At 40.3% G+C, this 115343-nt stretch carries 107 protein-coding genes and 2 tRNA genes (2 of these 109 only partly in view); 68 read left to right on the top strand and 41 right to left on the bottom strand.

Features of this window, described 5'->3' with window-relative positions; translation table 11 throughout:
- From ACY2A0_RS11140 to ACY2A0_RS11125, 4 genes are all read right to left on the bottom strand, one after another.
- On the bottom strand, positions 1-662 hold the 5' portion of the coding sequence (locus tag ACY2A0_RS11140) for a hypothetical protein (protein ID WP_461789529.1). 511 nt of this gene lie to the left of the window's left edge; only the first 662 of its 1173 coding nucleotides appear in the window; it begins with the start codon at positions 660-662; its stop codon lies off the left edge, out of view.
- A gap of 84 nt (positions 663-746) precedes the next feature.
- The gene (locus tag ACY2A0_RS11135) at positions 747-3104 is read right to left on the bottom strand and encodes a phosphocholine-specific phospholipase C (protein ID WP_461789528.1); all 2358 of its coding nucleotides are present in this window, start codon (positions 3102-3104) and stop codon (positions 747-749) included.
- A gap of 60 nt (positions 3105-3164) precedes the next feature.
- The gene (locus tag ACY2A0_RS11130) at positions 3165-4034 is read right to left on the bottom strand and encodes an aldose 1-epimerase family protein (RefSeq protein WP_461789527.1); all 870 of its coding nucleotides are present in this window, start codon (positions 4032-4034) and stop codon (positions 3165-3167) included.
- A gap of 108 nt (positions 4035-4142) precedes the next feature.
- On the bottom strand, positions 4143-5126 hold the full coding sequence (locus ACY2A0_RS11125; RefSeq protein ID WP_461789526.1) for a 2-hydroxyacid dehydrogenase: 984 nt from the start codon (positions 5124-5126) through the stop codon (positions 4143-4145).
- Positions 5127-5228: 102 nt separating this feature from the next.
- On the opposite strand from ACY2A0_RS11125, the gene ACY2A0_RS11120 reads away from it, so the two are divergent.
- From ACY2A0_RS11120 to ACY2A0_RS11110, 3 genes are read left to right on the top strand one after another with little or no spacing between them, the layout of a single operon-like run.
- Positions 5229-6032: a CE1 family esterase gene (locus ACY2A0_RS11120; protein WP_461789525.1), complete on the top strand. Its 804-nt coding sequence runs from the start codon at positions 5229-5231 to the stop codon at positions 6030-6032.
- A gap of 39 nt (positions 6033-6071) precedes the next feature.
- Positions 6072-6992, top strand: coding sequence for a TIGR01777 family oxidoreductase (locus tag ACY2A0_RS11115; protein WP_461789524.1), 921 nt, complete (start codon positions 6072-6074; stop codon positions 6990-6992).
- Positions 6976-8292: a cryptochrome/photolyase family protein gene (locus tag ACY2A0_RS11110; RefSeq protein ID WP_461789523.1), complete on the top strand. Its 1317-nt coding sequence runs from the start codon at positions 6976-6978 to the stop codon at positions 8290-8292. Before ACY2A0_RS11115 ends, ACY2A0_RS11110 begins: the two co-directional genes overlap by 17 nt.
- 27 nt (positions 8293-8319) lie before the next feature.
- Here ACY2A0_RS11110 and ACY2A0_RS11105 read toward each other — a convergent pair whose 3' ends face one another.
- The 8 genes from ACY2A0_RS11105 to ACY2A0_RS11070 all read right to left on the bottom strand — a co-directional run bounded on the left by ACY2A0_RS11105 (position 8320) and on the right by ACY2A0_RS11070 (position 18792).
- Complete coding sequence (locus ACY2A0_RS11105) at positions 8320-9183, bottom strand: FKBP-type peptidyl-prolyl cis-trans isomerase (RefSeq protein ID WP_461789522.1); 864 nt, start codon at positions 9181-9183, stop codon at positions 8320-8322.
- 7 nt (positions 9184-9190) lie between these two features.
- A complete protein-coding gene (locus tag ACY2A0_RS11100) occupies positions 9191-9661 on the bottom strand; it encodes an FKBP-type peptidyl-prolyl cis-trans isomerase (protein ID WP_461789521.1) in 471 nt (156 codons plus the stop codon).
- Positions 9662-10004: 343 nt separating this feature from the next.
- On the bottom strand, positions 10005-11786 hold the full coding sequence (locus ACY2A0_RS11095; protein WP_461789520.1) for an acyl-CoA dehydrogenase family protein: 1782 nt from the start codon (positions 11784-11786) through the stop codon (positions 10005-10007).
- Positions 11787-11855: 69 nt separating this feature from the next.
- Entirely contained in the window at positions 11856-12209 is a 354-nt protein-coding gene (locus tag ACY2A0_RS11090; protein ID WP_461789519.1) for a four helix bundle protein, read from the bottom strand.
- A gap of 132 nt (positions 12210-12341) precedes the next feature.
- Positions 12342-13520: an acetyl-CoA C-acyltransferase gene (locus ACY2A0_RS11085; protein ID WP_461789518.1), complete on the bottom strand. Its 1179-nt coding sequence runs from the start codon at positions 13518-13520 to the stop codon at positions 12342-12344.
- A 182-nt stretch (positions 13521-13702) separates the two neighbouring features.
- Positions 13703-16090 carry a 3-hydroxyacyl-CoA dehydrogenase NAD-binding domain-containing protein gene (locus tag ACY2A0_RS11080; RefSeq protein WP_461789517.1) on the bottom strand — a complete coding sequence of 796 codons (2388 nt, stop codon included), beginning with the start codon at positions 16088-16090 and terminating at the stop codon, positions 13703-13705.
- 1 nt (position 16091) lies between these two features.
- Positions 16092-16529, bottom strand: coding sequence for a MarR family winged helix-turn-helix transcriptional regulator (locus tag ACY2A0_RS11075; protein WP_113637272.1), 438 nt, complete (start codon positions 16527-16529; stop codon positions 16092-16094).
- A gap of 541 nt (positions 16530-17070) precedes the next feature.
- The gene (locus ACY2A0_RS11070) at positions 17071-18792 is read right to left on the bottom strand and encodes a DUF885 family protein (RefSeq protein ID WP_461789516.1); all 1722 of its coding nucleotides are present in this window, start codon (positions 18790-18792) and stop codon (positions 17071-17073) included.
- A 157-nt stretch (positions 18793-18949) separates the two neighbouring features.
- On the opposite strand from ACY2A0_RS11070, the gene ACY2A0_RS11065 reads away from it, so the two are divergent.
- The 4 genes from ACY2A0_RS11065 (at position 18950) to ACY2A0_RS11050 (ending at position 23826) form a co-directional block, all read left to right on the top strand.
- Positions 18950-20083, top strand: coding sequence for a BamA/TamA family outer membrane protein (locus ACY2A0_RS11065; RefSeq protein ID WP_461789515.1), 1134 nt, complete (start codon positions 18950-18952; stop codon positions 20081-20083).
- A gap of 90 nt (positions 20084-20173) precedes the next feature.
- A complete protein-coding gene (locus tag ACY2A0_RS11060; RefSeq protein ID WP_461789514.1) occupies positions 20174-20941 on the top strand; it encodes a phosphatase PAP2 family protein in 768 nt (255 codons plus the stop codon).
- A gap of 3 nt (positions 20942-20944) precedes the next feature.
- Positions 20945-21640: a VIT1/CCC1 transporter family protein gene (locus ACY2A0_RS11055; RefSeq protein ID WP_461789513.1), complete on the top strand. Its 696-nt coding sequence runs from the start codon at positions 20945-20947 to the stop codon at positions 21638-21640.
- An 8-nt stretch (positions 21641-21648) separates the two neighbouring features.
- Positions 21649-23826 (top strand): penicillin acylase family protein, encoded by a 2178-nt coding sequence (locus ACY2A0_RS11050; protein ID WP_461789512.1) that lies wholly within the window; start codon positions 21649-21651, stop codon positions 23824-23826.
- On the opposite strand, the gene ACY2A0_RS11045 is transcribed toward ACY2A0_RS11050, so the two are convergent.
- The 4 genes from ACY2A0_RS11045 to ACY2A0_RS11030 form a co-directional block, all read right to left on the bottom strand.
- On the bottom strand, positions 23827-25995 hold the full coding sequence (locus tag ACY2A0_RS11045) for a M56 family metallopeptidase (RefSeq protein ID WP_461789511.1): 2169 nt from the start codon (positions 25993-25995) through the stop codon (positions 23827-23829).
- Position 25996: 1 nt separating this feature from the next.
- The gene (locus ACY2A0_RS11040; protein ID WP_461789510.1) at positions 25997-26359 is read right to left on the bottom strand and encodes a BlaI/MecI/CopY family transcriptional regulator; all 363 of its coding nucleotides are present in this window, start codon (positions 26357-26359) and stop codon (positions 25997-25999) included.
- Positions 26360-26466: 107 nt separating this feature from the next.
- Complete coding sequence (locus ACY2A0_RS11035; RefSeq protein ID WP_461789509.1) at positions 26467-27138, bottom strand: DUF1345 domain-containing protein; 672 nt, start codon at positions 27136-27138, stop codon at positions 26467-26469.
- Positions 27138-27920, bottom strand: a complete 783-nt coding sequence (locus ACY2A0_RS11030) for an O-methyltransferase (RefSeq protein ID WP_461789508.1) — start codon at positions 27918-27920, stop codon at positions 27138-27140. Before ACY2A0_RS11030 ends, ACY2A0_RS11035 begins: the two co-directional genes overlap by 1 nt.
- 337 nt (positions 27921-28257) lie before the next feature.
- On the opposite strand from ACY2A0_RS11030, the gene ACY2A0_RS11025 reads away from it, so the two are divergent.
- The 5 genes from ACY2A0_RS11025 to ACY2A0_RS11005 all read left to right on the top strand — a co-directional run bounded on the left by ACY2A0_RS11025 (position 28258) and on the right by ACY2A0_RS11005 (position 31786).
- Positions 28258-29115, top strand: coding sequence for a transglutaminase-like domain-containing protein (locus ACY2A0_RS11025; protein WP_113637261.1), 858 nt, complete (start codon positions 28258-28260; stop codon positions 29113-29115).
- Positions 29116-29120: 5 nt separating this feature from the next.
- Positions 29121-30008, top strand: a complete 888-nt coding sequence (locus ACY2A0_RS11020; RefSeq protein WP_461789507.1) for a carbohydrate kinase family protein — start codon at positions 29121-29123, stop codon at positions 30006-30008.
- A gap of 27 nt (positions 30009-30035) precedes the next feature.
- Positions 30036-30488 (top strand): D-aminoacyl-tRNA deacylase, encoded by a 453-nt coding sequence (dtd, locus tag ACY2A0_RS11015; RefSeq protein ID WP_113637258.1) that lies wholly within the window; start codon positions 30036-30038, stop codon positions 30486-30488.
- A 553-nt stretch (positions 30489-31041) separates the two neighbouring features.
- Positions 31042-31368: a nucleotide pyrophosphohydrolase gene (locus tag ACY2A0_RS11010; protein ID WP_461789506.1), complete on the top strand. Its 327-nt coding sequence runs from the start codon at positions 31042-31044 to the stop codon at positions 31366-31368.
- Between the two features lie 49 nt (positions 31369-31417).
- Positions 31418-31786 (top strand): helix-turn-helix domain-containing protein, encoded by a 369-nt coding sequence (locus ACY2A0_RS11005; protein ID WP_461789505.1) that lies wholly within the window; start codon positions 31418-31420, stop codon positions 31784-31786.
- Position 31787: 1 nt separating this feature from the next.
- On the opposite strand, the gene ACY2A0_RS11000 is transcribed toward ACY2A0_RS11005, so the two are convergent.
- Both ACY2A0_RS11000 and greA read right to left on the bottom strand, forming a co-directional pair.
- Positions 31788-32180, bottom strand: a complete 393-nt coding sequence (locus ACY2A0_RS11000) for an HIT family protein (protein ID WP_461789504.1) — start codon at positions 32178-32180, stop codon at positions 31788-31790.
- A gap of 81 nt (positions 32181-32261) precedes the next feature.
- Positions 32262-32735: a transcription elongation factor GreA gene (gene greA / locus ACY2A0_RS10995; protein WP_113637249.1), complete on the bottom strand. Its 474-nt coding sequence runs from the start codon at positions 32733-32735 to the stop codon at positions 32262-32264.
- Between the two features lie 710 nt (positions 32736-33445).
- On the opposite strand from greA, the gene ACY2A0_RS10990 reads away from it, so the two are divergent.
- The gene (locus ACY2A0_RS10990) at positions 33446-33949 is read left to right on the top strand and encodes a hypothetical protein (protein ID WP_461789503.1); all 504 of its coding nucleotides are present in this window, start codon (positions 33446-33448) and stop codon (positions 33947-33949) included.
- 194 nt (positions 33950-34143) lie between these two features.
- On the opposite strand, the gene ACY2A0_RS10985 is transcribed toward ACY2A0_RS10990, so the two are convergent.
- The 4 genes from ACY2A0_RS10985 to rsmA form a co-directional block, all read right to left on the bottom strand.
- Complete coding sequence (locus ACY2A0_RS10985; RefSeq protein WP_461789502.1) at positions 34144-34620, bottom strand: OsmC family protein; 477 nt, start codon at positions 34618-34620, stop codon at positions 34144-34146.
- A gap of 93 nt (positions 34621-34713) precedes the next feature.
- On the bottom strand, positions 34714-35643 hold the full coding sequence (locus ACY2A0_RS10980; protein WP_461789501.1) for an NAD(P)-dependent oxidoreductase: 930 nt from the start codon (positions 35641-35643) through the stop codon (positions 34714-34716).
- Positions 35643-36794, bottom strand: coding sequence for a S41 family peptidase (locus ACY2A0_RS10975; RefSeq protein ID WP_461789500.1), 1152 nt, complete (start codon positions 36792-36794; stop codon positions 35643-35645). Before ACY2A0_RS10975 ends, ACY2A0_RS10980 begins: the two co-directional genes overlap by 1 nt.
- A 35-nt stretch (positions 36795-36829) precedes the next feature.
- The gene (gene rsmA / locus ACY2A0_RS10970) at positions 36830-37606 is read right to left on the bottom strand and encodes a 16S rRNA (adenine(1518)-N(6)/adenine(1519)-N(6))-dimethyltransferase RsmA (RefSeq protein ID WP_461789499.1); all 777 of its coding nucleotides are present in this window, start codon (positions 37604-37606) and stop codon (positions 36830-36832) included.
- Between the two features lie 158 nt (positions 37607-37764).
- Here rsmA and pdxA point away from each other — a divergent pair, with 158 nt between their 5' ends.
- From pdxA to rsgA, 10 genes are all read left to right on the top strand, one after another.
- Entirely contained in the window at positions 37765-38844 is a 1080-nt protein-coding gene (gene pdxA / locus ACY2A0_RS10965) for a 4-hydroxythreonine-4-phosphate dehydrogenase PdxA (RefSeq protein ID WP_461789498.1), read from the top strand.
- Between the two features lie 11 nt (positions 38845-38855).
- Entirely contained in the window at positions 38856-39467 is a 612-nt protein-coding gene (locus ACY2A0_RS10960; RefSeq protein ID WP_461789497.1) for a hypothetical protein, read from the top strand.
- Between the two features lie 123 nt (positions 39468-39590).
- Positions 39591-40439 carry a sulfurtransferase gene (locus tag ACY2A0_RS10955; RefSeq protein ID WP_461789496.1) on the top strand — a complete coding sequence of 283 codons (849 nt, stop codon included), beginning with the start codon at positions 39591-39593 and terminating at the stop codon, positions 40437-40439.
- A gap of 624 nt (positions 40440-41063) precedes the next feature.
- Complete coding sequence (locus ACY2A0_RS10950) at positions 41064-41597, top strand: YceD family protein (protein WP_461789495.1); 534 nt, start codon at positions 41064-41066, stop codon at positions 41595-41597.
- A gap of 18 nt (positions 41598-41615) precedes the next feature.
- On the top strand, positions 41616-41807 hold the full coding sequence (gene rpmF / locus ACY2A0_RS10945; RefSeq protein ID WP_113637233.1) for a 50S ribosomal protein L32: 192 nt from the start codon (positions 41616-41618) through the stop codon (positions 41805-41807).
- Between the two features lie 98 nt (positions 41808-41905).
- Positions 41906-42844 carry a phosphate acyltransferase PlsX gene (gene plsX / locus ACY2A0_RS10940; protein WP_113637232.1) on the top strand — a complete coding sequence of 313 codons (939 nt, stop codon included), beginning with the start codon at positions 41906-41908 and terminating at the stop codon, positions 42842-42844.
- A 15-nt stretch (positions 42845-42859) separates the two neighbouring features.
- Complete coding sequence (locus ACY2A0_RS10935; RefSeq protein WP_461789494.1) at positions 42860-43855, top strand: beta-ketoacyl-ACP synthase III; 996 nt, start codon at positions 42860-42862, stop codon at positions 43853-43855.
- Between the two features lie 155 nt (positions 43856-44010).
- Entirely contained in the window at positions 44011-44496 is a 486-nt protein-coding gene (gene accB, locus ACY2A0_RS10930; protein ID WP_461789493.1) for an acetyl-CoA carboxylase biotin carboxyl carrier protein, read from the top strand.
- A gap of 45 nt (positions 44497-44541) precedes the next feature.
- Positions 44542-45882 (top strand): acetyl-CoA carboxylase biotin carboxylase subunit, encoded by a 1341-nt coding sequence (accC, locus tag ACY2A0_RS10925; RefSeq protein WP_113637227.1) that lies wholly within the window; start codon positions 44542-44544, stop codon positions 45880-45882.
- Positions 45883-46651: 769 nt separating this feature from the next.
- Positions 46652-47572, top strand: a complete 921-nt coding sequence (rsgA, locus tag ACY2A0_RS10920) for a ribosome small subunit-dependent GTPase A (protein ID WP_461789492.1) — start codon at positions 46652-46654, stop codon at positions 47570-47572.
- Between the two features lie 129 nt (positions 47573-47701).
- On the opposite strand, the gene ACY2A0_RS10915 is transcribed toward rsgA, so the two are convergent.
- The 3 genes from ACY2A0_RS10915 to era all read right to left on the bottom strand — a co-directional run bounded on the left by ACY2A0_RS10915 (position 47702) and on the right by era (position 51437).
- The gene (locus ACY2A0_RS10915) at positions 47702-48226 is read right to left on the bottom strand and encodes a GNAT family N-acetyltransferase (RefSeq protein ID WP_461789491.1); all 525 of its coding nucleotides are present in this window, start codon (positions 48224-48226) and stop codon (positions 47702-47704) included.
- An 854-nt stretch (positions 48227-49080) separates the two neighbouring features.
- Entirely contained in the window at positions 49081-50382 is a 1302-nt protein-coding gene (gene der / locus ACY2A0_RS10910; RefSeq protein ID WP_461789490.1) for a ribosome biogenesis GTPase Der, read from the bottom strand.
- A gap of 176 nt (positions 50383-50558) precedes the next feature.
- Positions 50559-51437 (bottom strand): GTPase Era, encoded by an 879-nt coding sequence (gene era, locus ACY2A0_RS10905; RefSeq protein WP_461789489.1) that lies wholly within the window; start codon positions 51435-51437, stop codon positions 50559-50561.
- Positions 51438-51827: 390 nt separating this feature from the next.
- Between era and ACY2A0_RS10900 the strand changes: the two genes are divergently transcribed.
- Positions 51828-51903, top strand: a tRNA-Met gene (locus ACY2A0_RS10900).
- Positions 51904-51984: 81 nt separating this feature from the next.
- A tRNA-Glu gene (locus ACY2A0_RS10895) sits at positions 51985-52056 on the top strand.
- On the opposite strand, the gene ACY2A0_RS10890 is transcribed toward ACY2A0_RS10895, so the two are convergent.
- Both ACY2A0_RS10890 and ACY2A0_RS10885 read right to left on the bottom strand, forming a co-directional pair.
- Entirely contained in the window at positions 52019-53578 is a 1560-nt protein-coding gene (locus tag ACY2A0_RS10890; RefSeq protein WP_461791753.1) for a recombinase family protein, read from the bottom strand. The two genes, ACY2A0_RS10895 and ACY2A0_RS10890, sit on opposite strands and share 38 nt — an antisense overlap.
- Positions 53575-53751 (bottom strand): hypothetical protein, encoded by a 177-nt coding sequence (locus tag ACY2A0_RS10885; RefSeq protein ID WP_461791508.1) that lies wholly within the window; start codon positions 53749-53751, stop codon positions 53575-53577. Before ACY2A0_RS10885 ends, ACY2A0_RS10890 begins: the two co-directional genes overlap by 4 nt.
- A 127-nt stretch (positions 53752-53878) precedes the next feature.
- Here ACY2A0_RS10885 and ACY2A0_RS10880 point away from each other — a divergent pair, with 127 nt between their 5' ends.
- Positions 53879-54682 (top strand): phospholipase D-like domain-containing protein, encoded by an 804-nt coding sequence (locus ACY2A0_RS10880; RefSeq protein ID WP_461791507.1) that lies wholly within the window; start codon positions 53879-53881, stop codon positions 54680-54682.
- Positions 54683-54684: 2 nt separating this feature from the next.
- The gene (locus tag ACY2A0_RS10875) at positions 54685-55584 is read left to right on the top strand and encodes a phospholipase D-like domain-containing protein (protein ID WP_461791506.1); all 900 of its coding nucleotides are present in this window, start codon (positions 54685-54687) and stop codon (positions 55582-55584) included.
- Here ACY2A0_RS10875 and ACY2A0_RS10870 read toward each other — a convergent pair.
- Positions 55581-56495, bottom strand: coding sequence for an RteC domain-containing protein (locus tag ACY2A0_RS10870; RefSeq protein ID WP_461791505.1), 915 nt, complete (start codon positions 56493-56495; stop codon positions 55581-55583). The genes ACY2A0_RS10875 and ACY2A0_RS10870 overlap by 4 nt on opposite strands.
- A gap of 388 nt (positions 56496-56883) precedes the next feature.
- Here ACY2A0_RS10870 and ACY2A0_RS10865 point away from each other — a divergent pair, with 388 nt between their 5' ends.
- The 12 genes from ACY2A0_RS10865 (at position 56884) to ACY2A0_RS10810 (ending at position 73245) form a co-directional block, all read left to right on the top strand.
- Complete coding sequence (locus tag ACY2A0_RS10865) at positions 56884-57162, top strand: hypothetical protein (protein WP_461791504.1); 279 nt, start codon at positions 56884-56886, stop codon at positions 57160-57162.
- Between the two features lie 19 nt (positions 57163-57181).
- Positions 57182-57343, top strand: a complete 162-nt coding sequence (locus tag ACY2A0_RS10860; RefSeq protein ID WP_461791503.1) for a hypothetical protein — start codon at positions 57182-57184, stop codon at positions 57341-57343.
- Between the two features lie 11 nt (positions 57344-57354).
- Positions 57355-57765 (top strand): plasmid mobilization protein, encoded by a 411-nt coding sequence (locus ACY2A0_RS10855; protein WP_461791502.1) that lies wholly within the window; start codon positions 57355-57357, stop codon positions 57763-57765.
- Positions 57747-58958: a relaxase/mobilization nuclease domain-containing protein gene (locus ACY2A0_RS10850; RefSeq protein ID WP_461791501.1), complete on the top strand. Its 1212-nt coding sequence runs from the start codon at positions 57747-57749 to the stop codon at positions 58956-58958. The genes ACY2A0_RS10855 and ACY2A0_RS10850 overlap by 19 nt, the downstream gene beginning before the upstream one ends.
- 12 nt (positions 58959-58970) lie before the next feature.
- Positions 58971-61043 carry a conjugal transfer protein MobC gene (gene mobC, locus ACY2A0_RS10845; RefSeq protein WP_461791500.1) on the top strand — a complete coding sequence of 691 codons (2073 nt, stop codon included), beginning with the start codon at positions 58971-58973 and terminating at the stop codon, positions 61041-61043.
- A gap of 204 nt (positions 61044-61247) precedes the next feature.
- The gene (locus ACY2A0_RS10840; RefSeq protein WP_461791499.1) at positions 61248-61862 is read left to right on the top strand and encodes an RNA polymerase sigma factor; all 615 of its coding nucleotides are present in this window, start codon (positions 61248-61250) and stop codon (positions 61860-61862) included.
- 127 nt (positions 61863-61989) lie between these two features.
- Positions 61990-63123 carry a FecR family protein gene (locus tag ACY2A0_RS10835; protein WP_461791498.1) on the top strand — a complete coding sequence of 378 codons (1134 nt, stop codon included), beginning with the start codon at positions 61990-61992 and terminating at the stop codon, positions 63121-63123.
- Between the two features lie 120 nt (positions 63124-63243).
- Complete coding sequence (locus ACY2A0_RS10830) at positions 63244-66858, top strand: SusC/RagA family TonB-linked outer membrane protein (protein ID WP_461791497.1); 3615 nt, start codon at positions 63244-63246, stop codon at positions 66856-66858.
- 9 nt (positions 66859-66867) lie between these two features.
- Positions 66868-68259 carry a RagB/SusD family nutrient uptake outer membrane protein gene (locus ACY2A0_RS10825; RefSeq protein WP_461791496.1) on the top strand — a complete coding sequence of 464 codons (1392 nt, stop codon included), beginning with the start codon at positions 66868-66870 and terminating at the stop codon, positions 68257-68259.
- 1 nt (position 68260) lies between these two features.
- Positions 68261-69730 (top strand): TlpA family protein disulfide reductase, encoded by a 1470-nt coding sequence (locus tag ACY2A0_RS10820; protein ID WP_461791495.1) that lies wholly within the window; start codon positions 68261-68263, stop codon positions 69728-69730.
- Between the two features lie 509 nt (positions 69731-70239).
- Positions 70240-71493 carry an aminotransferase class I/II-fold pyridoxal phosphate-dependent enzyme gene (locus ACY2A0_RS10815; RefSeq protein WP_461791494.1) on the top strand — a complete coding sequence of 418 codons (1254 nt, stop codon included), beginning with the start codon at positions 70240-70242 and terminating at the stop codon, positions 71491-71493.
- A gap of 12 nt (positions 71494-71505) precedes the next feature.
- Positions 71506-73245 carry a TetR/AcrR family transcriptional regulator gene (locus tag ACY2A0_RS10810; RefSeq protein WP_461791493.1) on the top strand — a complete coding sequence of 580 codons (1740 nt, stop codon included), beginning with the start codon at positions 71506-71508 and terminating at the stop codon, positions 73243-73245.
- Between the two features lie 56 nt (positions 73246-73301).
- Here the strand turns inward: ACY2A0_RS10810 and ACY2A0_RS10805 are convergent, their stop codons facing one another.
- Positions 73302-73529, bottom strand: a complete 228-nt coding sequence (locus ACY2A0_RS10805; RefSeq protein ID WP_461791492.1) for a hypothetical protein — start codon at positions 73527-73529, stop codon at positions 73302-73304.
- 382 nt (positions 73530-73911) lie between these two features.
- Here ACY2A0_RS10805 and ACY2A0_RS10800 point away from each other — a divergent pair, with 382 nt between their 5' ends.
- The 14 genes from ACY2A0_RS10800 (at position 73912) to ACY2A0_RS10735 (ending at position 86288) form a co-directional block, all read left to right on the top strand.
- Positions 73912-74772, top strand: a complete 861-nt coding sequence (locus ACY2A0_RS10800; protein WP_461791491.1) for an RteC domain-containing protein — start codon at positions 73912-73914, stop codon at positions 74770-74772.
- 653 nt (positions 74773-75425) lie between these two features.
- On the top strand, positions 75426-75716 hold the full coding sequence (locus tag ACY2A0_RS10795) for a DUF4134 domain-containing protein (protein ID WP_461791752.1): 291 nt from the start codon (positions 75426-75428) through the stop codon (positions 75714-75716).
- The gene (locus ACY2A0_RS10790; protein WP_461791490.1) at positions 75713-76048 is read left to right on the top strand and encodes a DUF4133 domain-containing protein; all 336 of its coding nucleotides are present in this window, start codon (positions 75713-75715) and stop codon (positions 76046-76048) included. The genes ACY2A0_RS10795 and ACY2A0_RS10790 overlap by 4 nt, the downstream gene beginning before the upstream one ends.
- On the top strand, positions 76033-78501 hold the full coding sequence (locus tag ACY2A0_RS10785) for a TraG family conjugative transposon ATPase (RefSeq protein WP_461791489.1): 2469 nt from the start codon (positions 76033-76035) through the stop codon (positions 78499-78501). Before ACY2A0_RS10790 ends, ACY2A0_RS10785 begins: the two co-directional genes overlap by 16 nt.
- A gap of 17 nt (positions 78502-78518) precedes the next feature.
- Complete coding sequence (locus ACY2A0_RS10780) at positions 78519-78902, top strand: hypothetical protein (protein WP_461791488.1); 384 nt, start codon at positions 78519-78521, stop codon at positions 78900-78902.
- Positions 78899-79621, top strand: coding sequence for a conjugal transfer protein TraI (locus ACY2A0_RS10775; RefSeq protein WP_461791487.1), 723 nt, complete (start codon positions 78899-78901; stop codon positions 79619-79621). Before ACY2A0_RS10780 ends, ACY2A0_RS10775 begins: the two co-directional genes overlap by 4 nt.
- Positions 79608-80252, top strand: coding sequence for a hypothetical protein (locus tag ACY2A0_RS10770; RefSeq protein WP_461791486.1), 645 nt, complete (start codon positions 79608-79610; stop codon positions 80250-80252). The genes ACY2A0_RS10775 and ACY2A0_RS10770 overlap by 14 nt, the downstream gene beginning before the upstream one ends.
- Positions 80253-80262: 10 nt before the next feature.
- A complete protein-coding gene (locus ACY2A0_RS10765; protein ID WP_461791485.1) occupies positions 80263-80883 on the top strand; it encodes a TerB family tellurite resistance protein in 621 nt (206 codons plus the stop codon).
- 9 nt (positions 80884-80892) lie between these two features.
- The gene (traJ, locus tag ACY2A0_RS10760) at positions 80893-82074 is read left to right on the top strand and encodes a conjugative transposon protein TraJ (RefSeq protein ID WP_461791751.1); all 1182 of its coding nucleotides are present in this window, start codon (positions 80893-80895) and stop codon (positions 82072-82074) included.
- A gap of 11 nt (positions 82075-82085) precedes the next feature.
- A complete protein-coding gene (gene traK, locus ACY2A0_RS10755; protein ID WP_461791484.1) occupies positions 82086-82724 on the top strand; it encodes a conjugative transposon protein TraK in 639 nt (212 codons plus the stop codon).
- Between the two features lie 84 nt (positions 82725-82808).
- Positions 82809-84026, top strand: coding sequence for a conjugative transposon protein TraM (gene traM, locus ACY2A0_RS10750; protein WP_461791483.1), 1218 nt, complete (start codon positions 82809-82811; stop codon positions 84024-84026).
- A complete protein-coding gene (locus ACY2A0_RS10745) occupies positions 84023-85078 on the top strand; it encodes a hypothetical protein (RefSeq protein ID WP_461791482.1) in 1056 nt (351 codons plus the stop codon). The genes traM and ACY2A0_RS10745 overlap by 4 nt, the downstream gene beginning before the upstream one ends.
- 72 nt (positions 85079-85150) lie before the next feature.
- Positions 85151-85330 carry a histone H1 gene (locus tag ACY2A0_RS10740; protein ID WP_461791481.1) on the top strand — a complete coding sequence of 60 codons (180 nt, stop codon included), beginning with the start codon at positions 85151-85153 and terminating at the stop codon, positions 85328-85330.
- Positions 85331-85406: 76 nt separating this feature from the next.
- The gene (locus tag ACY2A0_RS10735) at positions 85407-86288 is read left to right on the top strand and encodes a hypothetical protein (protein WP_461791480.1); all 882 of its coding nucleotides are present in this window, start codon (positions 85407-85409) and stop codon (positions 86286-86288) included.
- A 25-nt stretch (positions 86289-86313) separates the two neighbouring features.
- Here ACY2A0_RS10735 and ACY2A0_RS10730 read toward each other — a convergent pair whose 3' ends face one another.
- The 3 genes from ACY2A0_RS10730 to ACY2A0_RS10720 form a co-directional block, all read right to left on the bottom strand.
- Complete coding sequence (locus tag ACY2A0_RS10730; RefSeq protein WP_461791479.1) at positions 86314-90381, bottom strand: hypothetical protein; 4068 nt, start codon at positions 90379-90381, stop codon at positions 86314-86316.
- Positions 90378-91442 (bottom strand): ComEC/Rec2 family competence protein, encoded by a 1065-nt coding sequence (locus tag ACY2A0_RS10725; RefSeq protein WP_461791478.1) that lies wholly within the window; start codon positions 91440-91442, stop codon positions 90378-90380. Before ACY2A0_RS10725 ends, ACY2A0_RS10730 begins: the two co-directional genes overlap by 4 nt.
- A 157-nt stretch (positions 91443-91599) precedes the next feature.
- Positions 91600-92268 (bottom strand): hypothetical protein, encoded by a 669-nt coding sequence (locus ACY2A0_RS10720; protein WP_461791477.1) that lies wholly within the window; start codon positions 92266-92268, stop codon positions 91600-91602.
- A 493-nt stretch (positions 92269-92761) separates the two neighbouring features.
- On the opposite strand from ACY2A0_RS10720, the gene ACY2A0_RS10715 reads away from it, so the two are divergent.
- The 4 genes from ACY2A0_RS10715 to ACY2A0_RS10700 are packed head-to-tail and all read left to right on the top strand — an operon-like array spanning position 92762 to position 97520.
- A complete protein-coding gene (locus ACY2A0_RS10715; protein WP_461791476.1) occupies positions 92762-93829 on the top strand; it encodes an MBL fold metallo-hydrolase in 1068 nt (355 codons plus the stop codon).
- A complete protein-coding gene (locus ACY2A0_RS10710) occupies positions 93819-94955 on the top strand; it encodes a hypothetical protein (protein ID WP_461791475.1) in 1137 nt (378 codons plus the stop codon). The genes ACY2A0_RS10715 and ACY2A0_RS10710 overlap by 11 nt, the downstream gene beginning before the upstream one ends.
- Entirely contained in the window at positions 94948-95394 is a 447-nt protein-coding gene (locus tag ACY2A0_RS10705; RefSeq protein WP_461791474.1) for a hypothetical protein, read from the top strand. The genes ACY2A0_RS10710 and ACY2A0_RS10705 overlap by 8 nt, the downstream gene beginning before the upstream one ends.
- Positions 95395-95396: 2 nt before the next feature.
- Entirely contained in the window at positions 95397-97520 is a 2124-nt protein-coding gene (locus ACY2A0_RS10700) for an AAA family ATPase (RefSeq protein ID WP_461791473.1), read from the top strand.
- A gap of 409 nt (positions 97521-97929) precedes the next feature.
- Here the strand turns inward: ACY2A0_RS10700 and ACY2A0_RS10695 are convergent, their stop codons facing one another.
- The 3 genes from ACY2A0_RS10695 to ACY2A0_RS10685 form a co-directional block, all read right to left on the bottom strand.
- On the bottom strand, positions 97930-98370 hold the full coding sequence (locus ACY2A0_RS10695; RefSeq protein ID WP_461791472.1) for a hypothetical protein: 441 nt from the start codon (positions 98368-98370) through the stop codon (positions 97930-97932).
- A 35-nt stretch (positions 98371-98405) separates the two neighbouring features.
- Complete coding sequence (locus ACY2A0_RS10690; protein ID WP_461791471.1) at positions 98406-98816, bottom strand: restriction endonuclease; 411 nt, start codon at positions 98814-98816, stop codon at positions 98406-98408.
- Between the two features lie 82 nt (positions 98817-98898).
- A complete protein-coding gene (locus ACY2A0_RS10685) occupies positions 98899-99948 on the bottom strand; it encodes a hypothetical protein (RefSeq protein ID WP_461791470.1) in 1050 nt (349 codons plus the stop codon).
- A 365-nt stretch (positions 99949-100313) separates the two neighbouring features.
- On the opposite strand from ACY2A0_RS10685, the gene ACY2A0_RS10680 reads away from it, so the two are divergent.
- Positions 100314-100685 carry a transposase gene (locus tag ACY2A0_RS10680; protein ID WP_461791469.1) on the top strand — a complete coding sequence of 124 codons (372 nt, stop codon included), beginning with the start codon at positions 100314-100316 and terminating at the stop codon, positions 100683-100685.
- Positions 100686-100694: 9 nt separating this feature from the next.
- Positions 100695-101171, top strand: a complete 477-nt coding sequence (locus ACY2A0_RS10675; RefSeq protein ID WP_461791468.1) for a hypothetical protein — start codon at positions 100695-100697, stop codon at positions 101169-101171.
- Between the two features lie 370 nt (positions 101172-101541).
- Here ACY2A0_RS10675 and ACY2A0_RS10670 read toward each other — a convergent pair whose 3' ends face one another.
- A complete protein-coding gene (locus ACY2A0_RS10670; RefSeq protein ID WP_461791467.1) occupies positions 101542-102753 on the bottom strand; it encodes a hypothetical protein in 1212 nt (403 codons plus the stop codon).
- A 63-nt stretch (positions 102754-102816) separates the two neighbouring features.
- Positions 102817-102987 carry a hypothetical protein gene (locus tag ACY2A0_RS10665; protein ID WP_461791466.1) on the bottom strand — a complete coding sequence of 57 codons (171 nt, stop codon included), beginning with the start codon at positions 102985-102987 and terminating at the stop codon, positions 102817-102819.
- A gap of 451 nt (positions 102988-103438) precedes the next feature.
- On the opposite strand from ACY2A0_RS10665, the gene ACY2A0_RS10660 reads away from it, so the two are divergent.
- From ACY2A0_RS10660 to ACY2A0_RS10640, 5 genes are all read left to right on the top strand, one after another.
- Entirely contained in the window at positions 103439-104077 is a 639-nt protein-coding gene (locus tag ACY2A0_RS10660; protein WP_461791465.1) for a UPF0758 domain-containing protein, read from the top strand.
- Positions 104078-104474: 397 nt separating this feature from the next.
- On the top strand, positions 104475-105263 hold the full coding sequence (locus ACY2A0_RS10655; protein ID WP_461791464.1) for a DUF3560 domain-containing protein: 789 nt from the start codon (positions 104475-104477) through the stop codon (positions 105261-105263).
- A gap of 52 nt (positions 105264-105315) precedes the next feature.
- On the top strand, positions 105316-106182 hold the full coding sequence (locus tag ACY2A0_RS10650; protein WP_461791463.1) for a hypothetical protein: 867 nt from the start codon (positions 105316-105318) through the stop codon (positions 106180-106182).
- Between the two features lie 51 nt (positions 106183-106233).
- The gene (locus ACY2A0_RS10645) at positions 106234-106707 is read left to right on the top strand and encodes a hypothetical protein (protein WP_461791462.1); all 474 of its coding nucleotides are present in this window, start codon (positions 106234-106236) and stop codon (positions 106705-106707) included.
- A gap of 486 nt (positions 106708-107193) precedes the next feature.
- Positions 107194-107664, top strand: coding sequence for a JAB domain-containing protein (locus ACY2A0_RS10640; RefSeq protein ID WP_461791461.1), 471 nt, complete (start codon positions 107194-107196; stop codon positions 107662-107664).
- Between the two features lie 89 nt (positions 107665-107753).
- On the opposite strand, the gene ACY2A0_RS10635 is transcribed toward ACY2A0_RS10640, so the two are convergent.
- Genes ACY2A0_RS10635 through ACY2A0_RS10620 form a run of 4 tightly spaced genes read right to left on the bottom strand, consistent with a single transcriptional unit; the run spans position 107754 to position 111449 of the window.
- Positions 107754-108368, bottom strand: coding sequence for a TetR/AcrR family transcriptional regulator (locus ACY2A0_RS10635; RefSeq protein WP_461791460.1), 615 nt, complete (start codon positions 108366-108368; stop codon positions 107754-107756).
- Positions 108361-109485 (bottom strand): catalase family protein, encoded by a 1125-nt coding sequence (locus ACY2A0_RS10630; protein WP_461791459.1) that lies wholly within the window; start codon positions 109483-109485, stop codon positions 108361-108363. The genes ACY2A0_RS10635 and ACY2A0_RS10630 overlap by 8 nt, the downstream gene beginning before the upstream one ends.
- Before the next feature lie 11 nt (positions 109486-109496).
- On the bottom strand, positions 109497-110846 hold the full coding sequence (locus ACY2A0_RS10625; protein ID WP_461791458.1) for a Dyp-type peroxidase: 1350 nt from the start codon (positions 110844-110846) through the stop codon (positions 109497-109499).
- A gap of 33 nt (positions 110847-110879) precedes the next feature.
- A complete protein-coding gene (locus ACY2A0_RS10620) occupies positions 110880-111449 on the bottom strand; it encodes a hypothetical protein (RefSeq protein ID WP_461791457.1) in 570 nt (189 codons plus the stop codon).
- A 177-nt stretch (positions 111450-111626) separates the two neighbouring features.
- On the opposite strand from ACY2A0_RS10620, the gene ACY2A0_RS10615 reads away from it, so the two are divergent.
- The 4 genes in view from ACY2A0_RS10615 to ACY2A0_RS10600 are tightly spaced (at most 12 nt apart) and all read left to right on the top strand, a layout consistent with a single transcriptional unit that may run on beyond the window.
- The gene (locus tag ACY2A0_RS10615) at positions 111627-112070 is read left to right on the top strand and encodes a MarR family winged helix-turn-helix transcriptional regulator (protein WP_461791456.1); all 444 of its coding nucleotides are present in this window, start codon (positions 111627-111629) and stop codon (positions 112068-112070) included.
- A gap of 1 nt (position 112071) precedes the next feature.
- The gene (locus tag ACY2A0_RS10610) at positions 112072-113457 is read left to right on the top strand and encodes a TolC family protein (RefSeq protein WP_461791455.1); all 1386 of its coding nucleotides are present in this window, start codon (positions 112072-112074) and stop codon (positions 113455-113457) included.
- 12 nt (positions 113458-113469) lie between these two features.
- Entirely contained in the window at positions 113470-114429 is a 960-nt protein-coding gene (locus ACY2A0_RS10605) for an HlyD family secretion protein (protein WP_461791454.1), read from the top strand.
- Positions 114430-114433: 4 nt separating this feature from the next.
- Positions 114434-115343: the 5' portion of an ABC transporter permease gene (locus tag ACY2A0_RS10600; RefSeq protein WP_461791453.1), read on the top strand. 281 nt of this gene lie beyond the right edge of the window; only the first 910 of its 1191 coding nucleotides appear in the window; its start codon is at positions 114434-114436; its stop codon lies beyond the right edge, outside the window.

The raw sequence follows: 115343 nt of genomic DNA, 5'->3' as shown, positions 1-115343 counted from the left end.
ATAAAACCTGCAATTTGAGCTCCTTTTACTTTTTTAGCGACATTAATGAACCCTGCGAATTGACTACCTTTTACGTCTTTGGCTATATTGATAAACCCTGCAAATTGCGAAGCCGAAATATTTTGTGCGATATTAGAAAAACCTGCGAGCTGTGTTCCGTTGATATTACGAACGATATTAGCAAATCCAGCGACTTGTAAGCCCTCCATATCAAACGAAGTAGTATTTAAAAATCCAGCCAACTGCGCTCCTGTCACATTACCCTTGGATAAATTAGCGAAGCCTGAAAACTGTAATCCATTCGCCGATTGAGACGTATTCAAAAAACCAGCAAATAAACCGCCACTAACCTGTTTACCCACATGATTAGCAAAGCCAGCAAATAGAGCACCTCTTGTTTCGTTTCGCACTATATTCGAAAACCCAGCAAAGGCGCTGCCGCGTTCAACAGAAGAAACACCAGCGATCAAGTGGATAGATAAATCGTTAGTATCTAAAGCGGCGCTAGTGCCGTTAGTGCTCAGCGGATAAATTAATCCGACATGAGTTTTGAATGTTCTTGAATCCTGAGCAATTGCATTAAGGGAAACGAAAGTAAGCAGCGTAAATGCAGCTTGCTTAATGCCTGTCAATAATGTTTTGTTGTGTTGTAAATTTCTCATTTGCGTTGTCTTTAAAAATGAGACAACAAGAAATTACTCCACCCCTATGCTAAAACAAAATATTTAAATAAAAAGCATTTAAAGCTATAACTCGCCTCCCATGTACGGATCGGTCGTACTATCTTTTTCGGTTTCCACGTGGCCTGCATACATCCTTTGGTAGCCTTTCGAACCAGCTACGGTAAGCAAGAAGTTATACCAATGGTGATGCTTTTGCAAATTTAACAGTACAGCTTTTTCAGTAAAACGCTCAATTTTGATTGTTTTCGTGTTGGCTTTATATACTTCATCCTGAATTAGCACTTCTAAAGGCTTACTTCCAGTATTTTTCAACAACAACTTTATGTTACCAGAATTAACTTTCGAATTTCCGTGCTCTTCAAAAATGCATTTCACCGCTAATTTGGGATCGGCGGCACTACCACTAAACCTACGGTAAAATCCATTAGGTCCATGCACTTGCAATTCATAATGCGCCCGTTCGAAAGCACTGATATTCCAACTGTATTTAAGGCTGTCGTTAGTTTTTACAGCCATATTCCAGTTGGCACCCAGCTCGCCATGGTACGCATTTAATGCGGTTACTTTAAAAGGAGTACCAACACTTTTATCGGTAACAGCAAATTCCAACGTCACGTTTTTTTTGTCTTGTGCCACAACAGCATCAACCAATAAATGATAAGGTAACGCACACGCAGGTTTAGTTCCCAATTCTTGTTTGGGCATTAAGACCGATGACTGCAGTTGAAAAGCATGTTGCTGATTAACCTTAATGATCTCGTTCTCTTTCAACGGATGTGGCCGTTCCTGCTTTGGATTGTCGCGAACTTGCTGGATCTTTCTAATTACCTTATCTCTTTCTAGCAATGACGGACCGTCGATTTTCTCCCCGTTATAAGGCCTAAATGCCGATGTAAGATCACCGCAAACGGCTCTTCTCCAACTACTGATTTGTTCACTTTTTAACGCCTTTCCAGTTTTATGATGTATGAACTTTTCCAAAAACATCAATGTGCTGGTATGATCAAAAATTTGAGAATTGACATAACCACCTCGGCTCCAAGGTGAAGCCACAATCATGGGAACGCGATAGCCCAAGCCAATTGGACTTTCTTCATCACTTTCGTAATCTGAAGAGATGTTGATCCCAGCGGAAACCTTACCCTGCGCCGTAGTATTTGGTTTTGGAGGAACAAAAGGCGGAATATGGTCAAAATAGCCATCATTCTCATCATAGTTCACAATGAAAATGGTTTTCTTCCAAACTTCAGGATTTTGAGTTAGGATATTTAAGGCCTCTGAAACGTACCAAGTCCCATACAGTGGCGAACTTGTATGATCCGAAAAACGCTGTGGTGCCACCAACCATGAAACTGTCGGCAGCTTTCCTTCATTCACATCTTTACGGAACTGATAAAATATATCACCCTTCGGCACATCTACCAAATCAACTGTTCCATCATGTGGCGAAACAACGGGCAATTTGGTTAAATCTAAATAGTCAGGAGCATTAACATTGGTAGTAAAAGCCCTATCGATTAATTCCTTCTCTTTGTCACTCAGCTTATGATATCTTTCCAGAACCTCTTCCGCACTTAAACTTGGATTAGCAGTTTTATCACCGTTTTTTCTAAAATATGCTGATAGTTTCACTTGGTGCCTTTTGACGTATTCCAGTGCGTTATCACCGTAATTACCCAGCCAATCATCTATTTCTGTTGGAAGTTTAGCTGTCCAGATCTCATTCTGATAAACTCTCCAATCTACTCCGTTATCTTGCAAAAGTTCAGGAAATGTAGACCAATCAACAAATGTATTGGTATGCGACTCGGCTTGATTGTTATTCACCACCGGTCTGAGCGATTTATCTTTCGGATTGGGCCTAACATTACCCGTCCAAAAAAACAGTCTATTTGGGGTAGTTCCTGTTAAAGAAGAACAAAAATAATGGTCACAAACAGTAAATGAATCAGCTAGGGCATAATAAAAAGGCAAATCCTCTCTCTGGTAATAACCTAAAGACATGGCAGATTTGACTGGCACCCATTTGTCATATTTACCATTATTCCTGGCTGCAATTTGATCAGGCCAGGAATGAGCTAAACCACCTTGCCAAGTTATCTTTGTTTTATTTAAATCGAGATGAAATGGGGTGTAAGCATTTCCTTTAGCATCACGCTGCAACCAAACTTTATCTTTATTAGGTAACGAATGAGGATACGGATCATTAAAACCCCTCACGCCACGTAACGTTCCGAACATATGATCAAAAGATCGGTTTTCCTGCATTAAAAACACGATATGCTCAGCGTCGTAAAAGGTTGTCCCTAGGTTTGGGTTAATTGCCAATGCTCTTTGTATGGCCTCTGGAAGTAGATTTGATAACATCGCCGCTCCAGATAATAAACTCGCTTGCTTGAGGAAATTTCTTCTGCTGTTCACGGATTAAAATGGTTAATGATAAAAAACAGATAAGTTTTAGGGCTACTGCTTACATAGAATCTAAAAACAGCAAATCTCCCAACTACGTTCCCACATGTTTTCTGGCTCTAATTGTTCTATCCCTTCTTTCTCTTCTAAATTTCCGTTATGATTAACGCTATCGGCTACGCCACACCAAGGCTCTAAGCAAACAAAATCGGCATCAATCGCAGCCCATATCCCAAAATACGGAAAGCCTTCAAAATGGAAATTAAGGCCGTTATAATTTTTAGTATTTAGTAACCGAATTTGATTGCTCTTAAGATTTTTGAATACCAGCGCATCTCCATAAAAAAGCTCGTGTTGTAGCGGCAAAATCTTATCTTTCAACTCAACGGTAGTCGTTTCATCGGCAATTAAATTTGATACGATGTGATGATAAGTTAATTCATCATCGTTGTTAAACTGCAAATAATAGTCGGTGTAAATGCCTTGGTTATTTAATGGAGCAGCAAACGCTGGATGCCCACCAATGGAAAACAGCATTGTTTTGGCATCCAAATTCATCACCTGATAAGTGCATTTTAAACTGGCGCCGTGTAAGTGATAGCTGATGTTTAGCTCAAACTTGAAAGGATATTTTGCGAGTGTTTCTTCAGTATGACTCAGCTTGAAGGTGACTGTATTTGTACCTGTAATTTCATGTGAAAATTCCATATCTCTGGCAAAGCCATGTCTTAGCAAGTGATAGGTTTTATCTTGATAGTTGTAGCTATCATTTTTTAAAGCGCCAACAATAGGAAAAAGTACTGGGCTAAATTTGGCCCAAAAATTAGCATCGCCACTCCACATGTAGTTCACCTCACTGTCAATACCAACCACACGCTGCAACTCGGCACCTTTAGTAGAAAACTCAACTGCTAAATGTTCATTTTTTATAGCAACTATCATGAAATAAAAATAGAATTTTTAAAAATAGCATTTATTATTTTTAACAAACGCTAACATTTACATTCGAGTTACTGAAAATATGTTGCCGAATTTACTCAGCGGCCATTATTATTTATCGAGATAGAAGCCGGGATCGATAATTTGCGGCATCTGCTCGCCTTTTAATGCCGCAACTACATTTTCAGCGGCCATTATAGCCATTTTCTCTCTTGTCTCTTCTGTAGCAGAACCAATATGTGGCAACACACAAACATTTTCCATTTGCAACAAAGGATTGTCTTTTTTCATAGGCTCCGGATTAGTAACATCTAAACCAGCACCCCAAATCGTCTGATCTTGTAAGGCTTTGATTAAGTCATTCTCATTGTGGATAGCACCGCGAGCAGCATTAATAAAAATGGCATTAGGTCTCATTTTTTCAAAAGCACTTCTATTGAAAATCCCTTTGGTTTCATCACTCAAATTAGCATGCACACTTAACACATCACTTTGCTCCAATAATTCATCAAAGGACACATATTGGGCTTTTAGCTGTTTTTCAGCTTTAGCATTTTTATTCCTATTATGATAAATGATGTTCATTCCGTAAGCGTACTTTGCCTTTTTAGCCATTTCAAATCCAATTCTTCCCAAACCAAAAACACCTAACGTTTTGCCGTAAATTTCTTGCCCAAGGTTTTTCAACGGGTCGAAGAAAGTCCACTCGCCACGCTCAATAGTTTTGTGCATGTAAAATGTTTTTCTAGCAACCGATAACATTAATAAAAAAGCGATATCTGCCGTAGCTTCGTTTAGCACGTCAGGCGTGTTGCTTATTGGAACGTCAAATTTAGTAGCTGCTGCAATATCTACCTTATCATATCCTACACTCATTAAAGCAACGGCTTTAATTTGTGGGCAAGACTTAAAAAAGTTAGCATCGAGTTGATTTGGACCGACGCTCAACAAGCCACAATGACCCTCACACATTTCAATGAGCTGTTGCTGGGTAAGGTCCTTTGACTCTGCATAAACAGTAACCTCATAGCCTGCTTCTTTAATCAAATTAACTGCATTATCGCTAATACGACGAGTAATTAAAACTTTCTTCATAATTTTTAAGGCGCTTATAAAAGTAACGTTTTCTGCTTGGCATTGTTTATTTTTTGCCACATTGCAATTAAACTTTACTTGGCAAACACTATCTATCAATTTATGAAACAACACCTTGCCCTAAAATTTGCCACCTCATTGCTTTTGTGGTTCGCCGTTACAACCGCAGGATTTGCTCAAGAAACCTTAAAAACCCTAGAGTGGACAATTGATGGCCAAACCCGAAAAGCGCTTGTTTACATTCCAGTAAATGCGAACAGTAAAGCAATGCCATTGGTATTTGCGTTTCATGGCCATGGTGGCACCAGCCTAAATATGTATAAAACCCACCGTTTTGACCAGCTTTGGCCTGAAGCCATTCTCGTTTTTCCGCAAGGTTTAAATACGCCAGGCATGCTTACCGATCCAGAAGGCAAAAAAAGCGGCTGGGTGATGAATGATCAAACTAATAACAACAGAGATTTGCAGTTTTTTGATGCGATGTTGGCGACTTTAAAGAAAACTTATAAAATAGACGCTAACCGCATTTATGCCACCGGACATTCTAATGGAGGCGGTTTTACTTATTTACTTTGGGCTACCCGTGCCAATGAATTTGCTGCGTTTGCACCAACAGCAACTGCCGCGGGTAAACTAATAAGTGCACTTACGCCAAAGCCGGCCTTGCATTTAATGGGCGAAAATGATCCTTTGGTTAAACCGTTCATGCAAAAACTGACCTACAATGCTGTGCTTAAAATTAACGGTTGTGCTACGGAAGGCGTGAAATTAGACAGCAATATCACCAAATACGAAGGTAAAAATGGTAATGATGTATTACTTTTCATTCACTCAGGTGGACACGGCTACCCACAATCTGCAAATCCTGCTATTGTCAATTTTTTTCAAAACCATGTAAAAAAATAGCCATCACAAACCAAATACATATCTTAGGGTTTGTAAACTATGGCGAAAAAAATTCTACTTGCGGGCGCCACCGGTTTGGTTGGCGAACAGCTCATTGCCCAATTGCTCAACAAGGGTTACCAGATTAACCTGTTGGTTCGAAACACAGCAAAAAAACAGGTAAAGAATGTGCAACTTTACAACTGGGATGTTTACCAACAAACAATTGATGAAAAAGCTTTTGAAGGCATAGATACCATAATCAATCTAACCGGGGAAGGCATAGCAGATCAACCTTGGACAGCGCAACGAAAACAGCAAATTATTGACAGTAGGGTAAAATCTGCTGAATTGATATTCAACGCTATCAAGTCCACTAACGCTGCTGTAAAACATTACATATCGGCATCAGCAGTTGGTTACTATGGAGATCGTGCAGATGAGATTTTAGATGAAGATAGCTTGCCGGGAACTGGCTTTTTAGCAGACTGCTGTGTAGCTTGGGAAAAAGCGGCCGACCAAGGTATTGCCCTAGGCATTAGAGTGGTTAAAATCCGAATTGGCATAGTGTTAAGCTCAAAAGGCGGCGCCTTGCCTACCATGGCTAAACCAATTAACATGTTAGTTGGTGCCGCTTTAGGCTCAGGAAAGCAATGGCTTCCTTGGATTCATATTGATGATTTAGTGAATATGTTCGTTAAAGCGGTGGAAGATCATCAAATGTTTGATGCTTACAACGGTTCAGCGCCGTCTCCGGCCACTAACAAAACTTTCACTCAGGTATTAGGCAAAGTATTGCACAAACCAATTTGGCCAATTAATGTTCCAAAATTTGTACTTAAAGCCATACTTGGCGAAATGAGTATACTACCGCTACTTAGCAGCAACACTTCCGCTCAAAAAATATTAAATACTGGATTTCAATTTAGATATTTGGACTTGAAAGAAACCTTAGAAACAATATATGAGCACAAAAAATAGTGAAACTCCTATTAACATTTGTTGGCTGAGAAGAGATTTAAGACTAGCCGACAACGCTGCACTTTATCACGCTTTAAAAGCTGAAAAACCTGTGCTGTTGCTCTTCATTTTTGACAAGGAAATTCTTGATAAGCTGACCAATAAAAAAGATGCCAGGGTTGATTTTATTTACCAGCAGCTGAATGAAATCAATGAGCAGCTCACCAAGCTGGGTTCATCTATTTTAATTAAACATGATAACCCCGAAAATGCTTGGAAAGAAATATTAAAAGAATACCAAGTAAGTAAGGTGTTTACTAACCATGATTATGAGCCTTACGCAAAACAGCGTGATGAGGATATAGCCAAGCTGCTAAAAAAAGAAAATGCATCTTTTTACACTTTTAAGGACCAGGTGATTTTTGAAAAAGATGAAGTGCAGAAAGCGGATGGCACACCTTACACTGTTTTTACGCCATATTACAGGCAATGGTCACAAAAGCTGAACGATTTTTACCTCAAATCATATCCCACAGAAAAGTATTTTAAAAACTTATACCAAACCAAGTCTATTCAATTTCCTTCACTTGCTAGCATAGGTTTTCAAGCGAGCGATGTCAAATTTCCATCGTCAAATTTTAAATCACACCTTAAAGGTTACGAAAATGATAGAGACTTCCCTGCGAAAAATGCTACTACTCGTATTGGTATTCACTTGCGTTTTGGAACGGTAAGCATCAGACAAGTAGTGACTGAGGCTTTGGCGCAGAAAGCAGACAAGTGGGTTTCAGAACTGGCCTGGCGAGAGTTTTATATGATGATTCTTTGGCATTTTCCTCACACCGTAACTAAAGCTTTTAAACCCGACTATGACCGGATCCAATGGAAAAACAACGAAAAAGAATTTGAACGTTGGTGCAAGGGAGAAACCGGCTATCCTCTGGTGGATGCGGGCATGCGCCAACTGAATGAAACTGGATTTATGCACAATCGGGTGCGGATGGTAGTAGCAAGCTTTTTATGTAAGCACCTGCTTATTGACTGGCGTTTGGGCGAAGCTTATTTTGCAGAGAAACTCTTGGATTACGAGCAGGCCAGTAACATTGGTGGTTGGCAATGGGCCTGTGGTAGCGGAAATGACGCCGCTCCATATTTCCGTGTCTTCAATCCAGAACTACAGCTCAAAAAATTTGATCCGAAGATGGAATACGTTTTTAAATGGGCGCCAGAATATAAAAAGGCAATTGCTCCAATGCCCATTGTAGAACATGATTTTGCTAGAAAGCGAGCATTAGATACCTACAAAAAAGCACTTCAATAAAAAAGTCCCGATTTCTCGGGACTTCTATTAGTCTTTAGTAACGCTAGTTATTTCGATATCGAAGTCGAGAGGATTAGATCCATAAGCGAGGTGTGATGGCAATAATATCCTGATTTTACCTCCCGCAGACACCCTGCCAGATAAAATCCCCCACCCTTTAATTAATTCTTCAAGTCTGAATGTAATGGCGTCTCTTTGTTCGAATACAGTGCCGTCTAAAAATCTACCAGTGTAGTTACAAACAAATGTTGTCTTAGGCCCTACTAAATCGGTTCCTGTTCCCGGAGTGATAACATTATATCTTATACCTGTAGTAAGATCATTAGTAAATGTCAGGTTATTTTTACTTATAAATTCTGGAATTTCGTAAGCATCCACCTCGTGCCTCTTCGCATAGGTATAAAGCGCTAGCTCAACAACTATGGTTTCATTAGATCCGATGCCGAAGGTTGATAAACCATTCTTTCCAAACGCCATTCTCGAAGGCAATAACAAAACTGCCTTACCACCTCTTTTTAGTTTTGAGAACACTTCTCTGACAGGCTTGAACACAAAGGCCCTTCCACCTATATCAAATCGGTCAATATAACCTAAAAGTGTTCCTGGTATCATCAAATTACTTGTTTGACTATAAACTGTTCCATTAGTTGATTTGAATGCATACGAATAATAGACAGAATCAGAACTCTTCAAATCGGCACCAGTTCCTGGATTGGCAATACTATAACTATAGCCGTCTATATCAGTAAAAGACAGTGAGCTATTTGCTTTTTTATAGGCAGCAATATTCTGGTTATCTACCTGTTCTATAGTTTCATATTCTTTTTCACAAGAACTTAGAAAAACGATTGCACTAAATAGTGCGGCTAAGTATATGGTTATTTTACGCATTTATATTTTATTGTGCTTGAAGCAAATCGATAGTAAAATCTAAAACTGAATTTTTTGGAATAGATGGACTTGGTGAATTATTGCCATAGCCTAATCCGGAAGGAATAATAAGTCTAATACGCCCTCCAACTTTTATTAAAGGAACGCCGATGGTCCAACCTTGAATTACACCTGTTAATGGAAAAGTTACGGTGGAAGTAGACTTATCGAATTGTGTTCCGTCAAGCAGCTTCCCTGTATAACTAACGCCAACCGTAGAAGCGGCAGTAACACTAGCTCCTGTTCCGGCGGTGATAATCTGATAGTATAAACCCGAAGAGTGTCTAATAGCTGGAATATTATTCTTAGTTACAAACTCTACAATGGCTGCATCATCTAATTTTGCCTGTTCTGCCTCATCGAATTTATCCTTACTACACGAACCAAGCACAACAACAACCGCTGTAAGCACCAGTAAAAGCCTAGTTTTTAACTTCATTCAGCAAAAATAAACTTTTAAAGCCGTTGCTACAATTTTTAACCAAATTTAACAGTTAGCATTAGGGGTTAGGAGTTAGGAGTTAGGAGTTAGGAGTTAGGGGTTAGGGGTTAGGGGTTAGGGGTTAGGGGTTAGGGTGAGATTTATTGAAAACAAAAAGGTTTAAGGCAAAGAAATAATCTTTCAGACCTTAAACCTTAATACTAACTCCTAATACCTAGTCACTAATACCTAAAGCCTGAACACTCACAATTCAAACCTTAGTACTAACTCCTAATACCTAAAGTCTGAACATTCACAATTCAAACCTTAGTACTAACTCCTAATACCTAGCCACTAATACCTAGAATATATACTTGTTTGCTTCAATAATCTGCGCTGCTACATTCTGACGAGCTTGTTTTACATTAAACGGCTCCATTTTCGTAAACCTACGTAAACCTACCAACATCATGCGAAGTTCATCTCCCTCACCAAAAGCCCAAAGTGCTTCTTTACCTGCTTTTGCCACGCCATCTACTGCTTCTACAAAATAAATGCGTGTCAAATCCAACTGCCCTTGGCAAGCTTCCTCTCCTCTCATACTTACCAATTTTTCAGTACGCAGCAAAGCTGATTCAGCAACATAAACATAACTTGCCATATCGGCAATATTCATCAGAATCTCTTGCTCTTTGCTTAAGCTCATCATCAATTTTTGTACAGCAGCTCCAGCTACCATCAAAGTTGCTTTTTTCAAGTTCTGTAATATTTTCTTTTCTGCTGCAAAAAGGGTATCGTCTTCCTCTCCAAAATCAGGGATAGCCATTAATTCATTTGCGACTGCTGTTGCGGGCCCCATTAAATCCAACTCACCTTTCATGGCACGTTTCAACATCATATCTACCGTTAGCAAGCGGTTAATTTCATTTGTTCCTTCGAAAATACGGTTGATACGAGCATCGCGATAAGCTCTGTCCATTGGCGCATCTGCACTGAAGCCCATACCTCCATAAATTTGTACGCCTTCGTCAACTACATAGTCTAAGGCTTCTGAACCCCACACCTTTAAAATTGCACACTCCACGGCAAACTGCTCTACAGATTTCAACTTTGCTTTTGCTGGTTCCATTCCATCGGCAACCATTGCATCGTAGGTATCATCAATATTTTGTCCAGCACGATAGTTAGCCGCATCAACTGCATAAACTTTTGATGCCATTTCAGCTATTTTGTAGCGTATAGCACCATATTTTGAAATGGATCTGCCAAACTGTTGACGTTCATTTGCATAATTTACGGCTGTGTTAATGGTTGCTTTAGAAGCCCCAATTGCAGCCGCAGAAAGCTTGATACGACCAATATTCAGGATATTAACTGCAATTTTAAATCCATTCTGACGATCGCTAAGCATGTTTTCAACCGGAACCATGCAGTCGTTGAAGAATATTTGGCGTGTTGACGAGCCCTTGATTCCCATTTTATGTTCTTCTGGGTTCATGGTAATGCCACCAAAATCACGTTCTACAATAAATGCAGTTAGGTTTTCGTCATCGTCAATTTTTGCAAAAACGATAAAGATATCTGCAAATCCACCATTGGTGATCCACATTTTTTGCCCGTTAATAATATAGTGCTTACCATCCTCGCTCAACTTAGCTTTGGTTTTTCCAGAGTTGGCATCAGAGCCTGAATTTGGTTCAGTTAAACAATATGCTGCCTTCCATTCTCCTGTACCTAACTTTGGAATATATTTCGCTTTTTGTTCTTCGTTACCGTAGTATAAAATTGGCAAGGTTCCAATACCAGTATGTGCTGATAAAGCCACGGCAAATGAATGCCCCGCTCCTACTACATCGGCCACTAACATTGATGTGTTGAAGTTTTTGCCGAAGCCTCCGTACTCCTCAGGCACGGAAACACCCAAAATCCCTAATTCTCCAGCTTTAGTCAAAAGGTTAGGCATCAGCTCCGGGTCTTCGTGGCTATCCAGTTTTTCGAGATTCGGATAAACTTCAGCTGCTAAAAAATCGCGACAGGTTTGCGCAATCATTTGCTGCTCTTCATCAAATTCTTCCGGAATAAATACATCGTGATAGGAGGTTTCTTTAATTAAGAATTCTCCGCCTTTGATTGTTTTGCTCATAATTTAGTATCAAGTAGTGAGTATCAAGTATCAAGATGTAGCTTGCTTAACTTGATATCCTCAAATTAATTAATTCGTTAATTTTCGCCCTAAGGCATATATCATCTTTTGAATTTCTGTTGTTTGTTCCAGTAGACTTTTCGCAAGTTCATCACTTATCAAACCTAACCTATTTGAAATAATTAATTGGGTTTCAAGTTCGAAAGCAGAACCTTGACTAATATTTAAAAAATGTTTGAACTGTAAATCTGTATTTCTACCCGCTCCCTCGGCAATATTTGATGATATTGAAATTGTACATCTTTTTATCTGGGACACTAGACCAAATTTTTCATCATTCGGTAATAGAGACATCGCTCTATAAACCTCAACGGCTAAATCCATAGCTTTTTGCCAAACTTTTAAATCTTTGAAGTTGTGCATAAGTTTTAATTATCAAGTAATGAGTATCTGGTATCGAGACTTGACTTGCAATTACTCTAATCACATGTGTTTAATTTAAAATGCGTAACTGCGTTTTGCTATTTCTTGATACTTGATACTCATATCTCGGTACTAGTAAACTTCAAAAATCCCTGCGGCACCTTGACCAGTACCTACGCACATTGTTACCATGCCATATTTGCTATTCCTGCGCTTAGCTTCATTAAAAAGCTGCACTGATAGTTTAGCACCTGTACAACCTAGTGGATGGCCTAAAGCAATTGCACCACCGTTCACATTAATCTTGCTCTGATCCAAACCTAAAGTTCTGATGATAGCTAAAGATTGAGAAGCAAAAGCCTCATTCAACTCGATTAGGTCGATTTGATTTTGCTCCATTCCTGCCATCTTCAAAGCTTTTGGAATCGCCTCAATTGGGCCAATTCCCATAATACGTGGAGGAACGCCAGCAACGCCGTAGCTCACCAAACGAGCGATAGGCTCCACTCCTAACTCTTTCATTTTCTTCTCCGAAACCACTAAAACAAAAGCAGCGCCATCAGAAGTTTGGGAAGAGTTCCCTGCAGTAATGCAACCGGTTGCTGCAAAAACAGGTTTTAACTTTGCCAAACGCTCCAGAGTGGTATCAGCTCTTGGTCCCTCATCGGTATCTACTACATATGATTTTGTTTTCTTCTTCAACTGCTCATCCAAATAAGTCTCATTCACCGTGATTGGTGCTACACCAGCTTTCAAATGACCATTTTTAATAGCCTCAATAGCTTTCATGTGCGACTGAAAGGCAAATTCATCTTGGTCTTCTCTGCTTACTTGATATTCCTTTGCCACCGCTTCTGCTGTTAAGCCCATGCCCCAGTACCAATCTGGATTGTTCTTTGCCACGTCCGGATTGGGCACTAATTTCCATCCTCCAAAAGGCATTCCCGACATTACCTCCACTCCACCCGCAATAATACAATCGGCCATGCCGGCTTTAATTTTAGCTACCGCTGTGGCAATGGCTTCCAAACCTGATGCACAGTACCTATTTACCGTAACCCCAGGCACCTTATCGGTATCCAAGCCCATTAAGCTAATCATACGACCAACATTTAGGCCTTGTTCTGCTTCTGGAGTAGCATTTCCAACAATGACATCGTCTATCTGCTCCTTATCCAAATTAGGAATAGACGCCACCAATTGCTTAATTACATCGGCGGCTAAATCATCAGCTCTTGTAAAACGAAATACACCACGAGGCGCTTTTCCTACAGCGGTGCGCAATCCTGCTATTATGTATGCTTCATTCATTTTTTTAGTATTGAGTAGCGAGTATCAAGTATCAAGCACCTGTACAAGCTTATTAATATTCTTACCGGCGAGCATCAAGTATTAAACTACCTGCACCAGCCTTCTATCAGTTCTTTCAATTCATATTGGAGACAATCCGTATCAATTCTTGATACTCGATACTCATATCTCGATACTCCTATTTAATTCCTCAACGGCTTCCCTTTCGTCACTATACTTTGTATCCGCTCTAAAGTTTTTCTTTCTCCGCATAGCGATAAAAAGGCCTCACGTTCCAAATCCAACAGATACTGTTCCGTAACTTCCGTTGGCGCCGACAAATCGCCGCCGCACATTACCCAACCCAATTTCTCTGAGATTTTTTTATCATGTTCCGAAATATAGTTTCCGGCGTACATGCTATTTGCACCTGCGTAAACAATACCCAAACCTTGCTTGCCCAATACCCTGATATTTTTGCGCTGCACTGGTTTAGTGTAACCAGCTTCAGCCAATTCAATAGCTTTGGCTTTAGCATCAGCAATTAAACGACTACGGTTCATGCTAATCGAGTATTTATCTTTTTGCAGATAACCCAATTCAAACGCCTCCACTGCCGACGTAGAAACTTTTGCCATACCGATAGTTAAAAATCTATCTTTCAGCGTATTTTGAACAATCTGATCATCCTTGTATTCATCAGCAGCTCTTAATGCAAACTCCTTGGTACCACCACCGCCTGGAATAACACCAACACCAAACTCCACTAAGCCCATGTAAGTTTCAGCACTAAGCTGTACGTGATCGGCATGCAAACTAAACTCGCAACCGCCGCCCAGTGTTAAATTATGTGGAGCAACTACTACTGGTATAGATGAATAACGGATACGCATAGAAGTATTTTGGAACATCTTCACAGCCATATTCAACTCGTCCCACTCCTGCTCCACGGCCATCATAAAAATCATGCCCACGTTAGCTCCAGCAGAAAAATTAGCGCCATCATTACCAATCACCACGCCACGGTAATCTTTCTCCGCCATATCAATCGCTTTGTTAATTGCCGTTAGCGTATCACCACCAATGGTATTCATCTTCGAGTGGAATTCCACATTCAAAATACCATCACCTAAATCAATAATTGATGCACCAGCATTTTTGTACAGCACTTTTCCGCTAGCTTTTAAATTTTCTAGGACAATAAAATCGGCTGTGCCCGGAATTTCCTTATAGCTTTTTGATGGAATATCGTAATACTTCTTAATGCCGTCTTCAACTTTATAAAACGAAGTATGTCCTGCCGATAGCATTTCAGTTACCCAAGCTGCCGGTTCATTGCCATACTTTTTCATTCCCTCAATGGCATCGGCTACGCCAACAGCATCCCATACTTCAAAAGGACCAAGTTCCCAGCCAAAACCGGCACGCATGGCATCGTCTATCTTGTAAAGCTCATCGGCAATTTCAGGAATACGATCAGATACGTACTCAAACAAACCAAAGAAAGAAGTGCGGAACAATTCGCCAGCTTTATCTTTACCTGTAGCAAAAACTTTCATTCTGTCGGCTACCTTTTCAATGCTCTTCGTCATTTCAAGCGTTGCCGATTTTACTTTCTGCTGTGGTTGATATTCTAACGTTTTCAGGTCAAGCGCCAAAATTTCGCTCTTGCCTTCTGCATTTTTAATTTTTTTATAGAAACCTTGCTTAGTTTTATCGCCTAACCAGTTGTTCTCGGCCATTTTTTCAACGTAAGCAGGCAGTTTGAACAAATCATGCGCTTTATCATCAGGCACATTATCGTACAAGCCTTTCGCTACTTTAATCATGGTATCTAAACCCACCACATCCGATGTACGGAAAGTAGCCGATTTTGGCCTACCCAATGCTGGCCCAGTAAACTTATCCACCTCTTCAACGGTCAAATCCAGTTTCTCAACCGAATGCAGCAACGCCATGATGGAATAAACTCCAACCCTATTGGCAATAAAAGCCGGCGTATCTTTACACAACACGGTAGTTTTTCCCAAAAACTTATCACCATAGTGCATTAAAAAATCAACTACGTCTGGCTTAGTGTGTGGCGTAGGGATAATTTCCAACAACCTTAAATAGCGTGGCGGATTAAAAAAGTGCGTTCCGCAAAAATTCGCTTTAAAATCTTCGCTGCGTCCTTCTGCCATTAAATGGATGGGAATACCCGAAGTATTAGAGGTAATTAAAGTACCCGGTTTACGGAACTGTTCTACCTGCTCAAACACCTTTTTCTTGATATCCAAATTCTCTACTACTACTTCAATTACCCAATCACAGGTGGCAATTTTTGGCATATCATCCTCAAAATTACCGGTGCTAATTTTTTGCACTACCGTTTTTGAATATATAGGCGAAGGATTGCTTTTCACCGCAGCTTGCAGTGCATCATTTACAATTTTATTTTTGTCATAAGGCTTTTGCTCGGCTCCTTCAGGTGCTTTTGCTGCAATATCTAACAACAGTACTTCAACCCCAATATTGGCAAAATGGCAGGCAATACGTGAACCCATAATTCCCGAACCTAAAACCGCTACTTTCTTAATGCTTCTGTTCATACTATTTTTTTGATGGCGCATAAGCCAAGGTTAATTGGTTAATTTTTTCTAAAGTGGCAATCAGCTGTTCTTTTTCCCTCACACTTAATTTAGTGTTAAGGTATTCGTTAAACGAAATCACAACATCTCTGGCTTGCTTTCTTTTTTCTACCCCAAATGGCGTTAAAAACACCTTTACCGAACGCTTGTCGCCCTCCGAGGTTTCTCTATAAATCAACCCCGTTTCCTCCATATTGTTTAGCATCCGCGACAAACTGGTAGCCTTCACACCCAACAGTGCGGCCAAGGCAGAAACCGCCGTGCCATCAGCCTCGATATTGATCAACACATAGCCAATAGCTTGTGTAATACCAAAGCCCGACGCAATTTGATTGTAAGTGTTGGAAACATTTTGCCAAACCACTTTCAAAAAATAATCTACCGTTTCTTTTTGTTTCATTAATTACTATGCTTGCATAACAAATTTATACAATTGATTTTTAGTATGCAAGCAGAATATTAATTTTTATTCGAGATTTTTTATCGGCTACTATTTCTTTTGTTGTTTGCTAAATCAGCGCTCTAGTTTTTTTGAAAAGCAATGGTGGTGGTGCTATTAGCCGAAAGTCCGGCTGTACGTTACAAGTCCGCACTCGTTGCGCTCGCTTGCGGGCTTTTCACTACCATCCGGTTTAGTTGGCAGTTGAGGTAATTCTTTTGATTTTTTCCCCCTCTCTGCCCTAAAGGGCATCTCTCCCAAAGGGAGAGAACTTATAAAGTCGCTTAGGCATCATGCTACTCTCTCCCCCGGGAGAGATCCCGATTTATCGGGAGAGAGGGGAATCAACTAACTAAACGAAAATATCGGAAATCGTTAAAAAAGCTTATCATTCCAACCATCGATCTGGAAGAAGGCTACACTACTCGCTACTCTCTCCCTCAGGGAGAGATCCCGATTTATCGGGAGAGAGGGCAAAGCTTAACCCAAAACCAATAGCTCGTTATTTCACGTCTCCCGCAAACTTCCAATTAGCACTATAGTTTTCAGTAAGTGCATGGTTCAGCAACAATGCCCTAACCATTTCTACAGGCATGCAATTTTCTTTTAATATACGGTCGTGGAAATTAATGTTGGACATTTTGCCGCTCTGTACCAATTCTTTATGCAAGGCTCTAAATTGCAATCCACCTAACATATAAGCAATTTGATACAACGGTCCATAACTGCCGGTAAATGACCTACGCACTTCAGCTTCGGCGTTGGCACGTTCAAAACCTACCCGTTGCACCAAAAAGTCGATACACTGTTTAGGAGTCCACTCGCCCAAATGATACTTGGTAGAGAAAATAATCCTAGCACAGCGGTGCATGCGCCAAAATAACATGCCAATTTTATCTTCGGGGGTTTTAGCAAAATTATTATCCCACAGCAACATTTCCCAATATAGGGACCAGCCCTCCGACCAAAATGGCGTAGCAAAAGTCTTGCGATAAGGCTTGTATCTGTTTTGCATAAAAAATTGAAGGTTATGCCCTGGAATTAGCTCATGAAAAACCACCGCTCTGGAGAAGTGACGATTATTTCCTCTTAGCGTCATCATCTTTTCTTCATCACTCATATCTTCCGTTGGGTAAGCAATCAATACTGATTCGCCTCCCAAAAAGAAAGGTGCAAAACGCTGCTCTTGTGGTGTCAACATCCGCATGCGCCAACCTTCTTTAGCCAGCGCAGGAACTGTAATTAATTTCTGTCGCTCAACAAAGTCAATCGCTTCGTTAGCCAGCTCATAAACCAACTCAGGCTGTTTCCCTAGCGGCGGGTAGGCATTTTTCACTTTCTCCAAGGCCGCTTTCCAATCGTTACCAAAACCCATTTCTCGAGTAGCCTTCGCCATTTCTGCATCACACCAAGCAAATTCCTTTTGCGCAATTGCTGCAATCTGCTCAGGCGTATAAGCAATCATTTCATCTTTCAAACTATTTACAAAAGCTGCTTTTCCAATTGGCCTGCCCACAATACCACTTCCGTCATCGACTGGCGGTGCTTGTTTTAGTAACCTTTCCAAACTCGCTTTATAAACTTTAATAGCATCAAGCACCTTAGCGTAAACGGACTTGGTAGCCTTAGTAAACTGCGGATCGTAACCATCATAAAACTTAAAGGCATCGGTAAATGCCATCGCATACTGATCCACTGTTTCTTTAGCCCAATTTGCTTGAACGAAGGTCAGCGCTAACTTTCCGTTGTCTATCGTTTTAGATGCAGTATTAATTTCATTAATTAGTTTTTCAAAATTGTTTGCCGTAATTGCTCCATCTTGTTGATTACCGATTCTTCTTTTTTGTTCAAAATCAACGATTACAGCCGTGAAAGGAAGCAAGTATTTATTTGCATCAAATTCCTTCCTTGAAATTTCTAAGTTTCGTTGATCAGCACTGATATCTCTTTTCAAAAGCAGGTAATCTACACGCTCATTTGTACTAAGTCTTGAAAAAGTAACCGCTTTAAGTTGCGCCAGCCAATCGGTATAAAATCGCTGCATTCTCAAAAAATATTCCTCTCCAACCTTAATGATGTACTTCCGAGCAAACATACTTTTATCTGCCTGATACCTATTTATATATGGCTGTAGCGAGCTGGCTTCGCTGCTTACGGTAGCAACTTGCGCTTTTACAATTGAACCTAAGCAGCAAACAAACAACAGGAAAAAGATCTTTTTCATAACAAATATTTAGCGTCACAATATAGCAATTTACATCCTTGGAAATCAGTAAAAGTAGCTTTACAAAACAGCTTTACAAGCATCCAAAACATGCACCTATTCGCTCTTAGCTCAACGGTTTCAATCTTCTCATTTAATTTTATTTACTTTGCAGTTCATGAAAAAACTCGCTTTACTTATTTTGGGAATGTGTTTAGCAAACGCCGGTTTTGCGCAAATCAAATTCATCAAAAGAATTTTTTCTAACGAAAAAGATACCACACGCAGGGCGAGTTTTATGCCTATTCCTGTTTTTGGCTATGCGCAAGAAACTGGATTTGAATTTGGATTAGGAAGCATTTACTCCTTTTATGTAGACAAACACGATGTCGCCAACCGAAGTTCTAATTTCTTCGGAGCGGCTTCTTATTCTACCACGGGAACCTACAATGTTACGCTTCGCGGTGATGCTTGGACTAAAAAAAACGGCCTTCATTTTATTGGAGAAGTTAGGTTTAAGGACATGCCTTTTAACTTTTATGGGATTGGCAATGGTACTGTTGAAGCGGATAAAGACAGATTAGTACAGCAAATGACAAAGGTGCTTTTTGATGCAGAAAAAGCTGTTGCAAAGAATACCTATACCGGTTTATCCTTAGGTTTTGAGAACCATCATTTTGCTGACAAAGAAACTGGCGGCATCTACAGTACCAACTCATCAATTTACGATAAGGACGGCGGCAGCGTATTGTTTTTGGGCATATCGCAAAGCTATGACACCCGTAATTCTAACAATTATCCTACAAAAGGCTTTTTCGGTAGAATAAGTTACCAATATGCCCCTGATTTTTTTAGTGGCGACAACTTTACTGGCAGTCAAATTAAGCTTAACCTACGTAATTTTTGGAGCCTCAGCAAAAAGGTTGTACTAGGCGTTCAGGGCATTTATTACACTGTACAAAGTAATGGCAATACCTCATTTTACATGCTGCCGCAATTGGGCAACGACGAAATTATGAGGGGTTATTATGGTGGGCGCTACCGCGATGAGAATCTGTTTGCAGCCCAGGCCGAAATACGCTACCGATTTATGGAACGTTTGGGCTTAGTAGTGTTTGGCGGCGGCGGAAAGGTTTTCGCTAACAGCAGCGCTAATTTGAAAAACTTAAAGCCCAATTATGGCATTGGTGGCCGATATTTTTTCGACCCAGAAAAAGGGCTGAGCATACGTTTGGATTACGGAGTAGGAGAAAAACGACCGAATGAAGAGCGTCAAAGTGGTTTTTACATCAGTTTTGCAGAGGCTTTCTAGTTAGTATTGCTGATATCGCCTTACAACTTATAATGTTTTCAAATAGTCGATTGATGTTGTAGCTGGGCATAAAACAGCTATCTTTAATATGTGATTAGAAAATTCCTTTTCTTAGCTGTTTTACTAACTTGCCCGTACGCACTGTTGGCTCAAACAACTTCAGCGCTCCCCGCCGACAGTAACAAAGTTGAGCATAAAAGCGACGTATACCGCTTTAAACCAAAAAAGCTAATTGTACCTGCCGTTTTATTGGGCTATGGAACCTTAAGTTTAACCTACGAACCTTTAAAGGAACTCAACAGTTCAACACGATACGAAATTAACGAGCACCAGCCTGAAAATTTCACCTTAGATAATTTTACACAGTACGTACCGGCCGCCGCAGTTTATGGCTTAAATGCTTTTGGAATTAAAGGCAGGCACAACTTTGCCGATAGGACTATTATTTATGCCACTTCTACCCTGCTAGCTGCTGCTGTGGTTGTACCGTTAAAAAGGAGCATTCATGAGGTAAGACCAGACAATTCTAACAACCAATCTTTTCCCTCTGGACACACCACTACCGCGTTTGCTTCGGCTCAATTTATGTTTAGGGAATATCAGGAAGAGAATTTTTGGCTCAGCTTATCAGGTTACCCGTTTGCCATTTTTACCGGAGTTTATCGCACACTTAATGACAGGCATTGGGTTGGTGATGTGGTTGCCGGTGCAGGTTTTGGCATCTTGTCTACCGAAGCGGCATATTGGCTATTTCCGCACATCAAAAAATTGCTAACTCGCCAAAATATCAATAATTTGCAGCTATATCCCAGCTACCAAAGTAAAATTTATGGTTTAAACCTCATCAAAACTTTTTAAGCTATGGCACAACAATTCGAAAAGCATTTTGTTAACCGCGTAGGTTGGCTAAGGGCATCTGTTTTAGGAGCAAACGATGGCATTTTATCAACAACGAGTATTGCTATTGGGATAGCGGCGGCTACTACAGATAGAAATACGATTTTGCTAGCCGCGTTGGCTGGTTTGGTTTCCGGTGCATTGTCAATGGCTGCGGGCGAATACGTATCAGTGAGTTCGCAGGCAGATACCGAAAACCACGACTTAGAACGAGAAAAAAAAGAGCTTGCAACTATGCCCGAGGAAGAATTGATAGAGTTGGCGAAAATTTATGAGACAAGAGGACTTACACCCGCACTTGCTTTAGAGGTGGCGCAACAACTGACTGCACACAATGCACTGGAAGCACACGCTAGGGATGAATTAGGCATCAATGAGATTACCGCTGCTAAACCGTTCCAAGCTTCGATGGCGTCCTTTGCCTCTTTTGCTGCTGGCGCATTGCTACCTTTCTTGGTGGCTTTATTGGCACCTGTGAAACAAATGATTTATTTTCAATATGGATTTGCGATTATTTTTTTAACTATACTTGGAGCTATTGCTGCCAGAGCTGGAGGAGCAAAAATCTCTGTAGCTATTGCCAGAATTTGCTTCTGGGGAACCATAGCTATGGCTACTACGGCCGCTGTGGGTCACTTATTTGGGGTCAATGTCAGCTAAATTAAACAATGAAGAAACTAGTCTTACTTTTCTTGCTTCCCTTGCAATTATTTGCTCAACAGCCCAGTTCAAAGGAAATTGGCGACTGGGTAAAACAGGCGCAACGGATTGAAATTATTAGAGACAAATGGGGCATAGCTCATGTGTATGGACAAACCGATGCAGATGCCGTTTTTGGCATGTTATACGCCCAGTGTGAAGATGATTTTAAAAGAATTGAACTGAATTATATTGAAAAACTCGGTCGCCTATCGGAAATTGATGGTGAAAAAAGCTTGTACAACGACCTGCAAATTCGGTTATTGATTGATAGCGTACAGGCAATTAACGACTATAAAAATGCAGATCCGCAGTTCAAAAAAATATTAGATGCCTATGCAGATGGTATCAACTTCTATCTGTATAAAAATCCGAAAGTGAAGCCGCAGTTGCTTACTAAATTTAAACCTTGGTATCCATTTTTGTGGACCGACGGAAGTATTGGCGCTATCAGCACTGCTGATTTAACATTGGCCGAACTTAAAAGCTTCTATACCAATGAACATTTGCCGACAGGCTATATCCCGCCGCTGAAAGACCAGTTTAGTGGCTCGAATGGATTTGCTTTTGCTCCAAAAATGAGTAAAAGCGGCAACGCGATGCTATACATCAATCCGCATACTACTTTTTATTTCCGACCTGAAATACACATGCAAAGTAATGAAGGACTGAACACTTACGGCGCTGTTACCTGGGGACAGTTCTTTATTTATCAAGGTTTTAATGAATTTTGTGGATGGATGCATACTTCCAACAATGTAGATGTTGCCGATGCCTATGCGGAAAAAATCACCCGATTTAAAGACACCTACTATTACACCTACGATAAGAAACTATATCCCATTGGAAAAAGAAAAATAGAGATTAAGTATTTGCAGAACGGCACTTTAAAGACTAAGGTTTTTGATACCTTTTATACGCATAACGGCCCTGTGATGGCTAACAGAGATGGCAAATGGATTAGTTTAAAGCATCAAAACCAAAATCCGAAAAGTTTACTTCAAAGTTGGATACGAACTAAATCTAAAAGCTTTGAAGAGTACCAAAGGGCAATGGATTTGATGGCTAACGCTTCAAATAATACTGTTTATGCTGATGCAAAAGGAAATATCGCCTACTGGCATGGTAACTTCATCCCAAAAAGAGATACTGCATATAACTGGAGCTTACCTGTAGATGCAACTACCTCGGCTACGGCTTGGCAAGGCTTACACCCCGTAAGCGAGAGTGTCCATATCTACAATCCTTCCAATGGTTGGCTACAAAACTGCAATTCTACTCCGTTCACCGCAGCCGGATCAAGTAGCCCTAAAAAAAGTAGCTATCCAGCGTACATGGCTCCCGATGGTGAAAATTTTAGAGGCGTTGCTGCATTAAGATTACTCAACAGGCCAAACAAATACGACTTAGATGATGTGATTACCTTAGGCTACGATACTTATTTGCCCGCATTTGAGGTTTTAGTTCCTACTTTGATTAAAGCTTATGATCAACTTCCAACAGATAACGTACTTAAAACTGAATTGAAAGCGCCAATTGCTGAATTAAAACAGTGGAACTACAATTCTGCGGCTAACTCCATTGCCACTACTTTAGCAATGGAGTGGGCTCCACGTTTAAGCAGAGCAATACAAACTGTTTATATTGATCAGGGACAAAAAGACCAGGTGACCCAAACTATTGAATTTGCTAAAACTGCTAAGGCTGAAACGCTACTACAACCATTAAAAACAACCATTGATGATTTAACCAAACGCTTCGGCAAATGGCAAATGCCTTGGGGAGATATCAATAGGTTTCAACGCTTAACGGGTGCAGTCAACGAAAAATATGACGACGCTTTACCAAGCTTTCCTGTTCCTTATGGATCTGCACTTTGGGGGCAGTTGCCATCTTTTAGGAGCAACCAGTTTGGCACCAACAAGCGATATGGTTACAGCGGTAACAGCTTTGTCTGTGTAGTAGAATTTGGGGCAAAAATCAGAGCCAAATCAATTTTAGCTGGCGGAAATAGTGGCGACCCAAATTCTAAACATTTTAACGACCAAGCTGAAATGTACAGCAAAGGACAATTTAAAGATGTGCTATTTTATAAAGAAGATGTACTCAATAATGTGGAGCGAAAATACAGACCTGGAGAGCTGTAGCTACTTCAAATAATTTTTGGTTTTGTAAGTGTTGTTTGCCAAATCTACCTCAATCACTTCAGCGTCGATTTTGAATTTATCTGCTTCCTTCAAAGTGCCGTAGTAAACAGTTACTAAATTATTAGTGTGGTCAAGAAATATTACTCTTCCTTGTATGTCATATTTTTCTAGCTTAATCTTAGCCTTACCACTAAGTAGCACGTTATTAAGTATTTTGTTGACTTTCACGGAATCGAGAGCTGAGTACGGAATTTTTGTAGTTGCAATGTCCTTACTAAATTCCAAATGGCCTTCATGACCAGGACCGCATATCGCACTTTCCAATTTTCTATCTTTTGCCACTGCGTATTCGTAACCACTAAACGTGTTTTGGGAAGTATTATACATCAGCAGCCTATATTTTTTTGTATTGCCATCTGGCAGATATACAGCTGCATCCGTTGCATTAATTCCTCCCTCTTTAAACAACCTGATGGACTTTGCTTCCATTTTCACACCGTTAACCATAATTACTGCATCCTCCAAATCAGTAATGCCTCTTTTAGGGAACAATTTCTTTTTTGCAAAGGAAACGATGCGCACTTTCGAAGCCAATTGATCAATCTTAGGTTCAAAATCTTTACCATTTTCTTTTTGAAAACCTTCACTTGAATAAAAGCGACTGTATAAGTTCTTATTAATCAACTCATGATTTTTTGGAACACTGTACATCGCAATAAGTTTGCTGCTTAAATAGGTATGATTTGAAATCAGTTTTTCTCCAATAAATTTTACCTCAGCTTCATCACCAATTTTAAAATTAACCGCTTTAGTTTTTAGCTCAGTGACATTGAAAATAAGCGTGTAAGTACCATCGTTTAAATAAATCTTGTTTACATAGCCGCTACTATTTTTTTCTATTTTACTGATTTTACTAGTTGCATACCTTGCCTTGTTACCTTCATACAAAAACGCATGTTTTTCCACTTTGGGTCTCATAACTAATGAATCACCTTTTGCATTATACGCTTGCGACATGGTGTACGTCGGCGTTTCAAAAATCAGGCTCTTATCATCCTTAAACTTAATCGTATTTCTTTTGCCATTGATAACGATGGTTAACTTATCTCCCGTATTGATCTTGATAAAAGGAAACTTTTCAATAATGAAAGTTTGTCCGTTAGCTTTAAAATGAATAAGCTCTGCAAACTTTGATTTCACAGTGATGCTATCAACCACGCCTTCCAATTTTTGACCGATAACAGGATCATTATTATCTTTTGACACTGCAGGTATTTCAACTACATTAACCGTGAAGCCCCAAACCAACACCAAAACTACTGGAAGTACCAGCAAGTAAATTACTTTCTTCATATTATTTGATTTTAAATTGAATAGCATTTTAATACGATCTTTAATTGGGCTTTTAACGAAATTATGAACTAATGCAGATTGAGCCTTATTTTCTACCGCCAAGTGAAGTAATAGAGATGCATAAGAATGTGTGCCAAACGTACTCGAAGTTAACTCGTCTGCTTCGTACTCGTGTACCTGTTCCATTGCCCGTTCCCATAAGTATACCACTGGATTAAACCACAATACTGATTTAGCAAGCACCATCAATAATTTATCTAAAGAATGTAACCTGTTAGCATGCACACTTTCATGCGTTAGTAATACCTCTAGTTCTGCTGGCGTCAAATTGCTTTGGGCAACAAAAACATAATTAAAGAAAGAGCAATTGGTGAAGCCATTATCTTTAGCAACTAACCTTAAGCCATTTGCCAGTTTAATGCCGTGCTTAGTATAGCGAATCAGTTCAGTTAAACGCCATAGCGCCAAACCCAAGGTAAAAATTGCGATGGCAACGTAAATGTAAGGCAGCGCAGCTAACCAATTAAAGCTACTTTCTGCGGGAAATAACTGAACATTTGAATCTACGGGTGCGGCTGCAACCTCTTGGGCAGCGGGCAAAATAAATTCATCTTGCTGAAAAGCGGGCTGTTCCACAATTACAGTTCTCTCAACCGTGAAGTTAAGTGTTGGAATAAGAAAACTCAAGAGTAGCGTGAGCAGCAAATACATCCTGTTAAACCTAAAAAAGGTAAGCCTCCGCAGAAACAAAATATAGAAAGCAAAGAAAAGCACCAAACCTGCGCTTACCTTAAGCAAGTACATTAACACATCCATTTTAAGTATTTTTGTTGATTAGCGCTTTGAGTTCTTCTATATCCGCTTCGCTAAGTTTTTCTTGTTTAACCATAAAAGACAGCAAGCTTTTTGGCGAATTATCGAAGTAACCAGCAAACAATTTTGAAAAGCTAGTTTTAGCATAGTCCTCTTTGCTAATCGCGGGAAAATACTCATAGGTTTTTCCGTAAGCCCTATAGCTCACATAACCTTTTTTTTCCAGCAATCTTACGATAGATGAAATTGTATTGTACGGAGGTTTGGGCTCATCATCCAGCGCATCAATGATATCTTTCACAAATGCACGCTCCAACTTCCATAAAATCTGCATGATACGTTCTTCTGCTTTAGTTAATTCTTCCATAACACTAAAGTTATAACGTATTTTTCAGCTTATCAACTTATTTTTCAGTTATAAAACTTAAAATACAGTTTTAAAATACAAATCATTGATTTTCAATAATATAAAATTTAACCTAACAACCCTGCGATGGCGCTGATGGTAAGCGCTACAATGCAAGTATTAAAAATAAAGGAAATAATGGAATGACCCAGGGTAAGCCTTCGCATTGCTTTTGAAGTGATATTGATATCGGAAACTTGGAAAGTCATGCCTATTACCAGCGAGTGGTACGCAAAATCGATGAAGTTGGGTTCTTCATCATTAGGGAACTGCAAGCCTTTTGCTAGTTGTCCATTTTGGTTATCGTAATACAAATGAGCGTAGCGAGAAGTGTAAATGGTATGTAGTAAAAACCAACTTAGAAACATCCCTCCCATGCTTAGCGAAGCATCAATCCAACTACTATTTGTTTCGGCACCTTTAGCTTTAGCCAAGAGGATGAAAACGGCAAGCAAACCACCAAAAGCCGATAGTAAAACAATTAAAAACATAATGGGCCTACCACCATCTTCAATTGCTGCATGCTGTTTGGTTTGATGCACAGAAGCACCAGCAAAAGTGAACCAACTAATGCCCATTTGCACCAAGCAAAATACAATCCATGCAAACATTAATTGACTAATGAAGCCTTGCAGAAAACTTTGAGCAATAAAAAAGCAACAGATGGCAACCAAAACGCTAATGCTTAGATGCTGTAGGGCTTTTAGTTGCTGAAATTTGCTCAAATCTTTCGATGCCATCAGTATTTTAATTTGAAATGCTCTTTGGCCTGGCCTTTTTTGAAATACACCAAACCTATCCAAAATAAGTCTACAGTTACCGTAACTTTCGGATGATTTTTAATTTGCTCCCAAGCTTTTTTCATTCCTTCGCTCCAGTAAATATCATCAAAAATTAGCAAAGTGTTTTCGGTTATTTTTGGCAAACACCATTCAAAATAATTTAATGTAGCTTCTTTGGTATGGTTGCCATCAATATAAACAAAATCCAATTGTTGGCGCTCGTCAATTGCTTTTGGCAGCATATCGTTAAAGTTGCCTACTTGCAGTTCAATATTATCGAGGCCTAGTTCGTTAAAGTTTTGGTAAGCTACTTCAGCAGTTTGCGGACAGCCTTCAATGGTCAAAATATTGGCCTGCGGCGCCGCCTTTGATAAATAGGCAGTTGTAATGCCCAAGCAAGTACCCAACTCTATTAAATCGTTAGCCTTATGATTTGCTGCTAGGCGATAGATTAACTGTGCCAAACGTGGCGATTTTAATGCGTTTTTAGCAATTTGCGCCACCTTTTTAGTTCTGTTTTTATTGAGATGTGAACCTGCTCCCAAATCAGTTACGGTGATTTGCCTTTGGTCAGCCAAAAGTTTTTTTCGCTGCGCTTCTATGGCTTTGTAGCTATTTTTTTCAGAAAAGTCGTAAATTACCTCATCGGCCAGTTTATAGACAAACGGCGAGTGGGTTCCATGACGTGTTTTTGCGGTAAATTGATGTTTGAGGTAATCGGCGAAAAATTGTAGAACCATGTTGTAAAAGTAGAAAGTTTAAAGTACAAAGTGAAACGCAATGAAATTAGTTGGTTTAGGAAGAAACCTTAATTGCGTTAATTTGTTTTTTGCATTTACTTTGTTAAATAAACCCGATTGAAGTGTAAATACTTTTGTTATGCAGCTCCTTAAATAAGTTGTCATGCTGAGCTTGTCGAAGCATTTGTTGCGATGAAACAGGTTTTGACGATTTTTAGGATGAAACGAGCTTAACAAAAAGATTGAAACGGAAAGCGGGGCTGCTGAAAGCGATGAAATAGCGGATTTGATTTTCAAAAAAATATAGAACACAATAACTGTAAGAAAGGTGTAGCGCATGAATAATGTGGCAGAAATAGATGCTTTAGTGAAACTTTTGGATGATCCTGATGAGGAGATTTTTTTGCATGTGCAGGAAAAACTCTTGGAGTATGGAAATGATGCCATCGGTTCTTTAGAGTCGGCTTGGGAAAAATCGTTGGATACGATGCTGCATGAACGGATTGAAAATATCATCCATCGAATTCAATTTACCAACGTAAAACAAGATTTGAATTTATGGTACCAAAGCGGTGCTTTTGACTTGCTGCAGGGAGCGCTTATTGTCAATCGTTATCAATACCCAGATTTGGATGAGCAGGCCATTATTAATCAAATTGAGGATATTAAACGGGATATATGGGTTGGCTTGCAGTATGAAATGAGCTCGATAGAAAAAATTAAGCTGATTAACCACGTGTTTTACAACCAATACGGTTTTAGCGGCAACACGAAAAACCATCACGATCCACAAAATTCGTATTTAAACCAGGTGATGGACAGTAAAAAGGGCAACCAAATTTCCTTGGCCATCATTTACTCCACCATCGCTCAAAAATTGGATATTCCTGTATACGGCGTTAATTTGCCACAGCATTTTATTTTGGGCTATATTGACGAGAGTAATCCCGACCGCGAGCAAGCGGTACTTTTCTATATCAATGCGTTTAACAAAGGAGCTATTTTTGGAAAACACGATGTTGATCAGTTTTTAAGGCAGCTGAATTTGGAACCTCAACCTGGCTTTTACTCGCCCTGCAGCAATGCGGAAATCGTAAGGCGCATTATCAGAAACCTGGTGTCGGCCTATGAAAATTTAGGCGCTGCCGAAAAAGTAGAGGAGCTAAAAGAACTGCAGGAAATATTAACAGACTAAACTTAATGGAGCATAACGCTTTTACAACTAAAAGTGCCATTTGCTATGGCGAGGTTTTGTGGGATAATTTACCTACTGGGCGCTTGGCAGGCGGGGCACCTATGAATGTTGCCTATCATTTACGTAAACTTGGGATTGATGCTTCGCTCATTAGCAGCGTTGGAGCCGATGCAGCGGGAAAGGAATTGCTGTCATTCGTTTCATCAATAGGCATCCCCACGGCTAACATACAAACCGACGCGAAACACGCAACTAGCGAAGTAATAGCCGAGGAAAAAGCAAACAACGAAATGGTTTACACCATCAGCTATCCTGTAGCTTGGGATTTCATAACACCAGATAAAAATATAAAGCCGGCAACTGATGATGCTTTTATATTCGGGAGCTTATCGGCTAGGAATGAGGTAAGCAAAAATACCTTACTAGAATTATTGGAGGAGTCGAATTTTAACGTTTTCGACGTTAACTTAAGGGAGCCACATTACAAACAAGCTACCATTGAGCAGTTACTTGATAAAGCCAATTTGCTGAAGTTGAACGAAAATGAAATTGTGATTTTAGGGCAATGGTTCACAACTCATGTCGCTGAAAAAGATATCGTACTCTCGTTAATTGAACAATTTGATATTGCCGAAATTTTGATTACCAAAGGCGCTGAAGGAGGAACTTACTACGACCATACGCAAATGCTCAACTATGCTGCTGAAAAGGTAAAAGTTGTAGATACGGTTGGCAGTGGAGATAGTTTCTTGGCCGCTTTTTTAAGTAGGAAATTAATGGGCAAGGAATTGGAAAGTTCGCTTCATTTTGCCTCAAAATTGGCTGGCTTTGTCACTTCGCAAAAAGGCGCCTGCCCTCCATACGATATTGATGAGGTGTGGGCTAAATCGTAATTCTAAAATCTAAACTCGCAAATTAACATGAGAGCTGTAATACAACGTGTAACAGAGGCTAGCTGCAAAGTTGAAGGGGAAATTACTGGCCAAATTACTAATGGCTTTTTGGTATTATTAGGTATTGAAGATGCCGACAACCAAGAAGATTTGGAATGGCTGGCACAAAAAATTGCTAATATGCGTGTTTTTGGGGATGAAAATGGCTTGATGAATAAATCACTCGCTGATATTGACGGCAATATTTTGCTCATCAGCCAGTTTACCTTATTTGCAGCAACCAAAAAAGGTAACCGACCAGGTTTTACTAGAGCAGCCCGACCAGAAAAGGCTATTCCGCTTTACGAGGAAATGAAAAAGCAACTGAGCAACCTGATAGGCAAAGAAGTGCAATGCGGCATTTTTGGAGCAGATATGAAAATTAGCTTGCTAAATGACGGACCGGTAACTATTTTAATGGATACCAAGAATAAGGAGTAAACTATTTTAAACCGCTTTGCATAAATAATCGAGCAGAAATTGTATAACACCACGTAAGACACCCAAGAACATCTTAGTTGTGATGTGCATGCTACTCAAGTGGACTAAGGTGTCTCAGGTGGTTAATTTTGAACCGATATTGTATAAATAATTGAGCAGGAATTGTATAACACCACTTAAGACACCGAAGAACATCTTAGTTGTGATGTGCATGCTACTCAAGTGGACTAAGGTGTCTCAGGTAGTTAATTTTGAACTGATATTACATAACTAATTGAGCAGGAATTGTATAACACCACTTAAGACACCGAAGAACATCTTAGTTATGATGTGCATGCTACTCAAGTGGACTAAGGTGTCTCAGGTGGTTAATTTTGAACCGATATTGTATAAATAATTGAGCAGGAATATTTATCCACCGCCTAAGATACTTATGAACACCAAAGAACCAACCGATGAAGCTTCATCTATCAATTATCTCATTATCCTATCATCTCATCAGCCAATTATTCAAAACTAATCACCCGATCATTAAAAATTCACTCATTCAAAAATGACTATTACCGAAGCGCAACAAATTATAGATCGTTGGATCAACACCACTGGAATTCGTTATTTCAACGAGCTCACCAACACTGCTATTTTAATGGAGGAAGTTGGCGAAGTAGCCCGCATTATGGCCCGTCAATACGGCGAACAATCTTTTAAGAAAAGTGACGAAGAAATAAATTTAGCAGATGAAATGGCCGATGTACTTTTTGTATTGATGTGTTTAGCCAATCAAACAGGCATTAACTTAGAAGAGGCTTTGGCGAAGAATTTGGAAAAAAAATCTATCCGCGATGCGGAAAGGCATAAGAATAACGAGAAGTTGAAGTAAGATAAAGTCGGCGGATATAACAATTAAAGATTGTTCAACAATTTGAGATATGAGAAAAGGAATTCAAACGGAAAAACAGTATAGCGCCACTTGTCAAAGAATTAAGGAATTGCTGAAAGTTGTGAATAATGAGACCTCGGAGGACGATCAAGACTTTATTGAGTTAGATTTATTATCGGATTTGGTTTATGAATACGAACAAATCCATCATGAAATTAAGCAGCCGACACTTGCCGAAGTAATTAACCTAAGAATGTTTGAAATGGGTTTAACGCAAGAAAAACTATCAAAGCTTTTGAATATAAGCCCTTCCAGAGTTAGCGAATATTTGTCCGGCAAAAGTGAGCCAACATTAAAGAAAGCCAGAGAGATAAGCAAAAAGCTAAATATTGACGCTAATATTGTGTTAGGAGTTTAATTTAAAGTTCCGCCTTTATTTTCGCAGCCACCTCTGCTAGCTCTTCCTGGCTCAGTTTTAGCTTTGGATTAGCGAAGTTCATATCATTCATGGTGTTGATAGGAATTAAATGTACATGAGCATGCGGCACTTCTAATCCAATTACAGCTACTCCCACTCTATCGCAAGGAAATGCTTTTTTAATCCCTTCGGCAACCTTTTTGGCAAACAACATTAAGCCTTGGTACAAATCATCATCCAAATCAAAAATGTAATCCACTTCTTTTTTAGGAATTACCAAAACATGCCCATAAACTAGCGGACTAATATCCAAAAAAGCTAAATAATCTGCTGTTTCAGCAACTTTGTGCGCAGGAATGTCACCTGTTACTATTTTTGAGAAAATGCTTGCCATAAAATGATTTTTAATTTTAAGTAATACGTTATACGTAGACCATGCAAACGTAAAACGTATTACTTATTACGTACAACGTAATTATCTAGAGATTTCCAGAATTTCGAACTCAATTTTGCCTGCAGGCACTTGAATTTCAGTTTTATCTCCAACAGATTTACCCAACAGACCTTGAGCAATGGGTGATTTTACAGAAATTTTTCCTGATTTTAAATCAGCTTCACTTTCTGCTACTAACTGATAAGTCATGGTAGCACCGTTTTTAACATTTTTTATTTTAACAATCGAAAGCGCCAACACTTTCGACAAGTCTAATTTCGATTCATCTAACAGTCTAGAATTAGCCAAAACTGTTTCCAATTTTGCAATTTTCGCCTCATGCAAACCTTGAGCTTCCTTAGCTGCATCATACTCTGCATTTTCCGATAAATCGCCCTTATCCCTGGCCTCAGCTATCGCTTTTGCAATTGCCGCCCTACCTTCAGTCTTTAACTGATGTAATTCTTCTTTAAGTTTATCTAACCCTTCTTTAGTGTAATAGGTAATTTCTGCCATAGCGCTATTTCTTTTCTTTAATCCTATAAAAAACAAACAAGACTACACGGGTTGTTAAACCTACATAGTCTTGCGCTGTTAAAAACGAAGATATAAGCCTTAAATCAAAAAAGCAAATAAAGCGTTTAAATTTTAGTTCAACTTAGGAGAGATTGACAAAAATCAAAATCATATTTTTTTGGAAAGCAAGCTCAGTGATTATGGCTTCTACAATTAACAAATGGATTTATTCGTAGTACAGCTCTTTAAGAACTTTGCGTAATCCTACTTTTAACGCAAAGTTTTTTGAAGTATTCGCAAAGCACGCCAAGAATTCACGCTTTCTATACATGAAAATTAAGAAAGCCCAATTAGTGAAATTTAGCTACTTGTGGATTAAAAATCCGCCGATAGGGCTTCGCAATTTCAAATTGCTAAGAGCATAGATTGTAATCATTTTAGCTTCAATACTATATATATTCGGACAACTAAGATACCCACAGAACATACTTCATTTTTCAGCTCTAACCTATTTCTATATATTAATTTTAAAAAGCAAAGTCAAACATTTTTAGAGTTAATCACTCAAAAAACGAGTATACAACTTACGTATATTTGAGTGCCCTAAGTAATTCGTTATCGAATCCGTAGATAATCTTGTTGAAGAAATTATTGTGGCCAGCGCAGCCGAAAACTGCAATTTGAAAGAGTAGGCAAATAATTAAAAACTTATGAAATTTATTTTCACAATCTTTATTGCATTAATGACATCTTCTGTTTTCGCTCAAGCAAATTGTCAAAACATATCACAGGAAAATGAAAAACTCAAAAAACTACTTTCACTTTACAATGGTCATAAAGTCGAGGTTGAACATGACATCGAGTTTTCATTTTTTAAAGTTGTTGGAAACATTAAAGATCAATCTATTTGGGTAGAATTTTTAGTAAAAAATATTGATCCAATCCATAAGCAAATTATTTTTGACGACATTGATTTTATCGACGAACAAAGTACATCTCATGGCGGCAGCGCTATAAAGTTTGGAAATAATTATGCTTCTTCTTATAACACAGCTTTTTCTCAAGTTCCAATTAAGGTGACCGCAAAAATTACACAGGTAGCTCCTTCCACACTCAGCTATATAAAAACAATTACGATTAAATTTAGAGATTATAACGATGCTTTTAAATACTACAATGTTGCAATTACTGGTGATAAAATAGACTGGAAATAGCTATTCTGTTACAGACTTCGATTCGGAAAACCTATGAAGGATTTTAAATTTTCAAGCACTTACACCTTTCCGACTGCAGATTGAAAAGTAAGAGCCGGGAAAAGCTGACCGTTAAATTTCTTACTGAAAGCAAAACACGTACTGCGCTCCTCTCCCCACTCAGGGGAGAGATGCAAAAAGCAGAGAGTATCTAATTATCCACCAATAGCAGTACAAGTAACTTTATGCTTTACTGGAAAGTTCAACGAGCTTGCAATAAAGCACATCCTATTTGCTTCTTCATGTAAAGAATTTGCCCATGAGATATCTTCCGGTCTGGAAATCACCACTTCAGGGCGTAACAAAATCTCTGTAAATTTTCCACTGCCATCAGGATTTTCAGTCATGGTACCTTTGGCCCTGTCTTTATATTCAATTACTACAATACCATTTTTAGAACACAAATGCAAATACCATAACATATGGCATGAAGATACCGAAGATAACATCAAATCTTCAGGGTTGTACATGGATTTATCGCCTAAGAAAATAGAATCTGAAGAACCGTGTATCGGGCTTTTACCATCAATCTCCACCACAAAATCTCTATCGTACGAACGGTAATCCATTGTACCTGAACCTTTATTGCCAATCCAAGATAAATTGGTTTCGTAAATATGCTGCTTTGCCATAATAGATTTGCGTATTGAGATATGAGATTTGAGACATCGTCCTCATTTCATATCAGGCCTTAAAATGTTTTGTTTATAGCAGCAATTTAAAAATTATTCGTTGATTTTAGCCAGTTTTTCCGCTAAAACCTCAGAAATTTTACGGTATGAATCGAAAGTCCAGCCGGCAATGTGTGGCGTTAAAATTACTTTCTCATTGGTTTTCAGTGTTTCATACCAACCTTGTTCAGCCAAAGTTGGAAATTTTTCTTTCTCTAGCACATCTAATCCAGCACCTAAAATTTTGCCGTTGCTAAGGTTGTTCAGCACCGCTTGCGTATTTACAATTTCACCGCGAGCAGTATTAATGAAGAAAATGGGCTTTTTAAAATGGAAGAAATATTCATCATCAACCATTTGCTTCGTTTCATTGGTTAATGGAATATGTAAACTTAATACATCACTGTATTTTACAATTTCCTCCATGCTTACTTCACGAGCAAACTCATCGCTAAAGCCTGTTTTGTATTTATCGTAGGCAATTACGTTAACCCCAAAACCAGCAAGCTTACGGGCAAAACTTTGCCCCATAAAGCCGTAGCCGATAATACCTACGGTTTTGCCTTTCAATTCGTAACCGCGATTACCTTCCCTATCCCAAACGCCATTTCTAATTTCTAGATCGGCTTTGCGAAAGTTATTCATTAATGAAAGCAACAAACCCACTGCATGCTCACCAACAGCATCCATATTACCTTCGTTAGCGGCTAAAAGTGCAATACCTTTTTGCTTAGCAATGTCGATATCGATGTTATCCAAGCCAGCTCCGGCCCTAGCCACAAACTGCAGTTTCGGTGCTACATCAAAAAGCTCTTGATCTATCCTAAACTTGGTGCGTACCGCAATGCCCTCATAGTTCTTTACCACATCCAAAGTTTCTGCTCTGGTAATCTCTAGTCTATCATCAACCTGATAACCTAAAGCTTCTGCTTTCTCTTTAAAAATGGGATGTAAATCGTCTACTATTAATATCTTCTTGCTCATTAATTAAGATTTTTATTGATATAATCTAGGGTTTGCTCAATCCAATCGCTTTTGTTCGGATCTAATTTCACATCTGGCTCAACACCCAGGTTTTCAAAGGGCAAATCTATTTTATCAAAAGTATCTGTTGGATAAAAGCGAAATTTGCAATTGGGCAAGGTCAGCGTGTTTCCGTAATTGCTCCCAAAGGCTAACGTACCAATTGTAGTTTCGCCCAGCGTTAGTACATTTTTCCTACCCTTTAACCTTACCAGAAACTTCTCCGCATTACTGGCGGTTCTTAAGTTTTGTATGATAAAAACTTTGCCTTTGTAGCTTTTAATGAGGTCTATAAATTGTTGAGAAACCCTGAAACCACCACCAGAATTATTCCTTACATCAACAATCAAGTTTGGTGCATTCAAAGAATCTTTTATTTGCTGGAAGAATTTACTCGCTGTTGCAATATTGGCATTATCAGAATAAAAACTACTTAGCCTTAAATAAGCTACGTGATGCGATATCTTTTTAAATTCGAAATTGTTCTTGCCTATTTTCAGATTTCCAAAAGTAGGCCTTGTTGTCTTATAAAGGTTAATGGTGCTGAAATTGCCATCTATATGCTTTATATTTCTGGAAAGTACAAAACCTCTATTGCCGTTTAACAATGAAATAAAATCTAACGACTGATGTGGAGTTTCAATGATAAATCCAATAACCGTCTTGGTTTTCAAATTCAAAACCGAATACTCATTGTCAGTATTTTTAACAACTGCAAATTCATGGCTATCAACATCATAAATACCTTCTAAGCTTTCCAGAGGTTTTTGGCTTAGCACTTGCTTTAAAGAATCGGTATTTATTTTTAAAATGATTGGCCTAGGTTTTAGGTTGGTATCAGCCACCTTATAAAAACCCAAATGATTGTCTTTTATTGGCGCAATAAGCTGATATAGTTTTTTATAAACAATTAGCTCGTTGGTATCTGCAAGATTATTTTTTAATCCTTGGTAGATTTCAACGTAGCTTTTATCATTTTTTAGCTGATTTCTATAGGATGGCGTTTGCTTAATCGCTTGATATAGGTATTCTAAATCTTCAATATTTTTAGATTGTTGTGCCGTAGCGCTAAAACCAGTGATTAGCAGCAGTAAATAAATCAATTTCTTCATTACTAAAAGACGTATATCAAACCGTTATAGTTGCATCACCGTGTAGCTACAAAATTGGTTAATTCCACAAAATCTTGTACGCTTAAGGTTTCTGCTCGTTTCTCATAAAATGGATGTTCGCCCAGCCTATCTTTAGGTACAACAGCAGAAAGCGCATTTCTTAACGTTTTCCTGCGTTGGTTAAACCCGGCTTTTACCACTCTCCAAAACAGCTTTTCATCGCAATCAAGCGTTTCAACAGCGTTTCTAGTTAATCTAATGACTCCCGAATTCACCTTTGGTGGCGGATTAAAAGTACCTGGCTTAACCGTGAACAAATATTCTATATCGTAATAAGCTTGAATAAACACACTTAAAATGCCATACTCTTTCGTTCCAGGCTTAGATGCACAACGTTCCGCCACTTCTTTTTGGAACATGCCTACCATTTCTACCACATTTTGACGGTTCTCCAAAATCTTAAATAAAATTTGAGATGAAATGTTGTAAGGAAAATTACCGATTACAGCGAACTTACCCGGAAAAATATCAGCAAAATTGAGCTTCAAAAAATCGCCATTTATTAAACGATCTCCCAATTGGGGATATTTTTCCTGTAAAAAATGAAAAGATTCGGTATCGATATCAATTAGAAAAGTTTGTAAATCTTCGCGTTTTAGCAAGATATCAGACAAAATTCCCATTCCGGGACCAACCTCCAACACTTGGTTGTATTTATCCGTGTGAATTAGGCCATCTACTATTCGTTGTGCAATGTTCTTATCCGTTAGAAAATGTTGCCCTAAATGCTTTTTCGCTTTTACTAAACTCATGTAACAAAGGTACGTTTTTATGAATTACGATTTTAGATTTACGAATTACGATTGCCTAGATAAAAGCTCAATTTGTTTATCAATAAACACTTTGTGTTCTTTGCGTCTTTGCGGTTCAACTTAATAATCGCTATTTTGCGCTAAATTTAAACATCAACATGAGTAACAAATTGAAGATAGGCATAAGTATTGGCGACACAAACGGCATTGGTTTAGAAGTAATTTTAAAGACACTTGCCGAGAGCAAGATTTTAGATTATTGTACACCAATTGTTTACGGCCACACTAAAGTTGCCTCTTTTCACCGCAAAGCTTTACACTTGAGTGATTTCATGTTTAATGTAGTTCAGAATGCAGAAGCAGCCGTAGCCCATAAGGTTAATATGATTAACTGCTGGGAAGAAGACGTGAAGATTGAATTAGGCACAGCTAACGAAACTGGCGGCAAATACGCTTTACTTTCGTTGCAAAAAGCTACCGACGATTTAGTTCGCGGAGCAATTGATGCTTTGGTTACAGCACCTATCAACAAAAATAACATCCAATCGGCGGATTTCAATTTCCCTGGACATACCGAATACCTACAAGAACGAAGCGGCAGTAATGATGTACTGATGTTTTTAGTGAGCGATAGCTTGAGGGTAGGCGTAGTTACAGGCCATATTCCGGTAACAGAGGTAGCGCAAAGCATTACCAAAGAAAAAATAGTGAAGAAACTTCAGCTTATTAACGAGAGCTTGAAGAAAGATTTTTGGATTGAGAAACCGAAAATAGCCGTACTGGGTTTAAATCCACACGCTAGCGACAATGGCTTGCTGGGCAACGAGGAAGCAGAAATTATTTCACCAGCTATTCAAGAGGCTTTTGATAAGGGTATTATTAGTTTTGGCCCGTACCCTGCTGATGGCTTTTTTGGAAACGGTACCTACAAACAATTTGATGCCGTTTTAGCGATGTACCACGATCAGGGTTTGATTCCATTTAAAACCATTGCCTTCGAAACAGGTGTAAATTATACCGCTGGACTGAAATTCGTTCGTACCTCTCCAGATCACGGTACTGGTTATGGCATTGCGGGCAAAGGTCAGGCAGATCCTACTTCATTTATGGAAGCTTTATTTGCGGCGATACATATCGTTAAAAACAGGAGAGAACAAGAAAGCTTATTGCGTAATCAGCTAAGAAGCGGGGGCAAAATCATTGAAACCGCAGGTGATATTAAAGATGATGCGAATTAAGATGTTGTAAAATGGCAGTTCGATTGTTTTTGTTATTTATTTCATTGGTAGCACTAACTGAACATGTTCTTTCGCAAGAAAAAGTCGTTAGACCTAAAAAAGGCATAATTACATTCTTTTCAGAAACCTCAGATTTAAGTCTTTCATATCAGCATATTTTTAGAGATAGTATAATTGTAAGTTCCCAAAAGATACAAGGAATCTGGGCGCATGACTTAATTAACACAAATAAATCAACTTACACATCCGTAGATGATAGCACCACGTTAGTATTGGAAAGCAATCCAATAAAATATGAGTATTCATTCGAAAACAATCCAAAGGTTGTAGAGTATCGAAATGAATATAAAATAATCAGCGGATACAAGTGTTTTAAAGTTGTTTACGAACAACTTCTAGACAGCACCACCATAAGAGATAAAAATATCACACCTCCTGAAATCGGATATACTATAAAAAAAGAGTTCTGGGTTACCGATAAAATTAAAACAATGTTTAATCCTGTGTGCAGAGAAAAAGTGATACTGGAAAAATATTACCCTTTAGAAATTCACTACAGTGACACTTTATATCCAAACATCACGCTTAGTTATAAACTGAAATCAATTAGCATTTCAGAATAGAATCGCAACTTTTAGTGAAATTTATTCCCATCTTACTTTGTTTATTATCACAATTCATTAACCAAAAAATTCACGCTTCGTAGACTGGCAATACATTAACCTCAAAAAATAATCTAATTTAAAATGAGTAAAATCTCTCCCATCATCCAACCCGAAGAGCTACTTCGTTCAAAGCAAAGTAATGAAAACTTCATTTTAATTGATGCAGATGGTGGTGGAAAAGAACGTTACCTGGCTAAACACCTTGATGGCGCACATTACTTGGATCTAGAGCAAGACTTATCTGCCGTGGCAAAAGATCCAGCAAACGGCGGCAGGCATCCCCTACCAGCACCTAGCGTATTTGCAAAAACGATAAGTAAACTGGGCATCAACGCCGACAGCAAGGTTATTATTTACGATGACAAGAATGGCGCCAACGCCGCTGCCAGGTTATGGTGGATGCTAAGAGCTATCGGTTATGAAAAGGTGCAAGTGCTGAACAAAGGTTTTAAAGGAGCTGAAGAAATTGGCTTTCCAACTAACGCAGAAATTCCAACTCCAATTCCAGTAGCAATAGATCCGTTGGTTAACGAATGGAAATGGCCGACTAAAGATATTTCAGCTGTAAAAGATGCAAGCGGCACATCACATCAAACCATTGTGGATGTAAGAGCCAAAGAAAGATTTGACGGCATTGTGGAGCCACTGGATCTTATTGCTGGTCACATTCCGAATGCCATTAACATTCCCCTTACCGAGAACCTTGATGAAACTGGAGGATTTAAAGATCCAAATGTGTTAAGGGAGAAATATGAAAGTGCCTTTGAAAACTTCAATAGTGAAAATATCATCATACACTGCGGTTCGGGTGTAACTGCCTGTCACACACTTTTGGCTTTTGATTATGCAGGCTTGCCGATGCCTAATTTGTATGTAGGATCTTGGAGCGAGTGGTCGAGAAGTGACAATGAAATGGTTTTAAAACAGTAACGACTGGCCCACCAATGAAATGCTGGCTATGTTAGTTAAACCTTATTGTAGCGAGCATCCCGATTTAAACATCTGCCTTTATGGTTTTGCGGCATGCTTACCTGCGGCACAGGTTCATCGGGATAAAGCGGAAAGAAGGGCTGGTTAAGCCAAGAGTGATGCTTTTGTTTTTCAAATCATTTAAAAGTTCAGTATCTTAATGTGAATTCGGGTTAAGTACTTTTACAATTCTTGAAAATGTATTAAATGTATTTTTTTAGCTCGCCGCCGCTGGGCTCTTACTTTTTGACCGCAAAAAGTAACAAAAACTCTCGGTTGCTTATTTTTCTTTCAAAGAAAGTGCTTTGGCTTATTAGTACATCCCGAAAAATAAAAGACCGAAAATTAGCTGAACGAAGATTTGAAGCGCTATCGCTAGCAAATAACATAATTACGTCGTCTCAAATTAACCGTTTGGCAGTACTACCGAACAATGATGCAAATGGGCAGCAGCACAATGTTTACACCGAAACAGTACGGCAGCAAAAAAGCACTTTCCATTTTTCGAAAAATATTTCACAATCAAAAAATATTTCATACCTTTGCAGGCTAAAATTTAGTTACAATTGAAGGTATAAAAGCGTTATGAGAGCGTTGAAACAATTTTCTATCCCCTTTACAGGCTTAAAATTGGGAAAGCACTCTTTCGATTTTGAAATCGATAAAAGCTTTTTTGATGAATTTGAACATTCATTAGTAAAAGATGGAACGCTTAAAGCTGAAGTTGAACTGGATAAACAAGAAACAATGTTAATTTTAACGTTCCATGTTAGCGGAACAATTAAATTAAACTGCGACAAATGTTTATCTGACTTTGACCAACCAATTGAATTGAACGAAAGACAAATTGTGAAGTTTGCAGAAGAGGCAGAAGGTGAGGAAGAGGATTTAGAGATTATAATTTTGCCTAGAAAGGAAACCGCTATTGATGTTTCTGAATTGATTTACGAATTCATTACCGTAGCAGTACCTTTCATTAACAAATGTGAACAAGCCGGGCAAAACTGTGACGAGCAAATGCTTGCCACTTTAGACAAGCTAGCGGCAGGCAATACTAACGAAGCACAAGAAGAACAAAGTAGCGACCCACGCTGGGAAGCGTTAAAAAAATTAAAATAGTAATTAAACAACTGAGAAATGGCACATCCAAAGCGCAAAACTTCTAAACAAAGAAGAGACAAAAGAAGAACTCACTACAAAGCTGTAGCTCCTTCATTGACTACTTGCCAAACTACTGGTGCAGTACACGTACCTCACCAAGCTTATAACGTTGATGGTAACCTTTACTACAACGGTAAACTAGTTATAGAAAACACTTCTATAGGTTAATTTTCTGAAAAATTTTTGTGTTTTCCGTTGGTTTAAGGTTAACTTAGCCTGATGGAATTAAAAGCTAATAAAGGCTTTATCACAAAAGATTTTTTACTATGAAAATAGGTCTCGATATTATGGGTGGAGACTATGCTCCCAAAGCAATTGTTTTGGGAGCAATAGCAGCCCATCAATCCCTTGCTCCCAATGAACATTTAGTTCTTATTGGTGATACGGAGCAGATTAAACCGCTATTATCCGAACAAGGTTTCAACCCAGATCACTTCGAGTTTGTTCATACCGAAGAGGTGATTGGCATGGGTGAACACGCCACCAAGGCAATTCTTCAAAAACCCAATTCAAGTATTTCTGTAGGCTTTCAACTTTTAAAGGAAGGCAAAATTGATTCATTCGCAAGTGCAGGAAACTCTGGCGCAATGTTGGTTGGCGCTGTTTTCAGTGTTAAGCCTATTGCTGGAATCTCTAGGCCATGCCTATGTACCATTGTGCCTAAACTTAAAGGCGGTGCCGGACTTTTATTAGATGTTGGCGCTAACGCGGATTGCAAGCCTGACAACCTTTTGGAGTTTGGTGTATTGGGTAGTTTGTACGCTGAGCATATCATGCAAATTGATAGCCCTAAAGTGGCTTTAATGAATATTGGCGAAGAAGACGAAAAAGGAAATATGCTCACCTTGGCAAGCCACCGCTTGATGAAAGAAAAAGCGTCTTTCAACTTTGTAGGCAACGTAGAAGGTAGAGATTTGTTCAATGATAAAGCAGATGTAATTGTTTGCGATGGTTTTACTGGAAATATCATGCTTAAGTTAGCGGAATCTTTCTATGTGCTGACCATCAAAAAAGGATTGAAAGACGAATTTTTTGACCGTTTCAATTATGAAAACTATGGTGGCAGCCCAGTGTTGGGTGTAAACGCACCGGTGTTAATTGGCCACGGGATATCAAGCCCTGAAGCTGTGAAGAATATGATCTTCCAATCAAGGGATATGATAAATACTGGATTGGTAGGCAAGATACAGGCCGCCTTCCGTTAATTTAATACACGAAAAATGAATAAAATTCACGCTGCTATTACCGCAGTTAATGGGTACGTTCCAGATTATGTGTTGACTAACAAGGAACTAGAAACAATCGTTGATACTAATGACGAATGGATTACCACCAGAACCGGTATTAAAGAGCGAAGAATATTAAAAGGCGAAGGCTTGGGCACTTCGGATATGGCTGTGCCCGCCGTTAATGGCCTTTTAGAAAAAAGAGGAATTGATGCAAAAGAAATTGATCTCATTATCTTTTGTACTACTACCCCAGATTTCACTTTCCCTGCTACAGCAAATGTACTTGCGGACAAAATAGGCGCCGTGAATGCATGGGGTTACGATCTCCAAGCTGCCTGCTCTGGATTTGTTTTTGGTTTAACTACAGGAGCGCAGTTCATTGAATCAGGTAAGCATAAAAAAGTATTGGTAGTTGGTGGCGATAAAATGTCGTCAATTATCAACTATGAAGACCGTGCAACTTGTATCATTTTTGGAGATGGTTGCGGTTGTGCTTTATTGGAGCCTAACGAAGAAGGTTTCGGCTTACAGGATTCTATATTGAGAAGTGATGGCTCTGGCGGAAAATATTTGGGCATGAGAGCTGGTGGTTCAGTTAAACCTGCTAGCCATGAAACTATAGATGCAAAAGAGCATTTTGCGTATCAAGAGGGTCAAACGGTATTCAAATTTGCCGTAACCAACATGGCTGATGTAGCAGCTGAAATTATGGAAAGAAACCAGTTATCATCTGATGATGTAGCATGGTTAGTACCTCACCAAGCCAACAAACGTATTATCGATGCAACTGCATCAAGGATGGGGGTTGATAGTGATAAAGTAATGGTAAATATTGAGCGCTACGGCAACACGACCAACGGCACCATTCCACTTTGCTTATGGGAGTGGGAAAAACAACTAAAAAAAGGCGATAATATTATTATTGCAGCATTTGGAGGTGGATTTACCTGGGGCTCAGTTTATTTAAAGTGGGCTTATAACAGCTAGTTTTTTCGTTAGTTGACTGGTTGGTTGTATAGTTTACATGTGTAAAAAACGCAGTTCAAAAACTAAAAAACCAAACACCTAAAAAACTAAAAAACAAAATGTAACTTTGCTAATTCAAACAAGACATAACAATTATTTAACATAACAAAAAGAGAATGGATATTAAACAAATTCAGGAACTTATAAAATTTGTTTCTCGGTCGGGAGTTAACGAAGTTTCTTTAGAACAAGAAAACTTCAAAATTACCATCAAAACTAACCAAAATCCAGTTTATGTAAATGCAGCGGTACCAGCGGCAGCGCCAGTTATGGCAGCTCCAGCGGCTCCAGTTGCAGCACCAAGCCCTGCGGCGGCACCTGCAGCAGCGGCAGCAACTCCTGCTACAGAAGACACATCTAAATACATCACGATAAAATCTCCAATGATTGGTACCTTCTATCGTTCTGCTAGTCCAGAAAAACCTTCGTTTGTTAACGTTGGTGACGAAATTGGCACTGGCAAAGTGGTTTGTATCATCGAAGCAATGAAGTTATTCAACGAAATCGAAAGTGAAGTTTCGGGCCGTATCGTTAAAATTTTGGTTGACAACGCGTCGCCAGTAGAGTACGACCAACCTTTATTTTTAGTTGAACCTATTTAATTAGCAAATTAATCAATTAGCTAATTAGCTAATTAAGGAGAAATTATGTTTAAAAAAATATTAATTGCCAACAGGGGCGAAATCGCTTTGCGTATTATCCGTACCTGTAAGGAAATGGGTATTAAAACGGTGGCCGTTTATTCTACAGCTGATAGAGAGAGCTTACATGTTCGCTTTGCTGATGAAGCGGTTTGTATCGGACCTCCACCAAGCAAAGATTCTTACCTAAGCATCCCGAATATCATTTCGGCTGCTGAATTAACCAATGCGGATGCGATCCATCCTGGCTACGGTTTCTTATCAGAGAACGCAAAATTTTCATCAGTTTGCCGTGACTACGGAATTAAATTCATTGGTGCAACCCCTGAACAAATCAACGCCATGGGCGATAAATCTTCAGCGAAAGACACCATGAAACAAGCTGGCGTACCTACAATTCCAGGTTCAGATGGTTTGTTGGAAAGTTTCAGCCAAGGCATCAAATTGGCCAACGAAATGGGCTATCCGGTGATTATTAAAGCTACTGCCGGTGGTGGTGGCCGTGGTATGCGTGTAATTTGGAAAGATGAGGAATTCGAGAATGCTTGGGATAGTGCTCGTCAAGAGTCGGGTGCCGCTTTTGGTAACGATGGCCTTTATCTAGAAAAATACATCGAAGATCCTCGTCACATTGAAATCCAGATTATTGGCGACCAATATGGCAAAGCATGTCACTTGTCAGAAAGAGATTGCTCTATCCAACGTCGTCACCAAAAATTAGTTGAAGAGGCTCCGTCTCCTTTCATGACTGATGAATTACGTCAGAAAATGGGTGAAGCTGCTATCAAAGGCGCTTTAGCAGTAAATTACGAAGGTGCTGGAACTATTGAGTTTCTAGTAGATAAACACCGTAATTTCTACTTCATGGAAATGAATACTCGTATCCAAGTAGAGCATCCCGTTACTGAAGAAGTAATTAACTTCGACTTAATTAAGGAACAAATTAAAGTTGCTGCCGGAATTCCAATTTCTGGTAAAAACTATATGCCTGATATGCATGCGATTGAATGTCGTATCAATGCGGAAGATCCTTTTAACAACTTCCGTCCTTCACCAGGCAAAATCACTAATTTCCACTCACCAGGCGGTCATGGTGTGCGTGTAGACACTCACGTTTACGCAGGTTACCAAATCCCTCCTAATTACGATTCGATGATTGCAAAGTTGATTTGCGTAGCACAAACTCGTGAAGAAGCTATTTGTACCATGGAACGTGCCTTAAGTGAGTTCGTAATTGAAGGTATTAAAACTACCATTCCTTTCCACTTGAAATTAATGAAAGACCCTAACTTTAGAGCTGGTAATTTCACCACTAAGTTTATGGAAACTTTCGATTTCGCGGAATAAAAATATCGAAATTTAAAAGATGCCTCGACAGTTTGTTGGGGCATTTTTGTTTGGATACCACCTTAGACATCTAAGAAAACCTAAGCCTTTAAAAAGTCGTTCTAAAGTGCACTCAGGTGTCTTAGGTGGTTAAAATTCTAGAAGCCATCAAACTTTTCATTTTTGTTTGGATACCACCTTAGACATCTAAGAAAACCTAAGCCTTTAAAAAGTCGTTCTAAAGTGCACTCAGGTGTCTTAGGTGGTTAAAATTCTAGAAGCCATCAAACTTTTCATTTTTTTTATAAACCACCTTAGACATCTAATAAAACCTAAACCTTTAAAAAGTTATTCTTAGGTGCGCTCAGGTGACTTAGGTGGTTAAAATTCTAGAAGCCATCAAACTTTTCATTTTTTTATAAACCACCTTAGACATCTAAGGAAACCTAAGTTTTTAAAAAGTTATTCTTAGGTGCACTCAGGTGTCTTAGGTGGTTAAAATTCTAGAAGCCATCAAACTTTTCATTTTTTTTATAAACCACCTTAGACATCTAAGGAAACCTAAGTTTTTAAAAAGTTACTCTTAGATGCACTCAGGTGTCTTAGGCGTTAAATCCTAGAAGCCATCAAACTTTTCATTTTTTTATAAACCACCTTAGGCACCTTAGAAAACCTAAGCCTTAAAAAAGTTACTCTTAGATGCACTCAGGTGTCTTAGGTGTTAAATCCTAGAAGCCATCAAACTTTTCACTTTCAGTTTTCAACTTTCAACACTACCTTTACGCGAAATATGCAGGGATTAGTAATTAAATCGACCGGGAGCTGGTATCAAGTATTTGCCGAGGATGGCAATACCTACTCCTGCCGAATTAAGGGTAAATTTAGGATTAAGGGTATACAAACGACCAATCCTATTGCCGTGGGCGACAATGTTGATTTTGAACTGGAACCAAATGCCGACACAGGAGTAATCAACCATCTGCACGATCGTAAAAATTACATCATCCGTAAGTCCATTAACCTTAGTAAGCAGTCGCAAATTATTGCAGCCAATTTAGATCAGGCTTTTCTCATCGTTACCTTGGCTTCTCCGCGTACTTCCTTGGGTTTTATCGACAGGTTTTTAGTAGTTGCCGAAGCCTACGACATTCCCACTTCACTTATTTTTAACAAACTGGATTTGTATAGTGATGAAGGTTTGGAAATACTGGCTGATTATAAAGCGATATACGACAATATAGGCTACCCATGCTACGAGGTCTCAGCGCTGGAAGGCACCAATATTAGTCAAATTGAAGCATTGCTTAAAGATAAAACCACTTTATTCTCTGGACATTCCGGCGTAGGCAAATCTAGCTTGATTAATGCCATTTTACCTGATTTTGATTTAAAAACTGGCGAAGTAAGCGAATGGAGCGACAAAGGCCAGCACACTACCACTTTTGCCGAAATGCATCAATTGCCTTTTGGTGGTTACTTAGTTGATACGCCCGGCATCAGAGAGTTGGGAATTGTAGACATCGAAAAAGAAGAGCTGAGCCATTTTTTTGTGGAGATGAGAGATAGGCTTAACCAATGTAGATTTAACAACTGCAGGCACATTAACGAGCCCGGCTGTGCCGTTATTAAGGCTGTGGAAGAAGGTGAAATTGAAGCTACCCGCTATGACAGCTATCAGAGTATTTACTTTGGCAATGATACGAGAGCGTAGAATAGGGATTAGGTGTTAGGAGTTAGGTATTAGTTTGACAGTGGTCAGGAGTCAGTGCTCAGTAAATAGTTAAACAATTAACCAAATCTACAGTTAACCAAAAAACCAACCAACTAAACAACCAACCATCTACACAGTCAGTTTAATCTCAAATAAATTCAGTGTAATACCTTCGTAATGCTTAGGCAAGCCGCTATCAGGTTCTACCACCTTTTGACCAACGTGTATGAAGCCACAACTGGTGTAATAATGCAATAGCCTTTCGTTATCAGCCCAAGTATCCATACGGATATAATCTATTGGCGCAGCTTTGGCGTACTCCTTAGCCCAGTTAATAATTACTTTCACAAAACTTTGTCCGCGGAAATCCGGATGAGTCACGATACGATGGATATAAACTGCATCAACACTATCGCTATCTGCCCATATTTGAGGGTCACTGTAGGTAATAGCAAAAATTGCGGCCACTTGCCCATCTACCAATATTTTATACTGTCGGTATTCTTTGATTTCCTTCTTCACTAAATCTTTACTGAAGCCCTGCCATTGTTGCGGCGAAACCTTTCTCTGATGTGCTACGGCTAAATCGTAAAATTTGAAAATTGTATTGATATCATTTGGTTCGCTGTTGACCACCAAGATGCTTTTCTCCATGGCGCTAAGTTAATAAAGATTTTTTGGAGCGATGCTGTAGTACTCCGATTTAGGGATAGTCCTTCTTTCCGCTATATTTCAAACTCGCTACACTTGTTTGAAGATACCGCTGCAATAAGGGCTATTTAACCTTTTGCTGTGCTAACAAATCCGCAGTTAACGCACTGCTGCTTTTAATGTTCCAGACTGCAGACCCAGATTTCGTAAGTTTTTACGCTGTTCTAAATAGATTCCTCCTAGCGTCGGAATGACAAAAAGGCTAGACGGAACCGCGGACTTTTAGGTAAAACTCCCGATTGTAGACTGCATTAAGCTTTAAAAAGCCTCTCATGCTATTCCAGATTTGCAATCTGGAATCCATATCCGAAGATTTGCAATCCGGTTAAAAACGCTATCGCATATCACCACTTTTCCTACAAACGAACTAATTTAAAAACCGTTAATAGTGCTTCGAGATTGCAAATCTCGAAGAGCAACAATAGTACGACACCGTTCAAAAATAGATTCCTCCTAGCGTCGGAATGACAAAACGTTCCAGACTTCGTAAGTTTCAAAAACTTTCGAAGTCTGACATTTGGTAACTGGCTTTTGTAAATTAAACCTGATGGCAGCGAAAATCCTTTTTGTCTTATTGCACTCCTTCTGAACGATAGTGAAGGAGCTGAAGTTCAGGAAATTCAGAAATCGATTCCCACCAGCATTGGAGTGGCAAAGGCCAAGACAAAAAGATTACAGCGTACAGCAGGACTACAGCATCCTAAATGCAGGAACTTTCATTTCCAAAATCGTCTAAGAATCTCTCCGCAATTAAAGGAATGCTGAACGCGACCAAAAAATACTAAGCGCTTGCCAGACTATTTTTGCCTGAAATAAATTTGTATGGGTACGCCAGAAAAATCAAAGTTTTCACGCAGTTTATTTTCTAAGAAACGCTTGTAAGGCTCCTTAATGTACTGCGGTAAATTACAAAAGAACGCAAACATTGGCGCCACGCCGTTAATTTGCGTAATGTATTTGATTTTAATGTACTTACCTTTTGTTGCCGGCGGCGGATAAGCCTCAATGATTGGCAACATCACATCATTTAATTTTGATGTAGGTACTTTTTTAGCTCTATTTTGGTGCACTTCCAACGCAGTTTCAATTGCCTTGAAAATACGTTGTTTGTTCAGTACTGAAATAAATAACACTGGAACATCGGTAAAAGGCTGTAGCTTTTGCTTGATTTGTTCCTCAAAAGCTTTCATGGTCTTGTCATTCTTATCAATCAAATCCCATTTATTCACCAATACCACAATTCCTTTTTTATTTTTTTCGGCCAAGTGGAAGATATTGATGTCCTGAGCTTCCAATCCTTCTTGAGCATCCAACATCAGCATTACTACGTCGGCTTCTTCAAGCGCTTTAATGGTACGCATTACCGAATAAAATTCGATGTTCTCTTTTACCTTAGTTTTTTTACGCAAACCGGCGGTATCAATAAACATAAACTCGTGCCCGTACTGGTTGTAGTGGATGTGAATTGAATCACGGGTAGTACCAGCAATTGGTGTTACGATATTTCTATCCTTGCCCATCAAGGCATTAATTAAAGATGACTTGCCCACGTTTGGCCTTCCAATCACCGTAATCTTAGGCAGGGTACTTTCTTCTTCCTCGATGTCCTCAAAGTTAGTAACTACCTCATCCAATAAATCGCCAGTTCCAGAACCCGTCATAGATGAAATGGTATAAATTTCACCTAAGCCAAAGCTGTAAAACACTGCCGATTCTAACTCTAAATTGGTGTTATCAACCTTGTTAACTACCACATAAACTGGCTTTTTACTTTTGCGCAATAAGCTGGCAATTTCATCATCCAAATCTGTAATTCCGGTAGTAACATCAACCATGAAAATAATTACCGTAGCTTCTTCAATGGCAATTACCACCTGCTCGCGAATTGCTGTTTCAAACAAATCTTCGGAGTTGGCTACGTAGCCGCCTGTATCAATTACTGTAAATTCCTTGTTGGTCCACTCGGCTTTGCCATAGTGCCTATCGCGGGTAACGCCACTAAAATCGTCAACTATGGCCTTTCGGCTTTCGGTTAAGCGGTTAAAAAGGGTTGATTTGCCTACGTTTGGTCGGCCTACTATAGCAATAATATTACTCATTATATTTTACGATTATTAGAATTACGAATTTAGATTTACGGACTATTCCGATAAACCAAATCGTTATTGGTTACAAACACGGGGTTTGAACTTGCAAAGGTACAGTTAATTTTTGAGTTATAGGTAAGGCAAGTATTTAAGCTACAACATACAGCGCTTACACTGGCACATTAACGCTAGCGTTCGTATCCGAAGCTGCGAAGATAATTATCCTTACTACGCCAGTTGGCAATTACTTTAACATGGGTTTCGAGGAACACTTTACCATCGATAAACTTTTCGATGTCTTTACGTGCTTCCATGCCTATTTTCTTGATGCCGGCGCCACCTTTGCCAATGATGATATTTTTTTGCGATTCGCGTTCAACAATAATTTCGGCACTGATGTGAGAGATGTTATCCTCTTCCTTAAAGGCTGTAATAATTACTTCGGTGCTATACGGAATTTCCTTTTGATAGTTATTGAAGATCTTTTCGCGGATAATTTCTGAAGCGAAGAAACGAAGGTTACGATCAGTCAGATCTTCTTTATCGTAGTACGCTGGGTGCTCGGGTATATAATCTAGCACTAAAGGCAGCAAGCCTTCCAAATTGTAGCCATGCAACGCAGATATGGCAAATATTTGAACTGGATTAAGCTTTTCTTGCCAGTATTTAGTTTTTTCCGTCACCTGTTCTTGCGTAGCATTATCCACTTTATTGATGAGTACCACCAAGGGTATGTTGGTGTTGGTTATTTTTTCCAGCACATCTTCTTCGTCGTGACGCTCGTTGATATCGGTAACGAATAGAATCAAATCAGCATCCTGTAAAGCACCACCAACGGCAGTCATCATTGAATCCTGTAAGTTATACTTTGGCTTGATGATTCCAGGCGTATCAGAAAACACGATCTGAAAATCTTCTTCATTTACAATGCCTAATATGCGATGGCGAGTAGTTTGCGCTTTTGGTGTAATGATGGATAGCTTCTCTCCTACCAATGCGTTCATTAAGGTAGATTTTCCTACGTTTGGCTTTCCAATGATACTAACGAAACCTGCTTTGTGTGCCATAATTTTGGTATTGATTCTAAATAATTTGCAATAATACGGAAAAATGAGGGCATTTACGTTTGAACCATTTTTATGGCGGTAGTGCAATCATTTAAAACAATAAGTTTTGGTAATTAATTACTCTAGAAAAGAATAATTGAATAAAATTGATTTTATTTTTCAAAGCATGAATTTACTGGCTGGCGAAACAAATTTAAGCTAAATAACTATCCAACAATGGATTAATTATCAATGAAATTATGAACCAATGAGCTGATATGGGAAGTATCGAAAACATTTTAGAAAATTTTGAAAAAATATTTGCGGCAAATGAAAATGAATTATATCTTTGCATTCCAATTCGGAAGCAAGCTGTGTAGGATTAGGCAGCAAAAATTGAATTGTTTATAGTGCGGGGTGGAGCAGTTGGTAGCTCGTCGGGCTCATAACCCGAAGGTCGCACGTTCGAGTCGTGTCCCCGCTACCAAGTAAATTGACGATAGCAGATTTACGAATTTAGATTTGAAAATAGTCGTAATTCTAAAATCTCAAGTCTGAAATTGAAAATGGCCCGTTCGTCTAGGGGTTAGGACGCCAGATTTTCATTCTGGAAACAGGGGTTCGATTCCCCTACGGGCTACGATAAGGGAAAGAGGTTCAAAATGAACGTCTTTCCCTTTTTTATTTCCGTATAACTTTCTATTAATCAGTAGTATTGCGTCCACTACTGGGTTAGGTTCAGGAGTTCGATATGCCTCGCCATCAAAATGCAGTTTTTCAGGGTACAGAGCACAAATAATCTGACGTTTGGTCGCATTATCAGCATTTTCATATAATTGATCTAGCTGACAAAGATTTTTAATCACCTTATCTACAAGCTTATCAACGCCCATTTTTACTAATGGCTTTTCAGCAATAACCGCCATTTTAGCCTCTAAACGTCTTATGCTTTCCTCACAATCGGCTTTTATCGCCTTAAAATCGGATGGTTCAATATCACCGTTCAATAAAAATTCCCTTGCCTTGCTAACCTTGTTATTCTGTTTCTCTATTTCTTCCAACACAGATCTTTTGTCCACTTGCTCATGTTGAGTTCGATTTTTGTAAACTTTGGTTATTACCATTTTGAATAGTTCGCTTGCATCTGGATTGATACTCACTTCTTTTATTTGATTAAGAAAAAGTTCATTTGCTTCCAAGGCATTGTAACGAGTGTCGCATCCAGGTTGACAATGATAGTAATAGTAGTGCTTATACTTCCCTTTGGATTTGCTGCCTGTTAACATTCTATGACAGTTAGGACAATGGATCAGTCCCCTAAGTGGTAGATGATCTAATGAAATAACCTTTGCAGCCTTCTTCCTTTTTCGTCCATTCAATACATCCTGAACCTCATAAAAAAGTGCTTCTGAAATTAAGGGTTCATGTTGCCCGTTTGACAAGGTAATATCTTCATCCTTATGTTGAGGGACTACGATTTTGCCGCAATAAACTGGATTTCTGACCAAGCGCCAGAAATTCATACGTGGACACTTTAAACCTTTTTGATTTGCCATCTTGCGAATTTGATCAGCGGCGTAGTTGTCTTTTGCGATTTCGTTAAATACCCATTTCATTAGTGTAGCCTGCGGTTCGCGTGGGGCAATGTATTTTTTGCCGTCTTCCGTTATACAATTTTTATAACCAAGCGGTGCGGTAGACATCCAGCGTCCTTCCTTCTTTGCCCTACGCATTCCGTTAAAAGTATTCAAAGCCCTGCGGTCGTTTTCTACTTCGGGAGCAGCCAGATAAAAGGCAAGCATCATTTTATTTTCAGGAACAGACAAATCTAAAGGCTGTTCAACCGCCTGTGGCTCAACACCAAACTTTCTTAATATGGCAATCATTCCGTAGGCATCCCCAGTGTTCCTGCTAAAACGATCCCATTTGGTAAACAGGATCAAACTGCGTTTGCCTTTAGACCTTTTAATATCTGCTAATAACTTAATCCATTGCGGACGGTTAAAGGTTTTTGCGGAATGGTCTTCAAAGATCACCTTATTGATGGCAATGCAATTGATGTCGCAATACTTTCTTAGACGCTCCTCCTGATCTCGCTGCGAATAGCCCTTATCCGCCTGTTCATCTGTACTTACCCGGATATACAAATCTGCTGTTCTCATTTTTTGTTATTTTCGTTATCAACTATCTGATTAACAGACAATTTAACTAAAAAATATAGCAACTCCAAGACTTTTTTCGCTTCTTCTCTGTCGATTTTGATGCTGTTTTTAGCAAGTATTTCGATAGCAGTTTCAGGCTTGATCATTTCGAGGTTATAATGTTCTATCTCCATAGGCGGGCTAATAATTAGGTTAAAAGCCAAAATTCATTAGACTCCATAAGAAACATTCCCAAGAAGGTTAGATAATGGGAGTTAATCAATGATATTCTCTATCTTTAGTTATTTTAAATTACTAATAATGAAATTGTCAGAATACGCTATTCAAAATCTTAGAAAAATTATAACTGGTGATGAGGGATTGACCCCAAACATGTCAGGTTCAAATTTAGTCGCACTTTTCAATTCTTTTGGAGTAAGAGACACCTACAAAGGTGGGCTACCTGATGGTCTAAGTCGCACTAATTATACTGAAAGTAGACTTTTACAAATTAACGGCACTGCTGGCTTGGCAGCATTATTAGAAAAAATTGTAACTCCAGCACATTTCAATGGTTCAGATATGAAAGTTGAGAAGGCAGTTGAATTTATTAACAATATAATTAATGAAGAGAAATTCGCATTGGAATATGCAGGAGGCAGCTATAAAGTTATGGGCAATGTTACGCGTGCAAAAGAAGCTGTTGCAAACAAAGTACATTTTGAAGATATACAAAATCAAATTCTAGCAGAAATACACGAGGCTAAATTTACGATTTGGGTTGCTGTTGCATGGTTCACCGACCCTATCTTGTTTAATAAGTTGATAGAAAAAAGTAGGCAAGGCATAAATGTGCAGGTACTGATTATAAATGATGACATTAATGCTCGAACACGATTTAGATTTGAGGAGCATTTTGAAACTAAACGCATCAAGCCAACAGGGTACTTTGGAAATATCACTCATCATAAGTTTTGTGTGATTGATATAGAAAGAGTCATAAATGGTTCTTATAACTGGACGGTCAAAGCACAATATAATGATGAAAATATAACTATTCTTAAGGACAGAGATATTGCCAAGGAGTTCTCAGCCAAATTTATAACCATTAAAAACGAAAACTAACTATGAGTGTAAAGGTCAAAGTGCATTTTGAGAATCATAGCCAAATCATACATGAGATATTGACTGAAGCGAAAACTGAAGTTTGTATTGCAGTTGCTTGGATTAATTTCAAAGTCTATTTAGGCTTGTTCGAAAAATTAATATCCAGCAATATAAAACTTCGCATAATATGTAGTGATTGTAATGCTAACCGGTCACATCAAATACAAATTGATTGGTTGATAGGGAAAGGAGCTAAAATTAAGCTCCTAAAAATGCCTAATGGAAGGAATCACATGCATCACAAGTTCGCAGTTGTTGACGATGATACTTTGATTAATGGCTCTTTCAATTGGTCACCGAATGCTACGAAGAGTTTTGAAAATTTAACCGTTATCAAAAATTGTCCAAATGAAGCAAGGAAGTTTAAAGAAGAGTTTGAAAGACTTCTAAAAGTAAAAACCGCTTCAATAAAAGCACTCCAAAAAGTAAATAAATGCAAACAGAAAGGTTGCGGAGGTGAGCTGTTTAACATTTTAGTATTTAGTGAGAAATACTCAAAATATTATGAATTAACAGGTGACCTTGTTCGAGTATGTAATTCTTGTGAAGAATATAGCAGAGTAAAAGAAGATATAGTTAACAATCAACTCCCTATCTTACTGCAGTCCTACAATGGCGCAGCAGATGAGTACGAAGAGGATGTTTTGTATGGATTAATTGCTGATCAACTTAGTGGATACATGAATAAAAAAGAGACAGTTCATGCGATTGGTCGTGTAGCCACTGGACTAGATGGCTTCGATAATGATTACATTCAAACCAACATACTTTGGAAAAATGTATTCGTTGGAACAAGATTACCAGACTGTTTTGAAGACAAGAGTTTTGATGTATTTTACGATAACTCTTACACTCTTTAATTATCCTTTTGCCTATCATCCTCCGAACCACCATAATCAATATCCCTATCCTCTTCATCCCATTTATCATGCAACTTATCCAGTGCATCTCGCATTTTTTCTGGCAGATCACTATTGCCGCTAATTAATTTTAAAGTATCAAAATCAATCCCGTTCGGTAGATTGGTTTCGAGTCCACCTTTCAATTTCTCAAACAATTCCTGCTCAGTATAGAGTTTGCCCGTTTCGGGATTTGGTGGCATGCCAATTTGTTTGACCATTTGCACCACCTCAATAAAATCAGCATTGCTTCCCGTAAAGGTCAGTTTTGGTTTCGGGACATCATCACCAGATATCATTGAAGCTTCAAACTCATTATCCAAATGATCCTTTAACATTTCCATCGCACGTATCTTGGCAAAAACATAATCAAAGCCTGTAGAAAATGATCTGTCACCATAGAAATAGATCGGATCAATATCTATAGCCATATCCCTTTTGGTGAAACGATCTTCAACATTTCGCACGAAATATTTAGTGTCCAGCACATCCGCATCTTCCTTGTAGTATTCATATAGATGTTCGTTCCGATCAAAGAAGTCATCTATTTGATCGGTTTCGCTGACCAGATAGTCCTTATCTTCTGCCGTATGGTGAGTTGGACGAAACACCTCAGTATTATAGACTTCGCACATAAAGATCATCCTGCCCATTACTATTGGTTTTACATACTTGAAAAAGTATATCTCTTCAGATCTTTTTTTGAATGGATGCTCAAGAATATAGGCCTTGAGCTCGTCAAGGTAGACCTCAATAATCTGAATAGAAAGCTGCGCCCACTGATCTGATTTGGGATAATCCAATCTGATGTTCAACAGCTCTTCATCCATTCGGTTGATCAGTGTCTGGGAATATGTTTTCAGTTCTTCCATTGAATATTAAGGTATAACTAAAATAGCCAAAATATTCCATAACTGCTACCCTTGGTGGCGGTCTTATTTTTAAATTTTTCTTCCTCATTTTTTTACTTTTTTTTTGAGCTGGTCACTACCTCGTAGATGACAATAAGCCCTATGAACCAAATTAATTCTTTCATTATGTGGGCAAGGATTTGAGCCATCTAAAACGGTCCAGGTATTTTCCTACTTCTTTTTCTTACGTTTAATAAGCTTTTTAAGCTCATTCAGTATTGTTAATACGGCAACTATCTCTGTTAAATATTCCATTATTTCTATTCTGATATTTTCTTACTGTTATTCTGCTATGCCTGAAAAGTCAGATGGTTGCAGCAATCTTTATATCCATAAATAGTTTTGAGTTTTGCAGAATGCCGATTTTATAGGAAAATATTTTTCCCTGTTGGGAATAACTTGGGAACAGCACAAAATTCCAATCTCAATCTTTGGAAAAACAAAAATTGCCATGAGACAAGAGATACAAAAAAATCGGGAAACATCCGAGCAGCAGTCAGCTTATAAACTGAAACTGTCAAGAAGAAGAACCATCCCCGAACGTAAGAAAGTACGGAGGATTTTACGGGGAATGGTACCAATGGAAGAGTATCAACGTCAACTCAAAGAAGAACAAAACCTGTTCTGATAAATACTCCGACCCAACGATGAAATATTCAGTAAAAACACAATTCCCCGAAAGAATTTTGGCTACCGTTCTGTCTGCGTTTGAACGGAGCAAAGATGTATTTCCGTCTACGGAAACCTCTTTGCCCGCTCCCGCAGGTAATGAAGGGGCTGCGGAACTTGCCCCTTCGGGAAAACACTAAAGACCGATGTAATGCCAAGGAAAAAATCTGCCGACCCAGACAAAATACTGAGCCGTGTGCTAAGGATCAGACTGACCGACAAAGCATTCCAGCGATTGGAAAAGATCAGCAAAAGCAGCGACTGCCACACCGTTGGAGAAGCAGCCAGAAAAATCCTGAGCAAAGAAAAGATCACCCTGTTCTACAAAGATATCTCCCTCAATTCAACCATGGAAGAACTGGCATTGATACGTAAGGAACTAAGGGCAATTGGCATCAACATCAACCAGATCACCAAAGCATACCACAGTGACAAAAGAGATCATTCCCAAGCGATTCAAATCAGTAGTTTAATCCCCATCTATCAAAAAGTGGAAGCAAAAACCGTCACATTATTGATCCTCATTAACCAGTTAGCAGAAAAATGGTTGCCAAGATCATAACCGGAAAAAGTTTGAAGGGCGCACTGAAATACAACGAAAACAAAGTGCAGGAGGGAAAGGCCGAGCTGATCCTTGCCAGTGGATTTGCTGGCGACATAGAGCGCATGAATTTTAACCAGAAACTCAGGCGTTTTGAAAACCTCTTGATACTGAAGCCCAGTGTCAAGACCAATACCCTGCACATCTCCCTAAACTTTGATTCCGCCGAAAAGATAACAGATGAAACCCTACAAAAAATAGCAGTTAGCTATATGGATAAGATCGGCTTTGGCGACCAGCCATTTATCGCCTATCGGCACCATGACGCAGGCCATGACCACATCCATTTGGTCACCACCAATATCCAGTCGGACAGCGAACGTATAGATCTGCATAACATTGGCGCAAACCAATCCGAAAAAGCAAGAAAGGAAATCGAGGAAGAATTTAATCTCATCAGAGCCCAGGGCAAGACTTATAAACCCGAACCAGGCATAAAAGAGATCGACATTGAAAAAGTCATCTATGGAAAGCTGCCCACCAAAAGGGCGATCAGTAATACCGTAAACGCAGTGACCCGTTCCTACAAGTTTACCTCACTTGCAGAGCTGAATGCAGTTCTCAAACAGTTTAATGTGGTCGCTGACCGTGGAGCAGAAAACAGTCAGATGTTCCAAAAGAATGGATTGATCTATAGCCTACTGGACAAAAATGGCGATAAAGTTGGCGTACCCATCAAATCGAGTTCGCTGTATACCCAGCCAACCTTGCCCTGGCTGCAAAAGCAATTCCCTAAACATGAACAGAGCCGTATAAAGTTCAAGCCACAGTTAAAGCAGTCAATCGACAAAGTACTGCACTCAAAACCAGCAGATCAGACCGCGTTCACCACCGCACTAAAAGCACAGGGCATCGCAGCCGTCTTCAGGATCGGTGTGAATGGGCAGGTTTTCGGTATCACCTACATCGATCATAAAAACAAGACCGTATTCAATGGCAGTGACCTGGGAAAGGCCTATAGTGCAAAAGCTATACTGGCCAAATTTGGTCAATCAAAAAGTTTACAAACGTCAACCAAAAAACAGCAAAGGTCAACCGTGCAGATTGAACCTATGCAATCGGCACACACTGCCACCTTACTTGCAAACTTGCTAAAGGAACAATACGACCAGCCCGCCCAACCCAAAAAGAAAAGAAAAAAACTCAGGATCTAATCCCACAAAACTATGCAGACAGGAGAAAACATACAGGCATTGCGCAAGATCGTAGACTTTACCAGGTTACTAAGTCTGGTGATACTGGCCATCCATTTTTACATTTTTTGCTATCCCGCATTCAAGGGCTGGCAATTGACCGCAGAACTCACCGATAACCTACTGCAAAAGATCAGTCCGCTGGCGGTATTCAGAACAGAACTGTTCTCCAAAGCTGCCGCACTGATGCTTTTAATAATTTCCCTGATTGCCGCCAAAGGCAAAAAGAACGAAAAGATCAGGGGTAAGACCATCATCACCTACCTGACAACCGGAATACTTCTATACTGCATCAGCCACTTCTTTTTAAGGCTACAGACCACACCTGAAACAATTGCCCTGCTCTATATCGGAGCCACAAGTGTTGGATACCTGTTGATCTTGGCCGGAGGTAATCTGGTGTCCCGTTTATTACAGGTCAACCTAAGTGGTGACACCTTCAACAAAGACAATGAGACCTTTCCACAGGAAGAACGCTTGTTGGAAAACCAGTACAGCATCAACTTGCCTACCAGGTACTGGCTTAAGGGAAAGCAAAGGAATGGTTGGCTCAACATCATCAATCCTTTCAGAAGTACGTTGCTTTCTGGTTCTGCTGGTGCTGGCAAGACCTATTTTTACATCCGTCATGTGATTGACCAACATCTTAAAAAAGGCTTTTCCATGCTGCTCTATGATTTCAAGTACAGCGACCTGACCACACTGGCCTATAACAAACTGCTACGGTATGCGAAGAACTATAAGGTAAGGCCTTCATTTTTCGTGATCAGTTTCGATGAGATCATGCACCGATGTAATCCGCTGGAACCGCAGGGAATGACCGACATTACCGATGCCACCGAATCGGCAAGGACGATCATGCTGGGACTGAACCGGGAATGGCTGAAAAAACAGGGTGATTTTTTTGTGGAATCGGCTATTAGTTTTGTCACAGCACTGATCTGGTTCCTAAAGAAATATGAAAATGGCAAATACTGTACCCTCCCTCATGTTATTGAACTGATGATGGTCGATTACAAAAGGCTGTTCGCCGTACTGGTACAGGAACAGGAAATCGAAGCGTTACTGAACCCTTTTATTTCCACTTGGGAAAAAGAGGAATGGGGACAGCTGGAGGGGCAGATTGGCAGTGCCAAGATCAGCATGGCAAGATTGGTTTCCCCAAAGCTCTATTATGTGCTGAGCGGAAATGATTTTACGCTGGACATTAACAATCCAGATGAGCCTAAGATTGTGTGTTTGGGAAACAATCCGCAGAAATTGCAGACCTATGGTGCGGTACTATCGCTATATGTTAGCAGGATCCTAAAGCTGGTGAATCAAAAGCATAAACTCAAATGTAGTCTAATCTTTGATGAGTACCCTACGCTGGTGGCCGATCTGGTGCCTACCATTACCACCGCCAGAAGCAACTTGGTCAGCTGCACGATTGGTATCCAGTCTGTAGAACAGTTGAAAAAGGAATATGGCGCAGAACAGGCCAATATAATTGCGGGCATTTCAGGAAACATCATCAGTGGACAGGTCAGTGGTGACGGTGCAGAAAAATTATCGAAGACCTTCGGCAAGATCGTCCAGAACAGGCAGAGTTTGAGCATCAACAGCAGTGATACCTCTTTGAGCAAATCCACCCAGATGGATTCTGCGATTCCCGCCAGTAAGATCGCCTCGCTTTCATCAGGTCAGTTTGTGGGCATGGTGGCCGATAACCCCGACCAGAAGATTGAACTGAAAATGTTTCATGCGGAGATCATCAACGACCACGAAGCGATCAAAAAAGAGGAAGAAAGCTACATTCCCCTGCTGAATATCAGAAAGGTGACCCAGGAGGACATAGAAGAAAACTACAGGAAGATTAAAACTGAGATACTGGATTTTATCAATGGCGAAATGGAAAAGATCGCCCCGGTCAAAACGGACGGTAAGGCTAATGCTGAAACATCAGCGAACGGAACGGCAAGCACAGATACTGCCACCAAAAAACAGAAGATTTCCAATTCTATGAAAAAATCAAGAAAGCCGGAAAAGAGGAGCCTGTCTTTGTGAGAAGCACAATTAGTTTTATTTTACTAATCTAAAGAATTTTTATCCAAAATATTTTAGTCTGTACAATAAATATAGCTATCTGGCGTATTTGTAGATGAGAGCGTTAATTTAGATAAGCGGGAATAGTCCATAAAAACTATTTCCGCTTTCTTTTTTGCTGAAAATTTTAGTAGTGGGGAATTAATAGCAAAATATTTTCTAATATTGACCCTGATTTTTAGTAAATTAGAAGGGATATCGAGGGCAATGTCAGACTTTAGCAAACATAACGATCAGGAATTGGCGTCCCTTTTAAGGGAAGGAGATCAAGGTACGTTCGCTTTTATCTACAACAAGTTTAAGGCCTCGCTTTACCTTCATGCACTTCGTACGATCAAAGATGCAGACCAGGCGACAGATATCGTTCAGGAGGTTTTTGCTAACCTATGGGAAAAGCGGTCAGAATTTGCTCCGATCTCATCTATTGATAATTATCTTTATGGAGCGGTGCGGAACAGGGTGTTCAATGCCATCGCCCACCAGAACATCACAAATCGTTACGCCAAATCTATCCAGACCTTTTTTGAAAAAGGCGAGTTTTTTACCGACAACCTGATCAGGGAAAAGGAACTGAACCAGATCATCGAGAAAGAAATCGAAGCACTGCCGAAGAAAATGCGTGAAGTATTTCTGCTCAGTCGTAATACCGATCTTTCCCATAAGGAAATCGGTAAGGTATTGGGCATTTCCGACACCACGGTCAAAAAACAGGTCGGCAATGCCGTTCGCATTTTGAGGCTGAAGATTAACCTGTCCATCTTGCTTTTTTATTTTTTTTAAAATTTTTCTACTCCATTTCACACCTTCGCCTGTCTGACGTTTTAAAGGGGATTAATTTCCTTAATCACGTATGGAACCATCATGGTAACATGATAGCTCCATCACCCTTGAAAAAAAATTTATACAGATGAAAAACCTAGATGTAAAATCACTGATCGAACGTTATAATAACGGAACACTTTCCGATGAGGAAAGGGCGATGCTGGAAAGTTGGTATATCAGCGAAGTCAGGTCGATTAAGGACTATCAGGGACTGGAAGAAAATCTAGTAAAACTTGATCAGAACTTTATGCACATTATTGGTGGAGAAGAAAAGAAAGGTTCTAAGCTTTGGCCGAGGGTTGCGGTGGCCGCGTCCTTTTTTGCCGTTCTTGGATTAAGCCTATATTTTTATAGTTCAAAGTCTCCTGATAAAGTTGAAATTACAAATGTTGAGTTGGCAGACATTAACCCTGCTGGCAATAAAGCTTACTTGACGCTTGGCAATGGAAAACGCATTGCACTTACAGATGCGAGCAACGGCACTATTGCAGAGCAAACTAATGTGCAGATCACCAAAACGGCTGATGGACAATTGGTCTATACAATAGCGGAAAATAAATCAGGTTTTTCATCCACGTTAGAATACAATACGATAGAGACACCAAATGGCGGTAGATATGAGATTGTACTTCCAGATGGAACGCATGTTTGGATGAACGCTGCATCATCGCTAAAATATCCAGCTTCTTTTGCATCGCTTAAAGAAAGAAGAGTAGAACTTTTGGGAGAAGCCTATTTTCAGGTTGCAAAAGATAGACTACATCCATTTATTGTTAAGACCACTCATCAGGAAGTTAAAGTATTGGGTACGCACTTTAACATCAATAGTTATGCTGATGAGCCAGAAACAAAAACAACCCTGCTTGAAGGTTCTGTAAATGTTACTAATTTAAATGGTAGAAATTCAAAAATATTGACCCCTGGCCAACAGTCAATAGTTAAAGGTGGTGATATAAAAATTGGTGATGCCGATATTGATCAGGCGATGAGCTGGAAAAAGGGCGATTTCGTTTTTGTTGGCGAAGACCTTAAAGCCGTAATGCGTCAAGTTGCCAGGTGGTATGATGTAGAGATCGAATATCAAGGAACTATAAGTTCTTCTGGTGTGGTAAGTACGATTTCCCGAACCAAAAAATTGTCACAGCTATTAAAAGCGCTAGAGAAAAATCAGGGGATTCACTTTAAAGTTGAGGGAAGGAGGGTTTTGGTTATGCCTTAGAAAGTTTTTGAGGTTGGCCAGAACAAGAACGGAGGCGTTGGAAGCGCCCCCGATCAGAAGTCTAGCTAATCGGATAAATAATGCTACTAACACAATTTCAACAAAAAACTAAACAAACAAATGTATAAATTTTACTATACAAATGGGTATGGTGTAACCAGCTATATCCGAAAGTCCATAACTAGTTTGTGGCAGATTGCATGGAACCCCAATATCAGAAAATGGCTTATGAGGATAAATCTTACATGCTTGATGTTATTGATTGCATTTATGCAGGTTTCTCTGGCCGCAAATGCTCAAAAAATCTCTTTGTCAAAAAAGAATGCACCGCTTACAGAATTATTTAAAGATTTAAGGAAACAAAGTGGGTATGATTTCGTGATCAACAAACATCAAATCAAGATTGCAAAGCCTGTTACCATTAATGTTAATAGTGATGATTTGATTAACGTGCTGAATAAGTGTTTTGAAGATCAGCCTTTTACGTATTCTATGGAGGATAAGATGATCGTAGTGTTGGATAAAAAGCCAGAACAGACAAAAGTTAATTTATCTGAAATAGAAGTTAAAGGGCGTTTAGTGGATGAAAACGGGAAGCCTATGGCAGGTGCTTCTATTATAATTAAGGGAACAGGACGAAAAGTTGTAACGGATACCAATGGCGAATTTGCTTTTAGCAAAGTAGATGAGAAAGCTGTTCTTGTCATTTCATACATCGGGTATGAAATTAAGGAAATAATGGTATCTGCAGATTTAGAAAATATCAAGATGACGGTGAGTACGGGTAAGTTGGATGAGGTATCAGTAGTTTCTACGGGATATCAAAAATTGCCAAAAGAACGGGCTACAGGAAGTTTTGTTGTGATCGACAGCTCTCTGTTTAACAGGAAAGTTTCGACAAATATACTGGATCGTTTAGATGGAGTGACTAGTGGGCTTATATTTAATGGATTGGCATACAACACGCCGATCAATACACCAACAGGAGCAGGAAAGAATCTGGGGATCAATATTCGCGGGGAGAATACTATTAATGCAGCCACCGACCCACTGATCGTAATTGATAATTTTCCTTATGAAGGAAATCTTTCTGCTATCAATCCTAATGATATAGAAAGTGTTACTGTCCTAAAGGATGCGGCGGCGGCAAGTATCTGGGGAGCTAAAGCAGGTAACGGAGTTATTGTTATTAGTACTAAAAAAAGTAAATACAACACTCCTGTAAAGATCAACTTTTCAACCAATTTGAATGTGGTCTCCAAACCAGATCTTTTTAACAATGACCGCTACGTATCATCACAAGATTATATTGATATTGAAAAGCGATTGTTTGATAATAAATATTTCGACCAGTATCTTTCCAACACGGTAACCTTCCCTGCTGTCTCGCCCGTTGTTGAACTCTTATACAAACACAGGGAAAATATGATTTCGGATCAAGAGCTTGAAAAACAACTTACCCTATATCGTGACCAGGACATCCGAAGTGATTATGAAAAGTATATATATCAAACGCAGGTCAACAGGCAATATCACCTTTCCATTAATGGAGGAAATGATAAACATTCATTCTTTCTGTCCGCAGGTCAGGATAATAACCGGGGAAACTTTATCGGTAAAAAAGACAGTCGCAGTACCTTAACATTTGGGCATATCACCCGCCTTATAAAAGGCCTTACACTTAGCTCCAATCTGTTGTACAGCAAAAGCACCATAAAAAATGAATATAATGAAAACCTTTACGGTCAATTAGTGAGTCTCAGCGGGAATTATACCGGATTATTCCCTTATGCTCAGCTGGCTGATGATCAAGGAAACCCCTTATCGATAACAAGAGGAACAACAGATGCTTATAAGGGATCACTTGAATCTAAGGGGTTTAAAGACTGGAACTACAAACCTTATCAAGAATTTTTGCTGGCGAATGAAACAAGAGGTATTTCCGATCTTACCTTACGGTTTGGCCTCGAATACAAAATTTCTGATCCTTTGAAGTTTAATATTCTTTATCAGCACCAAAACCAAATTATTAACGGTCGAAACTATCAGTCTCCTGAAAGTTATTATGTCCGGAATATGGTCAATACTTTTGCTCAATATAATCCGCAAACAATGTCAACAAAGTTTATTTTCCCCGAAGGTGCTGTATTAAATATGAACACCTACAATTGGAATGTAAATAATCTCAGAGGACAGTTCAATTATGACCGAAAATTTGGTATCCACACTGTTACGGGCATATTGGGGGCGGAAGTAAGGGAAATCAATGTTGAAGGATGGAGCCGTACGTCTTATGGATATAATGATCAGTTTGGAACAAGTATTCCAAACCTGAACTACTCGGATGCCTTCCCGACCAATCCCGGCGGCGCCTCGTATATTCCTGCACCGACCGGGGATGTCTATGGAAATCTCGACAGATTCATTTCCTACTATACTAATATCGCCTATTGCTATTCGGATAAATACACTATAAGTTTCAGTGCCAGAAAGGATGGATCTAACCTGTTCGGAGCCAATGTAAATAACCGATTTACACCACTCTGGTCAACTGGAATCAGCTGGAATATAGCTAATGAAGGATTTTATAATATGACCCTGTTTCCACTCTTAAAAGTACGGGGAACTTTCGGATATAATGGAAATATAGGCAATACCCCTGCTCAGTTGACCGCACGATATCTGCCCATTTATCCGGAATCACCTTTTTTGCCCGCCACCATAATTTCCGCACCAAATCCTGAACTAAAATGGGAAAAAATAAAGAATATTAATGTGGGACTGGATTTTGCAACATCTGGCAATGTTATTTCAGGAACTTTGGAATGGTATAGAAAAGAGGGGATCGATCTTTTACAGCCTACCCCTATTGCCTCTCAAACAGGCTTCACAACTTTTATTGGAAATTATGCCAACAATAGGACAAATGGTATAGATTTAACTCTGAACAGTATTAATACCAAAGGAAAATTGATATGGAAAACAACCTTACTATATAGCCATTTGAAAGACAAACTTAGTTCCTACGATGTAAAACCGACATCATCATCCATATTATTAGACAGGTCTTTGGTGGTAGGAAAGTCTATGTATGGACTGTTTTCTTATGACTGGAAAGGTCTAGATCCTGCAACTGGTGATCCATTAGGTAATTTAAAAGGGGTTGTAAGTAAGGACTATGCAGCTATTATTAATAATTATCAACCTGATAGTTTGATTTATCACGGTTCTTTCCGCCCGAGTTCTTTCGGAGCCTTACGCAATGAATTTACCTACAAAAATTTTAGTCTCTCCGCTAATATCACATTTAAGTTTGGGCATTATTTTAGGAGAACATCAACCTCTTTAAATTATACATCAATACTTCTGGGACGTCAAAACAGAGATTACGAAAAACGTTGGCAGAAACCGGGTGATGAATTAATTACGAGTGTCCCCTCAGTGATCTATCCCGATAACAGCCAGCGTGCACAATTCTATCAATATTCTTCGGCATTGGTAGAAAGTGCCTCACACATTCGCCTTCAGGATGTCCGGTTTTCTTATCTGGCAACAAACAGTTTTATAAAAAGAATGAAGCTGCAAAATGTCCAGCTTTACGCTTATGCCTCCAACCTTGGCATCATATGGAGAAAGAATAAATACAATATAGATCCGGATGCATACAGCTCATTAACCAACACAATATTTTCGGCTCCATTCAGCTTGGCTTTTGGATTAAACCTCACTCTATAAAAATTTACCATGAAAAAAATACTTTATATCGTTATAGCGACTTTTATGTTACTTACCATATCTTCCTGTGAAAAGCAGAACGAATGGTTGGATGCAAAACGTCAGAAGGAAATGGTAATCCCTGAAACCTTAAAAGATTTTCAGGCAATCCTTGATCATTTTTATACCATTCATACAGTATTCCCCATTTATGGACAATTGGGTACCGATGACTTTACATTAGCCGATGCTGATTATTCTCGGAGTACAGAGGATATCAGAAACGGTTACATATGGAATAAAACAATATGGAGCAGCGATAATACAAGTTGTTGGGATGCTCCCTTTGCGGTTATTTCAAAATCAAATGTTGTTCTGGACGGCTTAAATAAAGTTTCCAAATCCTCAGGTACTGAAGTTTTGTATAATGATGTTCAAGGGCAGGCATATTTTTACAGGTCTTTATTCTATTACCATTTGGCACAGTTATTCTGTAAAGCATACACAAGTAATTCTGACAGTGATCTTGGGCTACCGATACGGCTAACTTCTGATGTCAATGTAATCGAACAAAGAAGTTCTCTTACTGCTACGTATGCACAGATGATAACTGACGCAGAAAAAGCCGTTGCACTCCTTCCACAAATTTCGGTCAATAACCGTAGACCTTCAAAAGTTGCCTCATTAGGGTTACTTGCGAAGATATATTTAGTAATGGGAGACTATGATAAAGCCGGGGCTTATGCCAATGAAGCCCTGAAAATCAATAGCCAACTTCTTGATTACAATTCTACGTATGCCAATTTAACAAGAACATACAGATTCCCGGCAAATCCCTATGATCACCCTGAAATCAATTTTTATGCCCGTGGCGGCGGATATGCCGTTGTTATGCCATCTTCAAGTACTTTGGGAAACATTTCTGATGAATTGTACAACTCGTACTCAAATCATGACTTGCGCAGGTCTCTTTTTTACTTCACCAATGCGGCCGGCCTACATAAATACAGAGGAAGCTATACAGGGACAAACAGTAATTTCTGCGGTATTGCCACCAATGAGTTGTATCTGATTCGTGCAGAAAGCTATGCCCGTATGAAAAGAACAGACCTTGCCTTAAAGGATCTCAATACATTGCTCAGTTATCGCTATGAAACTGCCTATTTTACCCCGATAACCATATCCGACCCGATTGATCTACTAAAAACTATCCTGAAGGAGAGGAGAAAAGAACTTGTAGGCGTAAGTAATATACGGTGGGAAGATCTTAAACGACTGAATACGGAAACTGCGTTTGAGAAAACCTTGATTCGAACGGTTAATGGACAGACCTACAGGTTAGAGCCCAATAGCCCTAAATATGTATTGCCTATTCCGAATAATGAGATACAGCTAAGTCATATTACCCAAAATGAAAGATAACATGAAGACTATATTTATTGCGCTCTCATTGATCTTTTTGACAAGTGTGGCTTTTTCCCAAAATGCTCAGCACTCATTTGATATGAAGGTTCATCTCAAAGAAGCCATTAAGGAAGATACGCTCATATTGCGGTTAGTTGATGAGTGGACACTCAAAAAAAGTTCTGAAATTCGCTCAGGCATGGATAATAGTGGTATATTTAATTTTCATATCAACACTAACCGTTCCCAGGGATATTGGGATATTAAGTTGTTACGGTATAATCCTGTAACCCGTCTCAGGGAAGAGAGAACAGTTACTTCACTCTTTACTTGGGAAGAAAATGACGATATTCTGCTACATCTTTCCAATACTCCCAAGATGGTAGGGATTAACAGTACATACGTTTTTGAGGGAAATGGTTCTGCAAAATATCAGCTTCGGGCAGATTTATTTGCCAATGAATCTTTACGCGCTCCTTATTTAAAGGAATTTAAATCATGTTCCTTTACTCCTGATATGAACTATATCTCGGAGATCAACACTTTTGTACAGCTGCGCTTCGCTATACTGGAAAAGAAAAAAAATGAGCTTTCAGAAAAGGCATATTCAATTTTGAAAAAAGACATAGAATATAGTAGCCCTGAAGCATTTAGCGAAACGGCTGATTATTACATGCAGAGTATAAAAGGTAATGAGGTTTCCATCGATTTATGTAAGAAAAATTATTTTAGTTCGACTAAGGCTATCTTTCCGGTTACTCAGGATTATGGTTTTTTACACTCAATGTTAGCTATTAAGAAGGCACAAAAAAAGATATTTACCGATATAAAAATGACCTATTACCCCGAATCAAATGTGTTAAGCAGGTATTATGACTATATCAAAGCAAATACTTCGGGTGAAGCACGGGAACGATTATTGATAGACTACTTTAATAATTACAAAAAATCAGAACTCATAGACAGTTTATTACATGATGCGGGATCTTTTTTTCAAACGAGTGAGGGAATTTCGGAACTAAACAAGCTTAAAAGCCCTTATCCACAAAGTGTAGGAATGGGATATTCCTTCATTGACAGTGAAGGAAAAAAAATGAATCTTGATGATCTAAAAGGAAAAGTTATCCTGATCGATGTCTATAATCCAGGCTGTGCTCCATGTATACTGCTTTATGAAAACGTAATCTCGAAAATTAAAGCAAAATTTGCCCAGAACCCTAATTTTGTAATTGTTTCTTTGTCTGTCGAACGGAAAAATGATATCTGGCAGAAAACACTGAAAACAGGTTTATACACATCATTCTCTTCCAATACTATAAATGTATTTACTGGAGAGATTGGCAAAAATCATCCATTTATCCTGCAAAATAATATTGTTAGTAATCCATCGGTTATTTTAATCGATGCGTCAGGCAAAACATTATACATAAACAATGAAATATTGTTTGATTATAAGAAACTGTCAATATTTTTACAAACATTAATATAAATAAAGGGAGTAATATTGCTCCCTCTATTTTACCGCTAAATTAGTGAGAAAAATTTGGTTGCCTGCTGTAAATACTTGTTTTTTAGTATAGGTAACATCTGCAACTGAGATTCGGTTCATCGCAGATAAGGGTTCTGTAGTAGTAATTTGACAGAGTTAGTAGCTGCCTTCGCCGCAATGATTATCTTCTTTAGTATGGATGCACATTTTTTAACTAAGTTGACTTCTGCAACACTTAATTCTGAAACATAAAAATGGATCAAGTCGGAAAGTACTATGATTATATCATTTAATAGTGCCAGTACGCTGGAAACAACTTGGGTTTTAACTTTTAGTATTGAATACCGGATTTAATTTTTTAGTAATAGTTAATGATGAACATAGGCTAGATGGATGTCTGGCCATGTTCTTTTTTAAAACGTTAGTATCGAAATTATTTTAAATATTATCCCTTAATTCCCCATACAGGGTATAAAACATAACGAACTTGCTTAAAAAAACAGATAGGCATGAAAAATATTGATTTTGAAAAAGCAAGTTTTAAGGACTTTGAGAACATCGAGGGGATGGATCCCTATGGATGGGCAAAACTTTGGGGTGAGTATGTTGTTGACCGTAGCAAGAATGGACAGTTCAACTATCGACAGGAAAACCTTTCAGGCTGTGGTCCGGAGATCGAGCTCAATCTGCCGAGCAATCCACATCGCAATTTTGTAAGTCTGGTTTCCAACGATTATCTGGGTTTTACCCAGCACCCCAAGGTTAAGGCAGTTGCGATTGCAGCTATCGAGAAATATGGCTCTGGTGCAGGGGCATCTCCAGCAATCGGGGGACATTATCTTTTTCATCAGGAGATTGAAAATAAGATTGCCAAATTCTTTAAAAGGGAAAGTGCGATTGTATTCAGTACTGGTTACACTGCCAACAGTTCATCTTTACAGGCGTTATTGAAAAAAGAAGACTTGGCCATATTAGATATGGCTGTTCACGCCAGTGTCTATGAGGGTTGTTTGAATACGAATGTGAAGATGTTCTTGCACAATAACTTAGATGCCCTGGAGCGTATACTTCAAACTTCAAAAGATAGGTATCGAACGAAGATGGTCATCATTGATGGGGTGTATTCGCAAGATGGAGATTTGGCTCCACTGGATTCGATTATTCAATTAACTAAAAAATATGGCGCTTATTTAATGGTAGATGATGCTCACGGGACTGGGGTAATCGGTGATACTGGAAGGGGCGTAATTGAGCTCCACAACTTATACAAAGAAGTGGATATTATTACTGGTACATTTAGTAAGACTTTCGCCCATGTAGGCGGCTATTTGGTGGCAAGTCCAGAATTGGTTGGTTTCTTGAAGTTCCAAGCAAGACAACACATTTTTTCGGCGACCCTTTCCCCTGCATCTGCCTGTATTTCGAGGGCAATTGATCTGGTTGATGAAGAACCGATATGGATGCATAAGCTCTGGGACAATATTGATTACCTGAAAACTGGGCTTCAATCCTTGGGATTGGATACAGGTATCACACAGTCGGCAATCATACCTGTAAAGATTGGCGACATCAATCTGAATGCAAAGATATGCGGAATGCTATTGGAAGCGGGTATCTATGCCAATCAGATCAATTACCCCGCAGTTTCGAGGAAAGATGCCAGGGTAAGAATGAGTGTAATGGCAACCCATACGCATACCCAACTCGACAAAGTGTTGAATGCCTGGGAATGGGTGATCAAGAAAACACATCTGGAAATATAGAAATATTAGGTTTTGACAAAAAGGCGCTTAAATAAGGTTAGGGATGCTGATGCAACAAAGAAGAAATTTTTGGATGCTATCGGCATGATTTTGACCGAACAGGGTTTTAGTGCAATAAGGACAAACAATATTGCTAGGCTGCTTGGCAAGGACAAAAATCTCATCCGTTACCATTTTGGAAGTTTGAACGGACTCTTGAAAAGTTATATACAAGAGAAGGATTATTGGAAGCCTTTCTTCGAGCGTTTCCGTTTTTCAGATCAGCCTGATGCAAAGGAAATTGAGATGCTCTTTGTTGGATTGATGAAAGAGAATTTTAAGGTCTTTGCTGAAAATGAAGAAATGCAGAAAATTATCCATTGGCAGATTTCCGAAGCCAGTCCATTAATTAGAAGCATTTCAGATGAACGCGAAGCGGAGGGCGAAAAACTCTTAAAAATGGCAACCCCCTACTTTAGGGAAACTGGTGTAAATTTTAAGGCAATCATTGCACTGCTCCTAGGTGGAAGTTATTTCATGATATTGCAGCATAAAGCGATACAGGGTGTGATCTGTGGAATTGACCTGAACAGTGAAAAAGACCGTGCAGAGGTACTGGTGGCAATAGAAAAGATAGTGGAATGGTCATGGCAGTATGCCCAGGCGAACCATAATGATAAATTACAATCTACGAATAAGATGAACTACGAATTTGAACAGCTGGAAAAGCTATCGGAAATCCTAGTTAAAGATCAAGGGGACACAACGTCATTTGATAAATTGCAGAATGAGCTACAGCGTTTGGAACGGGTGTTGCTGAAACAATTGCTAGAACTGTCCAACGAAACACAGATCAGTAACTTCCTTCAGATCAATCTGTACCGTATGGGTGAAATATGTGACAACCATTTTGATCCGAATAGAGAGGATAATATCGTGGCGCAGGCGATACTTGATTTGATGGATCACCTGACTTCGCAGGTCGAGCCGTTGTTGCCGGACACCTTAAGTCTTCCCAAGCTTTTTTGCAGGCAACAGTCCCAGATCTATAACGAGAAATGGGCTTTTCTTAAGAATTGGCTACAGAAAAAAGGAATAGATGATCAGCTGCTCATGATAATGGGAATACCATTCGACCAGTTCACTTCTGATGGAAAGATGCGCTGGCACAACTACAAGTACCTCAAAAAGTATGAAAAGGTATTCAACGAAACAGGTGAAGATCTTCCAAAAGATAATTACGAGCTGATGCATCTGCTGGTAGGTCTGGGCTTTAACCATGTAAGGTTTGAGAACTATTGTACCAGGATGTTTTCGGCCAAGGTGGATGGACTCGGCGGAGCGGAAGCCAAATCGTTGTTGAAAATAGAACGTACAAAGGTTTTTCAGGTTAACCTATATACAAAAATGGTATTTGACCAGGACAGAAAACCAGTGGACGAAGCATTGGCCAAATGGATCGATGCCACCATTAAGGGTCTTACCGAAAGGCCACAGGAAATTTCAAATAACCCAATGAAGCTTAAAACAAGATTGACTGCTATTCAATTGGCATTATTTGAGAAGACGCTTTATGCCCATGGATTTTACGATGAACCTACACTTGAAGTTTTTTCGGAAAAGATTGCCTGTAATTTTTCTACTAAGGGGCAGGAAATTTTATCGGCACCAAGTGTAAAATCAAAAATGTATACCAAGGATATTTCTGCCATCAAACCACTGGAGCCTATGGTTGCTGCGGTTCTGGAAGACCTTCGGAGTTTTTTGGAATAATAATATTTTAGTTTAGTAATAGTTGGGGCCGGGCAGATTTATCTGTTCGGCCTTTTTTATGGATCGATCAGATGTCCCATCTGGTTGGTCTCTAAAAAATCTACGTATTCATAGACGAGCTGCTGGGTGAAGCCCGGCAAGCTTAACAATTTATTCGTCCGATGCTGCAATAGGTCTGAAAAAGTATGGAAGCCAAGTATTTCGGTTACGGTTTTGAACTCGGTACTTAATGGACTAAGCGTAATTTGCTGATCAAGGATATCAGCATTTTTTGGGTGCTTCATAAGATTGGTTTAGGCCTGCCATCCCGAAATGCAGAGTTCTATAAAACGATATAGCGCGGGATACGTGCTACATCCGCTCTAGAGGTACCGCGAAGCACCCGACAAACAAGATAAGCCGCACCCGCGCTACAGCGCAGGCGAGCAGCCTATTTACCCTTGTTTGTCTATTAAATTCGCGGTTTTCTAGAACAAGTCAAATAGCTATCGCTATATAATATTTTAACTGCGGCAAATATAAGCATAAGCTTTATAAATCAGGGTATATGTTTCATACATCTACTTTTTCCCTAGGTGGTAAATAGTGTTCTTTGGATCAAGCCTGCCGAGTGAAAGTTATTGCCGGTCAACTGGCTAAGGCAGGTTTTATTTAAACTTTAGTTTTATGTTCCGTAAATTTTATGATGCTTTGTATTTGCAGTTGTGCAGCTCGTTATCTTCTATTGTCGCCGAGCAAACTGATCCGGTAAAAGTCCTTTCTGCTGCAATGTTGGAAATTGGCAAAGTGCTGTTGTCACTTCGTGGTAAAGTGCTTTCCATCCCATTTCCTTCTATAGAAGTCGAGATACTGTTCTTCAAAACGATCAAGCCTAAGTTTTATGCTTCGAAAATATACCACTTTGAACTATACGGATTGGATATGAACAGACCAGTTGATACAAATGAAACGATTGCAGCGTACTATAAGGAAAGGCTTTCGGAACTGCAACTCTTCTTCAAACTGAATGCTTCAATGTACGATTACTTCCGCACTGGCCGGATCGAGATGGATCACCTATATTTCATCCGTGGCGCGGAAATTCCACCTGTACTGATACCAGAAATGCCCGAGATCGACCCTGTATATGCTACCGCTATGGATTACCTTTTTGCCAAGTTTATTGCTTATGAATTTTTGCAACAGGAGATTTTAAATCGCATCGGTTTACTGGATGGTGCTAAAGTAGTCACTGAGCTGCCTTTGGCTGATCTGGGCATCAAGTGGACGGGGAAGATTGTGAACCTGGGCGAGCTGATCTATGGGCTGTATTACACTGGGCAGCTCAACAATGGCAATGCGACTTTATCAGAAATCGTAACTGTGTTTGAACGGATGTTCAGCGTAAAGATCAGGGATGTGCACCATACCTTCGGGGAAATCCGTGAACGAAAGGTAAGCAGTCCCTCTAAATTTATTGATTCTATGGCTTTGGCGATACAGCAGCGTGTAGATGAGGATCTTAAATATAAACCGGGCAAAATCTGATTTTTCGGTTTATGGAAATGGATCGTTCCCCATAAACTCCCCTGTTGGGAAAGGAAAATTTGACATCGGACAACCTTTGTTCCGTCGCTGGCAATGGTGCGGGCGGTTTAAAACAAAGGCTTATGTTATCAAATTTTAGTTGGCTACAGTATGGGACTTTCACGCTGGTTTCCATGCTCGTTCATTATTCGGTCATCCTGCTGCTGTATTACAGGCAGGAAATTAGGTCATATTTTGGTTCGGTTTCTGGCAAGGGTGGTTCAGGTGGCGGCACAGATCCTGTTGCAGAGAGTATCAAAGAAAGTGACCTGATGGGAAAAGTTGCTCTGGAAGATGGGATGAGCAGCGTGGCCATGGACGAACTTGACTTTGGCGGTAACGACCAGCTGTTACAGGGTGAGCTGGCCGACTGTATGGAAGAGCTGAACTATACCCTGTCGGTGGCAAAGGAGAAGAAATGGGATACCGCGAAGTTGAAAAAGTCATTCGTTGAGATTGCTGAATGCTATGTGGAAGTCTTTGGTTCGAAGTTGCGTCCCCAGATACTGGAATACATCAGCACGGAATGCAGAGATCAACTGGACTGGAAGATCAGTGTGCAGGAACTGGAGACCTTGCTTTCGGGCAGTACCGGGACTGGTCTCTCTGGAAAGATCCTAGCGGTTGGTGTTGCACTATTGGCTTTTTTGGCGCAGGTTGCCTATTCACAAGATGGAAATCAGGGTATTGCCGAGGCGACCAATAAGGTGGCTGGTTATTTTGATACCGGAACAGACCTGATGTATGCCATCGGTGCGATCATGGGATTGGTCGGTGCTGTGAAAGTCTATTCCAAATGGAATGCGGGGGAACCGGATACGGCCAAGGTGGCTACCGCCTGGTTTGGTAGCTGTATTTTTCTGGTCGTGGTGGCGACGGTGCTCAAATCATTCTTCGGGATATGAGCAGTGTCTATCAGATCAATAAGGGCGTGGGACGTGCGATCGAATTCCGTGGTCTAAAGGCGCAGTACATTGGTTTTCTGGCCGGTGGACTGGTGGCATTACTGCTGCTGTTTGCGCTGCTGTATATCTGCGGGGTAAATCTGTACCTGTGCATTGTACTGATCGGCGGACTGGGTGTGGCACTTTTTGTAACGGTAAACCGCATGAGCCGTATCTACGGTGCCCATGGCCTGTTGAAGAAAAATGCGAAACGTAATATTCCAGCATGCCTATGCTCCCGTAGTCGCAGATTGTTCACCCAATTAAATTCTTCTCTATGTCAAAACCGATAGATTTTTCAAGGATCTTTCCGATCTACAAGGTGGAACATGGCTGTATCGTTTCCATGCAGGGGGATCTGACGGTGGTGTTCAAGGTAGACCATGCGGACATTTTTACGCTGGGTTCGGCTGAATATGAAGCTGCGCATCACACCTGGGTGAAAGCGATCAGGACTTTGCCGATAGATACGGTGCTGCATAAACAGGATACTTTCGTAAAGACCAGTCACAAGGCCAATATTGATGCTTCGCAAACTTTCTTAACGTTGGCCGGAGAAAAAGCGTTTGAAGGACGTGGATATCTGGAGCATACCTGTTACCTGATGATCACCAAAAAACCTGCCGACAGAAGGACGGCAACAAGCGGCTACTCGGGACTGATGAGAAAGAGCATTGTACCCAGGCAAACTGTTTCGCCTGCGCTTTTTGCGGACTTTATGGAAAAGGTCGGTGCGTTTGAGCGCATCCTTGCAGATAGCGGGCTGGTCGCATTGCGCCAGCTGACCGATGATGAACTTGCTGGGACTTTGGGCAAAGTGGGTATTATCGAATCCTATTGCTCGCTGATTCCTGCGGGAGGAAGACCGCTATTAAGGGATATACATTTAAGGGACGGAATCAGGATCGGTGAGAACCATTGCCAGCTTTTTTCTTTGGCCGATGTGGAAGACCTCCCGTCGCTATGCGGCAGCCGGATCAATTACGATAGGTATAGTACCGACAAATCCAAATTTAGTTTGGGATTTGCGGCAAACCTGGGACTGCTACTTGACTGTAACCACCAATATAACCAGTATATCTTTATCGGTGATCCGCAGAAAACGATCAAGGAACTGGAAGCAAGGAAACTTCGTTTGCATTCCCTGTCTGCCTACTCCCGCGAGAATGCGGTTTCTCGTGATGCGGTGAATGATTTTCTCAATGAGGCGGTGGCATCGGGGCGCTTGCCTGTAAAAGCGCATTTCAATGTGATGGCATGGACAAGCGATCCGTCGGAACTACAGGAGATCCGCAACAGGGTAAGCTCTGCGATGGCTTCGATGGATACGGTGGCCAAACAGGAAACCGATGGCGCAGCTCAGATCTGGTGGGCGGGCATACCGGGAAATGCGGCAGACTTTCCTTCCAACGATACCTTTGATACCTTCGTGGAGCAGGCCAGCTGCTTTCTGAATATGGAAAGCAATGCCAAGTCCGATGGTAAGGGTATCCGTTTCGGTGACCGGAACTTTGGCAGGCCAGTGTATGTAGACCTGTTTGATCGGCCGATGAAAAGCGGTCTTGTAACCAACCGCAACCTTTTCATCTGCGGGGGCAGTGGTGCCGGAAAATCGCTGGCGATGAACCACATGCTCCGTACCCTTTACGATCAGGGAACACATTGCGTGACCATTGACATCGGTGGCAGTTACAAGGGACTGTGTGATCTGGTGGGTGGCTATTACTTTAACTATACCGAAGAAAACCCGATCAGGTTCAACCCGTTTTACATTGCTGCTGGGGATGTGCTGGACATAGAAAAAAAGGAAAGCCTGAAGACCTTGCTTTTGGCGCTATGGAAACGGGATGGGGAGACTTTCAGTCGCTCGGAATATGTGGCGATCTCTGGTGCCATCACTTTGTACTATGAACACCTTGATGCACATCCCGAGGTATTTCCAGGCTTCAACTCCTTTTATGATTTCCTGATGCTGGAGTATATGCAGGTGATGGAAAATGGTAAGGTGAAGGAAAAGGACTTTGATCTGGGCAACCTGCTGTATGTGCTTAACCCCTATTATAAGGGCGGTGAATTCGACTATCTGCTGAACGCTACGGAAAATTTGGATCTGCTGAATGAGCGCTTTATTGTCTTTGAACTGGACAATATCCGCTCGCATGAGGTACTGTTCCCGGTGGTAACGATCATCATAATGGAAATGTTCATTTCTAAGATGCGCAAGCTCAAGGGACAGCGAAAGATCCTTGCGATCGATGAGGCCTGGATCGCCATTGCCAAAACTGGGATGAGCCATTTTATCAAGTACCTGTACAAGACGGTAAGGAAGTTCAACGGGATTGCCGCACTGATTACCCAGGAGGTGGATGACCTGATCTCTTCGCCGATCATCAAGGAGACGGTGATCAACCTGTCGGACACCAAGATCCTTTTGGATATGCGCAAGTTCATGAACAAGTTCGAGGGCTTGCAGCAGACTCTGGGACTGTCGGATAAGGCCAAGACCTTGCTATTATCGGTGAATAGGGCCAATGCAAAGGGCGAAAACTATCGGGAGGTCTTTATCGATCAAGGCGGGCAGAAACTCAGTGTCTACCGCAACCAGCTCGCGGTAGAAGAATATTTGGCCTATACGACAGAGGAGAGCGAAAAGCTTAGGGTCATGGCCTATGCTGAAAAGTACGGCAGCATGGAAAAGGGAATATCCGTACTGGCTGATGAGCTTCGCCGAAAGAAGGCTCAGTAACCATTTAATTATTTTTTATGAGAACAATAAAAGCATTGCTGTGCGGCTGCTTCGCCGTTCTGCTGTTTTTTGCATCCTGCAATTACGGCAATAGTCCCGACATCGAGGGCAGCTATACCAGCTACCAGTCTGGTGAATACAGTATCTCCAAAGATACACTGGTGATTGTGCGATATGGTGGCAAGGGGGATTACCAGGTGGTCCGCAGGTCTGGTTTCCAAAGGGTCAGGGATGGAAAGCTGATGCCCATGGAACATCGGGTACAGGATTTTATCGGGCGATTTGATCCGGAGACGGGTACGCTGACCATTGCCAGCGATGGGAAGAAGATCAGTTTTTTGCCCGAGGGCCGAAGCCTATTGCTGATGCAGCGTGAATATCACAAGATGGTTGGACAATGATTGGAGGACAGCTGATGAAAGAACTATTGAATAAAGCAAAAGTATATTATGTGGTGATGCCTTTGAGTCTGGTGGTGTTATTGGTGTCATTGCCCACAAAAGAGACTACTGCGCAGATCGCCATTGTCGAGGTGATCAAGGCGGGTGTAAAAAAGGTGATCAAAGCGGTTGATCTGAAAGTGCAGCGCTTGCAGAACCAGACGATCTGGTTGCAGAATGCGCAAAAGGTGCTGGAAAATACACTATCGAAACTGAAGCTGACAGAGATCGCCGACTGGACTGAACGCCAGAAGGAACTGTATGGGAAATATTTTGACGAACTGGCGAGGATTAAATCGGCCATTACCTATTACCAGCGGATCAGGGACATTACTGCCCGGCAGGCTGATCTGGTGGAAGAATACAGGCAGGCCAAAAACCTGTTTGCAAGGGACAGACATTTTAGCCCTGATGAGCTTGGTTTCATGGAGGATGTATTTCGGGGCATACTGGATTCCAGCCTGAAAAATATAGATCAGTTGTTGCTGGTGGTCAATTCCTTCAAGGTGCAGATGGACGATGCCAAACGCCTGGAGATCATCGAAGGGGTAGCAGTTAAGATCGACCAGAACTATTTTGACCTTAGGCAATACAATGACAGGCAGATCAAGTTGAGCCTTTCCCGTGCCAAGGAGGCCGGCGATCTAAATATGGTTAAAAAACTTTATGGGATCGAGTAGGCAGATTTTTGGATGGATAATGCTGGTGGCATTATCATCCTGGGCTTTTTCAGCTTCGGCGCAGACCTGGGGCGAGTTTTTCAGCCAAAAGAAAACGCAGAAAAAATACCTCTTGCAGCAGATTGCGGCATTGCAGGTGTATATCGGCTATGCCAAAAAGGGCTATGATATCGTGGGCAGTGGCATCCATGCGGTAAAGGACATCTCTAATGGCGAGTTCAGTCTGCACCGGAATTTCTTCGCCTCGCTCGCCTCGGTTAATCCGAACATTAAAAACAGTGCGGCGGTAGCGGAGATCATCAACGGCGGCTTGGGCATCATTTCCGTGCTGAAAGGCTGGAGGGCATCGGAGCTGAATGCCGATGATTGGGTATATGTTGCGCTGGTCAAAGCGGATCTTTTGGCCGAATGTGCGGCCGATCTGGAAGACCTGCTCTTGGTCATTACCGCTGGCAAACTGGAAATGAAGGATGATGAGCGGCTGGCTAGGCTGGAAACCTTGCGGCTGTCCATGCAGGACAAATATGATTTCGCGCTATACTTTACCGGGGAATTGAGGCTGCTCGACCGTAACCGTGTGAGGGAGCAGCAGTCCATAGATCAGATCAGGAGGTGGTATGGGATCGAGTAGGTTGAGGTTTATGATGATGGTGGTGACGCTCTTGTTTTTTGGCATGGGGACTGTCAGGGCACAATCTACCGAAGTGCAGCAATTGCTGTTGAACGTGGAAAAGCTCTCGCAGTTCAAGAATATACTAAAGGATATGAAAGCTGGGTATCAGATCATCAGTTCGGGCTATAATGCTGTTCGTGATATCTCAAAGGGTAATTTCTCCCTGCACGAGACTTTTTTGGATGGGCTGATGGCCGTTAGTCCTGAGGTCAGAAAGTACCACAAGGTCGTGGATATTGTGAAGATGCAGGGAACGATCCTGTCTGAGTACAGATCAGCATTCAGCAGATTCAAGTCTGGCGGGCAGTTTACGGTTGCGGAGGTAAATTATATGACTTCGGTTTACGGACAACTGAACAAACAGAGCCTGCAAAATTTGGATGCGCTGTTAATGGTCATTACAGCTGGAGAGCTTATGATGTCCGATGACCAGAGGCTAGCTGCCATCGATAGGATCTGTTTGGATATGCAGGAAAAACTTTCCTTTCTGCGGCATTTCAACTCGCAGGGCATCGGTATTCTGCGGCAGCGAAATCTGGAGCAAAGGGACGTATCGTCCATGCAGGAATTGTTCAATTCTAAACCTTAATTTTTTATGATGAACAGATTTTTTAAGGCCGCATTATTTGCGGTAATGGCCATGCTTTTAATTTTTTCGCCCATATTTTCCTTTGCCCAGGGGCTGGCGGGCGAGATGAAGAGCATGCATTTGGTTCTAGATCAGGTATATCGGGAAATGATCCCGCTCTGCTCGAAGCTGATCGGTGTCGGTCGCGGACTGGCGGGCTTTGCGGCACTGGCGTATATTGCCGCCCGTGTCTGGAAGAATATCGCCCAGGCGGAAGCGGTTGATTTCTATCCATTGCTACGGCCCTTTGCGCTCGGGCTTGCGATCCTGCTGTTTCCAGCGGTGATCGGACTGATGAACGGTGTCTTGCAGCCCACGGTTTCGGCCACTTCGGCGATGGTACAGAACTCTGACCGTGCCATAGCGGTGCTGCTGAAGCAGAAGGAAAATGCGATCAAAAAGACCGATCAGTACCAGATGTATGTGGGTGCAGACGGCGGTGGCGATTATGACAAGTACTATAAATACATGCATCCCGAAGACCCCAGCCGACAGGAAGAGGGAATGCTCGACAGGCTTGCGGGCGGGATCGATTTTGCCATGGCAAAGGCTTCCTATAATTTCCGCAATTCCATTAAGCAGTGGATGTCGGAGGTCTTGCAGGTGGTCTATGCGGCAGCTTCTTTATGTATCAATACGATCCGAACTTTCTACCTGGTCATACTTGCCATACTCGGGCCACTGGTATTTGCCTTTGCGGTATTCGATGGCTTTGAGCATACCCTGACCGTATGGATCGCCCGCTATGTGAATATCTTTCTGTGGCTGCCCATCGCCAATATCTTTGGCAGTATCATCGGAAAGGTGCAGGAAAATATGCTGCGTTATGATATTTCGCAGGTCAATCAGCAGGGCGACACCTTTTTTAGTTCCACAGATACCGCTTACCTCTGTTTTTTGATCATTGGCATTATCGGCTACTTCTCTGTACCTACCGTTGCCAATTACATTGTACATGCCGGTGGCGGCAATTCCATTTTATCCAAGGTCAATTCATTGGTGGTCGGTGGTGCCAGCAGCTCGACCAAGATGGTTTCCGGAGGTGCGGGCATGGCAGCCGATGCCATGGGCAATGCAAACCGCAGTGCAAAGGGCGGCAGTGCTTCCGAGGGCAACGACTATTTCAAGAACAAATTAAAAAGCAACGATTAATCCCCTAGCCTATGTTTAAACAGCTCAAAAATATAGATACCGCATTCAGGCACATCAAGCTGTTCAGCTACCTGCTGATCATCGCCAATACCTTTACCATATGTTTCGGTCTTTTTAAATGGTGCCAGTTATCTGCTGCAAAAGATGAAAAGATCTACATTCTGTACAATGGCAAGGTCTTGCAGGCATTGGCCTCCGAGCGCAAGACTAGTCTGCCTGTACAATTGCGCGACCACATCAAAACCTTTCACCAGTACTTTTTTGACCTGACCCCAGACGATAAGGCGATTAAGGCTTCGGTTGGCAAGTCGCTGTTTCTCGCTGATCTATCGGCCAAAAAGCAATATGATAATCTGGTGGAAAGTGGTTATTACAACAACCTGATCTCTGCGAGTATCTCCCAGGAAATAGCAGTGGACAGTACGGTGCTGAACATTGATGTTTATCCGTATGCCTTTACCACTTATGCCACCGAGCGGTTGGTTCGTTCCAGTAGTACCGCGATCCGTAAGCTGGTGACCAGGGGACAGGTGCGGGACTTGAAGACCCAGACCGATGATAATCCGCACGGGTTTTTGATCCAGGGCTGGGAGATACTCGAAAACAGGGATGCACCAAAAGCTAATGGCAATGGGACTGCTGGGGAGTAGGAAGCGGATTATTGCTCCAGGCGGCAGTACGCTGTCTGGGAATTTGGCGGGTCGTGTGCTGAGGCAGCAATCAAAGATTGCCGCATGGCTCAACCAGCGTACCAGCTCCTACTCCACTTTTCGGTGGCTGGTGATACTGATCCTGTTTTGCCTTTTTGGTGGTGGCACCTGCATTTATCTAATTATTTCATCCATTTAATAAATAAAAATAATAAGCTTATGAGTACAACACAATCTCCCGCTTTTTTAAAGCGACGAAAATTCCTTATCGTACTGCCATTATTGGTACTGCCCTTTATGACGATGGCCTTTTGGGCTTTGGGCGGTGGTTCCGGGACACAGGTAGCCGAGGTGTCGGCTGTTAAAGGCTTAAATCTGGCTTTGCCCGATGCCGAATTCAGGAATGAAAAGACCATGGATAAGATGGGGCTTTATGGTCAGGCACAGAAAGATTCTGCCGACTTGATTAAACAGAATTTGATTACTGGTGAAAATGCTGGGTTTACGGGTAACCGTAGTGGTTTTGGTGCTGATCCGAGTGAACTTGCCATCCAGGCCAAGCTTGCGCAGATCAACGCCCAGGTAAACGCCAATCCTGTTAGCCCGGCCTATGGTTCTGGTACAGTTGTTACCCGTCCTCCCGCTGAACCGGCCATGAGCGCTGATGTTGCAAAACTAGAAGCATTGATGAAAAATATGCAGGCCTCATCCAGTGGTGAAGATCCCGAAATGCGCCAGCTCAATTCGATGATGGATAAGATCATGGCGATCCAAAATCCCGATCTGGTCAGACGACAAAACATCAATCCCCTTTCAGCAAATCTAGATACACTTTTTAAGGCCATTCCCGCAGAAATTGCTGGAACCGTAAAGGCCGTGGAAGGTTCGGTGATCGAACTTCGCCTGCTGGATACAATTATATTGAACGGCCAGTGCATCCCTAAGGGACATTCGGTATTTGGTACCGCAAACTTTTCTAACCAGCGTATCGCCCTTGAGATCAAAAACATCCGTTTGGGCAACCAGATCATTCCGGTCAGCCTGACCGTATTCGATAAGCGTGATGGTATGGTAGGCTTGAATGCTCCGGAGGCACTATTTACAAATGCATTAAATGGTGGCGCGGATGATGCCATCCGTAGCATGCAGCTATTTAGCATGGACCAGAGTATCGGAACCCAGGTGGCAGGTGCCGGTCTGGATGCTGCAAAGGGGCTTTTTTCTAAAAAGGTGAAAAGGGTGAAGCAGAAATTGTCCGCTGGCTATCCCGTACTGCTGCGCGATAACTCCAAGAAAAAGTGAGGTTCAAAAGGGAAGACCTGGTTTCCACGGCGGAATTTTTGGTGGAAGTAAAGATAGATGGTTACGAATTTGTCAGTTATCCCCGTGATAGGGATATGTACACGGGAAACGAGATCTATGCTTTTGTCCAGCGGAGGAGTGCCGATGAGCATGCCAAGGTGAATGGCGACTGGTATGTTGAACCCTTGGCGCCATTCCTTAAGACCATGATCCAGACCCTTAACGAAAACAAAACTGCCCAGATCGTGGAAACGGGACATTATTATCATTTAAACAATCAAAAGAATATGAACGAAAACAATTTAGCATTCCTGAAGAACAAGCTCGAAAAGATGGATTTCCCTGTTTCAGTACTTGATAAACTTGAAAAGGAAATCAATGTGAAGGACCAGAAGTCTGACGTAAATATCGCCCATGAAATGACCCGCGGCAATGATGTTGTAAAATATGACCTGCAATTCCGAAAGTCGGATACTTCGGACATGTATTTTTTCAATAATTATAAAGCTACGCTTGATACCGGGAACGCAGCGACCGATAAAAGCCAGGATTTCAGGATCAGGAACGGAAACAACATCGGCGCGGATGAGGCCTTTAACCTGGTTGCTGGCAGGGCGGTGCAGAAATCTATGGTCAACGGTGATGGCGATAACTATCTGGCTTGGCTGAAAATCGATTTTTCCCAGAAGGACAACTATGGCAATAACAAGGTGGAGCAGTTCCATGACCGTTATGGCTATAACTTGGAGAAGGCATTGGACAGGTTCCCGATTGCTGAACTGGCCAAGCCTGAGGAAAAAGCTGATCTAGTGGCTTCCTTAAAAGCTGGGAACTCTACCGCTGTTACGATGGTGAAAGATGGTAAGGAAGCGGTGTTGTTTATAGAAGCCAACCCTCGCCTGCGTACCATCAACATTAAAGACGAAAAAGGTGCATCGGTTCGTCGTGACCAGTTGGAAATAAAAGATACCAGTAAAAGCAAGGCTGTTGCGGAAAATCAGGGGCAGGAAAAAGGCCAGAACAGCAGAAAAAGGCAGGGCTTGTCGGTATAGGTTATTTCTATATATTTGACGCCTTAAACTGGAATTAAATAATTAATCATTCATAAAAAACAATTAAAGATCATGGAAAAATTCGCTAAAGTGAAAGAACTGGTATCTGGTATCGGGACTGATGTAGAAAAATTTTATAACCAGAATAACAGTGCAGCTGGTACACGTGTACGTAAGGCCATGCAGGATTTGAAAGTACTTGCCCAAGAAATCCGCACTGAGGTAACAGAAAAAAAGAACGCAGATAAATAGTTAACTTTAAAAGGTCTATTGAGCCCTTTATCCGAATAGATAAGGGGCTTTTTGATCTTAACCTAAATTCACAAGGATGAACAGTACGCTAAATTTTTTAACAGATGTGAGAGATAGGCTTAATCATGTGCCCTATGAGCACATTTATTCTGCAATTGCCGACATGCGGGATAAATTCATACCAACTGCCATTATACACAAAGGAGCATATATTGATCGTGTTCGCATTCATAAAAAATTGACGGATATTTTCTACAAGGAAGAGGATGTAAGTTATATACACGACAAGGAAATTATTGAACATTATGTAGGTTTTGGTAGGGCTAATAAAGAAAAGCAAGCCATATTCTATGGGGCAGTCGAATCTCCTGAAATCAAACAGCCCCGAATAGTTGCATATTTTGAAACATCCCCAATACTGAAAGAACTTGAAAAATATAACAATATTACCGAGTTATTTACAGTAAGCCGATGGCGGGTAATTGAAGATATTGAAGTAATGGAGATGATATTTAGTGATGAGGCACTCAAAGTAAGCAAGTATGCAAGAATGTCATTGGAAAATCAATTACAAAATTTTCAGCATTTACCGTTAGCTAAAGAATATGAAGAACAGGGAAGGTTTTTCTCCAATGAGTTTGCACGTAGTGATGTGCGCCCAGGAGAAGATTATAAATACAAGATTACCTCAGCCTACGCAAATTATATCTGGGCAAATACAAACCTGAAAGGTATAACTTACCCTAGTGTTCAGTCGGCTTACCTCGGGCAAAATGTAGCGTTGTTGCCAGAAATTGTGGACAGTTCCTTGAAGCTGGAATCACCGGTAGGTATATTCAAGTTCGAAAGGATCAACGGAATTAATCAGCCAGTAGATAGTACCCACCTCGCTATTGATCTTGGAGAAAACAACGCGGCATTCGTATGGCAGGAATACAATCCTGAAGAATTTAAGTAGATAGCAGACTACCAATCTTTACACCTTAGCTATCTATCCAATCGTCATGATCGACCGTTGTTTTTAATGGTAGGTGATGCCTTAACGTCCTGAATATTTTCCTTAGTTTGTCCGTGGGTTTTGCATTTAAAAAAGACGGCGCGCTTTTATCGATCCAAAACGCATTGTCGGAGAACTCCTTTTTATGGGTGTCGAATTTTTTGAGCCAAAAACTTTCAAAAAATGGGACAATCATAAATTTATAAAACCCTGCAAAATTCTTCGCATGAAATTTCTCTAGCCTTGCAATTATCGCCAACTGAACTTCAGCCGCTTCAGCTGCGTTTGACTTAATGGAATAAAGAATATAGCCAACCATCATTACCTGATCTAAACTTCCGCCCTTATAGCTGCTGATCAGATCCTGGAATTGAGCCCTTGATATGTCACTAAGGAGTACCCGCTCAAAAAGTGTTCTGAAAAAATTAAAGGTTTCGGTATCCGTGACGCGTATCGCTGGATTGTCAAAAATTTCTGAAATAATTTGTTCATAACCATCGGGCGAAATAATGCCATTTATAATATCCTGCGCAACTTGAATAAAAATTGGGATCATCACCTCTTCAAAAAATGAAAAATCATTCTTTGTATAATCAACCAATCCGGGCGGCCTATTCGGCAGAGCACCATTTCCCTTCACCGGCTCATTTTCCCTTGCAATATACGCGTCTTTGATTTGATAATATAGATCAATAGCTTTTGAATAGTCCCTATCCTGTACGATATAGAACAAATTCCGGTATAGCAGTGATGCATATTCAGCAGAGTTAAGGGCAAGTGCAATTTCAATTGACTTTAATGCCCATTTCTTGGAGGCTTGGTAATCTCCGTAAAATTCATTAGTCGTTTGATAGATGATACAATTGATGTACCGGCGCTCTTCAAAATAAAACCCTCCTTTTAAAACTTTCTCGTCATTGAAGAAAAAAGAGCCCCTTGTCGGTGGAACATAATAGTCATCATTGGATGTTCTCTCAGGCGGAACACCTTCCGTGATTACCTTTGAGATATAGTTTATATTGTGCCCGTTTCTAATGATCGTTACTTTAAAACCGTCACTATTGTCATACTCATTCAACAGCATGTCGAATGATTTTTCCAGTGACTTCATAGCTTCGTAAGGTTTTCCAATCAGAAAATAGGACAAACCTACTTCACCATATAACTTCATTTGCTCAAGCGGGGTGTAATATTCTTTATTGAGCACCAGCCGCAGGCCTTCCACGATATAATGATGCGCTAGTTCTTCGCTTTTGCTACTGACAAGTTCTGAATAAGCGATAAGGAACCCCGGTTTTTCTGTAAACATCTCTGGAATGGGTTCGTCAGCTACCTTAGAAAGCTCGATAAGTGCGTTTTCTTTTTGCCCGGCATATTTATATTGCCTTCCCAATTCGTCATAGACTAAAAAATTATAGATAGGTTCATCGTCAACAAAAGAACCATATTCCTGAATGATATTTAATACTTTACTGATGTCTTTTGAGGTACAGAATATCAACTGTATCAGGTTTCGGATAGCGTATGCAGCAATCAGGTATAATTTATAATCGATTGCGCGGGTCAGAATTAATAGTAGGGTATCTTCCACTTCTGGCCATTTTTCCAATGGAACAGGTGCCAGGAGATTCCTGTGCAAAGCAATTCCCGCCAGCATATAACCTTCATTCTGATCAATATTCATCGATGCGGGGTCAATGCCGCTTTTACCGAATGAGGTAAACCAGGCCTCGTATTCTTGCTTTGTCTTCAGATTGTAGAACGTTAGCCAGATAACGTCCCTTAATTTTGTGATCTCAGAGATTCCAGTTTCTTCGGCCTCATCCATGATCGGCGAAAGTTGTGTAATCGCATTGATGTAGCTATCCATCGAGCCAACAGGATTCTTGTCAAGGTTTAGCCTGAAATTCATGAGGCTGATAATTCCTTTTCCAGCATCACCAATATCTTGGTGTTTGGCAATTTCATTCAGGTCGTTGATCAGAAAGTCCGTTTCACGGTTTTCCATCAAAGACAGGTTGATCTGCATGAACCTGATGTATAGTTTGGCAAATGGATGCATTGACTCAGGCAACGCGTCATAATACCAGAATAAAGCAAAGCCCCAATTGAAATAGAGTTTTGGGTTGTCCAGTGATGAATTCAGGATTTTAATCAAGAGAAAAGCCGCCTGATTATAAGACTTAGCGCGATCAAAGTACCGCAACGCCTTAAATGCGGTTGCGGGACTTAAGGGACTTTGACTGATAATATCATCACCCAAAGCTTTGTTAATTGCCTCTGATAATGTCTGGCTAAGATTTTCACCAAGCCTTTTTACAAGGGCAGAAAGCTGAAAATTACCATCTTGTAAAGGCTTTAGCCATAAGCCGGATAAGCGGATAATCTTTTGGTTCAGGTTCTCTATTGCCGGTTCGACATTGCCGACTACATGGATTTCGCGTTCCTTAAAATTCCCTATTATGATCTTAGATCTGAAAAGCAGTTGTCGGGACTGCTCGTCTTCCGTAGAAACCAACAGCTTTTCATAGGTTTCTTTGTCTAACTGCTTACCATATTCATTTTTAAATAACCTGTCAAGGGTGGCAACATCTATTTTCCAACTCTGTTCCCGGAGGTAGCGGCATACAGCGTTAATGATTAACGGATGTCCATCAGTGAGTTCAACAATGACCCCTGAAAGTTCATCTATGTCCTCCGTGGCACCATACGCTAAAAGCACTTCCTTGCACTCATCGTCATCGAACATCGGTATGGTGTATTCGAGCAGCTCCTGGTCAACTGTTTCTTGGATCGTTTTACCCGGCGAATAGTTGCTGGTGACAATTATTTTTATCCCTTTGGGAACACCTTTTAGTATAAATGTACTCAGCGCACTTTGGATACGTGCTTGCCCTGTAAGATCGGGCAGGTCATTCAATACGATTATTGCGCCTTCGGGCAAATGTTGATGGATCAGGTCGGTTGCCTTTGTTGCATCGGTCGGTACTACAGCACCAAATGCACTGCACAACGTGGTGAGTAAATATTGAAAAGATGGAGCCGCATCAAAATCGCTAAGATCCAACCAAAAACGATTTGAAAATGTTGAAGCTGTTAAATAGCTCAGGTGAGTTTTTCCGATACCAACATCGCCCTGCATCCATAGACAGCATTTTGATAGTAGGTAGTCCTGACATATTTTCACAACCTTATCACGTTTAGAAAATGTTTTTAATTCGGGAAAAGTTATACCAGTTGAAAGATCGATTTCCTCAATTGGCTTATCAAACTGCCCGGCAGGTAAAAAATCTCGCGCCATTTTTTCTACCGTTTCTTTGATATAGGCATCAACACTGGTTTTAAGGGCTGCCTCCTGAAAAGAATCGTAGCTGAGTGCAGGGAGATGATTTTTGACGAACCATTCGTTCAGTACAGAGATTTTTGTCCCGAAAAAAGCATCGATCTTATCAATGTCCGTTAAAATGCCCAATAAATAGGGAATGTTTTCTCTAACGATAAACAGACCGCTACCTGATGCACCAGCCATATTTTGCGCAGAAGGCGTATAAAAGCTGTCCAGCTTATTTGACGAATTTAGCAGAAATCTTTGGGTATGGCTTTTGATTTCCTCAACAAACTCGGCCTCAAATGGCCGATCTGTTTTATTTTTAGTTAGCTGAGGGAAACCTCTAAAGTGGACGGGGTATTTATTGTCATTCTTTTCTACCAACTTGTAGTCCAGTGCATTGCCGATCATTCCAGATATGGCAGCTTTTTTGATAACGATTACCGCAATGTCGTCCTCGTTATCCGTCTGGATCACCTCATCGCGGTCAAGGCACTGATATTCGGAAAATATTCCCGTGGACTGATTGAAGATTTTGTCAATAGTTATATCAGTTGCCTTAAAAGTTTTGTCAAACTTTTTGCCACAAAGACAATGCTTAGCCGTGAACACATAAACAAATGCAGGATTATTTTCAGGAAAATACAGGACGCCGGAACCGACTTCACCATTACAGTTAATTCTGACGGCAATCTGCTTTAATATGTTCTCAGTGGCTATGTTCAAGGTCGGGTTGCATTATAGGTTAATTGAAGATAATTATCTCCGTCTTCTGGATATTTTAATTCAAAGTTATGATTTATGGCTGCATTTTCATCAACATCAAAAAGGCCTCGTAGAACGGTGTTGTCTACCACAAACGATAAATTTATCGGGGTTGCAGGTTTTCTTGATTCATGAGTTATTATTCTGGTTAGAACTTCCTTGTCAGGGTGAAAATGGCTTATACCGTTTGCGCTGAATATATAATTTGTACATTCGATAATGCTTAACAGTTCATCATTAGTATTGACCTTGCTTCCATGATGTGCCACCTTTACAAAATCTACTTTTAATCTATTTTCGGAAGAATAACCTAACGATTTTAGGGAGCTAATGATGTCGGAAGGGTGCGAATCGGCCAGAAACAATCCTGATAAGCACTTATATTTTAAAATAAAAGCAATGGAACTTCCATTGGGCACATCATCGTCCTCTGCGAAAATGTTAAGTTTAAGTTCATCAATGGTCTTTCCGTGATCTGATTCTTTTTTTCGGGAAACCTTTGTAGTCCCCTCCTCCAACAACCATTCATCATTAGCTAAAGCTCTTTTTTCCGGCAAAGGGCTTAATACTTGGAAGAGGACTTCGTGCAACTGCCTTTCCATGATTGTCGTATCAATAAAACTTTCTTCAACGATTCCAAGGGTGGCAAGATGTTCCCTCAATTTGATCCCCTGGCTTACAGATATTGCTGATGATTGATTAGGCGCTTCAAAGTTGGTGTGATTGAACCAAAATGAACGGACAATGGCTGCTTTGTCCTTTAAAGTGGAATCGTTTATAAAGGCAAGAATAGCACCGATATGATCACCGTCGATATGTGTGATGATCCAAAGATCTACCACTTCCCCCAATTCGATTATTTTGTCAATTACTTTCTTAAAAGCCCCATAGTAACTTTTTACATAGCCACCGTCTATTAGGATATTGTGATAATTGTTCTCTGCTCCTTTATATCTGATCCAGATGCCGTCACCGCCATTTACGTCAAAAAAGGTTACTGTGAAATCTTTATCTGTTATCATATTTTTATCTATTAATTGGAACTTTGCCTATCGAGGCAAGTGTTTAAGACTCGGTTTTTTTGCAGTCAGGTATTTGATTTTTACGTGCTTTACCAGTAATTGCCCGCAGATATTCTCACTAGGCAATTACTGGTATTTTAAATCTTTATGCCAATAATCAAGCAATTCCGTGTTTTAGCCTGTAGTCTGGATCACTCATGTGGCCACTATAAAAAGTAGGTAGCACTTTAGGTTCACCATAGCCAATATTCCCAGCAATACGTGGCAGCGTTATAGCCACCGACGCATGTCTACTCGGCTTTTTTGCCTGTTTAGGGTAATCATACGTCACAGTCATCAGTACATCGGTATCCATTGTTTTGATATCGACCTTAATAAGCCAATCCAGTTCCCGTTGATCAAATCCACCGTCTATCCCAATCATTCTCATCATTTTCTCATTGTAAAATACCCTGTCTTCGGCATAGGATATGGCCATCTCTTTGATATCTGACCAAACTTTTTGAGGCAACCTTTCATTGGTGGCAATTGTCTTAGAAATTGTCGAGGCAAGAACACCACTGGAAGGAAGTCCAGAAGGTAGATTTTCCAACGTTTTAAGACGCTGCTCTAACAAGAGCGGTTGAGGTGTTAAGATGACAATTTCAGCATCATGTAGATTCTCAACTGGACATTTTTTGTCAGCAAGCAGTGCCGCACGCGAAGCATAACCAAAATAAGCCGCCACGAGTTCATGTGCGTGGGAGGATTTTAATTGGATGTCGTAATTGTTTAGGATAAAGGTGCGCAGAGAATCAGCGCAAGCTTTCGTAATTTCAAAGTTCATTGCAATTATTTTTGAAGCCGGACTTTTTGATCGTCGTGAGTGTTTAAGGACAACCATGCCAGCGTTTAACAAAAAAATTGCTGTTTGACTTGTCTATTATTGATTTCATCTTGCGTTTTAGCCACTCACAACTAGGGCGCTTGATTCCTTACTCGAAAGTAAAAATAATAATTTAAAAAACAAGCGTGATATTTAAGATTTTGCTAACGAATTAAGGCTAGGTTCAACGTTTGGTAGATAAGCACTCTATAAAATGCTTAAAATATGGCAATGGCAGAGGTGAGCTATAAATTTTATGAAATAGAGAAAGACATAACTAGAATCAGTTTGTTTTTAGATGAAAATTTGCTCTTTTATATCCTTTCGTAAAACTATAATAATTTTATAGAAGGATATGTTGGTTCCAAGATTGTTAATTAATGAAATTGTTCATCTTTGGAAATATTTATCATATTTTAGTGATTGATTAAATTAACGTCCAAACTCTCAACTAATGGATTCTCAAAAATATCTAAGCTCAATGAAACTGGAATGCTTTAAAGCAGGAAAAGGTGACTCATTTTTATTAAGTTGGGGCGAAAATCTTGAAAATTCTATGCTAATTGATGGTGGCATAGAAGGTACATATCGTTTTATCAAACAAAAAATTACAGAAGGAGTAAGATTCAAGTCAATTATTGTTACCCATGTAGACTATGATCATATTGGCGGGATTTATAAACTTCTTCAAGATGAAGATGTTGTTCTTGATGATAATCTAATTTTCTACCTAAATACCCCATCTTTATTAAATGCTCCAGAAGTAAGCAATTTGGTTGGAATTAGTCATGGAGTAAAATTTGAGCAACTTTTAGCAAAGAGAAATTTCATTGCAACAAGCTTAATAAAAGAGAATAATACAGACGCTATTCTATCCAGTTTTGGGCTAGAAATTCAACTATTATCCCCAAAAAAAGAAGTAGTGATTAAGCTGCTTGAAAAATGGACAGCGGATGAAATTTATAAAAAATACCAGTTAGAAAATAGTAGTTTAAATGGCATGGTTAAAGCTGAAACTGCGGATTTAAGGCTAATGAAGGAAATTTTAGAAAATCCTCCAAAACCACATCACTGGGAAGAGGATTTGCTCAACTCTTCCTCGATTGCCTTTATTGCCAGGTTTCAGGGTTCGAGCATCTTGTTTTTGTCGGATTCAAATCCCACATTAATTTCTGATGAGTTACAATCTCTAGGCTTTACAAAAGAAAATAAACTTGTAGTAGATTTAGTTAAAGTTAGCCATCATGGATCAAAACATAATACTACACAAAATTTATTGGAAAGAATAAGTTGTAACCGCTATTTTATTTCGACAGATAGTTCAGCGCCATATAATCATCCTAACCGTGAAACATTAATTTTAATTAATGAATATGGCAGACAGAGTTCAAAGATTCCGATTATAATTTACACTAACTATCCACTTGATCTATCCAATTTAGTTACTGTCGAAGAACAGAAGGCACAATTGTTCATCTTTGAGTATGTAACGGAATTATTATTTCCACTTCATGATGACTAACGAGATTAACAAGACCACAGGATTGATACATAACGAGGGTAATTTTGTTGGCTCCGCCATGCTATTTCCTTTTAACGGTAAACTCTTTGCGATAACCGCTGGGCACAATTTATACGGCAAGAAGTTTACTGATGTTCCAAACCTAGATAATTTGACGGTTAGTGATCATACCAAGATTACACATCCAATAAGATGCATTTTGGGAGATAGTGCCTTTGCAAAAAGTCATGATATAGTTTTACTCGAGTTAGATTGTAAAACTGAAATTAGCAATTTCTTGCCAATCAGGTTCTGTACCATTCCAAGAAATCCAAAGCATTCATTGATGTTCAGAGGGAAGTATAAAAATACTGAAGATCCAGTAACACATAGAGCGATTACTTACACATCAACTACTACCCAATCCGAGCATAAATTTCTTTGCCAGATTGAAAAGAGCCTACTAATGAATCACAATTATTCCTCTGGAAGTGATTGGCTAGGCGGTTGGTCTGGATCTGCACTATTTATTGATAATCATAAAGAGCTTATCTGTGCAGGTGTAATGATAGAAATTCCAAATAAGGGAAATGACGGTCAATTGCTTTTTGTAAATACTTTACCATTGAAAGATCTCGGCTTTGAATCGGATATTATCAATGCTGAAAATTTGGATTTTGACAAGGCTTTAAATGCTGCTTCACTGGCAGCAATAATCGATAGCTTTGATGAAAAAACCATTAGAGAATGGGAGGAAAATAACAAGAATAGCGAGCAATTAAAGTTTCTAAATAGGAAGCTTAATGAAATCTATCCACCAGATAATATTGTCAAAAATAAAAATAAGATTATAAAACAGCTATTGGCTGGGAAGGCGTATTTGACAACTGAGCTATCCAAAAATGAACAAATATTTAAGCAATATAACAGTGCTTATAAAGTTTATAATTTAGACTCAAAAGAATTTTATGTAAATACAAAAGCCGAAGCATTGACTCAACTTTCTGGAATAAAATCCAGTTATGAAGAGTATCTTATTGGCAATCTCGGCGATGACCTGCCAACAGCGGATATTAAGTTGTTGGCGATATATGGAGTTAGCGAATGGATTGCAGATTGTAGCCTAGATTTTTTAAAATATGAATAATAAGGTAAAAATTCAAGGCAATAAAGTAAAGATGCTCGAGGATTTTTGGAACAATGATCAAATGGTTGTTTTAATACTGCTGTTGATAATCAAGCATTCAACGAACGGTACGACTCTCTCTGTACCCCTTAAAAAAATTGCTTTTGTACTTGATGCGTTGAAAAAGAACACACCAATTTCCAAATTGTCAACACTTTTGGCCTCACCATGGGAAATAACGGATGATCTAAGAAAAAAATTGATCCTTGCCTATGAAAAGGATTATGTAGAAATAAAGGAAGTGAAAACTCTTGTTAGTTTTTCTTTATCTGAATTGGGTAATAAAATCGTATCTGAATTATTTGAGTTAAATATGGTGCCTGAACTAAATGACCAAATCAAAAATTTAAGCGAGGGTGTAAAATTAAGTGAATTAAAGTCTCAAGATCTAATCTGGTAAAAATGATCAATATAAGCTCGATTAAAGCATTTGTAAAAACCATTGAACAAGAAGATTTTGGCTTCTATTTCGAATTTGAACCAGGATTGAATATTCTTTCAGGGGAAAATTCAAGCGGAAAATCAACAATTCTTTCATGCATCTACTACTGCTTGGGAATGGAACAACTAGCAAGCTTTGGAAATTCTGATGGATTGAAAGAGTGTCTAAAAACAAGTTTTAAGTATGACAAAGCAAATCATACTGTGTTTTCCTCGTATACGGAGCTCAAACTTAATAATACGAAAGGTGATTTTGCAAGTATTAAACGTATAATAAAATCAGAATATAATGAGGATACTAACCTAATCAGTGTAACAGTGAATGATGGTGAACCCGAAGACAAGTTTGTACATCAAGATGGCGATACTGATCACGAAGATGGGTTCTATACTTGGTTATCAAATTTTTCTGGTATCTCAATCCCAATTTTTGAGGATATTGACGGTTCTAAAACCAAGATTTTATATTTACAACAGATATTTGCAAGTTCGTTTGTTGAACAGACAAAAGGTTGGTCAGATTTTTTTGCGCAAATTCCAATATTCAATACCAAGAAGGCAAAGCAGAAAATCGTCGAATACACCTTGGGCTTAAGCGGTCTTGTTGAAGAGTTTGAATTAGACAAACTTAAAAATGATGAAAAGGAATTTAAGTTAGTTTGGACAAATACGATCGAAACATTCCAATCACTTATTTCATACTATAACCTTCGGACTCCAAACATAGGGGAAACCTTCACGGTTGAATTGACACCAACCAAAATTGATAAATTGGAGTTGCAAACTAAGACTGAAACTGGAAATTTTATTGGCCTTTCAGAAATTATTAAGAAGCTTGGTTTTGCTATTGAAAAAATTAGCAAAAAAAATGAAGTCATCAAGATACCCCAAATTTCTGCAAGTGAATTAACGAAAAGACATGCGGAAACGAGTGAAAAATTACAATATTTGAACAAGGAATATCAACAGATTCAGAATGAAAAAGTTAACGAAATAATCAAACGTAAGAAGTATCAGCAGACTGTTGCACAACTAAAAAAAGAAATAGAGGCTTTAGAGGGCATTAATAAAATAAATCAGTTAAAATCATTTAATGTTGGGGCTGTTGAAAATTGTCCGGTTTGTAATTCATCTTTGCTGAGCCATCCAGACATCCAACTTCAAAACGTTGAAAAGGTCGGTAGTGTTAAATCATTATCATTCTTTAAATCAGAAAAAAGCCTCTATGATTCCTACTTAGCAAACTCTGAAGACCTAATCAATAGATTTGATAAAACCATCGCATATTACGAAGAACGGATTGATGAAATAAAAGAAGTGCTTGACTTATTAGACAAGCAACTTATTGATGACTCGAGAATTCCATCACGGGTTGATATTCAAGAAGAAATGAGGCTGCGTTTTGAGTTAGAAAAGATGAATAAAATTCAAAATTACTTTAGCAGATTTAAAACAGACCTTAAACAAATTGCACAAAAGATGGCATTACTTCGTGCCAGAAAAAGTCAACTAAATGCCAATAAGGCACTCGATGAAGATAAAATTGGAATTTTTAAGAGGGTGTTTATTAAATTTTTAAACGCTTTCGGATATTCGAATGAAATAGTTTCAAGAATATATATATCGTTAGAGGAATCTAACAAATTATTTCCTGTTGTTGCAATGACTGACATGCCTGCTCAACCAATCCGACTAGTTTCTTCTGCAAGTGATTTTATCAGAGCACAATGGGCTTTTTATATGACCTTGTTAATAAAAGCAGAACATCATTTAGGAATTCTAGTATTGGATGAACCAGGTCAACACGCTATGAAATCAGCGGATTTAATTGCTTTATTAAAAGAGGCAAGTATTGTCAGCGATAGACAGTTGATAGTTGCTATTTCAAAGGAAAATAAGATCTTAGTTGAAAGTGGTGACGAAGATAAAGAAGCTATTACAGAAGTGCCTTTATTAAAGCTTTTAAATGATTCAGGGCTTGTAGAGGATAAAGACTACAAATTAAATATGATAAACGACAATAGTAGAATTGACAAATGTATTCAACCTTTAAAAGATTTAGATGATCTTGAAGATAGTCAGTAGATTTCGGCAAAAGTGACCACCCAATATCAGCTTAAGATTATTGATTGCATCCCACAAATAAAATCATACTGGCATTCCCTAACAAATGTAAGTTTACAGAAAGAACAAGCAGCCTCAATGCGCTTTTGCTTCGCAAAAAACATTATTATCACCTGTTTGGCGAGAAATTAGACGCAACGAATCAAGTTCACCCCAACAAGAATGAACTTGCCCCTTTTTACATAAATAAAAGTCCTGGTGCACAAACAAAAGCTTGAGGCGAAATCAACGAATGAAGTCAGATTTGTCCGTAATCCGGATCAGCTGTTGGAGCAAAATACGAAGTTGAAAAACTTGCACTCCGTTTAGGCAAAAAATATAAGCTCAAACTGATTTTTGAATAATCTTCATGCTGATGAACCTGGGCATTTCAGCTTGTCTCTTTCCACAGCAGCCTAACCCTTTTGTTTTTTAGTAGACTAACGTCCAGAATTTCGATGTCAAGATGCAGTGTGTTCAGGGAAACTTCATCCGGTCTTTCAAGATATTTCCAGGTACCGTCATTTAAAAACGGGATGGGTTCATCAAAGGCCATAAATGTGGGGCTAAATTTTTCGGTTAGATAATCCTTTAGTCCTCGATATTCTTTAGGAACGAAAAATTTAAAGTGATGCCTCGTTCTGACAGTATAACTTATACCGTTTTCCAGAGGAAGTAGATTCTCGTTCAGCTGAATATCTTCACGATCAAGTTCCAGGTAATGATTTCCCTGTTCCTTCGGGATTTCGTCATTTTGCCATCTGGTCATAAATATGTTGAAAGCATCCTCGGGAAAAGGTATATTCAAGTGATCTGTCGAACCTGGTTTCATCACTACATAACGATGCTGAATTTTGACTTCAACCGTTATACTTTTTTAATTACCGGAATTTGTATTTCGGTCTGCCAATCAACCTTTGATGCATCATGGGCGGTATAGAGATCTATTTTTAATCTTTTAGCATATTCTTTTGCTGTCCGGGTAAAGCCTGCACTACAGATTAATATGCCTTTTGATGCTCTAAGGTCTCTGATCACTGAATCAAATTCTCCGACAATTTTAATGTCAGCAGGCTTCTTATAATTTTTCGCCTGTACGATCATCAATATATCATGCCCTGCAATGTTGCTCCTGATAGAAATATCTATCTGACGCTCCTTTTGCGTTTCAAGACCTAGAATTTTATCATTCATCTTAACCTCGGCAACGGGATCCAGTTCTTTGTAGATTTGGTAGATCAGTTCTTCGTAGCTTTGCCAATCTTTTTTTTCTTTCAAGCGAGTCATTTAAGTTTAGCTAATATAACCATAGTACCAATTAAATCGACACAAGTGATAGGACAAAACATCGAGTAGTAAGTTACTTGAAACCTTTTTGCGTGATCTTATGGTGGATCTCCTCCTTGATAAGCGGTTCAATCCATTCGTGCATTTCTTCCACTGTTTTAAATTCTGGAAATGGCTTGTGTGGTATGGGGTCGTTCATCAGCGTCCCTGATGCCAATGCTTCGCAGCTCCTCCGTGGGTGCCACCAGAGGTCAGAGTTCTTGAAATTATCGATGATATTGTAATGGTGGCTATAGATAAAATCGCTCCAATTCTCTTCTACGGCTTCTTCGGGAGCGATATCTATGATTTCCAGTTCAGAGAATACCCTGGAACGGTTTGACACGAGTGCATCAAGCATTACTTTCCTTGCGTCGGCATCTGTCACTGGCGCACTATATCCGAATATGGTGATATAATAGGCGCACTGGAAGGCATATTTCAATGCAGTCCATTCCCTGCGAATGGATGCATTTGCAGAGTAGTTTTTCTGTCCAACGGGATAGAGCAATGGCATTTTGCTAAATGGACGGTGGCAGCGATGGCAAATCTTGTTGTAGTAGTTCCCGGAAATATTGCATTTCCTGCAGATGCCTACACCAACGTTTCCATGCAGGAACAACAGTTGCGGAACGTGAGCGTTGAACTTACGGTGCCTTAGGTAACTTTGCAGCAATAGCGGATCCCAGTTGAAAGTAGCAATGATATCCTTTTCGCGTAATGATAGTATTAGGTAGTCATAAAGGTTGGGCTCATCGGAAACTTTAAGATCAAGAAAATAACCATGTACCGCTTCATCGACTGTTTTGCGCAGTTTGATGTCTTCAGCGTTCTGATACAGGCTGCTGTACAAAAGTTCAAAGTCGTCCAATAGGTCGCCATATTTCGGACTCAGCATTTCAGTAAGCCCAAGATCTTTTGCAAGGGTTTTCATTACAGGTAATTTTCGCCCGTTTTTATCGCCCTTTAAAAATGCGGCGCAGCTGGCGCCCGCTCCCAAGATTACAAGGTGTGGATTGCGGCTTACGCCATTTCTAAAATCTGGTATAGCTTCTTTTTTTGTTTTCATAACCCTATTCTCCAAATATATATTATTTGAAAAAAAATTGCATCCTCTGCGCAACGAAGACACCGCGTTATCTAGACTCGGGGTTGTCATTGGATTTTTTTCTTTTGCAGATCGACCATCCGAAAATAAATAGCGTAAAAATCACCATTACGCAAATGATGGCCATCTTAACCCCTTCATGTTTGATCTGTGGAAGGCAGTTGATGAACATTAGGGCCGCGCTTGTCCAGGCGGCAATGATTTTTTCTGTTTTCATTTTTCAATTACTGTCTTGATTATATTGGTCAATGATCGGTATTGGCGTTTGACCATGAAAGGACAGGATAATCTGTTCTACTAGATTATTTTGATTTTGATAAAAATTAGTAGATATTGACCAAATGGTCAAACACTTTAAAAGCCTTGCGGACATCGAACGTCATTTTGATTACGGTTGGGATTGCAGGGAATACATAGAATCGCTACGCTGGAAGGATGGACTATTCTCCCCATATACAGGTTCCAAGAACGTAAAGCAGATCGGTCGTTACGATACCTATGTCTGTTTGGATACGGGACGTTCGTTTTCGGCACTGACGGGAACCATCTTTGCCAATAGCAAAGTCAAGCTTTTGCACTGGTTCCAGGTGATATGGCTGAATTGGCTTCATCCCGATCTTAGCAGCGCAGAGATATCACGACAGGTGGGCATTAACCAGAAGACAGTCTGGAGTATGCTGAAAAAGATCAACGCCGCCCAGAACCCAGTTTAACAGAAAAAAATGAAAGTACTAAAGGTTAAAGCGCAAGGTCTGTTACAGGCTGGAGATACCCCTATTCTCATCTACAAATTAGAAGATGGCACTTTGACGGTTGCCCAACCTGCGATTATCAGATATCTGACCGGTGGGGCAACAACGGCAAACCGGCACCAGTTAAAGTTGTCCAAACTTGGCCATTATCTTTCTAAAAAGATGCTGGATCGGACAGAGTTAGCCATCGAAACTGGTGTAAAGTTGATCAGGTTATTTACAGCTGAGGAGTGGCTAGAACTGTGTTCAGGGATACTGAAAGCTGAGGCAGATGGTAAGCTGGGGAAAAAATGGACTTCTGCCCCTGGGAAGGTGCAGGTACTTTTACTTTTGTTCGCCAAGCATGGTATATCAAAAACAATGGAAAAGGCCATCAAGGTAAAGCCGGTCACACCAGATTCCTCTTTTGAACAACACATAATCAGGTTGCTCGACTATAGATGTTAGCTTTTATTTGCTCAATTTGAAATCCGATTCTCTTAGCCATGCCTTCTCAGGAAAATCCTTCGCGTGGTAACGGTCTTTATGATCTGCAAGCGGTAATAGTGCAGCCGGCAAGCGTGTACTCAAGACTATGCAGGATCTAAATAGGCAGCAAAAAGAAAAAGGGGCAAGAAAAATGGAAAGTAAGGCATTCCTCCGAATGTTCAGGTCATACCTTTTAAACCGGACTGCTAGCATTGAGCTGCCATGGTAATGTCTCGCCGAACCCAAACCATCCCCGCATGATCCTATTCTTATATTTCCCCTTATAATCCAATATAAACAAAAGGGAAAGCTCTAGGTACCATAGACCTAGCTCTAGAGCTTCAAATCTTTAGAGGTATCCAATATCCCTTAAATCTCTCCTCTTTTTTTCCTGACCGTGTACCAAAGCATTTCTGATCAAGGTAAAAACCTCGGGTCCATCCTCGGTATCTGGCAGGTTCTTCAGGTTTTTTAATTCAATAGGGATTTCTCTTGGAATCGATAGCTGTGATAGCAGCAATCTTATTTTATTTGAAGCAGAGAGAGAGCTTGCATCGCTACCAATGATAAGTTTCTTCTGCTCAATTAAAAACCAGTTATAAACGAGTTCCAGACCAGTCTGTGCAAATATAATGGAGCCTTCAGTTGACCCATTGTTTGCATTTCCATTTAGATACCAATGTATTGAATAAAGGAGAAAATCCTTTTTATCTGCATCTTTCCACATATTGGAGAATTGTATCCAAATCTCATTAAGTCCACTGAGTTCAGCAACATTCGCCCACCGTGTAACTTCCTTGAATGGTTCGCAAGAATAATTTGTAAAATCCTGCCAAATAACTTCGCCCTCATGGGTTCCCTTTAAAAAATATAGCGACGTTTCCCTACTATTTACGAAACTTATAAAGTTGTGGAAGGAAAGGAGTAATTCATCAATGTCGCTCAATGAAAATGCCCCTTTGTTGCTAGTTATTTCGCCTCCACAGGTTAGTAGGTATCCTCCAGATTTTTTGAGGTCTTTACTCAAACTATCAAATTTGTCCGATTTGTCAATGGTGACTTTAAAGGAACCGTGTTCAAAAACCTGCCGTCCGTTAAAACAATAGACAGATTCAGTATTTGTCCTTTTGATTTTTTCACCGTCGGCGAGTAGAAGGTTGGGAATAGAAAAATGTATGCTAGTGACTTTAATTCCAGGATCACCCAACACCGCCCTGCTACAGAACCCGCTGAGAATGTACATATCAATAATATTAGTAACCCATGCCTTTCCGAATAGTAAATCTTCTATAAAGATCTGGCATGGATTTGACATGTTGATCGAAACAACTGGATGGGACTCCTCGATTATTTGGTCAGTATGAAACTTAGCTCCTTTTTCTGGGAACCAGGTAAAGGTAATAGAGCCATGTACGGTTATTTTTATTTCATCTTGTACTAAGGAAAAAACCCCTTCATATATCGGTACGCCCTGATTTGCATTGTCCATTTTAATGCTTGCAGAAATGTATTCAGGAAGCTGAGCTATTTCTTTTTGAAAGTCGTATTCATTATCGGTCATTTTCGAGCGCTTTGTATTGGTTCCAATATACAAAATTGATTTTTTATACCATTGCCAGACATCTTATTTATTGAGTTTGAAATCAGATTCTCTTAGCCAGGCTTTCTCAGGAAAATCCTTCATGTGGTAACGGTCTTTTACGATCTGCCAGCCACGGTCAAAGCAGACAAACCATAGGCCTGTTTCGTTTTGGTGGATGCTGGTGAAGAAATCCGGGTCGAAATCTTTATCCATTTTATCAACGGAAATATACTCGTAGCGGTTCGGAGCTATCGGCGAACCGTATGCGCGTTTTAGGATGTCGTAGTTCCTTTAATGATTTTGAATATGGCTTTCTGATTTTCGTGCGGATCGATTTTGATCGGACGGGGCCTGTTCTTATTAAAGTTGTTCCTACAGCTATCATTACAGAATTTTTGGTCTGATCGCCCCAATAGTGGTTTTTCGCATTGTTTGCACAAGCGCTGTTGTGCTGCTTCCTGTGTCATAGATTTATATGATAGTGATCAGGTGATAACGTAATTATCCCGTAAAAAGTTTTCTGGATCGGGTAATTAAAATTACGGATCGGATATTTTGATCAGAGGATCGCTTAACCTAAAAATGGGATCAGGTAACTCAAAATAATACCGAATAATTATTGCCATCGGTTTCAACTTTGGTCTGTACTTAACCATAGATCGATATGAAAGAGAGCAACATTTTGGCATCGGAAAACTTCTCCTGCGGGAACAAACATTACTTCCTGGATTTCAGGATAGCAAAAAATAACAGCAATTATATTTCCATTACACGCAGTGATTCCCAACCAGACGGCAGCTATGCCAAGCAGACTGTTAGGGTATTTGAAGAGGATTTTCATATCCTTTTGGGCTGCATGTCATCGCTTTTCAGGACGGTCGCCTATCAGGATGAGCAGGGCGTAACGATGAAGGATATGCACCGTAGGAATAGGGAAAAGGCGGTCAACGGTATCAAGAGCTGGGAGCCTGAACTGCGGCCACGTGAGAAAATGCTGGAGCATGGACGGGAGGCGATGGATAATGCGGAGCTACTGGCAATGCTTATCGGATCGGGTACGCCCAATGAGACTGCGGTCGGTCTGGCGGGCAGGATGCTGGACAACGTGGGCGGTGATCTGGTGAAACTTTCCGAGCTTTCGCTTAAAGAACTTTGCGGTTTTGCGGGTATGGGTGTAGCCAAGTCTTCGTCTATTCTAGCAGCGATGGAACTTGCCAGGCGCATGTATCCGATGCTGAATGTTTCCCCTATAAGAAAAATGAGGGTCTCCAGTGGCGTGGTCATGCGTCCAGCTATGGGCTGATTTTTTTGGAAAGGTGCTGTTGTGGTTCTTGGTTTCCTGAAGTCCCGCTTTGCAATCGGGTTTATTTTACTACGGTCTGTTTTTTCATTGCTGCTGCCTGCCAGACCGATCCAAGTGAGGGGTATGGTGAGCCGGAAATTAGGATACGCTTTTTAAAAAAAGGGCAAAAAAGGAAAGCGAAGCAATATGTTTGCCTGCACCTGCGCGGGCATAATGGCTGCCGCCACCCTTCGGGACTTATACCGCTCCGGTATGGTCAACCATGCTTCTGTTGCTTTCTTTTTTGTCCTTTTTTCTTTGGAAAAAAGCTTTGTTGAGGACGGGACAGGGAGGGAAAAGTTAACAGATTTTTCAACCTTTTAATGGTGTGGTGCAGCCTTCCAATGCATTATTTGTTATGAAACACAACTTTCATCAGCGCAAAGAGAACCGTATCGAGCATGCGGAAAAAATGGCTTCAAGGAATGAAGCGGAATCGGAAAGACTTTATTTAAGAAGTAGGGAAATGGCGAGCGTGATCCCGATGGGACAGCCTATTCTGATCGGTCACCATTCGGAAAAGAGCGACAGAAATTATAGGGCGAAGATCGATAGCACGATGCGCAAATCGATCGAGGCGGACAAAAAAGCGGACTATTATGCGGATAAGGCGGAAAGTATCAAAAATAACGATGCGATATTTTCGGACGATCCCGATGCGCTCCAAAAGCTGGAACAGAAACTTGCCGGGATGAAAGCCAATCAGGAGTTTATGAAGTCGGCAAACAAGTTGATCAAAAAGAATGACCGTGAAGGCTTTTTAAAACTGGATATGGCAACGCCCGAAATGTGGGAAAAACTGATCGTCCGAAGCTGGTGCGGTCAGGGTTTTGCCTCTTTCAGTCTGACCAACAACAATGCGAACATGAAAAGGATCGAGCAGCGTATTGTGGTACTCAAACGCCGTGAGGCGAGTATTGCAGTTGACAGGGTGATCAATGGTGTGCGCATTTTCGAGAACAGGGAAGCCAACCGTTTACAGGTGCTGTTCGATGGCAAACCATCGGCTGAAGTGATAGGGAAGCTAAAACAGAGCGGTTTCCGCTGGTGCCGTTCGGAATCAGCTTGGCAAAGGCACATCTCAAATACCGCTTACCATTTGGCTAAAAATATAGCCGAAAGCCTTAAAGAAAATACAGAAGATTAGAGAATAACAGAGCGCTGCCCATCTGGGTGGCGCTTATAAAACAGCATAAAAGATGACACAGGAAATAAAAGTAAATCTCACCCTAACGCTAGAGGGCGATACAGAGCATTCAACTAAGGACATCAGAAATTTCATTGCTGATATGATGATAAATGCCACCAGTACAAGATCTTTTTCATTGCAGAAATATGCGGTTAACAGGATCGAGGAAGAGAATGCGATCTATGCCCCCGATCCAAGGAACGCCGATGGCGTTTGGGACTTCGTAGAAAAATACTACCCTAATTATCATTCGTGCGATGAGATCATGCGCAACGATGACCTTTGCAAGATCGTCAACCAGGAACTCAGTGGCGATGCTGCGGGAATGTTCAAAAGCGAGTTTAAGAGTGATCACGATCAAGCGGTAGCCGCATTTGATCAGTCGAGTAAATATGTCTACGAACGCTCGATCATTGGGTACCTGCGCAGTCAAACGGATAGGATCTCCATTGTCTGGAGCTTGGAAGATATACAGGAGAGGGCGAAACAGGGCGGATATATCCTAAAGGAAGGCGAAGCGCTCAAGGTTTTGGAACTGCTGAGGGAAAGGCACGATTGCAATATTGGGATCAATTGGGATGTGATCGATGACTATATCATTATGACCGTACCAAAATCCCAGAATGATGACGGTTTTGATTGGGAGCAGGTGGCTTTTGATGGCAATAGCTATAACTGCCGATTGGTGCCAGATCTGAACGATCGGGATTTTCAACTTCTGGTCGCGCCCGTGGCGTTGAGCGTTGCAATGCGACTTGATAGGAACGGCAACGGCGCACCCGAAGCGACACTTTTAGATGAACGGATCTGCTTTTATGCAACACCGCTGGAACTGCTTTTAAGCGACAGAGAACTGTTCGACCTCATCTATAACTGATCCATCAACCTAATTCTGCACTGGGGAGCAATCCCCAAAAATACTCCCACAATGGAAAATCAAGAAAATAACAATATAATATTATCGCCCATCGATCCGCTTGGCGTTCGGCTGTTCATCAATGCGCACGATGATGAAATCCAGTCTTTTAATATTGCCTGCTCCTTTTGCGCCCAGCATGGGTATAGCGGTTGGCGGGAAAATACCCACGGGCTCTACCTGCTCAGGGGGAAGAGCAGAAAGGACGTTTGCCTGATGATGGCACTGCTTGAAGTCCCTGAATTTCCAAAGGAACTGGGCAGGATACTGGAGCGGGTACAATACTATAACGAGCATGGCGAGCAGCTTTTCAGTGCCGAGAAAGCTCGGGGAGAACTATATCCCGATTTTATGCTCAGGAACGTTGCCGCCGACTGTGGGCAGATCTGCGATACCGCGGACGGCTGGTTTATCAGTGGTCGCGGGCAGAGCCATGTCTGGGTTTCCGATCAGGTAGGAAAACGAGTGTTAATGATCCATTTCTAAAACTGGGGGCGTTAGCCCCCTTGCTAAAACTAAAGCTCATGTTAACAGAATTGATAACAAGTCCCCAAGCGCTGATTGCCTACGGGTTGATCTTAAAGATATGGATCGGTAGCCGCCGTTTCAGGCGGAGGAATTTTGCGGGGCGGCAGGTATTTTCCAGTTATGCCGCTTCTCTGATCGTCCCGTTTTTGGAAAGGATTTTTGGGTTATTGGGAATAATCCTGATCATTTGGGGTGCATTAGCGATGCTATCGGGCAACTGACCGTGATGTGTTCGTGACCAGGATAAAAAGACCCAAAAACGAAGATGCCATTCTATTAATCAGGCACAAAGTTAGGCTTTGGATATCGGGGCGCAAGAATTGTTCGGCATAAACGCTCCTATAGCCTTTCCCCGCTTGCCCATTTATTCCGCTGCATTTCTTGCTTGCTCATCCAAAGCCTGTGAAGCGCACAATTAATCAAATTTTCAATTTAAAAATCAAGATGATGAAAGCGCAGATCCAAAGTTCCCTGTTTATGGTTTCGGAAATAAAGGTAAGTTATCAGCCCAAGTTCAGGGCTAGCGAAAGACCAAAGGTGATCCGGTCAAAAGATGCCTACAATATATTGTACAACAACTGGGATCATTCCCGCATCGAACTTAGTGAGCAGTTCTATATCCTGCTACTGAACCGAGCCAACAACGTGATCGGAATAAGCGAGATCTCAAGCGGTGGATTTTCCGCTACCGTAGTAGATCCAAAACTGATATTTGTTATCGCCCTTAAAAGTGCAGCTGCGGGAATAATCCTAGCCCACAACCACCCAAGTTCAAATCTTCAGCCCAGCAATCAAGATCTGATCGTCACAAAGAAACTGGTTGAAGCTGGAAAACTGCTGGATCTCCAGATCTTGGATCACCTCATCATAAGTAAATACAGTTACTTCTCCTTTGGAGATGAAGGGCTGATATAGCCCGATAAAATAGCCAGCAGTGTTGAGCGAATTGTATAGGCATTCAAAATAATCATAAGTTTTTCATCTGTTATTCCACTACATACCGATCAAACAACTAATCCATCGAATACGAGCGTTAGCGCTTTACTAGCTCGTTCAGAAATATCCGAGGGCAGGGAACGCTGAATTTCCACAGGAAAGCGAGACATATACTCTGCATCGTTCATTTTTTCCATCGCACTAATATACATTACAATAGCCATTTCTGCTAATCCGTCATCTTTAATTTCATTCGAAACAACAGCCAACCTGGTCATTTGGGAAAGGTGCCCCAAAAGCATCTTTTGTCTTTTATTAACCATTTCCGACCAGATATCCGGAACTTCGTCTTTAAGGTTCTTCCAAAATATGGTTGATGCGCCATTCAGTTTTCTACCAATGAAATCCAGATAAGCCTCTATTTTATCCATAAGTACTGAATGCTTACACGATAATATTTCATGCGCCCCCTTTTCAAAATCCTCTATAAACGTGTTCATGCATTCACTGAACAATACTTTTTTACTGTCAAAATGATTGTAAAGTGTTTTTTTGGTTACTCCAGACCGCATAGCGATCTCGTCGATCAGAACGTTAGAATAACCTTTTTGTAAAAAGAGGGCAAGACCTTCTTTGATAATTTCGGCTTTCTTTTTTGATTTCGCAGTTCGTTTTTCAATCATTGAATATTTCGCTTAAACTTGCCGGCTCTTTTCTCGGCACTTCATTGAGTTTGTGGCGAAGGGTTGATGAGACCTGATAAGCCTGTTTACGTGTGCGCTGCAATTCGCCGATGGGCTCATTCTCCTCATAGCATCTGAAAGGGGTAAAAGATAAGTGCTCCATGATGTTAAAATTCTCCGGACCGGATGCATCCTGCAGGGGAATGTGCAAACGGGCAACAGTGCGGTAAGGCGAAAGTTTTTCCGGCCACTCCTTTGTCAGATCGTTGATCGGCATTTCCTTCAAGTCGTTACATAGTTGTACCTGGAGGTCGAAGGCAAAATCATGTTCTTTAATCTCTGCTATCAGCGCTGGCCCAAAAACCTGATCGGCAGTGTTGATATCTATATCACGCCGTTTTATTTTACCAATATATTCATGAACGGGCTTAACCCGCAGTTTCGCCACATATTCACCATGGCGAACGGCCCCCATTGAATAGAACGTATGAAGCAGCGTATTTTCCGCTTTAATCTTTTGAAAGGAAGCGAATGCCCGGAACTCCTTCCAGGATTGACGATTGGGCAAAAAGGTTCCAATGCCTGTCAGCCAGTGCCACATAAACTTTAGTCTTCCCAGTGCACCTTTTGCGAAATAGTCATTCACTTTCAGGAACAGTTTGTCTATGTAACGATAATGGTCAGCCGAGTTGCAGAAGAAAACCGGCCAGTTGATCATGTTATAATCAAAGTTGCTACACTCAGCCTCATTTTCTAAAGTGCAGTTTCCACCGGCTTTAAGTACCTTAATAGCGATACCCATAGCTTTGCCGCTGTTTTTATCAGAAGTAACTCTTGCTGAGCCATTCGAGAACCTGACGACCGCCTCGAACTTACCAGGCCGGGCATAAAATCCCTGTGCCAATTCTGGGGGCAAATTATTAAATATCTCGAAGCTTGCTTTAAAAGCACCATAACCTTTTGCATGCGCATCACGGGTCGCGTATGGGGTATTATTTTTTTCAGCTGAATGTCTGATGTACTGCTCAATATCGGCAGTAATCGCTTTTTCTTCCTGTTCGAAGCCTGGCCGGATATTTTCCAGCTCAGGCTTATATTTGATATAAGGTTTTGTCATCTTCAGGTCATTTAAAGTTCGCTAATCCATTTGAGCGCCCTAAGTCCAGGCAGAAAGCAATACTCTCCACCCTGCATAATATTAAACGTTTCTACCGCATTGTAACGGTGTCGACCTGATCCCGGCACCGTGTAAGTACCTTTTCCCTGGTTAAGGCCGATGATCGGATCTTTCTCATCACCGTGGTTAATGAAATTGCCCTCATTAACCCATTGGGACTGCAAGAACTCTATCGTATCCATTGCCTTGGCGCTGATCGCAATGAAATACAGCCCACGTTCTTTGCCATCATCCACAGTGATACCTTTTTCAGGTTCGCCGCCATAAGACACACTTTTGCGGATGATCCTGTGCAAGTTAACGTCCGAAATAACGGACTGCTTGGTATCCCTTGGATTCATCCTCCTCATATGACAGGAAAGTGGCACAGTATGCCCACGTTGGTCATCTTTGTAAGAAAAGTCGTTGTTACGTTCAGGATCTCCGCCGAGCTTTTCATCATCCTTATCAGGAGCAAGCGTCAACGGAGCGCCGCTACGCCATCGGCCGAACATTTTAGCGGCAAGGTATTCCTGCTCTTCTTCGGTATTGGCATTTTTTTGAAGAAAACGGTTGAACTCATGCACCTTGCTATGGTACTTACGAAGCACCAGGAAAGATCCGTTCTTTCCCAAAATATCCGGTTTGGGAAAGTAGGCCACAGAGCCTGCTTCTCCCGGATAGCCCAGTATAAATTCTCCGGCTTTAATGGGTCTGCCGAAACCAGGGACCTCATCCACACCGCTGCCCTCGATTTCCGGATTACTGATACCATCCCGGTAACCAAATACATTTTTGACCTCTTCAGTTGCTGAGAAATCTGCTTTGAACAGGACATCTACTCCGGATATCTTTTTCAATTCCTCTTCTGCTTCCTTGAGCTTCGCTTTCCATTTTTCCTGGGTATCGGCAATAATATTGACAGCGATATGGATCTGTCCAGTGCCGAATGGCTTTTGCCAGTATTTGGGCGCGTTCTCACCCACATCGTGGAGTTTTTCGGCCCTTGCTGCCATACCTTCACGAAAATTTTCAGGAAAACTACTTAAGGATTCATTAGGTACCTTTAAAGCTTTCAACCCTTCGAAGGTAATCGCAATCGTGGCCGTAGCTTCATCTGCCTGATGCCAGTTCTTTGCAGAGGTGACAAGTGGGATCAGTTTCTTGATCATCTTCTTACCGGCATCTGCATCACGGATGTGCAGGAGTACATTGGTACCAAAGTAGGGAACCGGCCTATTGCGTAAAATGAGCGCCTGTATATCATCCAATTCCAAGGTTACTTTCGATGGATTGAATATTCTTTGAAATATATTACTCATTAGGATTAGAATAACGTTACTTGGTGAATGTGTTTAACTTTTTTCCGAATCTTGTGCATCGTCCAACGCTTGATACAGTCCTTTAACAATCTTTTCATTGCGCAAAATATCATTTACCGTCAGATTCGGATAAGCTACGAACCAGGCATCAGCAGTATGTTGATGATCCAAAATGAATTGTTTAACAGAAGGATCCTTGATGCCCGGCCAGCCTTCAACGCTTTCAAAGATCAGATCCATCAACTCCGGGATCTTGGTAGCGAAATCTTCGATGTATACGTCCCAGTCACCATCGAACGCCGTACAGAAGAGCAGTTTAGTATCGTTTTCTAAAAATACGAAACGCATGTCATGCAGTGTTCCAACAAGAATAGCTCCGCCAAAATCACCATCGATCAATTCAATGATTTTCCGGAGCCTATCTGCCCCTCCAGATTTAAGCGGTGCGATAACCGTCAATTCAGATACTTTTCCGAGTTGAAGGCCTTTCTTACCGGCAGTAGAAATTTTCAGGCCACTTTTATGTGATCCATACTTTTTTTGAGCCATAAGCAATTCCACTTTTAGCTTTAGGTCTTCAGCAACATTTTTTAAGATTGACATAATTTAAAAATTTAGTTTAACATAATTACACTTTTTATCATTAAAAAGTTTACTTTTTAATGATAAAAAGAATTTTGGTATTTTGACCTCACGATGTACATCAATATATAAGATTAAAGTTTATAGAGAAATTTGCAAAATCAGAAACTTAGTTCTAGTTTAGTTGTCTAAACAACTATGGGAGCTAAACTTACTTTCTTAGAGCAATACAACCTGCTGAACGGCCGCTTGTTAATGGACGCTTTCAGGCTGCTCAATAAAAATTTTAAGGCTGCTCAGATTGATATTACAAGAGAACAATGGACAGTTCTGGCCATCTTGTGGCAAAGGGATGGAATTGCCCAGCAAGTAATCGTAAATGAAACAGGAAGGGATAAACCTAGTACAACCCGCTTATTGAATCATTTGGAAAAATTAGAATACATCAAACGCCAAGCGGATGTTAGTGATAAGAGGACCAATCTCATCTACCTTACCACAAAGGGTAAAAAGGCAAAGAATAAAATAATGTCTGTTGTTGAAACGACTTTCGCGTTGCTCACTGACAATCTTTCTGAACAACAAGTCCAAACCGTAAGAGATGTTGTTAAAATAATTTATAGTAATATAGAAAATAGATAAAATGAGAAGATTTATACTCGCATCCTACTTGTTTTTTTGTATAGGTTCCGGAGGTCTTTACGCACAGGTCAATGTTTCACGAGCTTTAGATTCAGCAATTACTGTAGCAATAGAAAATAGTGGTACTATTAAAAACCAAATATTGCAGCAAGAAAAAGCGGGCAATGAGCGGAAAGCGGTTTGGAACAAGTACCTGCCTACCGTGTCAGCTAATGCGACCTATTTATATATGGATAATGATCTGAAATTAGACATTCCAACAGTAACACTACCCCTTACCGGCGCAAACCTTTTTGAGGGCTCCACAACATTGAGAAACAACGCCAACCTGTTTATAGCGGGGCTTACAGCCAAGCAGGTGCTGTTTAGCGGTGGCCAGATTATGAACGGCGCCAAGGCCATAACTGCGAAGAATGAAGGTAATGCTCTGATGGACGGATTAAAGAAGGACGAAATCATTAAGGATGTCATCAGCAGTTTCGATAATCTAAGGCTTTTGGTCCAGGCTGAAATGCTCATCAGGGAGAGCGAAATACGGCTTCAAAAAGAAAGGCAACGTGTGGAAAAGGCTATACAGCAGGGTCTGGCTGTGCCATATGACAGAGATAAAATAAAATTGGCTAATCTTAATCTCGATTCTAAGCGAGCCGAGATTCAAGGTAAAAGAGAATTGCTGTATCTTAAGATTACCAATCTAACAGGATTTGATAATAATCAAATAGATGCGGTTACTTATGAATTGGAGCCTATCGAAGTGAATGTAAATTTAGACGTACAAGAGAGAAATGAACTCAAAGCTATGAATGCTTATTCAAGGGCGCTTGATTTTAATCTCAAAAAAGAGAAAGGAAGCCTTTTTCCCACGGTGGGTGCTTTTGCAAGCTATAGTTATTCAAGCTTGTTCAATGCCGGCACGAGGTTCAATTTGCCCATTACAGGTAACAGAGCGGAACTATCTCTCAATCAGGCTACCCTTTCTCCCAACTGGGTGGTAGGTGGTATGGTAAAGTGGGAATTGTTCAGCGGTTTCGAACGCAAACATAAAATAGAAGCCGTCAAGATCGATCAGCAAATACTGGCCAACAAGAAAGAAGATGCGGAACGAATGATGAACCTGCAATTAAAAAATAACCTGGTAACTTATAAAGTACAGATGAACCAATTACGAATTGCCGAGCAACAAGAGAAAATTGCAAATGATAATCTGACTACAGCAGAGAAACAGTACAAGTTGGGCCTGATAAACGTTACGGAAAGAATTGGTGCTGAAACCGACATCTATGAAATGTCGCTTAATAAAATTCAGAAACTGATCAATCAGAGGCAGGCAGCATTAGATGCATACGCTGCTTCCAAACCTTTATATAATTTTATTCAAGTCAAGTAAACGATTTAAAAGATGAGTAATTATAAATCTATATTGGTGGGGGTACTTTTTATCACCGCATGTACCAATAACGAAAAATCGGGAAGTTTTATTCAGGGAAAGACTGAAAAAGAGCAAATAGCCGTGGTCGGAAAAATTGCGGGCAGAATCCAAACCATTAAGGTTAGCCAGGGAGATTTTGTCCACCGTGGTGATACCCTGGCGATATTGGACATTCCCGAAGTTGAAGCTAAACGAGCGCAGGCTGCCGGAGCAGTTACCTCCGCTAGCGCACAATACCAGATGGCACAGCGTGGTGCTACCGCAAATCAATTGAAACAGCTGAATGCAAAGAAAAAAGCTTTGGAAGAACAGTATGGATTTGCCCGTAAATCTCTTGGAAGAATGGAGGCAATGGTAAGAGATTCATTAATAGCACAACAGCAATATGATGAGGTGTTTGCTAAATATCAAGGTGCCCAGGCACAATTGATCGCAGTGGACGCAGAGATTGCCGATGTCCAGCACGGGGTGCGCAAAGAACAGCAAACGATGGCCTTGGGACAGCAGGACAGGGCCGAAGGTGCTTTACAGGAAGTCAGGGTCGCCGAGAAAGAACGTTATATTATCGCGCCTCAGGATATGACTATTGAAACAATAACACTTAAAGTGGGGGAACTGGCCCTACCGGGATACACCCTTTTTAATGGTACCTTGGACAACAGCACCTATTTTCGTTTTACCGTTCCGGAATCGCAATTAAAGAACTATAATAAAGGAGCTAATATAGAAGTTACGGTTCCTTACAAGGGCGATCTGAAAATTGCCGGCTTCATAAAAAATATCAAACAGATTGGTGCATACGCCAATATAGCTACCGCCTATCCAGACTATGATATCCAGGATCCTCTTTATGAAATCACTATTTATCCGAAAGAGCCAATTAGTGCGAAGGAAATCCTGAATAAAACAACTGTAACCATTAAAAAGTAAGAGCGTGAAGACATTTTTAAAGTTACTCAAGAGAGAATTCAAATTGTTCTGGGGAAATAGTGTTTTAAGGATTCTTTTTATCGGAGCGCCATTGATGTACGGCATCCTTTTAGGCTATGTTTATGGAAAGGGCAAGGTCACCAATCTTCCTATCATCGTGGTAGATGAAGACCATAGCACAATGAGCCAGCGTGCTATCGAAATGATAGATGACAATGAGGTGGTGCATATCATTGCAGTGAAAACGGACCAGATAGGACTCACCGAACTAAGCATTAATGAGCAAGCTGCATGCATTGTTCTTATTCCGAAAAATTTCGAAAATGACATATTAACCAAGCGGTATCCGGAGGTTACTACTATAGTCAATACGGCGAATGTATTGACTGCTAACTATGCTTCTACGGCCCTGCAAGTGGTTCTTGGAACCTTGAAAGTTGGTACACAACTAGAAGGGTTACGTAAACAGGGTATTCCTGAGAGCATGTTAATGAGCCAGTACGAGCCGTTTAAAACCACGTTCATCAAGAAGAACAACAGGGCGACCAACTACATGTATTTTTTATGGCCGGGCATCCTGGCAACTGTTCTGCAACAGGTACTGCTTTTAGGGCTGGCATTATCGTTTGCCGCTGAGTTTGAAAACAATACCTTCAGGGATCTGGTAGCGCAGACACGCAATACGTTTTCCCTGATTATGGTCAAGGTGATCCCGTATCTATTGATGAGTTTTGGTATTTGGTTGATCTATTGGCTCTTTACGCTTTGGTTCAGAGTTCCGTTTACTGAAAACCTCGGGGCATTAACCTTAGTTGCAGGCATCTTTGTCTTATCTGTTTGTTTTATAGGTGTTTTAGTAAGTATCTTGCTACCTAACCAGCTAAAAGCGACAGAAGTGTTGATGGTGATTGCTA

The organism is Pedobacter sp., assembly GCF_965249885.1.
Classification (GTDB): Bacteria; Bacteroidota; Bacteroidia; order Sphingobacteriales; family Sphingobacteriaceae; genus Pedobacter.
The sequence above is the reverse complement of the archived record's forward strand: the minus strand, read 5'-3'. Positions and strand labels throughout refer to the sequence as shown.

Bases quoted from the DNA above. Each gene is read 5' to 3' on its own strand.
- ACY2A0_RS10620 (WP_461791457.1), bottom strand. From the start codon at position 111,449: ATGTCAATCTTAAAAAATGTTGCTGAAGACCTAAAGCTAAAAGTGGAA.
- ACY2A0_RS10720 (WP_461791477.1), bottom strand. From the start codon at position 92,268: ATGAACTTTGAAATTACGAAAGCTTGCGCTGATTCTCTGCGCACCTTT.
- ACY2A0_RS10960 (WP_461789497.1), top strand. From the start codon at position 38,856: ATGGCAGTTCGATTGTTTTTGTTATTTATTTCATTGGTAGCACTAACT.
- ACY2A0_RS10670 (WP_461791467.1), bottom strand. From the start codon at position 102,753: ATGACCGATAATGAATACGACTTTCAAAAAGAAATAGCTCAGCTTCCT.
- ACY2A0_RS11110 (WP_461789523.1), top strand. From the start codon at position 6,976: ATGAGCACAAAAAATAGTGAAACTCCTATTAACATTTGTTGGCTGAGA.
- pdxA (WP_461789498.1), top strand. From the start codon at position 37,765: ATGAGTAACAAATTGAAGATAGGCATAAGTATTGGCGACACAAACGGC.
- ACY2A0_RS10870 (WP_461791505.1), bottom strand. From the start codon at position 56,495: ATGGAAGAACTGAAAACATATTCCCAGACACTGATCAACCGAATGGAT.
- ACY2A0_RS10785 (WP_461791489.1), top strand. From the start codon at position 76,033: ATGTCAAAACCGATAGATTTTTCAAGGATCTTTCCGATCTACAAGGTG.
- ACY2A0_RS10775 (WP_461791487.1), top strand. From the start codon at position 78,899: ATGATTGGAGGACAGCTGATGAAAGAACTATTGAATAAAGCAAAAGTA.
- ACY2A0_RS10890 (WP_461791753.1), bottom strand. From the start codon at position 53,578: ATGAGAACAGCAGATTTGTATATCCGGGTAAGTACAGATGAACAGGCG.
- ACY2A0_RS11120 (WP_461789525.1), top strand. From the start codon at position 5,229: ATGAAACAACACCTTGCCCTAAAATTTGCCACCTCATTGCTTTTGTGG.
- ACY2A0_RS10765 (WP_461791485.1), top strand. From the start codon at position 80,263: ATGATGATGGTGGTGACGCTCTTGTTTTTTGGCATGGGGACTGTCAGG.
- ACY2A0_RS10990 (WP_461789503.1), top strand. From the start codon at position 33,446: ATGAAATTTATTTTCACAATCTTTATTGCATTAATGACATCTTCTGTT.
- ACY2A0_RS11040 (WP_461789510.1), bottom strand. From the start codon at position 26,359: ATGGAAGAATTAACTAAAGCAGAAGAACGTATCATGCAGATTTTATGG.
- rsmA (WP_461789499.1), bottom strand. From the start codon at position 37,606: ATGAGTTTAGTAAAAGCGAAAAAGCATTTAGGGCAACATTTTCTAACG.
- ACY2A0_RS11090 (WP_461789519.1), bottom strand. From the start codon at position 12,209: ATGCACAACTTCAAAGATTTAAAAGTTTGGCAAAAAGCTATGGATTTA.
- ACY2A0_RS11025 (WP_113637261.1), top strand. From the start codon at position 28,258: ATGAATAATGTGGCAGAAATAGATGCTTTAGTGAAACTTTTGGATGAT.
- ACY2A0_RS11100 (WP_461789521.1), bottom strand. From the start codon at position 9,661: ATGAAGTTAAAAACTAGGCTTTTACTGGTGCTTACAGCGGTTGTTGTT.
- ACY2A0_RS10645 (WP_461791462.1), top strand. From the start codon at position 106,234: ATGGAAAATCAAGAAAATAACAATATAATATTATCGCCCATCGATCCG.
- traK (WP_461791484.1), top strand. From the start codon at position 82,086: ATGTTTAAACAGCTCAAAAATATAGATACCGCATTCAGGCACATCAAG.
- ACY2A0_RS10675 (WP_461791468.1), top strand. From the start codon at position 100,695: ATGAAAGTACTAAAGGTTAAAGCGCAAGGTCTGTTACAGGCTGGAGAT.
- ACY2A0_RS10855 (WP_461791502.1), top strand. From the start codon at position 57,355: ATGCCAAGGAAAAAATCTGCCGACCCAGACAAAATACTGAGCCGTGTG.
- ACY2A0_RS11000 (WP_461789504.1), bottom strand. From the start codon at position 32,180: ATGGCAAGCATTTTCTCAAAAATAGTAACAGGTGACATTCCTGCGCAC.
- ACY2A0_RS10800 (WP_461791491.1), top strand. From the start codon at position 73,912: ATGTTCCGTAAATTTTATGATGCTTTGTATTTGCAGTTGTGCAGCTCG.
- ACY2A0_RS10935 (WP_461789494.1), top strand. From the start codon at position 42,860: ATGAATAAAATTCACGCTGCTATTACCGCAGTTAATGGGTACGTTCCA.
- dtd (WP_113637258.1), top strand. From the start codon at position 30,036: ATGAGAGCTGTAATACAACGTGTAACAGAGGCTAGCTGCAAAGTTGAA.
- ACY2A0_RS10820 (WP_461791495.1), top strand. From the start codon at position 68,261: ATGAAGACTATATTTATTGCGCTCTCATTGATCTTTTTGACAAGTGTG.
- ACY2A0_RS11065 (WP_461789515.1), top strand. From the start codon at position 18,950: ATGAAAAAACTCGCTTTACTTATTTTGGGAATGTGTTTAGCAAACGCC.
- ACY2A0_RS10880 (WP_461791507.1), top strand. From the start codon at position 53,879: ATGAAATTGTCAGAATACGCTATTCAAAATCTTAGAAAAATTATAACT.
- ACY2A0_RS10655 (WP_461791464.1), top strand. From the start codon at position 104,475: ATGAAACACAACTTTCATCAGCGCAAAGAGAACCGTATCGAGCATGCG.
- ACY2A0_RS10625 (WP_461791458.1), bottom strand. From the start codon at position 110,846: ATGAGTAATATATTTCAAAGAATATTCAATCCATCGAAAGTAACCTTG.
- ACY2A0_RS11130 (WP_461789527.1), bottom strand. From the start codon at position 4,034: ATGATAGTTGCTATAAAAAATGAACATTTAGCAGTTGAGTTTTCTACT.
- ACY2A0_RS11030 (WP_461789508.1), bottom strand. From the start codon at position 27,920: ATGGTTCTACAATTTTTCGCCGATTACCTCAAACATCAATTTACCGCA.
- ACY2A0_RS10630 (WP_461791459.1), bottom strand. From the start codon at position 109,485: ATGACAAAACCTTATATCAAATATAAGCCTGAGCTGGAAAATATCCGG.
- ACY2A0_RS10885 (WP_461791508.1), bottom strand. From the start codon at position 53,751: ATGGAGATAGAACATTATAACCTCGAAATGATCAAGCCTGAAACTGCT.
- ACY2A0_RS11075 (WP_113637272.1), bottom strand. From the start codon at position 16,529: ATGAAACAAAAAGAAACGGTAGATTATTTTTTGAAAGTGGTTTGGCAA.
- era (WP_461789489.1), bottom strand. From the start codon at position 51,437: ATGGCACACAAAGCAGGTTTCGTTAGTATCATTGGAAAGCCAAACGTA.
- greA (WP_113637249.1), bottom strand. From the start codon at position 32,735: ATGGCAGAAATTACCTATTACACTAAAGAAGGGTTAGATAAACTTAAA.
- ACY2A0_RS11095 (WP_461789520.1), bottom strand. From the start codon at position 11,786: ATGAGCAAAACAATCAAAGGCGGAGAATTCTTAATTAAAGAAACCTCC.
- ACY2A0_RS10605 (WP_461791454.1), top strand. From the start codon at position 113,470: ATGAGTAATTATAAATCTATATTGGTGGGGGTACTTTTTATCACCGCA.
- ACY2A0_RS10710 (WP_461791475.1), top strand. From the start codon at position 93,819: ATGATGACTAACGAGATTAACAAGACCACAGGATTGATACATAACGAG.
- ACY2A0_RS10615 (WP_461791456.1), top strand. From the start codon at position 111,627: ATGGGAGCTAAACTTACTTTCTTAGAGCAATACAACCTGCTGAACGGC.
- plsX (WP_113637232.1), top strand. From the start codon at position 41,906: ATGAAAATAGGTCTCGATATTATGGGTGGAGACTATGCTCCCAAAGCA.
- ACY2A0_RS10850 (WP_461791501.1), top strand. From the start codon at position 57,747: ATGGTTGCCAAGATCATAACCGGAAAAAGTTTGAAGGGCGCACTGAAA.
- ACY2A0_RS10740 (WP_461791481.1), top strand. From the start codon at position 85,151: ATGGAAAAATTCGCTAAAGTGAAAGAACTGGTATCTGGTATCGGGACT.
- ACY2A0_RS10955 (WP_461789496.1), top strand. From the start codon at position 39,591: ATGAGTAAAATCTCTCCCATCATCCAACCCGAAGAGCTACTTCGTTCA.
- der (WP_461789490.1), bottom strand. From the start codon at position 50,382: ATGAGTAATATTATTGCTATAGTAGGCCGACCAAACGTAGGCAAATCA.
- mobC (WP_461791500.1), top strand. From the start codon at position 58,971: ATGCAGACAGGAGAAAACATACAGGCATTGCGCAAGATCGTAGACTTT.
- ACY2A0_RS11010 (WP_461789506.1), top strand. From the start codon at position 31,042: ATGACTATTACCGAAGCGCAACAAATTATAGATCGTTGGATCAACACC.
- ACY2A0_RS10830 (WP_461791497.1), top strand. From the start codon at position 63,244: ATGTATAAATTTTACTATACAAATGGGTATGGTGTAACCAGCTATATC.
- ACY2A0_RS10700 (WP_461791473.1), top strand. From the start codon at position 95,397: ATGATCAATATAAGCTCGATTAAAGCATTTGTAAAAACCATTGAACAA.
- accB (WP_461789493.1), top strand. From the start codon at position 44,011: ATGGATATTAAACAAATTCAGGAACTTATAAAATTTGTTTCTCGGTCG.
- ACY2A0_RS10695 (WP_461791472.1), bottom strand. From the start codon at position 98,370: ATGAAACCAGGTTCGACAGATCACTTGAATATACCTTTTCCCGAGGAT.
- ACY2A0_RS10860 (WP_461791503.1), top strand. From the start codon at position 57,182: ATGAAATATTCAGTAAAAACACAATTCCCCGAAAGAATTTTGGCTACC.
- ACY2A0_RS10680 (WP_461791469.1), top strand. From the start codon at position 100,314: ATGGTCAAACACTTTAAAAGCCTTGCGGACATCGAACGTCATTTTGAT.
- ACY2A0_RS10875 (WP_461791506.1), top strand. From the start codon at position 54,685: ATGAGTGTAAAGGTCAAAGTGCATTTTGAGAATCATAGCCAAATCATA.
- ACY2A0_RS10705 (WP_461791474.1), top strand. From the start codon at position 94,948: ATGAATAATAAGGTAAAAATTCAAGGCAATAAAGTAAAGATGCTCGAG.
- ACY2A0_RS10780 (WP_461791488.1), top strand. From the start codon at position 78,519: ATGAGAACAATAAAAGCATTGCTGTGCGGCTGCTTCGCCGTTCTGCTG.
- rpmF (WP_113637233.1), top strand. From the start codon at position 41,616: ATGGCACATCCAAAGCGCAAAACTTCTAAACAAAGAAGAGACAAAAGA.
- ACY2A0_RS11005 (WP_461789505.1), top strand. From the start codon at position 31,418: ATGAGAAAAGGAATTCAAACGGAAAAACAGTATAGCGCCACTTGTCAA.
- ACY2A0_RS11050 (WP_461789512.1), top strand. From the start codon at position 21,649: ATGAAGAAACTAGTCTTACTTTTCTTGCTTCCCTTGCAATTATTTGCT.
- ACY2A0_RS11105 (WP_461789522.1), bottom strand. From the start codon at position 9,183: ATGCGTAAAATAACCATATACTTAGCCGCACTATTTAGTGCAATCGTT.
- ACY2A0_RS10950 (WP_461789495.1), top strand. From the start codon at position 41,064: ATGAGAGCGTTGAAACAATTTTCTATCCCCTTTACAGGCTTAAAATTG.
- ACY2A0_RS10915 (WP_461789491.1), bottom strand. From the start codon at position 48,226: ATGGAGAAAAGCATCTTGGTGGTCAACAGCGAACCAAATGATATCAAT.
- ACY2A0_RS10815 (WP_461791494.1), top strand. From the start codon at position 70,240: ATGAAAAATATTGATTTTGAAAAAGCAAGTTTTAAGGACTTTGAGAAC.
- traJ (WP_461791751.1), top strand. From the start codon at position 80,893: ATGAACAGATTTTTTAAGGCCGCATTATTTGCGGTAATGGCCATGCTT.
- ACY2A0_RS10735 (WP_461791480.1), top strand. From the start codon at position 85,407: ATGAACAGTACGCTAAATTTTTTAACAGATGTGAGAGATAGGCTTAAT.
- rsgA (WP_461789492.1), top strand. From the start codon at position 46,652: ATGCAGGGATTAGTAATTAAATCGACCGGGAGCTGGTATCAAGTATTT.
- ACY2A0_RS11070 (WP_461789516.1), bottom strand. From the start codon at position 18,792: ATGAAAAAGATCTTTTTCCTGTTGTTTGTTTGCTGCTTAGGTTCAATT.
- ACY2A0_RS10715 (WP_461791476.1), top strand. From the start codon at position 92,762: ATGGATTCTCAAAAATATCTAAGCTCAATGAAACTGGAATGCTTTAAA.
- ACY2A0_RS11125 (WP_461789526.1), bottom strand. From the start codon at position 5,126: ATGAAGAAAGTTTTAATTACTCGTCGTATTAGCGATAATGCAGTTAAT.
- ACY2A0_RS10665 (WP_461791466.1), bottom strand. From the start codon at position 102,987: ATGGATAAAGATTTCGACCCGGATTTCTTCACCAGCATCCACCAAAAC.
- ACY2A0_RS10660 (WP_461791465.1), top strand. From the start codon at position 103,439: ATGAAAGAGAGCAACATTTTGGCATCGGAAAACTTCTCCTGCGGGAAC.
- ACY2A0_RS10635 (WP_461791460.1), bottom strand. From the start codon at position 108,368: ATGATTGAAAAACGAACTGCGAAATCAAAAAAGAAAGCCGAAATTATC.
- ACY2A0_RS10650 (WP_461791463.1), top strand. From the start codon at position 105,316: ATGACACAGGAAATAAAAGTAAATCTCACCCTAACGCTAGAGGGCGAT.
- ACY2A0_RS11115 (WP_461789524.1), top strand. From the start codon at position 6,072: ATGGCGAAAAAAATTCTACTTGCGGGCGCCACCGGTTTGGTTGGCGAA.
- ACY2A0_RS10980 (WP_461789501.1), bottom strand. From the start codon at position 35,643: ATGAGCAAGAAGATATTAATAGTAGACGATTTACATCCCATTTTTAAA.
- ACY2A0_RS10985 (WP_461789502.1), bottom strand. From the start codon at position 34,620: ATGGCAAAGCAGCATATTTACGAAACCAATTTATCTTGGATTGGCAAT.
- ACY2A0_RS11055 (WP_461789513.1), top strand. From the start codon at position 20,945: ATGGCACAACAATTCGAAAAGCATTTTGTTAACCGCGTAGGTTGGCTA.
- traM (WP_461791483.1), top strand. From the start codon at position 82,809: ATGGCTCAACCAGCGTACCAGCTCCTACTCCACTTTTCGGTGGCTGGT.
- ACY2A0_RS10825 (WP_461791496.1), top strand. From the start codon at position 66,868: ATGAAAAAAATACTTTATATCGTTATAGCGACTTTTATGTTACTTACC.
- ACY2A0_RS11020 (WP_461789507.1), top strand. From the start codon at position 29,121: ATGGAGCATAACGCTTTTACAACTAAAAGTGCCATTTGCTATGGCGAG.
- ACY2A0_RS10610 (WP_461791455.1), top strand. From the start codon at position 112,072: ATGAGAAGATTTATACTCGCATCCTACTTGTTTTTTTGTATAGGTTCC.
- ACY2A0_RS11080 (WP_461789517.1), bottom strand. From the start codon at position 16,090: ATGAACAGAAGCATTAAGAAAGTAGCGGTTTTAGGTTCGGGAATTATG.
- ACY2A0_RS10805 (WP_461791492.1), bottom strand. From the start codon at position 73,529: ATGAAGCACCCAAAAAATGCTGATATCCTTGATCAGCAAATTACGCTT.
- ACY2A0_RS10790 (WP_461791490.1), top strand. From the start codon at position 75,713: ATGAGCAGTGTCTATCAGATCAATAAGGGCGTGGGACGTGCGATCGAA.
- ACY2A0_RS11035 (WP_461789509.1), bottom strand. From the start codon at position 27,138: ATGGCATCGAAAGATTTGAGCAAATTTCAGCAACTAAAAGCCCTACAG.
- ACY2A0_RS11085 (WP_461789518.1), bottom strand. From the start codon at position 13,520: ATGAATGAAGCATACATAATAGCAGGATTGCGCACCGCTGTAGGAAAA.
- ACY2A0_RS10975 (WP_461789500.1), bottom strand. From the start codon at position 36,794: ATGAAGAAATTGATTTATTTACTGCTGCTAATCACTGGTTTTAGCGCT.
- ACY2A0_RS10725 (WP_461791478.1), bottom strand. From the start codon at position 91,442: ATGATAACAGATAAAGATTTCACAGTAACCTTTTTTGACGTAAATGGC.
- accC (WP_113637227.1), top strand. From the start codon at position 44,542: ATGTTTAAAAAAATATTAATTGCCAACAGGGGCGAAATCGCTTTGCGT.
- ACY2A0_RS10835 (WP_461791498.1), top strand. From the start codon at position 61,990: ATGAAAAACCTAGATGTAAAATCACTGATCGAACGTTATAATAACGGA.
- ACY2A0_RS10640 (WP_461791461.1), top strand. From the start codon at position 107,194: ATGATGAAAGCGCAGATCCAAAGTTCCCTGTTTATGGTTTCGGAAATA.
- ACY2A0_RS11045 (WP_461789511.1), bottom strand. From the start codon at position 25,995: ATGGATGTGTTAATGTACTTGCTTAAGGTAAGCGCAGGTTTGGTGCTT.
- ACY2A0_RS10770 (WP_461791486.1), top strand. From the start codon at position 79,608: ATGGGATCGAGTAGGCAGATTTTTGGATGGATAATGCTGGTGGCATTA.